The 113,657-nt window shown below is 66.8% G+C and carries 100 protein-coding genes, 1 tRNA gene and 1 pseudogene (2 of these 102 cut by a window edge); 47 read left to right on the top strand and 55 right to left on the bottom strand.

Going from position 1 to position 113,657, the window contains the following annotated elements:
* On the bottom strand, positions 1–349 hold the 5' portion of the coding sequence (locus C4N9_RS02925; protein WP_109531810.1) for a hypothetical protein. The gene continues 275 nt to the left of window position 1, outside the view; only the first 349 of its 624 coding nucleotides appear in the window; its start codon is at positions 347–349; its stop codon lies beyond the left edge, outside the window.
* A gap of 129 nt (positions 350–478) precedes the next feature.
* On the opposite strand from C4N9_RS02925, the gene C4N9_RS02930 reads away from it, so the two are divergent.
* Complete coding sequence (locus C4N9_RS02930; RefSeq protein WP_245902438.1) at positions 479–964, top strand: hypothetical protein; 486 nt, start codon at positions 479–481, stop codon at positions 962–964.
* Positions 965–985: 21 nt separating this feature from the next.
* Here C4N9_RS02930 and C4N9_RS02935 read toward each other — a convergent pair whose 3' ends face one another.
* Positions 986–2,434 carry a CBASS cGAMP-activated phospholipase gene (locus C4N9_RS02935; protein ID WP_483875171.1) on the bottom strand — a complete coding sequence of 483 codons (1,449 nt, stop codon included), beginning with the start codon at positions 2,432–2,434 and terminating at the stop codon, positions 986–988.
* Between C4N9_RS02935 and C4N9_RS02945 the strand changes: the two genes are divergently transcribed.
* Entirely contained in the window at positions 2,398–3,111 is a 714-nt protein-coding gene (locus tag C4N9_RS02945; RefSeq protein WP_425440791.1) for a hypothetical protein, read from the top strand. The genes C4N9_RS02935 and C4N9_RS02945 overlap by 37 nt on opposite strands.
* Before the next feature lie 204 nt (positions 3,112–3,315).
* On the opposite strand, the gene C4N9_RS22065 is transcribed toward C4N9_RS02945, so the two are convergent.
* A complete protein-coding gene (locus C4N9_RS22065; protein ID WP_210403967.1) occupies positions 3,316–3,855 on the bottom strand; it encodes a hypothetical protein in 540 nt (179 codons plus the stop codon).
* Positions 3,856–3,902: 47 nt separating this feature from the next.
* On the bottom strand, positions 3,903–4,781 hold the full coding sequence (locus C4N9_RS22070; RefSeq protein WP_210403968.1) for a hypothetical protein: 879 nt from the start codon (positions 4,779–4,781) through the stop codon (positions 3,903–3,905).
* A gap of 480 nt (positions 4,782–5,261) precedes the next feature.
* Between C4N9_RS22070 and C4N9_RS21780 the strand changes: the two genes are divergently transcribed.
* From C4N9_RS21780 to C4N9_RS02970, 5 genes and pseudogenes are all read left to right on the top strand, one after another.
* Positions 5,262–5,435, top strand: coding sequence for a hypothetical protein (locus C4N9_RS21780; protein WP_210403983.1), 174 nt, complete (start codon positions 5,262–5,264; stop codon positions 5,433–5,435).
* A 127-nt stretch (positions 5,436–5,562) separates the two neighbouring features.
* Positions 5,563–6,108 carry a hypothetical protein gene (locus tag C4N9_RS02955; RefSeq protein ID WP_425440792.1) on the top strand — a complete coding sequence of 182 codons (546 nt, stop codon included), beginning with the start codon at positions 5,563–5,565 and terminating at the stop codon, positions 6,106–6,108.
* Positions 6,108–7,154: a DUF7146 domain-containing protein gene (locus tag C4N9_RS02960; protein WP_109531813.1), complete on the top strand. Its 1,047-nt coding sequence runs from the start codon at positions 6,108–6,110 to the stop codon at positions 7,152–7,154. Before C4N9_RS02955 ends, C4N9_RS02960 begins: the two co-directional genes overlap by 1 nt.
* Before the next feature lie 305 nt (positions 7,155–7,459).
* A pseudogene (locus C4N9_RS02965) lies at positions 7,460–7,888 on the top strand (hypothetical protein); the annotation flags it as partial.
* 229 nt (positions 7,889–8,117) lie between these two features.
* Positions 8,118–9,299, top strand: coding sequence for an MFS transporter (locus C4N9_RS02970; protein WP_210403969.1), 1,182 nt, complete (start codon positions 8,118–8,120; stop codon positions 9,297–9,299).
* Between the two features lie 147 nt (positions 9,300–9,446).
* Here C4N9_RS02970 and C4N9_RS02975 read toward each other — a convergent pair whose 3' ends face one another.
* From C4N9_RS02975 to C4N9_RS02990, 4 genes are all read right to left on the bottom strand, one after another.
* Positions 9,447–10,310, bottom strand: coding sequence for an Arm DNA-binding domain-containing protein (locus C4N9_RS02975; RefSeq protein ID WP_245902439.1), 864 nt, complete (start codon positions 10,308–10,310; stop codon positions 9,447–9,449).
* A gap of 429 nt (positions 10,311–10,739) precedes the next feature.
* Positions 10,740–11,393, bottom strand: coding sequence for a 2-hydroxychromene-2-carboxylate isomerase (locus tag C4N9_RS02980; protein ID WP_109531814.1), 654 nt, complete (start codon positions 11,391–11,393; stop codon positions 10,740–10,742).
* Positions 11,390–12,994 carry a class I adenylate-forming enzyme family protein gene (locus C4N9_RS02985; RefSeq protein WP_109531815.1) on the bottom strand — a complete coding sequence of 535 codons (1,605 nt, stop codon included), beginning with the start codon at positions 12,992–12,994 and terminating at the stop codon, positions 11,390–11,392. Before C4N9_RS02985 ends, C4N9_RS02980 begins: the two co-directional genes overlap by 4 nt.
* A gap of 3 nt (positions 12,995–12,997) precedes the next feature.
* Positions 12,998–13,978 carry a Bug family tripartite tricarboxylate transporter substrate binding protein gene (locus tag C4N9_RS02990; RefSeq protein WP_109531816.1) on the bottom strand — a complete coding sequence of 327 codons (981 nt, stop codon included), beginning with the start codon at positions 13,976–13,978 and terminating at the stop codon, positions 12,998–13,000.
* A gap of 299 nt (positions 13,979–14,277) precedes the next feature.
* Here C4N9_RS02990 and C4N9_RS02995 point away from each other — a divergent pair, with 299 nt between their 5' ends.
* The 3 genes from C4N9_RS02995 to C4N9_RS03005 all read left to right on the top strand — a co-directional run bounded on the left by C4N9_RS02995 (position 14,278) and on the right by C4N9_RS03005 (position 16,869).
* Positions 14,278–14,817, top strand: coding sequence for a MarR family winged helix-turn-helix transcriptional regulator (locus C4N9_RS02995; protein ID WP_245902440.1), 540 nt, complete (start codon positions 14,278–14,280; stop codon positions 14,815–14,817).
* Positions 14,814–16,244: a sulfatase family protein gene (locus C4N9_RS03000; RefSeq protein WP_109531818.1), complete on the top strand. Its 1,431-nt coding sequence runs from the start codon at positions 14,814–14,816 to the stop codon at positions 16,242–16,244. The genes C4N9_RS02995 and C4N9_RS03000 overlap by 4 nt, the downstream gene beginning before the upstream one ends.
* Positions 16,245–16,338: 94 nt before the next feature.
* Positions 16,339–16,869 (top strand): HutD/Ves family protein, encoded by a 531-nt coding sequence (locus C4N9_RS03005; RefSeq protein WP_168192103.1) that lies wholly within the window; start codon positions 16,339–16,341, stop codon positions 16,867–16,869.
* A gap of 52 nt (positions 16,870–16,921) precedes the next feature.
* Here the strand turns inward: C4N9_RS03005 and hisC are convergent, their stop codons facing one another.
* Genes hisC through C4N9_RS03020 form a run of 3 tightly spaced genes read right to left on the bottom strand, consistent with a single transcriptional unit; the run spans position 16,922 to position 21,046 of the window.
* Positions 16,922–18,031: a histidinol-phosphate transaminase gene (gene hisC, locus C4N9_RS03010; protein ID WP_109531820.1), complete on the bottom strand. Its 1,110-nt coding sequence runs from the start codon at positions 18,029–18,031 to the stop codon at positions 16,922–16,924.
* A 14-nt stretch (positions 18,032–18,045) separates the two neighbouring features.
* Positions 18,046–19,431, bottom strand: a complete 1,386-nt coding sequence (locus C4N9_RS03015) for an FAD-binding oxidoreductase (protein WP_109531821.1) — start codon at positions 19,429–19,431, stop codon at positions 18,046–18,048.
* A gap of 55 nt (positions 19,432–19,486) precedes the next feature.
* Positions 19,487–21,046, bottom strand: coding sequence for an ABC transporter substrate-binding protein (locus C4N9_RS03020; RefSeq protein WP_109531822.1), 1,560 nt, complete (start codon positions 21,044–21,046; stop codon positions 19,487–19,489).
* A gap of 171 nt (positions 21,047–21,217) precedes the next feature.
* Between C4N9_RS03020 and C4N9_RS03025 the strand changes: the two genes are divergently transcribed.
* The 3 genes from C4N9_RS03025 (at position 21,218) to C4N9_RS03035 (ending at position 24,454) form a co-directional block, all read left to right on the top strand.
* Positions 21,218–22,144: a LysR substrate-binding domain-containing protein gene (locus C4N9_RS03025; RefSeq protein ID WP_146195109.1), complete on the top strand. Its 927-nt coding sequence runs from the start codon at positions 21,218–21,220 to the stop codon at positions 22,142–22,144.
* A gap of 83 nt (positions 22,145–22,227) precedes the next feature.
* Positions 22,228–23,268, top strand: coding sequence for an aromatic ring-hydroxylating dioxygenase subunit alpha (locus C4N9_RS03030; RefSeq protein WP_109531824.1), 1,041 nt, complete (start codon positions 22,228–22,230; stop codon positions 23,266–23,268).
* 1 nt (position 23,269) lies between these two features.
* Positions 23,270–24,454 (top strand): 2Fe-2S iron-sulfur cluster-binding protein, encoded by a 1,185-nt coding sequence (locus C4N9_RS03035; protein WP_109531825.1) that lies wholly within the window; start codon positions 23,270–23,272, stop codon positions 24,452–24,454.
* A gap of 36 nt (positions 24,455–24,490) precedes the next feature.
* Here the strand turns inward: C4N9_RS03035 and C4N9_RS03040 are convergent, their stop codons facing one another.
* The 3 genes from C4N9_RS03040 to C4N9_RS03050 are packed head-to-tail and all read right to left on the bottom strand — an operon-like array spanning position 24,491 to position 27,940.
* A complete protein-coding gene (locus C4N9_RS03040) occupies positions 24,491–26,116 on the bottom strand; it encodes an ABC transporter ATP-binding protein (RefSeq protein WP_109531826.1) in 1,626 nt (541 codons plus the stop codon).
* A gap of 3 nt (positions 26,117–26,119) precedes the next feature.
* A complete protein-coding gene (locus C4N9_RS03045; protein ID WP_109531827.1) occupies positions 26,120–26,977 on the bottom strand; it encodes an ABC transporter permease in 858 nt (285 codons plus the stop codon).
* 6 nt (positions 26,978–26,983) lie between these two features.
* A complete protein-coding gene (locus C4N9_RS03050) occupies positions 26,984–27,940 on the bottom strand; it encodes an ABC transporter permease (protein WP_109531828.1) in 957 nt (318 codons plus the stop codon).
* 137 nt (positions 27,941–28,077) lie between these two features.
* On the opposite strand from C4N9_RS03050, the gene C4N9_RS03055 reads away from it, so the two are divergent.
* Positions 28,078–28,767 carry a histidine utilization transcriptional repressor HutC gene (locus C4N9_RS03055; RefSeq protein WP_109531829.1) on the top strand — a complete coding sequence of 230 codons (690 nt, stop codon included), beginning with the start codon at positions 28,078–28,080 and terminating at the stop codon, positions 28,765–28,767.
* Between the two features lie 38 nt (positions 28,768–28,805).
* Here the strand turns inward: C4N9_RS03055 and hutU are convergent, their stop codons facing one another.
* The 4 genes from hutU to hutI are packed head-to-tail and all read right to left on the bottom strand — an operon-like array spanning position 28,806 to position 34,007.
* Entirely contained in the window at positions 28,806–30,470 is a 1,665-nt protein-coding gene (gene hutU / locus C4N9_RS03060; RefSeq protein ID WP_109531830.1) for a urocanate hydratase, read from the bottom strand.
* Complete coding sequence (gene hutG, locus C4N9_RS03065; protein WP_109531831.1) at positions 30,467–31,267, bottom strand: N-formylglutamate deformylase; 801 nt, start codon at positions 31,265–31,267, stop codon at positions 30,467–30,469. Before hutG ends, hutU begins: the two co-directional genes overlap by 4 nt.
* Positions 31,264–32,802 carry a histidine ammonia-lyase gene (hutH, locus tag C4N9_RS03070; protein WP_109531832.1) on the bottom strand — a complete coding sequence of 513 codons (1,539 nt, stop codon included), beginning with the start codon at positions 32,800–32,802 and terminating at the stop codon, positions 31,264–31,266. The genes hutG and hutH overlap by 4 nt, the downstream gene beginning before the upstream one ends.
* Positions 32,799–34,007 (bottom strand): imidazolonepropionase, encoded by a 1,209-nt coding sequence (hutI, locus tag C4N9_RS03075; RefSeq protein WP_109531833.1) that lies wholly within the window; start codon positions 34,005–34,007, stop codon positions 32,799–32,801. Before hutI ends, hutH begins: the two co-directional genes overlap by 4 nt.
* A gap of 87 nt (positions 34,008–34,094) precedes the next feature.
* On the opposite strand from hutI, the gene C4N9_RS03080 reads away from it, so the two are divergent.
* Positions 34,095–35,450 (top strand): formimidoylglutamate deiminase, encoded by a 1,356-nt coding sequence (locus tag C4N9_RS03080; RefSeq protein ID WP_281260106.1) that lies wholly within the window; start codon positions 34,095–34,097, stop codon positions 35,448–35,450.
* A gap of 194 nt (positions 35,451–35,644) precedes the next feature.
* Entirely contained in the window at positions 35,645–36,190 is a 546-nt protein-coding gene (locus tag C4N9_RS03085; protein WP_109531835.1) for an AAA family ATPase, read from the top strand.
* Here C4N9_RS03085 and C4N9_RS03090 read toward each other — a convergent pair.
* Positions 36,178–37,443, bottom strand: coding sequence for a histidine kinase dimerization/phospho-acceptor domain-containing protein (locus C4N9_RS03090; protein ID WP_109531836.1), 1,266 nt, complete (start codon positions 37,441–37,443; stop codon positions 36,178–36,180). The genes C4N9_RS03085 and C4N9_RS03090 overlap by 13 nt on opposite strands.
* On the bottom strand, positions 37,440–38,093 hold the full coding sequence (locus tag C4N9_RS03095; protein WP_109531837.1) for a response regulator: 654 nt from the start codon (positions 38,091–38,093) through the stop codon (positions 37,440–37,442). The genes C4N9_RS03090 and C4N9_RS03095 overlap by 4 nt, the downstream gene beginning before the upstream one ends.
* A gap of 119 nt (positions 38,094–38,212) precedes the next feature.
* Between C4N9_RS03095 and C4N9_RS03100 the strand changes: the two genes are divergently transcribed.
* Together C4N9_RS03100 and C4N9_RS03105 are read left to right on the top strand one after the other, a co-directional pair.
* Positions 38,213–39,853 carry a phosphoethanolamine transferase gene (locus C4N9_RS03100; protein WP_109531838.1) on the top strand — a complete coding sequence of 547 codons (1,641 nt, stop codon included), beginning with the start codon at positions 38,213–38,215 and terminating at the stop codon, positions 39,851–39,853.
* On the top strand, positions 39,850–40,248 hold the full coding sequence (locus tag C4N9_RS03105; RefSeq protein ID WP_109531839.1) for a diacylglycerol kinase: 399 nt from the start codon (positions 39,850–39,852) through the stop codon (positions 40,246–40,248). Before C4N9_RS03100 ends, C4N9_RS03105 begins: the two co-directional genes overlap by 4 nt.
* Positions 40,249–40,250: 2 nt before the next feature.
* Here C4N9_RS03105 and C4N9_RS03110 read toward each other — a convergent pair whose 3' ends face one another.
* On the bottom strand, positions 40,251–41,408 hold the full coding sequence (locus C4N9_RS03110; RefSeq protein ID WP_109531840.1) for a DUF418 domain-containing protein: 1,158 nt from the start codon (positions 41,406–41,408) through the stop codon (positions 40,251–40,253).
* Positions 41,409–41,478: 70 nt separating this feature from the next.
* Between C4N9_RS03110 and C4N9_RS03115 the strand changes: the two genes are divergently transcribed.
* On the top strand, positions 41,479–42,066 hold the full coding sequence (locus C4N9_RS03115; RefSeq protein WP_109531841.1) for a TetR/AcrR family transcriptional regulator: 588 nt from the start codon (positions 41,479–41,481) through the stop codon (positions 42,064–42,066).
* 221 nt (positions 42,067–42,287) lie between these two features.
* Complete coding sequence (locus tag C4N9_RS03120) at positions 42,288–43,454, top strand: nucleotide sugar dehydrogenase (RefSeq protein ID WP_109531842.1); 1,167 nt, start codon at positions 42,288–42,290, stop codon at positions 43,452–43,454.
* Between the two features lie 17 nt (positions 43,455–43,471).
* Here the strand turns inward: C4N9_RS03120 and C4N9_RS03125 are convergent, their stop codons facing one another.
* The 8 genes from C4N9_RS03125 to C4N9_RS03160 all read right to left on the bottom strand — a co-directional run bounded on the left by C4N9_RS03125 (position 43,472) and on the right by C4N9_RS03160 (position 50,894).
* A complete protein-coding gene (locus C4N9_RS03125; RefSeq protein WP_109531843.1) occupies positions 43,472–44,755 on the bottom strand; it encodes a TRAP transporter large permease in 1,284 nt (427 codons plus the stop codon).
* Complete coding sequence (locus C4N9_RS03130; protein WP_109531844.1) at positions 44,752–45,294, bottom strand: TRAP transporter small permease; 543 nt, start codon at positions 45,292–45,294, stop codon at positions 44,752–44,754. Before C4N9_RS03130 ends, C4N9_RS03125 begins: the two co-directional genes overlap by 4 nt.
* A 69-nt stretch (positions 45,295–45,363) precedes the next feature.
* A complete protein-coding gene (locus C4N9_RS03135) occupies positions 45,364–46,344 on the bottom strand; it encodes a TRAP transporter substrate-binding protein (RefSeq protein ID WP_210403970.1) in 981 nt (326 codons plus the stop codon).
* 25 nt (positions 46,345–46,369) lie between these two features.
* Positions 46,370–46,996, bottom strand: coding sequence for a flavin reductase family protein (locus tag C4N9_RS03140; RefSeq protein ID WP_109531845.1), 627 nt, complete (start codon positions 46,994–46,996; stop codon positions 46,370–46,372).
* Positions 46,986–47,954: a carbon-nitrogen hydrolase family protein gene (locus C4N9_RS03145; protein WP_109531846.1), complete on the bottom strand. Its 969-nt coding sequence runs from the start codon at positions 47,952–47,954 to the stop codon at positions 46,986–46,988. The genes C4N9_RS03140 and C4N9_RS03145 overlap by 11 nt, the downstream gene beginning before the upstream one ends.
* Positions 47,951–48,820, bottom strand: a complete 870-nt coding sequence (locus C4N9_RS03150; protein WP_109531847.1) for an alpha/beta hydrolase — start codon at positions 48,818–48,820, stop codon at positions 47,951–47,953. Before C4N9_RS03150 ends, C4N9_RS03145 begins: the two co-directional genes overlap by 4 nt.
* 1 nt (position 48,821) lies before the next feature.
* Positions 48,822–49,748 carry a fumarylacetoacetate hydrolase family protein gene (locus tag C4N9_RS03155; protein ID WP_109531848.1) on the bottom strand — a complete coding sequence of 309 codons (927 nt, stop codon included), beginning with the start codon at positions 49,746–49,748 and terminating at the stop codon, positions 48,822–48,824.
* Positions 49,749–49,772: 24 nt separating this feature from the next.
* Positions 49,773–50,894 carry a cupin domain-containing protein gene (locus C4N9_RS03160; RefSeq protein WP_109532187.1) on the bottom strand — a complete coding sequence of 374 codons (1,122 nt, stop codon included), beginning with the start codon at positions 50,892–50,894 and terminating at the stop codon, positions 49,773–49,775.
* A gap of 176 nt (positions 50,895–51,070) precedes the next feature.
* Between C4N9_RS03160 and C4N9_RS03165 the strand changes: the two genes are divergently transcribed.
* From C4N9_RS03165 to C4N9_RS03210, 10 genes are all read left to right on the top strand, one after another.
* Entirely contained in the window at positions 51,071–51,778 is a 708-nt protein-coding gene (locus C4N9_RS03165) for a GntR family transcriptional regulator (protein ID WP_210403971.1), read from the top strand.
* 725 nt (positions 51,779–52,503) lie between these two features.
* Positions 52,504–52,917: a Rieske (2Fe-2S) protein gene (locus tag C4N9_RS03170; RefSeq protein WP_109531850.1), complete on the top strand. Its 414-nt coding sequence runs from the start codon at positions 52,504–52,506 to the stop codon at positions 52,915–52,917.
* A 26-nt stretch (positions 52,918–52,943) separates the two neighbouring features.
* Positions 52,944–54,017, top strand: a complete 1,074-nt coding sequence (locus C4N9_RS03175; RefSeq protein ID WP_109531851.1) for an amidohydrolase family protein — start codon at positions 52,944–52,946, stop codon at positions 54,015–54,017.
* 1 nt (position 54,018) lies between these two features.
* The gene (locus C4N9_RS03180; protein ID WP_109531852.1) at positions 54,019–55,125 is read left to right on the top strand and encodes an amidohydrolase family protein; all 1,107 of its coding nucleotides are present in this window, start codon (positions 54,019–54,021) and stop codon (positions 55,123–55,125) included.
* A gap of 397 nt (positions 55,126–55,522) precedes the next feature.
* On the top strand, positions 55,523–56,557 hold the full coding sequence (locus C4N9_RS03185; RefSeq protein ID WP_109531853.1) for an ABC transporter ATP-binding protein: 1,035 nt from the start codon (positions 55,523–55,525) through the stop codon (positions 56,555–56,557).
* On the top strand, positions 56,554–57,612 hold the full coding sequence (locus tag C4N9_RS03190) for an ABC transporter ATP-binding protein (RefSeq protein ID WP_109531854.1): 1,059 nt from the start codon (positions 56,554–56,556) through the stop codon (positions 57,610–57,612). Before C4N9_RS03185 ends, C4N9_RS03190 begins: the two co-directional genes overlap by 4 nt.
* Before the next feature lie 47 nt (positions 57,613–57,659).
* Positions 57,660–59,237 (top strand): ABC transporter substrate-binding protein, encoded by a 1,578-nt coding sequence (locus C4N9_RS03195; protein ID WP_109531855.1) that lies wholly within the window; start codon positions 57,660–57,662, stop codon positions 59,235–59,237.
* Positions 59,238–59,261: 24 nt separating this feature from the next.
* Positions 59,262–60,218 carry an ABC transporter permease gene (locus C4N9_RS03200; protein ID WP_109531856.1) on the top strand — a complete coding sequence of 319 codons (957 nt, stop codon included), beginning with the start codon at positions 59,262–59,264 and terminating at the stop codon, positions 60,216–60,218.
* Positions 60,215–61,126, top strand: coding sequence for an ABC transporter permease (locus tag C4N9_RS03205; RefSeq protein WP_210403972.1), 912 nt, complete (start codon positions 60,215–60,217; stop codon positions 61,124–61,126). The genes C4N9_RS03200 and C4N9_RS03205 overlap by 4 nt, the downstream gene beginning before the upstream one ends.
* 130 nt (positions 61,127–61,256) lie before the next feature.
* Positions 61,257–62,183 carry an MYG1 family protein gene (locus C4N9_RS03210; protein ID WP_109531857.1) on the top strand — a complete coding sequence of 309 codons (927 nt, stop codon included), beginning with the start codon at positions 61,257–61,259 and terminating at the stop codon, positions 62,181–62,183.
* A gap of 30 nt (positions 62,184–62,213) precedes the next feature.
* Here C4N9_RS03210 and C4N9_RS03215 read toward each other — a convergent pair whose 3' ends face one another.
* Entirely contained in the window at positions 62,214–63,098 is an 885-nt protein-coding gene (locus C4N9_RS03215) for a LysR substrate-binding domain-containing protein (protein WP_109531858.1), read from the bottom strand.
* Between the two features lie 126 nt (positions 63,099–63,224).
* On the opposite strand from C4N9_RS03215, the gene C4N9_RS03220 reads away from it, so the two are divergent.
* Complete coding sequence (locus C4N9_RS03220) at positions 63,225–64,277, top strand: NAD(P)H-dependent flavin oxidoreductase (RefSeq protein ID WP_109531859.1); 1,053 nt, start codon at positions 63,225–63,227, stop codon at positions 64,275–64,277.
* A gap of 15 nt (positions 64,278–64,292) precedes the next feature.
* On the opposite strand, the gene C4N9_RS03225 is transcribed toward C4N9_RS03220, so the two are convergent.
* Genes C4N9_RS03225 through C4N9_RS03235 form a run of 3 tightly spaced genes read right to left on the bottom strand, consistent with a single transcriptional unit; the run spans position 64,293 to position 67,322 of the window.
* Positions 64,293–65,318: an ABC transporter substrate-binding protein gene (locus tag C4N9_RS03225; protein WP_109531860.1), complete on the bottom strand. Its 1,026-nt coding sequence runs from the start codon at positions 65,316–65,318 to the stop codon at positions 64,293–64,295.
* Positions 65,288–66,661: a sensor histidine kinase gene (locus tag C4N9_RS03230; RefSeq protein ID WP_109531861.1), complete on the bottom strand. Its 1,374-nt coding sequence runs from the start codon at positions 66,659–66,661 to the stop codon at positions 65,288–65,290. Before C4N9_RS03230 ends, C4N9_RS03225 begins: the two co-directional genes overlap by 31 nt.
* A gap of 1 nt (position 66,662) precedes the next feature.
* Positions 66,663–67,322, bottom strand: coding sequence for a response regulator transcription factor (locus C4N9_RS03235; RefSeq protein WP_109531862.1), 660 nt, complete (start codon positions 67,320–67,322; stop codon positions 66,663–66,665).
* 110 nt (positions 67,323–67,432) lie between these two features.
* Here C4N9_RS03235 and C4N9_RS03240 point away from each other — a divergent pair, with 110 nt between their 5' ends.
* From C4N9_RS03240 to C4N9_RS03260, 5 genes are all read left to right on the top strand, one after another.
* On the top strand, positions 67,433–68,416 hold the full coding sequence (locus tag C4N9_RS03240; protein ID WP_109531863.1) for a tripartite tricarboxylate transporter substrate binding protein: 984 nt from the start codon (positions 67,433–67,435) through the stop codon (positions 68,414–68,416).
* A 76-nt stretch (positions 68,417–68,492) separates the two neighbouring features.
* On the top strand, positions 68,493–68,987 hold the full coding sequence (locus C4N9_RS03245) for a tripartite tricarboxylate transporter TctB family protein (protein ID WP_109531864.1): 495 nt from the start codon (positions 68,493–68,495) through the stop codon (positions 68,985–68,987).
* A 3-nt stretch (positions 68,988–68,990) separates the two neighbouring features.
* Positions 68,991–70,511, top strand: a complete 1,521-nt coding sequence (locus tag C4N9_RS03250; RefSeq protein WP_109531865.1) for a tripartite tricarboxylate transporter permease — start codon at positions 68,991–68,993, stop codon at positions 70,509–70,511.
* Positions 70,501–71,712 (top strand): CaiB/BaiF CoA transferase family protein, encoded by a 1,212-nt coding sequence (locus C4N9_RS03255; protein WP_109531866.1) that lies wholly within the window; start codon positions 70,501–70,503, stop codon positions 71,710–71,712. The genes C4N9_RS03250 and C4N9_RS03255 overlap by 11 nt, the downstream gene beginning before the upstream one ends.
* Positions 71,709–72,479, top strand: a complete 771-nt coding sequence (locus tag C4N9_RS03260) for a citryl-CoA lyase (RefSeq protein ID WP_109531867.1) — start codon at positions 71,709–71,711, stop codon at positions 72,477–72,479. Before C4N9_RS03255 ends, C4N9_RS03260 begins: the two co-directional genes overlap by 4 nt.
* A gap of 2,187 nt (positions 72,480–74,666) precedes the next feature.
* Here the strand turns inward: C4N9_RS03260 and C4N9_RS21785 are convergent.
* The 16 genes from C4N9_RS21785 to C4N9_RS21635 all read right to left on the bottom strand — a co-directional run bounded on the left by C4N9_RS21785 (position 74,667) and on the right by C4N9_RS21635 (position 89,690).
* Positions 74,667–75,230 (bottom strand): tetratricopeptide repeat protein, encoded by a 564-nt coding sequence (locus C4N9_RS21785; RefSeq protein WP_109531869.1) that lies wholly within the window; start codon positions 75,228–75,230, stop codon positions 74,667–74,669.
* 59 nt (positions 75,231–75,289) lie between these two features.
* Positions 75,290–76,981 (bottom strand): carbamoyltransferase family protein, encoded by a 1,692-nt coding sequence (locus C4N9_RS03275; protein WP_109531870.1) that lies wholly within the window; start codon positions 76,979–76,981, stop codon positions 75,290–75,292.
* Complete coding sequence (locus C4N9_RS03280; protein WP_109531871.1) at positions 76,981–77,232, bottom strand: acyl carrier protein; 252 nt, start codon at positions 77,230–77,232, stop codon at positions 76,981–76,983. Before C4N9_RS03280 ends, C4N9_RS03275 begins: the two co-directional genes overlap by 1 nt.
* Positions 77,233–77,245: 13 nt before the next feature.
* Entirely contained in the window at positions 77,246–79,411 is a 2,166-nt protein-coding gene (locus C4N9_RS03285) for a cytochrome P450 (protein WP_109531872.1), read from the bottom strand.
* On the bottom strand, positions 79,408–81,057 hold the full coding sequence (locus tag C4N9_RS03290; protein ID WP_109531873.1) for an AMP-binding protein: 1,650 nt from the start codon (positions 81,055–81,057) through the stop codon (positions 79,408–79,410). Before C4N9_RS03290 ends, C4N9_RS03285 begins: the two co-directional genes overlap by 4 nt.
* A 41-nt stretch (positions 81,058–81,098) precedes the next feature.
* Positions 81,099–82,646: a B12-binding domain-containing radical SAM protein gene (locus C4N9_RS03295; protein ID WP_109531874.1), complete on the bottom strand. Its 1,548-nt coding sequence runs from the start codon at positions 82,644–82,646 to the stop codon at positions 81,099–81,101.
* Between the two features lie 263 nt (positions 82,647–82,909).
* Positions 82,910–82,999 (bottom strand) — tRNA-Ser (locus C4N9_RS03300).
* A gap of 130 nt (positions 83,000–83,129) precedes the next feature.
* Positions 83,130–83,564 carry a cupin domain-containing protein gene (locus C4N9_RS03305; protein ID WP_109531875.1) on the bottom strand — a complete coding sequence of 145 codons (435 nt, stop codon included), beginning with the start codon at positions 83,562–83,564 and terminating at the stop codon, positions 83,130–83,132.
* Between the two features lie 41 nt (positions 83,565–83,605).
* Positions 83,606–84,397 (bottom strand): ATP-binding cassette domain-containing protein, encoded by a 792-nt coding sequence (locus C4N9_RS03310; RefSeq protein WP_109531876.1) that lies wholly within the window; start codon positions 84,395–84,397, stop codon positions 83,606–83,608.
* On the bottom strand, positions 84,394–85,338 hold the full coding sequence (locus tag C4N9_RS03315) for an iron chelate uptake ABC transporter family permease subunit (protein ID WP_109531877.1): 945 nt from the start codon (positions 85,336–85,338) through the stop codon (positions 84,394–84,396). Before C4N9_RS03315 ends, C4N9_RS03310 begins: the two co-directional genes overlap by 4 nt.
* Entirely contained in the window at positions 85,331–86,275 is a 945-nt protein-coding gene (locus tag C4N9_RS03320) for an iron chelate uptake ABC transporter family permease subunit (RefSeq protein ID WP_109531878.1), read from the bottom strand. Before C4N9_RS03320 ends, C4N9_RS03315 begins: the two co-directional genes overlap by 8 nt.
* A gap of 4 nt (positions 86,276–86,279) precedes the next feature.
* A complete protein-coding gene (locus C4N9_RS03325) occupies positions 86,280–87,191 on the bottom strand; it encodes a siderophore ABC transporter substrate-binding protein (protein ID WP_109531879.1) in 912 nt (303 codons plus the stop codon).
* Between the two features lie 128 nt (positions 87,192–87,319).
* On the bottom strand, positions 87,320–87,661 hold the full coding sequence (locus C4N9_RS03330; protein ID WP_146195111.1) for a DUF4440 domain-containing protein: 342 nt from the start codon (positions 87,659–87,661) through the stop codon (positions 87,320–87,322).
* Positions 87,662–88,121: 460 nt separating this feature from the next.
* A complete protein-coding gene (locus C4N9_RS03335; protein ID WP_109531881.1) occupies positions 88,122–88,754 on the bottom strand; it encodes a glutathione S-transferase family protein in 633 nt (210 codons plus the stop codon).
* Entirely contained in the window at positions 88,751–89,410 is a 660-nt protein-coding gene (locus C4N9_RS03340; RefSeq protein WP_109531882.1) for a Rieske (2Fe-2S) protein, read from the bottom strand. The genes C4N9_RS03335 and C4N9_RS03340 overlap by 4 nt, the downstream gene beginning before the upstream one ends.
* A gap of 4 nt (positions 89,411–89,414) precedes the next feature.
* Entirely contained in the window at positions 89,415–89,690 is a 276-nt protein-coding gene (locus tag C4N9_RS21635) for a hypothetical protein (RefSeq protein ID WP_146195112.1), read from the bottom strand.
* 305 nt (positions 89,691–89,995) lie between these two features.
* On the opposite strand from C4N9_RS21635, the gene C4N9_RS03350 reads away from it, so the two are divergent.
* Complete coding sequence (locus C4N9_RS03350) at positions 89,996–90,850, top strand: aromatic ring-hydroxylating oxygenase subunit alpha (protein WP_109531884.1); 855 nt, start codon at positions 89,996–89,998, stop codon at positions 90,848–90,850.
* Positions 90,847–92,190, top strand: a complete 1,344-nt coding sequence (locus tag C4N9_RS03355) for an amidohydrolase family protein (protein WP_109531885.1) — start codon at positions 90,847–90,849, stop codon at positions 92,188–92,190. The genes C4N9_RS03350 and C4N9_RS03355 overlap by 4 nt, the downstream gene beginning before the upstream one ends.
* A gap of 81 nt (positions 92,191–92,271) precedes the next feature.
* On the opposite strand, the gene C4N9_RS03360 is transcribed toward C4N9_RS03355, so the two are convergent.
* The 3 genes from C4N9_RS03360 to C4N9_RS03370 form a co-directional block, all read right to left on the bottom strand.
* A complete protein-coding gene (locus C4N9_RS03360) occupies positions 92,272–93,150 on the bottom strand; it encodes an N-acetylmuramic acid 6-phosphate etherase (protein ID WP_109531886.1) in 879 nt (292 codons plus the stop codon).
* Complete coding sequence (locus tag C4N9_RS03365) at positions 93,147–94,022, bottom strand: N-acetylglucosamine kinase (protein WP_109531887.1); 876 nt, start codon at positions 94,020–94,022, stop codon at positions 93,147–93,149. Before C4N9_RS03365 ends, C4N9_RS03360 begins: the two co-directional genes overlap by 4 nt.
* 81 nt (positions 94,023–94,103) lie before the next feature.
* Entirely contained in the window at positions 94,104–95,117 is a 1,014-nt protein-coding gene (locus C4N9_RS03370) for a helix-turn-helix transcriptional regulator (RefSeq protein WP_109531888.1), read from the bottom strand.
* Between the two features lie 91 nt (positions 95,118–95,208).
* On the opposite strand from C4N9_RS03370, the gene cysD reads away from it, so the two are divergent.
* The 5 genes from cysD (at position 95,209) to C4N9_RS03395 (ending at position 105,142) form a co-directional block, all read left to right on the top strand.
* Positions 95,209–96,138, top strand: a complete 930-nt coding sequence (gene cysD / locus C4N9_RS03375) for a sulfate adenylyltransferase subunit CysD (RefSeq protein WP_109531889.1) — start codon at positions 95,209–95,211, stop codon at positions 96,136–96,138.
* A 49-nt stretch (positions 96,139–96,187) separates the two neighbouring features.
* Positions 96,188–98,089 (top strand): sulfate adenylyltransferase subunit CysN, encoded by a 1,902-nt coding sequence (gene cysN, locus C4N9_RS03380; RefSeq protein ID WP_109531890.1) that lies wholly within the window; start codon positions 96,188–96,190, stop codon positions 98,087–98,089.
* A 268-nt stretch (positions 98,090–98,357) separates the two neighbouring features.
* Positions 98,358–101,804, top strand: a complete 3,447-nt coding sequence (locus C4N9_RS03385; protein ID WP_109531891.1) for a transglutaminase family protein — start codon at positions 98,358–98,360, stop codon at positions 101,802–101,804.
* A gap of 14 nt (positions 101,805–101,818) precedes the next feature.
* Positions 101,819–104,245, top strand: coding sequence for a circularly permuted type 2 ATP-grasp protein (locus tag C4N9_RS03390; protein WP_109531892.1), 2,427 nt, complete (start codon positions 101,819–101,821; stop codon positions 104,243–104,245).
* A gap of 9 nt (positions 104,246–104,254) precedes the next feature.
* Positions 104,255–105,142, top strand: coding sequence for a transglutaminase family protein (locus C4N9_RS03395; RefSeq protein WP_109531893.1), 888 nt, complete (start codon positions 104,255–104,257; stop codon positions 105,140–105,142).
* Between the two features lie 38 nt (positions 105,143–105,180).
* Here the strand turns inward: C4N9_RS03395 and C4N9_RS03400 are convergent, their stop codons facing one another.
* From C4N9_RS03400 to C4N9_RS03410, 3 genes are all read right to left on the bottom strand, one after another.
* A complete protein-coding gene (locus tag C4N9_RS03400; RefSeq protein WP_109531894.1) occupies positions 105,181–105,735 on the bottom strand; it encodes a hypothetical protein in 555 nt (184 codons plus the stop codon).
* Between the two features lie 944 nt (positions 105,736–106,679).
* Positions 106,680–107,717 (bottom strand): nickel/cobalt transporter, encoded by a 1,038-nt coding sequence (locus C4N9_RS03405; RefSeq protein ID WP_168192105.1) that lies wholly within the window; start codon positions 107,715–107,717, stop codon positions 106,680–106,682.
* Between the two features lie 1,203 nt (positions 107,718–108,920).
* Positions 108,921–109,619: a DUF1007 family protein gene (locus tag C4N9_RS03410; protein ID WP_168192106.1), complete on the bottom strand. Its 699-nt coding sequence runs from the start codon at positions 109,617–109,619 to the stop codon at positions 108,921–108,923.
* 205 nt (positions 109,620–109,824) lie between these two features.
* On the opposite strand from C4N9_RS03410, the gene C4N9_RS03415 reads away from it, so the two are divergent.
* The 4 genes from C4N9_RS03415 to C4N9_RS03430 all read left to right on the top strand — a co-directional run.
* Positions 109,825–110,565: a hypothetical protein gene (locus tag C4N9_RS03415; protein WP_146195113.1), complete on the top strand. Its 741-nt coding sequence runs from the start codon at positions 109,825–109,827 to the stop codon at positions 110,563–110,565.
* Between the two features lie 10 nt (positions 110,566–110,575).
* On the top strand, positions 110,576–111,838 hold the full coding sequence (locus C4N9_RS03420; RefSeq protein WP_109531898.1) for a GSCFA domain-containing protein: 1,263 nt from the start codon (positions 110,576–110,578) through the stop codon (positions 111,836–111,838).
* An 81-nt stretch (positions 111,839–111,919) separates the two neighbouring features.
* Entirely contained in the window at positions 111,920–113,017 is a 1,098-nt protein-coding gene (locus tag C4N9_RS03425) for a GSCFA domain-containing protein (protein WP_109531899.1), read from the top strand.
* Positions 113,014–113,657 carry the 5' portion of a hypothetical protein gene (locus C4N9_RS03430; protein WP_109531900.1) on the top strand. The gene runs 91 nt beyond the window's last position, so only the first 644 of its 735 coding nucleotides appear in the window; its start codon is at positions 113,014–113,016; the stop codon falls past the right edge of the window. Before C4N9_RS03425 ends, C4N9_RS03430 begins: the two co-directional genes overlap by 4 nt.

Here is a 113,657-nt window from a genome sequence, read left to right on the forward strand (position 1 = left end):
CGAAAGTTTCCTCGACCGCATGCCGCGAGAATGGGCTGCCGGCCCCTGTCCTCTTGCCGGAGACTGGATCATAGGAGGTTCCGGCGTCATCCGGGCTGATGGATCCGATTGAGGTTGTCGAACGCGGGCACAGGATAATACCGATAGCGCCGAACGTGTTGGTATGAGCGGGCCAGATGAGCGAGCAACTGAGCTCCTTGCCCTGGTTGGCGCAGATCTCGATGGCGTTCTTCAGATCATCGGGAAAAAACAGGCCTCCTGCACCTTCGTCAGCTTTACCAGGCCGGGAGCAATGAACAATGAGCGCTTTGCGCGCCTGCAACAAATCAAGCAGTTCTTCTTTCGTCATAGAGCCACCGTCGTTCGGCTTCGGTCTGGTCCGTTAGTTGAAACCGTGGTGTGGTAGCCCTCCATTGTCGACATGAAAATCGGGAATATGGACACCGCTCATCGGCGAAGGTCGAACTAGGACGAAATCTTGGCCGAGCCTGACGCGGCGGTCGGTGATCTGAAGAAGGCATCCATGGATCGGCTCACCCTCAATTACGTCTGGAAGCAGAAATCAACGCCGGTCGTGCTGCGCCGGACCGGGCGTGGCGAGAAGCTTCGGGTGCGACTGCCATTTGCCGACGACAACCGGCAATGGCTGCGGAACGGCCGGCGAACGGCACCGGAGTGGATCGGTGGAAATCAAGCCTATTGGGAGCTGCCGAAATCCTGGTTCAACGACTTCGTCGATCGGGCGTTGCGGCGCTACGGCAAGGTCTACATTATCCAACCCTTTCGCGAGCAGGAGATCTGCGCGCGGGCCTGCCAGGAAGCTCGGGGGCACGAATGCCAGTGCTCCTGCATGGGCGCCAATCATGGCATGGGCAACGACGGTTCCTGGTTCGAGGTCTCCGACACCTTCTCGACCCGCTGGGGCGAGCGCGAGCTCGCCTGTCGTTTGCTCACAGCCCGGTAGGGATGTGTGCCCGATAGACATCTACGTCATCGGGCAACGGATGAACTGCTCGACCGCGCCGTCGAGAAACACCCGCTCGATATGATGCCCGGCGCTTTCGACGAGACTGCGTGCCATAAGCGGCAGCTCCCGGACCGAGCGCTGCACGTCATCCATCGCTATCGGTGCGTCGCTTTCCGGTACATCGATCCGCGTGACATTGTTCTTACCCACGAGCAGATAGGCTTGGCCGAGTGCATTTCGGGACTGTGCGCGGGCGGCTGCATTGAAAGAGCGCAGGAACGCCCAATCCTTGATACCGCCGTTGCGCGCCCGCTCATCCACTGTGAAAGTGGACTCACCCGTTCCCAGGCTCAGGATACGCACGTCCTCGCGCGCAATGTCGTAACAGGCAAGGGCATCGACCAGGGCGTTAATGACCGGATTGTTGGCCCAGATGCCGCCATCGATCATGATGTAGCCGTCGTCCTCGACGCCGGGGTAATAGGACGGGGCCGCAGTTGTGTGGAGCGCGACATGCGCGAACTTCTTGTGGCGGTCCTTCTGGTAGTCCGGGTGGTGCGGGGTCTTGTAAAGGAACGGCTCGCCGTGACGCCCTTCGAAGCTGGGGATTACTAGGCGTGTGGCGGCATCGTCGAGCACCTTGTCACCAAAGATCCGCAGCAATTCCTCCTTGAGAGCGGCCTGGTCGTGCTTCGGTTTGAACGTCCAGCGCAGCACCCTCGACACCTTGCCGAGCCCAGCCGCCGGCGGAAAGATGCGCTCGCCGCGCTCAAGATAGATGTTCAACGCCTGTCGGGCAGTCATTCCGTGAGCAAGGGCGAGCGCGATGATACCGCCGGTTGAGGTGCCGGCGATCATGTCGAAGTGATTGGTGATGGAAGCGCCGCCCAGGAAGCGGCTTTCGATTTCGGCCAGCACCGCTGCGGGGAAGACGCCGCGAATGCCTCCACCGTCGATGGAGAGAATCCGGAACGGGCGGCCCTGGGGCCACGGCTGCTTCAGACGGGCGTGCTGAATGGTGCCGTCCGATCGTCGCGGCGGAACATGGTTCATCCTTCTGTCTCCCTTGCCTCGCCGAGGTCCTGTCCGGCGTGGCGTCCGCCCGCCAGTCCAACGCCCGGTCATCAACCAAAGTTCGTAGCAAGCGAGCCAGTCGAGCGCCCAAGGGACGGTCGTGCTCGCGATTGTCATCGCCGCTGTCCATTCCCTTTCGCGGGGGTCGAACAGGCAAATGGTGGGATCCTCCGCCGGCGGATAGACGTGGGGCAGTTGCCCCTCGGAATTGCCGGGCAACCGGACCAGTTCGGGTGAGAGCACCCGCACCTCTGGGAACGAGCCGACCTCATAGCGGATCTCCAGCGAGTAGCTCGCATATTGCGGCCGCACGCTCCCCACCCAGTGCGCGGACTGCGCACGGCGGTCGATCCGCCGTGCTGCGAACCGCGGCCACGGATTGCTTCCTGCCACAGTCCACCAAGGGCTGTCTTGAAGCCCATGTCCGGGAGGTTCACTTCCCGGCGCAGGCGGAGGATCTGGGCGAGAGCGCCTCGGCCCGGTCCATCACCGAGCGGCACGAACGCTGGGGCGATCACATCCCGGCCGATGACGGGGCGCTCTGGGACTGGCTGGAGGGTCACGACGACGAGACCCGCATGGAACTGCTCGCCCATTGCGTGAGCTTCGGTGTCAATGCGCTTTACGAGAAGCCCAACCCCTATAGCGGCATGGGTGTCAGCCAGCACGGGCTGGATGTGCGTCTGTCCCAGGCCGACCGGCTGGCGCGGGCGACCGGCCTCGACATGGTGGCCGTTGGCTGGCGGCCGACCGTCGGCAACTATCTTGGCCGCGTGACCAAGCCGCGCATCATCGAGGCGGTGCGCGAGGGTGCGGGCGAACGGGCGACCCAGCTCATCGACCACCTGAAGAAGGGCGACATGGCGAAGGAGGCCGAACGCCTGCTGGCCGAGACCGGCTGGTTGCCCGAACCGCTGCGCATGGACGATCCCGGTCCCGAAGCTGACACCGCCGCAAGTGTCGAAACGGAGACGGACGATCTGCCGGACTTCCTGACCGCGGATGGTGAGAAAGAGGAAGATCCGACCGAAGACGAGGACGAGGCGCGGCACATGGTCGCCGCGGAATGACATTCGCGCGGGGCGGCCCCGGCCGCCCCGTCGTTTCTGCTCGGCCAGCGCCATCACCTTGCCAACCAATCGATGCGTTTCCGCAACTCGCCCGGTCTTCGTGACCGGGCTTCTTTCTTTGGTAGGATAGCGGGACAACGCGGACCTTGCCCGACCACGCCCACGATCCGCTTTCGCAGGCATTCGCGAGGACCGGCTGCGGCGCTAGCCCTGGTTCGCCTCGTCGGCACCAATCTTCATGATAAGCGTCTGCGAACTCAGGACGGGCTCCCCGGAAGAATAGGACACATGCTGGCCATCCTCGAAGAAATGTTGGGTGATGCCGGTGAAGACGTCCTTCCGCAATGGATGCTTGGCCTTTGGGTTGTGGAATAGCTGCAACTCATCTGCCCAACCCTCAGAATAGCCGTCTGCCGCAATCTCTTCAGAAAAGGGGCGCCCATGAGCAGCATTGGGGTCGGGGTCCACACGTTGGCCCACCCGGAAGTAGCGGTAACCCGGGGCATCAAAACCAGCAGCAACACCCATCCGGTCGAACTTCGCGAGTGTCCCTGCGTTTGAAAAGAGGACCGCCGAGACGTTCTCGGCGCCGGGCAAATCGAAGAAACCAGCAGGCACAACCTTGCCGTTGTAGGTGAAGCTCTCCACCGGCACAGCACGGATGACAAGCGTGCCGTCCAGCACCTCCCAGTCGACACGACTGCCGTAGAGGTACGGCCAGATCGCCGACTGCGTGTACGTCATCGATCCACCTTCGCGGTCGCCGACGCCGCCCGACTTGTGGAAGTCAGCTATGGCGATAACGAATGGCTTCCCGGCGGTCGCGCCACGCTCCCAGTAGCTTTCGCCGGCTGCGTTCTTTTTGTTGAGCTTGTTTTTAGGCTCGAACCGAACTTCATTGGCATGTAGTCGGCAAGAAAAGCGCGCATCTCTACTGGGGTCTTTGGATCCGGGTGGTTCACCAGGGCGCCGGATGTGGACGCCGTGACCGTGGTCGCCTCGACCGTGAACTCAACCCTGGGAGCGCGACAGAGGAAATCAGGCGCCTCGGGCTGGGTGATGTCGAAGCCCATCTCGCGCAGCGCCGACCACAGGTAGACTTCCCAGAGACGTTGGTCGAACTGCTTGAACTGGAACTCGCTGACGAAATGTGGGTCGCTCGGCGTCAGCCAAGGGCCGATCTCCCTGAAAACAGCACGGGCAGGCGCACGACTGGGTTCATCAAGGAGTACCCGGAAGTGCGGGTGGAGCCTCTCGGGATCCGTGCCTGGCGGCACGTCGAGCAGGTTCGTCGCGTAATTGGTCTCGTCGTCCTGATGGCCGAGGGCGGCAAAGTCGCCATCCTCGACGGCTTTTGCGATGCGCTGTCTGAGTCCAACTGTGGCGTACTCGGGAGAACGCAGGCTGACGGCGAGGTCGACGCTTCGAAAACGCCCGAGGCGATCGCGAGCGAGAAGGATCCAGCCGTAGTCGTCATCCGTGGTGTCGCGAAAGACCAAGCCGAGGACACGCTCCTCCTGGTCGCTCCAGAAGGAAATCTCCTCGGACATGTACCGCGTTGGCGACATTCGCGTGCCGATAGCGAAAACGTTGAAGCGCGCCCGCGACATCGGACGGCTGAGCTTCTGGCGCTCTTCACGGATTCGGTTCTTTTGCTTCGCTTGGCCCATGATGAACTCAGAGTCGTAGGTCACTAGAATAGGCGCAGGATGGAAACGTCTTCCCGCGCCCCTCGGCGATGGAAGGCCTGCTCCTGGCAGCGCAAGCGCCACACGTCACTTTGATAAGCCGAAATGTCGAGAAGTGATACAGACACTCGTTGCGTTAGCGGCATCGGTTAAAGTGGGCTCTCAACGCCGTGAATAGCTCCATTTCCAGCCTCACCATGGCGCCTTCCAATGGCACCGCGCGGCATTGGATGCGGTCATCGGCCTGAAGGAACGCTTCCCGACATCACCGCGGCTGCAAGGCAAGCGCGGCGAGGCACCTGCGACGGGTAGCCGACTCCTGCCAGATGCAGAGCACCACCCCCGCTTCCATTCGCGAACCTTGGTCTGATCCGCCTCTTTGCATTCAACCCCAAAGGGTCGGCTTGACGCTATGCGTGCCGCCCTCGCGGATTCGGGGCAGGCCCGAACGCACGAGGGTGATTGCAGACCGAAGCCAGCCGGTTGCGCGGCATGGCTTTCTCGGCCTCAGGTGATGGCGATCACGCGTCCGCCCGCGACCTGCGCCTCCGTGCCAGCCTGCTGGAGGCGCTGCTGGTCGATCCCTTCTGGCGCGAAACCGCGGCTGATCTGCTTAGCCTGCCACGAGCCGCCTGAGCGCGCCCCGGTTCAACAATCCGGCCCGGTCTCGCACCGGGTTTTTCACGTTTCAGGAGCCTGACATGGCCGACTATTTCACACACTTTTCCTGCTTGTTCGCTGTGGGCACATCCCCGTGCGCATGATGGGTGAGACCCGTTGGCAAGAGGCCGAACGTGCAGACTTCGCGTCGGCCTGGACTGCCGAACTGGCGGAAGTCCCGGAGTTCACCGACAGCACACTGCATATGGTGACGGGGCTCTTGCTGCCGATCTGGAAGTGCCTGCCGCAGGAGTCTTCCCGCGTCTATCGCTTTCAGACCGACGAGGGTGAGCGGATCATCGGTCGCCGCTTCTCGCCGGCATGGGCGGCGAATGCTTTGGCGAGCGGTGTTTCCGCCGGTCTGACCCCCGATGCGGCCTATGCCGCATTGATGGAGGGCCGGACGATTCTCGATCTGGCCGAAGGTCTGCAGCTGCGCCGCACCCGCGTCATGGGCGCGAACCGCATCGAGCTTTCGGGTTTCACCGACGCGATGCGGGAGCGCCTGCGCGCCTATGGCCTCTTCAGCGAGATCATCTCGTGGCGGCTGCGCTTCTTCGTGCCGGTCGATGCTTCCGGACCGGAGATTATCGGCAAGCTCCTCGACCGTTACCCGGTCGAGCGCATCTCTGAGCGGGAGGCCGCGTAATGGCGCGTCTCAATGCCACCGAACTGGCGCAACGTCTCGGCCGACAGGCCGAGGCGGTGTGCCGCTATTATCTCTCGAACGGGCGCAAGCAGGGCAATTACTGGCAAGTCGGAGACGTGCGCAATACGCCCGGCCGCTCCCTGTTCGTCCGCCTCACCGGGTCCGCCTCGGGCAAGGGCGCTGTCGGAAAATGGACGGATGCCGCAAGCTCTGAACATGGCGACCTGCTTGACGTCATCCGCGAAACCCTCGGCCTGGTCGATTTTGCCGATGTTGCCGAAGAAGCCCGGCGTTTCCTCAGTCTGCCGCGTCCAGAGCCCGAACCACCGACGCGCCGATCCCGAACGCCTCCGGCGCCATCCGGTTCATCGGAGGCGGCGCGAAGGCTCTGGCGCATGACTGAACCATTGACCGGCAGCGTCGCAGAAACGTATTTGCGCGGGCGCGGCATTACGGATTTACGTGGAACCGGAAACCTGCGCTTTCATCCGAACTGCTACTGGCGGCCCAAGGATGATGGCCCGACGGAAACCTGGCGCGCGCTGATTGCCGCTGTCACCGACCTCGACGGCAAGATTACCGGCGCGCATCGCACCTGGCTCATGTGCGACGGCTCCGGCAAGGCGCCCCTCGATCCGCCGAGAAAGGCGATGGGCGACCTGCTCGGCAACGCCGTCCGGTTCGGATTGGCTGAGGATGTCGTGGCAGCGGGGGAAGGCATCGAGACCATCCTGTCGCTGCGGCAGGCAGTGCCGATGGTGCCGATGCTGTCCGCGCTCTCGGCCGGGCATCTCGCTGCTGTCCTTTTCCCGCCGCATCTGCGCAGGCTCTATATCGTCCGCGACAACGATCCGGCAGGCGACGCCGCACGGGACAGCCTGGTGGACCGGGCCATCGAGGCCGGGATCGAGGCCATCACGCTCTCGCCAATGCTGGGAGATTTCAACGACGACCTCGTCAGCTTCGGCCTGGAGGCGCTTCGGGCGCAGATCCGGGTGCAGATTGCCCCTGAGGACGTCAGCCGTTTCATGTCACGCGCGCAATAGCCAGAGAGGGCCGTGATCTGGGACAAACGATCCCGCCATGGGCAAAGGATTGCAGCACCTCGGCAAGAGGAACGCGCCTTGGCCTTCTGAGAGGGCGAGCGGCCCACAAGCGCTCCGGCCCGGCAATGGCGGCGCCCGACTGATTTCCGTCGGCGGCGGAGGCTCCTTTACAGCGCGAAACAAATCAGCCGGGCTTTGCCATCAAGGCCCTCGCAAAGAGCTCGGGCTGTCAGACCGGAGCGCCCGTGGGCTTGTCGTCGCCATGAAGGCCGCGACGGTCGCGGTCCAGCCGAAGGACACATCCCATGTATGCCCATGACGAATTCGAACCCGATCACAGCACATCTCCCACTGGCCATGTCATTGAAGCGCTCGAACTCTATGGCTACCGTCCAGCCGAGGGCGAGGCCGATCCACGGATCACGCCCGAGGACACCGCCATCCAGGGCGCGGTTGCCGACATCTTCGATGCTCTGATTTCCACCATGGCCGACACCAGCCTCGATTTCGACCTCGACGAGATAATGTGGTCCACCGTCAACACCTTCCACCGCGCCGTGGAACGGATCGAGATCAAACTTGATGACAATGAGCAGGCCCAGAAGCGCCTTCAGCGCGAACAGGACGGCAGCGAAGTCAAATCCGTCCAGCTGGAGACCCTGATCGGCATCGGCCAGAACCTGATCGAGCGTCGCGACAGCATGGAGACTTTCCGCGACGCTGCCGCCGACCTCTAGGGCATCAATCGTGGGGGGCATACCGCCGATTTGCATCCATCGCGCGGCTCTTCGAAATGGAAGCGCACCGCGCCTGGCGCCAAGCTCAGCCCTCTGCAGAAAGCTTGATGTTTCCGTCCCTACCGACCTCAGCAAAGGTGCGTTGCGTCCCGCAGGAAGCGGGCAAGATTAGAAAATCTCATTCTCTCGGCAAGAGACGTCAGTTGTGCGAACAAGGCCGTAGTGCATGTCTGATGCTATGCAAACAGGCCGTGTCCGTTCCGAACATCTATCCGCCGCTCTGATCCGCCTTCTGGCAGTTGGTGCCGGCGCGGCCGTCGCCAACAGCTATTATAATCAGGCTTTCCTCGGCCATCTGACAGCCGATTTCGGGCTGACGGCTGGCACCGCCGCCATCGTGCTCGTGCTGACGCAAGCGGGCAACGCGCTTGGGGTGCTCTTCCTCGCACCACTCGGGGACCGCCTCGAGCGTAAGTCGCTTATCCTCGTGACCATCGCCGCCCTCGTGGCGGCGCTGATCGGTGCGGCTGCCTCACCCGGCTTCGTGTGGCTCGCTGTTGCTAGTTTCGCGGTCGGCCTGTTCGCCACGGTCGCCCAGCAGATCGTGCCGCTCGCCGTGCATCTGGCTCCGCCCGACAAGCAAGGTCGTGCACTCGGCACGGTAACAGGTGGCATCCTGATCGGTATTCTGCTTGCCCGCACGGTCAGCGGCATAGTCTCGGACCTTTGGGGATGGCCTTACGTCTTCTGGCTGGCCGCGGTGGTGATGAGCATTGTCGGCGCGGCGCTGGCGCGTTGGCTTCCGCGTGCGATGCCGACGACCAACTTGGGTTATCTGCGCCTGCTTGGCTCTATTTGGACGTTGGTACGCAAGCATAGCGTTCTCCGGCGCGTGGTCTCGGTGCAATTCCTGATCTTTGCGGCTTTCATCAGTTTTTGGTCGAACCTCGCGCTTCTGATGGCTGAGCCCCAGTATGAACTCGGAGGAACAGCTGTAGGTCTTCTGGCGCTTGTCGGTGTCGTCGGTGCACTTGCCGCGCCTATCGCAGGCGGTTTCTCAGACAGGCGTGGGCCCGCCATGGTTGCGTCGATGGGCGCGGGGCTCGTGATACTGGCCTTCCTCATTTTCGGGCTCTGGCAAGATTCTATTATTGGGTTGGTCGCCGGCATCGTGATCATGGATCTCGCTGTGCAATCCTCCCAGGTTGCCAACCAGTCGCGCGTCTATGCACTCGATCCGAACGCGCGCAGCCGGCTTAACACCATATTCATGGCAACCATGCTCGCTGGTGGCGCGGTCGGAGCCGGCATTGGTGGTGCTGCCTATGCAGCATGGGGCTGGAGTGGCACATGCGCTTTAGGCGCCATCTCGGCTGCCTTGGCGCTGCTGTTGTCGTGGAAGCCCTAATTCGAGGCGTTGCAAAAAATGCCCGCCTCGATCAACCTGGCGGCCGGGCGTTTACCCAGACGGCCCAAGCGTCATGTACCCAACTCGTCGCGCGCCATTGCCACCCCGTCGAGGAACTGGTCCAGGGAACGCTTTCTGGCAGACCGATCAAAAGCGTAAGCTGGTTGTTTGAATTGGTTGCCAGTCAGAAGTCCTGAGATGTAGCCCGCGACGGTATCGGCGGCCATGACGAGGCTGCTGTCGAGGGTATGCACATACTTGCTCGTTACAGATCCCTTCGAGTGCCCGAGGAGGGCCGCAATGGTGATTTCGCTGAAGCCGAGTTCGTGCGCTATGCTCGCGAACGCGATCTTTGGGCTTCCTAATGCCATGCGCGACGTTCGTATCGACGATGCCCGCCTCCGAAGCATAGGTGAGGATACCGCCCAGCAAGCCGACCGCCCGGGTTGCTGTCCCCTGACCACCCCGCAAGATCGTCTTGCCCCTTAGCTTTTTGGTCTTTCGCGTAGCGCGGGTTTTGCCGAGGATAATGTCATTCATCATCTTCGTAACATCCACTTTGGTCAGATCACGCACCCTCTTCTTGCCGATCAGTGGGATGATATGCCCATTGATCCGCCCGATATCGGTGGAGACCGTTGATGGTCTCTTGGGCTGCCCACGTTTCCCGAGGATGAGGCCGGCGTGCAGGTCTTCGACGTAGCGCTCACAGAGCTGTTGCACGGTCATGGCCTGTCGGTCTTCGTGGCGCTCTTCGGCGGGATCATCGCCCTGAGCGACGCGCCCTAGCTGGACCTTGGCCTCTCGTCTGGCTGTTTCGGCAGTCCAGATACCGTGGAGGCCAATCGTATAGCGGCGCGACCGTCCGTCACGGCGATACTGGATCACGTAGCTGCGCTTCCCAGAAGCGAAAACACGCAACCCGAAGCCAGGCAGGTCGCTGTCCCAGACAACGTAGTCCTTCTTCTGGCTCTTGACGCTTTCAACCAGCCGTTTTGTGATCTTTGGCATCATCAACCTCGTCATCAGAGCAACTGAGCCGCGTAAGCACCACGTAAGCAGTCGGGCGAAAGCTACGGAGTAGTTGCGGCTACTGGTTTCGACGACGAGCGAACTTAAACACAAGCGATTTTAAGATGTTAGCGTGCCGTGGCGTGCTGCGTCGCGCATTTCGGATAGGCCACGATTAATTGCTCCGAAGGCAGAGGTCAGAGGTTCGAATCCTCTTGGGTGCGCCATTCTCCTTGATGGTCCGAGATCACGACGTAGCGGTCGTAATGGTCCTGCGCTGATCGGTTTCGCGCGGTATGGTCAGGTGGGTGTTTGCGTTCCGCGTCTGGACTCTGTCCCGCGACGCAGCCGCTCGCGGCGCCTGTCGTTGCACCCTGAAGTACACCGGGGCGCAGTTGCTTCGTGGCGGGGATGCGCAACGCGGACGTCTCAGGCAGGGTCGGACGGGGCGTTCCAGGGCAGCGTGTCGGGCTTTGGCCAGTGGCCATGCGCCAGCCGGTAATCCAGCATCCACATCCGGTCACAACCCCAGAGCGGCTGGCCGTCGACGAAGAAGAAGGGCACCCCGAAAACCCCGCGCGCAATGGCGCTGTCGACCGCCAGATCGAGGCGCTGCTTGACCCCCGGATCCTGCAGCGCGGCCTGCAAGGCCTCGCCGTCCGCGCCGAGCGCCCGCGCCTCGGCCACCACCGTTTCGGGGGCGCTGGGATCGACGCCTTCTACCCAGAGCCGCGCGGAAAGCCGGGTGATCAGGGCCTTCGCCATCGGCGCATCGCGGTCGTTCAGCCACAGGAAGGCCCGGCAGGCGGCCACCGAGCTTACGCCTTTGAGGCCGTGGCGGTTCAGGGGCACGCCGAAGATCTCGGCCTGCCGCGCAAGATCGAGACGCGAATAGTCGGATTTCAGCGGCGTCAGCGGCACCGGCTTCAGCCCCATCACCTTGATCACCGTCACGCCCACCAGCACCGGATGCCAGTTCACGCGGCGTCCGTGGCGGGTGACGAGTGTTTCGATCTGCGTCGTGGCAAGATAGGAATAGGGCGAGACGGGATCGAAATAGAAGTCGACCGGATCGCCGCTCATGGCTGCGCCTCGGCCGCCATCGCGCGCAGCTTGCCCTTGGCGATCTTGCCGAAGCCGACGCGGGGCAGGGCGTCGAGAAACCGGATCTCGCGCGGCACCTTGAAGCGGGCCATTTCGGCGCTGCAATGGGCCAGGATGGCGTCGCGCAGCGCGTCACCGGCGGCGGCTCCGTCGAGATCGGCCACCACGAAGGCCACGGGAACCTCGCCGCGCAGCGCGTCGGCGCGGGGGACGACGGCCACGTCCTGCACCCCGGCGGCGCGGCGGATCACGGCTTCGATCTCGGCCGACGAAACACCTTCGCCACCGACTTTCAGCACATCCTTGATCCGGTCCACGAAAAGCAGCGCGCCGCCCTCCATCTGGCGCACGCGGTCGCCGGTGCGGAAAAAGCCGTCCGGGGTGAAGGCCTCGGCATTGGCGGCGGGGTTCGCGTCGTATTCCAGAAAGATCGACCGCCCCCGCACGCCGCCCACCAGCAGCTCACCGATCTCGCCCGGCGCAACGGGCGTGCCGTCTTCGGCGACGACGCGGATCGTGTAGGCGGCCGAGGGCCGGCCCATCGCCTGCGCGGGCAGGTCCCCGTCGCCCTGAACGCCGACGATCGGCTGCGAGACCATCTCGGTCATGCCCCAGGCCGACACGATGCCCGGCACCCGGAACCGCGCCTGTTCGTCGGGGATCTGGCGGTTGACGATCCAGAAGCGGAAATCGTGCCGCTCGGGCACCGGATGTGCGGCCAGCGCGCCCAGCGTGAAGGGCACTTGCGGGCTGATCGTCGCGCGGTGGCGTTGCGCCGCGCTCCAGAACCGCGAGGCGGAAAAGCGGGGCTGCAACAGTGCCGCGCCCCCGACCCACAGAAGCGGCAGGAAGGTCCATGAGAAGCCGACGACGTGGAACAGCGGCAGAAAGACCTGCGCCACATCACCGTCGCGGAACCCCTGTTGCCGCGCGCCCAGGCTCGACGCCCAGAGCAGGTTCTCATGGGTCCAGACCACCGCCTTCGCCCGTGCGGTCGTGCCGGTGGTGAACAGGATCAGCGCCAGTTGCGCGGTATCGGGCGCGCGTTGCGGCGCCGGGGCGCCCATCAGCGCGTCGAACAGATCGCCGGGTTCGGGCAGGGTTTCGGCGCCGGCGGACTCGCCCGCATCGGTCGAAGTGACGGCGATCCAATCCAGCAGGCCCGAACCGGCGCTGTGCACAGTTGAGGAAAGCCGGGGCTGGGTAATCGCCGCCCGCGCCCCGGTCTGTTCGATCATGCCGCGCAGTTCGGCGGCCGAGGCCATGGCGTTGCTGACCACCGCCACCGCGCCCAGCCAGAGGCAGGCAAAGCGTGCGAGCAGGGTCTCGGGACAATTTTCCAGATGGATCAGCAGCCTGTCGCCGGGGCCGATGCCCCGCGCGCTGAGCCCGCCGGCCAGTTCCTGTACATCGTTCAGAAAGGCCGCATAGGTCCAGACGCGCTCGGGCCCGTCGAAGGGCGCCCACAGGATCAGCGGCCGGTCGTCAAATTGGCGCGCGCGGTGCGCAAGCACCGAGGCGGCATCCATGCCCGCGAAGGGCGACAGGCCGTTCGCGGGCATCGTGTCGTGCAGGCTCATGCGTCAGATCGGTTCGATATTGGCGATGGCGACGTAACGCTCCCAATCCTCGATCTGCTGAAGCAGCAGCGCCTGACCTTCCTCGGGCGTCGAGATGAACGGATCGCCGCCATTCGAGTTCAGGAATTCAGCGGTTTCCTCGCGGGCCAGGATCTCGTTGAAATAGCCGTTGATCGTGTTGACCACGTCGTCGGGCGTGGCCGAGGGCACCATCACCGCGAACCAGCTCAGCATCACCAGCTCGGGCATGCCCGCTTCCGCGAAGGTGGGGTAATCGGGCGCCGCCTGCAGACGTTCGGGCGTGCTGACCGCCAGGATCCGTGCGCGCCCTTCGGCCACCTGGGCCAGCGAGAAGACCGGGTTCATCATCGCGAAATCCAGCACACCGGCGGCCAGATCGGGAATGATGTCGGTATCGGTGCGATAGGGAACCTCGACCGTTTCCAGACCGGCGGCATCGGTAAAGATGCGGCCCATCACGCGGCCCGTCGTGTTCGACGTGGCATAAGAGCCTTCGGCCCCTTCGGCGCGCAGCCCTTCGATCAGGTCCGCGATGGTTTCATAGGGGCTCGATGCTGGGACGATCAGCATGAAGGCCTGCTGGTTGAGCGTCGCGGCGATGCGGATGTCCTCGGCCACGTTGATCGGCGGATCGCGGAACAGATGCATGTTGCCGGCGATCGAACTCGCGGCATGGATATACATCGTGTAGCCGTCCGGGTCCGAGCGCGCGACGAATTCGGCGCCGATATTGCCCGCCGCGCCCGCGCGGTTGACGACCACGACGGTTTCGCCCGTCAGTTCGGCCAGTTCATTCCCGAAATAGCGGACCAGAACATCGGCGCCCGATCCGGCGGGAAATCCGGTGATCAGGTTGATGGTCTGACTGGGATAGCTGTCCTGCGCCATGACGGCGGGCACGCTGCCCCCCAGCATCGCGATTCCCATGACGAGTCCGGACAGAATACCTTTTACTGATTTCATGGCGCCCTCCCAAGCGTCTGTCGTCGCTTTTCGTATCAGGAAGCCTGTTATAAGTCAACAAATACACTTTGATGATACTGAAAGCCAGGGGGCGTCGGGGACTTGTTGACGAACGACCAAACTTAGCCGCGCTGTCCTGCCACAGGCGGCTGGATTTCAGGAGCGATACCCAGGATCAGGGCTTTGAATAGCCGCCAGGCACGCGGCCGGAAGAGCATGTGCAGGAGCGGCATCCGTCACAAGGTGCGCTTCGGCCTGCATAGGCCCGGTGGTTGCCGAGAGGCACGAATAAGGTTGACTTGTCCACCAAATCGGCCGATGACATGGGGAACAAAGGGTCGGGGATGCCGCAAAACAGGATCACAGACGACGGGCAATCGGACAGGCCCCGCCGGGAACTGCCGCTGAGCCTTGTCATCCATCAGCTGTCGCTGAAGATCGACGCGCAGGGGCGTGCCCTTGTCGCCCGTCACAGCGACCTGACGTTGCCGCAATGGCGGGTCATCCGGGTGATCGGCCTTGAGGCGCCCGACGGATCGACCGCCCTGCGCAAGCTCATGGGGTTCGACAAGAGCCAGTTCTCCAAGACGGTCAACCAGTTGCGCGCGCGCGGATTGCTGACGGTGTCCGCCCATCCCGAGGATGGTCGCCAGTTGCAATTGTCGCTGACCGAGGCCGGGCGCGCGGTGCTGGACCGGCTGGGGCCGGTTCTCGACGCGCGCAACGATCTGTTCCTGCAGGCGCTTGCGCCCGAGGAACTCAAGGTCATCCGCTCCGCGCTTTCCAAACTTGGCCGCGCCGCCGAGATCACCGATTTCTCAAAGGGAGATGACGAATGACCCGTCCGGGGAACCTGCTCGTTATCCTGTCCGACGAACACCAGTCGCGGGCGCTGTCCTGCGCCGGTCATCCGCTGGTGAAGACCCCCAATCTGGACAAGCTGGCGGCGCGGGGGATCCGCTTTACCGATGCCTATACGCCCTGTCCGATCTGCGTGCCTGCCCGGGCGGCCTTTGCTAGCGGGCGCTATGTGCATGACATCCGGCTATGGGACAACGCGATGCCCTATTGCGGCACGCCGCGCGGCTGGGGTCACGCGCTTCAGGACAAGGGGATCCGCGTCGAATCCATCGGCAAGCTGCATTACCGCAGCAACGAGGATCCGGCCGGTTTTGATGTCGAACATATCCCGATGCAGGTGGCCGACGGGGTCGGCATGGTCTGGGGGTCCCTGCGCCGCGAGGAAGAGCGGGTGCGCACGGATACGCGGATGCTGGGCAGCTATATCGGTCCGGGCGACAGCGCCTATACCCGCTATGACAGGGCCGTGGTCAGCCGGACGGAGGACTGGCTGAAGGATGCCGCCCGGCGGCCCGACCCGTGGTGTCTGTACGTAGGCCTTGTCGCGCCGCATTTCCCGTTGATCGTGCCGCAGGAATATCTGGACCTGTATCCGCTGGACGACCTGCCGCCGTTCAAGCTGCACCCGATGGACGGATTCGAGAACCATCCATGGCTGCAGAAACAGGCCGCCGCGATGATCGCCGACAACGGGTTCAAGCACCATGACGAGCGCAAGCTGGCCGCGGCGTGCTATTTCGCGCTCTGCACGTTTCTGGACGACAATATCGGGCGGCTGATGGAGGCGCTCGAGGCCAGCGGGCAGCTTGAGAACACGACGGTGATCTACAGCTCGGACCACGGCGACAATGTCGGGGCGCGTGGCCTTTGGGGCAAGGGCAACATGTACGAGGAATCGGTGGCCGTCCCGCTGATCGTCGCGGGCCCCGGCATCGCGCCCGGCACCTGCGCCACGCCCGTCAGCCTGCTGGACGTGTCGCAGACCATCATCGACCATTTCGGCGCGACGCTGGAGGGCGACCGTCCCGGCGAGAGCCTGCTCGATATCGCCGCGCGCGGGACGGATCCAGATCGCGTGGTGTTTTCGGAATATCACGCGGTGGGCGCGGTTTCGGGCGCGTTCATGTTGCGCAAGGGGCGCTGGAAGCTGATCCATTACCACGGGTTCCAGCCGGAGCTCTTCGACCTTCATGCCGATCCCGAGGAAACCACCAACCGCGCCGCCGATCCGGCCTGCGCGGCGGTGCTGGCCGCGCTTTATGCGGATCTCGGCGCAATCTGTGATCCGGCGGCGACGAATGATCTCGCCTTCGCCGATCAGGACGCGATGATCGCGGGCTATGGCGGACCCGAGGCCGCGGCCGCCATGGGGGCGCCCTCGGCAACGCCGCCGCCCGAGACCTGAGCGCCAAGCCGAGCCGAACGCGTCAGCATCAGGCATATCCCGATTTCCGCCCGGACCCGAGGGCGGAGCCAGCCCAGACAGAGAGCGAAAGACCATGTTCCGTATCGTCACGCCCGAAGATTTCACGACGACCCCCTGGAAAAACGGGGGCGGCGTCACGCACGAGGTTCTGCGCGACGACGGGGCCGAGCCCTGGCGGTGGCGGATCAGCATCGCCGAAGTGTCGACGGACGGCCCGTTCTCGGTCTTCGAGGGGCTCGCGCGGATTCTGACCGTGATCGACGGAGACGGGCTTGACCTGCACACGCCCGACGGCGTTCTGGCGGCGCGGCCCTTCCAGCCGCTCGCCTTCTCGGGCGAGACGCCGGTGGACAGCCGCATGGTCAACGGGCCGGTGCGGGATCTGAACCTGATCTACGACCCCAGCGCACTCTCGCCTTCGGTCGAGGTGATCGAAGGCCCCGCGCAGGTCGATGCCGGCCCGGGGCTGACCGGCATCCTGTGCCATATGGGGCAGGCCGTGGTGGGGGAGACATCGCTGCCGGAGGGCGCTTTCGCGCTGGGGCAGGGGGCGACGATCACGCTCGGGCCCGAGGCGCTTTGCGTGATCGTGCGGCTGGGTTGAAGAACGGCCCACAAAATGGAGCGGCCCGCCGGATCGGGCGGGCCGGGACGGGTCACGCCGGGCAGCGGATGGCTTCGACAGCCTCCAGGAAATGCCGGTTCTCTTCTTCCGTGCCGATCGTCACGCGGGCCCAGCGTGTATAGGGCTCTTCCAGCCAGGGCTTGATGAGCACGCCCTTGTGGCGAAGCGCCTCGGCAAAGTCGGTGGCGGTCCGGCCGGTGTCGAAGAAGACGAAATTGGTCTGGCTCGGCGCGCAGGCGAAGCCGGCGTCGGACAGTTTGCGGGCCAGCTGGACCCGCCCGTCAGCCGCCAGTTTCACCGAATGCGCCAGATAATCGGTATCACGCAGCGCGGCGCGGGCGGCGGCCACTGCCAGCGAATTGACGCCGAACGGGTTGCGCGCCTTCATCATCTGCGCGGCCAGTTCGGGATCGCAGGCGATGCCATAACCGACACGGATCCCGGCCAGGCCATACGCCTTCGAGAAGGTGCGCAGGATCAGCCACGGATTGGGACCGGCTTCCAGCCGCGCCATCGCGTCGAACCGGGCGGCGGGATCGAGATATTCGAGATAGGCTTCGTCGAACACGACCAGCGTGTCGCGCCGCGTGGCCGTCAGCAGCGCGTCGAACTCTTCCGCCGAGATCGCTGGACCCGCGGGATTGCTGGGCGACGAGAACATCAGCACGCGCGGCGCCTCGCTCGCCATGGCCGCGATCATGCCCTCGACCGGAAAGCTCCAGTCGGCGTTGAACGGCACCTTGGTGACATGCGCGCCCGAGGCCAGCGCGCCGAATTCGTGCAGCCCGAAGCTGGGGCAGATGGTGACGACATGATCGCCGGGGCGCAGAACCGTGCGGAAAACGGCGCCGATCAGGTCTTCGGACCCGTTGCCGATAATCAGGCGGTCCGCGGTCGAGCCGGTCGCGGCGGCAAGGTCTTCGCGCAGCGCACCGTTGCCGGCATCCGGATAGCGCGCGATGCCGGCGGCCTCGTCACGGATCGCCGCCACGACACCGGGGCAGGGGCCTGCGGGATTCTCGTTGCTGTCGAGCTTGGCCAGACAGTCGATGCCGTAGCGCGCGCGGAACCGGTCCAGCGCAAGCCCGGCATTATAGGTTGGCAGCGCCGCGATTTCGGGACGGATCAGGTCGGATTTCATCGGGGGTCCTTTGGTCAAAGATCGAAGATCTTGCCGGGGTTCATGATATTCGCAGGGTCGATGCAGCGCTTGAGCTGGCGCATCAGGTCCAGCGCCGTGCCGTGTTCGGCCTCCATATAGGCCTTCTTGCCCAGCCCGACGCCGTGTTCGCCCGTCGAGGTTCCGCCCAGTGACAGCGCCAGCTCGATCAGGGCCGCGTTGACGCGGCGCCCTTCGGCGGTTTCCTCGGGATTTTCGGGATCGAACAGCAGGACCATGTGGAAATTGCCGTCTCCCACATGCCCGATCAGCGGCGCCTTGAGCGACGTGGTCTCCACGACCTTGCCGATCCCCTCGATACAGGCGGGCAGGGCCGAGACCGGGACGCAGACATCGGTCGACAGCCCCTTGATGCCGGGCCGCAGGGCGCGCGAGGCATAAAGGGCGGAGTGGCGGATCCGCCAGAGCGCGGATGCCGCCTCGGGATCGCTGGCATGTTCCATCCCTGTCGCGCCCGCGTCCCGGATCAGGTCCCGCAGAACCTCGGAATCATGGGCCACGGTCGACCCGGACCCGGCCAGTTCGATCCAGAGCGTCGGCGCTTCGGGCAGGTCGGACTTGCCATAGGCATTGATCGCGGCCATCTGCACCGCGTCCGCCAGTTCGATCCGGTTCAGGCACAGGCCGAATTGCAGCGCAGTGACCACGGCAGCGGTGGCCGCGCCGATATCGTCGAAGCTGCACATGAGGGTGCTGCTGGCCTCGGGGATGCCCGCCAGCCGCAGGGTGAGTTCGGTGATGACGCCAAGCGTGCCCTCGGCGCCGACGAAGAGATGCGTCAGGTCGTAACCGGCCGAGGATTTGCGCGCGCGTCCCCCGGTCTTGATGACGCGGCCATCCGGCAGCACCACGGTCAGCCCCAGCACGAGTTCGCGCATCGAGCCGTACCGCACCGTCGTCGTGCCCGAGGCGCGGGTCGCGGCCATGCCGCCCAGCGTGGCATGCGCGCCCAGATCCACCGGGAAGAACAGGCCCGAGGCGCGCAGATCCTCGTTCAGGCGTTGCCGGATGACACCGCATTGCACCGTGCAATCCATGTCCTCGGCATTGACGGACAGAACCTTGTCCATGGGCGAAAGATCAAGGCAGATCCCGCCGTGGGGTGCGTTGACCTGGCCTTCCATGGACGATCCGGCGCCGAACGGCACGACGGGAACGCCATGCGCATGGCAAAGCTTCAGGACCGCGGCCACCTCGTCGGTGCTACGGGCCATGACGACGGCGTCCGGTGCGGCCGGCGTCAGCCAGCTTTCCACCGCCGTGTGCTGATCGCGGATCGCCCGCTCTGTCGACAGGCGGTCGCCGAAGATCGGCGACAGGGCAGAGAGAACCGTGTCGAGCGGGCTGGTATGCTGTGTCATGGGGCCTCGTCGGAATGGGGTGGCGGGCCGGGGAGCGACGGCCCGCCAATCGGGATCAGGCGGCGAACCACCAACGCTCGGACGCGCGGTTGCCGTCCATATCCCAATCGCTGGCGATCTCTTCGCCCGTGGCGATATTGCTCGACTTCGCGTCCAGGATGTCGGCCCAGATCGGGGCGATCATGCCGCCATCCTCGTAGATCAGACGCTGGCATTCCCAGTACAGCTCGCGCCGGCGCTCTTCGTCCTGCTCGCCGCGCGCGGCGATCAGCGCGGTGTTGAAGGCGTCGTTATCCCAGTGGGTCGCGTTCCAGCTACCGAGGCTCTCGCGCGAATAGGCCTGGGTCAGCATCAGGTCCTCGTTCGCCCGGCCCGACCAGCGCGAGGCGAAGAACGGCGTCTTGCCCCAGATATTCGACCAGTAGCCATCCTCGGGTTCGCGCGCGACCTCGATGTTGATCCCCGCCGCCGCAGCGTGCTGGCTGAACAGCTGGGCCGCGTCCACCGCCCCGGCAAAGGGCGTCTCCGACACGTGCAGGACGTGCCGATGATCTGCGAAGCCGGCCCTCTGCATCAGGGCGCGGGCCTGTTCGGGATCGTAGCTGTGCTGCGGCAGGTTCGGGTTGTGATAGGGATAGGCGCTTGAAATCGGCTGGTCATTGGCGACCGAACCGAAGCCGCCGAGGATCTTGCTGACCATGTCCTCGCGGTCGATCGCAAGCTTCATCGCAAGGCGCACATCCGGGTCCTGATAGGGGGTCTCGGCGGTGTTCATGCTGAAGCAATAATGCATCTTGCCCTGCACCTGGATCAGGTCGATCCCGGGCATCGCCTGGATCAGCTGCGCGGTGGTCGCGTCGACGGCGTTCATCGCGTCCACCTCGCCGGTGCGCAGCGCCGTGGTGCGGGCGTTCACGTCGCGGATCGCCAGCGTTTCGACCGCGTCGAAATGCGCGCGGCCCTCTTTCCAGTAATTCGGGTTCTTCACCACACGCGCCCGCACACCGGGTTCGTAGCTTTCAAGGATATACCCGCCGGTGCCGATGCCTTCGTCGAAATTCGTCGTATTGGCCGGAACGATCACCGTCGCGGCCATGGTCAGAACGGCGGGGAAGCCGCTGTTCGGGCCCGACAGGGTGATGGTCATTTCGTGCGGGCCGGTGGCCTGGATATCGGTCACGCCGGCCATCAGCGACTTGATCACCGAAATGCTCTGCTCGCCCCGATGCAGGTTCAGCGAGAACACGGCATCCTCGGCGGTGAAAGGCTGACCGTTCGAGAACTCGACCCCTTCGCGCAGCTTGAAGGTCCAGATTGTCGAATCGGCATTGCTGGACCATTCCGTCGCCAGTTCGGGCACCATCACGCCGCCCGGGCCGACCTCGATCAGCGCATTGCGGATCTGGTATTGCAGGTTCTGCATGAATTTGCTTTCGTTGACCTGCGGATCCAGCGTTTCGCCGCTGTCGAAGTCATTGATCGCAAGGCGGAACGTGCCCCCCTGTTGAGGGGTGGTTTGCGCCTTCAAGGGCTGCCCGCGTAGACCGAGAACGCCAAGCGTGCCAAAGGCCGCCGCGCTCTGAAGCAATGTACGCCGATTGGTGGATAAGGTCATGGGTCTCTCCCTGCAGAGATGGTTTGGGGTCTTGGTTTATTAATATGTCTATTCATAATATCGTAAGTGGTGACATAAGGCCGGGACAACTCAATATTCCTGCTATACTGTGTAGCGCAGCTAAACCGGCCTCCGGACGATTCGGGGACCAGCCAACCGGGGAAGGTGACCGTGAAATCCTACTTGCCCCCCTTGCGCGCCCTGCAGGCTTTCGAAGCCTTCGGGCGTCTGGGCTCTGTCACCGGCGCCGCCCAGGAACTGGGCGTGACCTCGGGTGCGATCAGTCAGCAGCTCAAGGTGCTGGAAGAGCACCTGTCGATGAAGCTGATCAACAAGGACGGGCGACGGGCCGCGCTGTCGAATGAAGCGCTGGCCTATCACAAGCTGATTGCCGAAGGGTTCGACCGCCTGCGCATGGCCCATACGCTGGTGCAGCGCACGAAGATGGGCGCGGATCTGAAGGTCTCGGGGCTGCCGACGCTTCTTCTGAAATGGCTGAATCCGCTGTTGCACGACATTCAGGCCCATCTGGACGATGTGCCCCTGCGGCTTGAGGCGACGCATCTGGAACCCGACCCGGACCTGACGAACGACATGTTCCGCCTGACCTATGGCAGCATCGCGCAGCGCTTTCCCCATGCCCGGGTCCTGTTCACCGATCACAGCTTCCCGGCCTGCTCGCCCGCCTTTCTCAAACAACACCCCGAGGCGCGCACCGCCGAGGGCCTGCTGCGGCTGCCGCTGATCGAAATCGACTGGGGTCCGGCCTATAGCTCGGTGCCGCGCTGGGCCGACTGGTTCGCGGCAAACGGCGTGCGCGGCGCGTCGTTCAAGCCGGTGGCGGTGCATTCCCTGTCCAGCAGCGCGCTCGAAGCCGCGGCGGGCGGGCAGGGCGTCGTGCTGGCGCAGCGCTCGTTCTCGCGTTTCGATCTTGAACTGGGCCGTCTGGTGCGGCTGTCACAGGACAGCCTGTCGATGCCGGAACCCTATTTCGTCTGCTGGGGCGATACGACGCTGAACCAGCCGAAAGCCCGAGAATTTCTGAACTGGCTTATGGCCACCAGCCGGAAATACACGACCGATGAACAGGATATCTAAAGTATCGTCGGCCATTTCTGCCTGTTAACGGCGTCATGATCAGACATATTGCGAATAACACCACGCTACTCACGAGGTCGCCAATGTTCTTACGCAATGCCTGGTATGTCGCTGCCTGGAGTTCCGAAGTCACCCGGGACTTGAAGCAGATCAAGGTTCTGAACGAGAAGATCTGTGTCTTCCGTACCGAAGAGGACGAGGTCATCGCGCTTGAGGATGCCTGCCCGCACCGCAAGTTGCCATTGTCCAAGGGCCGGATCAAGGGCAACACGGTCGAATGCGGCTATCATGGGCTGACCTTCGACTGCGCCGGCCAATGCGTCTGGGCGCCCGGTGGCGGGCGGATCCCCTCGGCGGCCAAGGTGCGTCCCTATCCGGTGCACGAGAAATACGGTCTCGTCTGGATCTGGATGGGGAATGCCGCCATGGCCGACCCCGAGGAAATCATCGACATCCCGAATTTCGACAGCCCCGAGTGGGGGATCAATTCGGGCGATGCCATGGAATTGCAGTGCAATTACCTGCTGATGTGCGACAACCTGCTGGACCCCAGCCACGTCGCCTGGGTGCATGAAAGCTCGTTCGCCGCGCCCGCGACCAAGGACACGCCGCTGCGTGTGACCAAGACCGAAACCGGTATCATCGTGCACCGCTGGATGATGGATCACGAACCGGCGCCCTTCTACAAGAAGGTGGTCGAGTTCGAGGGCAATTGCGACCGGCTTCAGCATTACGAGGTGCGCTATCCCTCGCACGCGCTGATCCGCGCGGTCTTTACCCCGGCGGGGACCGGCGGGCCGGATGGCCCGCTGCACGAAAAGACCTTCGTGATGGACAGCTACAATTTCATGACGCCGGTCACCGAAACCGAGACGCGCTATTACTGGTTCCAGCTGCGCAATGTGCGGCCCGACGATGAAAAGCTGTCCAGGATGATGGCCGAAGACGTGCGCCACGCCTTCGAGGAAGACCGCGCCGTCCTGCACGAGGTCCAGATCGGCATGACCAACAAGCAATCGCCGCATATCGACCTGAGCATCGACGCGGGCCAGCTTCGGTTCCGCCGCCAGCTCGAGGCGATGATCGCCGAAGAGCAGATGGTCGACGCCAAGATGGACGCGTGACATGGCCGATGCGTTCCGCCGGTTTCGCGTCGCCGCGAAGGTGCGCGAAAGCGATGTCGTCACCTCTTTCCACCTGACGCCGGTCGATGGCGGGCCGCTCTGGCAGGCCCTGCCGGGGCAATACCTGACCCTTCGGGTCCCGAACGGCGATGGGTCGGTCCTGAAGACCTATTCGCTGTCCGGCGACGTGCAGCTGGACTCGTTTCACCGGATCTCGGTGAAACGCGAATGCGCGCCGGATGGCAGCGAAGTTCCCGACGGGGTCGGTTCGTGCTGGCTGCACGACCATGTGGGCGAAGGGGACACGCTCGACATCGCGCCGCCGCGCGGCGGCTTCGTGCTGGATCAGGACAGCACGCGTCCCGTCCTCCTTCTGGCCGGCGGGATCGGGATCACGCCGCTGCTGGCGATGGCCAAGGTCCTTTCGCGCGCAAAGCGCCGTGTCCGGATCTTCCATGCCTGCGAGAACGGCGACGTTCAGGCGCTGGGGCCCGAGCTGAAGGCACTGGCCGATGCGTCCGAGGGCCGGATCACGCTGCATGTCACGCACCGCGCCCCGACCGGACGGGACCGCGCGGAGGCCCGTTTCGACAGCGAAGGGGTGATCGACAAGGCGCTGTTGCAGGCGCATCTGCCGCTCGACGATTACGAGGTCTATCTGTGCGGGCCGACCGGCTTCATGGTGGCCCTGTATCGGACCCTGACCGCGCTGGGCATCGACCGGAGCCGGATCGCTTACGAATTCTTCGGCACGGCCAGTTCGCTTGAGACCCTGGCAGCCAAACCCGTATCCGGGACCCGGGCCGCGTCGCAGGCGCCGAAAGCGATTGCCGCGCTGGTGAACCTGACCGACCCCGAAGCCTGGGCCGTTCCCGAAACCCTTGTCCCCATGGCAAGCGACCGGAACCGCGAGGCGCCCGATGGGGCCGCCGGGGATACGGTTCACTTCTCAAGATCGGGCGTGACGGCCACCATGGGCGGCGATGTGCGCACGATCCTGGAACTGGCCGAGGGTGCGGGGCTGGAGCCGGATTTCTCGTGCCGGTCGGGCATCTGCAACACCTGCCGCTGCACGCTGGTCGAGGGCACGGTCTCGTATGTCGAAGAGCCGCTCGAGACCCCGCCCACAGGGCAGGTTCTGATCTGCTGCGCGCGGCCCGAAGGCCGCGTCGTGCTCGAACTCTGAAGATCCGGTCTTCCGGAGGGCGCAGACGCGCGGTCGTTATCCGGCCGCGCGTCTGTCGTTCAGCACCCCGTCCAGCCAGTCCGGGTCCATCTCGGGGACGGAGGACAGCAACAGTTCGGTATAGGGATGGTGGGGCGGCTGGAAAACCTGGTCCTTGGCGCCCTGTTCAACGATCTGCCCCTTCTGCATCACCACCACCCAATCCGCGATCGACCGCACCGTCGCCAGATCGTGGGTGATGAAGAGATAGGTCAGCCCCATCTCGCGCTGCAGCCGGTCCAGAAGCCGCAGGATGCCCTCGGCAACGATCTGGTCCAGCGCGGACGTCACCTCGTCGCAGATGACGAAATCCGGTTCGGCCGCAAGCGCCCGGGCAATGCACACCCGCTGTTTCTGACCGCCCGACAATTCCGACGGCAGCCGGTCGATGAACGTATCGGGGTCGAGTTCGATCATCGTCAGAAGCTCGCGGATGCGCGCTTCCTTGGCGGCGCCCTTCATCCCGAGGAAGAATTCGAGAGGCCGGCCCAGGACCTCGCGGATGCGGTGCTTGGGGTTGAGCGCGGTATCGGCCATCTGGTGGATCATCTGGACCCGGCGCTGCACGCCCTTGTCGCGATGGCGGTTGAGCGGTGACAGCGTCTTTCCGTCCAGGCTAACGCTGCCCTTGTCAGGCGGCAAGAGCCCCATGATCACCCGCGCCAGCGTCGACTTTCCCGATCCGCTTTCGCCGACAACGGCCATGGTCTGGCCCCGGTCGACGCTCAGGTTGATCCCGTCGAGCACCTGAAGCGTGCCATACGAGGCGTCGACATCCTGAAGGGTCAGGATCGGCTTGCCGGTGTCGTCGGGTGTCCGTGGCGCGCGGCGGAATTCGCGCACCGCCCACAGAGACTTGGTGTAATCCTCGCGCGGATGGGCCAGCATCTGCCGCGTCTCCGCCTCTTCGATCTCGTCGCCCTTGAGCAGGACCTTGATCCGGTCGGCCATCTGCGCCACCACGGCCAGATCGTGCGTGATGTAAATCGCCGCCGTGTGATGCTCGCGCACGACCTTGCGGATCGCGGCCAGCACCTCGATCTGGGTGGTCACATCCAGCGCGGTGGTGGGTTCGTCGAAGATGATCAGGTCGGGACGGCAGGCCATGGCCATTGCCGTCATCGCCCGCTGCAGCTGCCCGCCCGAGACCTGGTGCGGATAGCGGAAGCCGATCTCTTCGGGATTGGGCAGCTGCATCTCGCGGTAAAGCTGCACGGCGTCGCGCTCGGCCTCTTGCCGCGACATGACGCCATGCCTGACCGGGGCCTCGCTGTATTGCCGGATCAGCCGATAGGCGGGATTGAAGGCCGCCGCCGCCGATTGCGCCACATAGGCCACGCGCTTGCCGCGCAGATGGCGCAGGGTCTCGGCCGGGGCTCCGACAAGCTCCTCGCCGGCGAGCTTGATCGAGCCCCCGGCGATGCGGCAGCCCGACTTGGTGTAGCCCATGGCGGCAAGGCCCAGGGTTGATTTCCCCGCGCCGCTTTCCCCGATGAGGCCCAGGATCTCGCCGCGTTTCAGCGACAGGTCGATCCCCTTGACGATGGGTTGCCAGGTGCCGCCTGACCGGCCCTCGATGACGAGATCGCGGATATCCAGCAAAAGGTCGGACGTGTCAGTCATGCGTTATTCCTCCAGGCCGCTGGCCAGGTGCAGCACCCAGTCGACGATCAGGTTTACGGACACCGTCAGCAGGGCGATGGCGCCCGCGGGCAAGAGCGGGGCGAGCCCGAACGTGGCGGTCTGCCAGGTCGAGAAATCGGCAAACGAGATCAGCCGGGCGCTTTCACGGACCATCGCGCCCCAATCCGCGATCGGCGGTTGCAGCCCAAGCCCGAGAAACGACAGCGCCGAGATGAACAGGAAGACGAAGCAGAAGCGCAGCCCGAACTCGGCGATCAGCGGAGCGGCGGAATTCGGCAAGACCTCGCGCCGGATGATCCAGAACAGGCCCTCGCCGCGCATCCGGGCGACCTCGACGTAATCCATCGTCAGGATGCCCTGCGCGACGGCGCGGGACAGCCGGTAGACCCGGGTGCTGTCCAGGACGGCGATGACAAGGATCAGCGACAGGACCGAGGTGCCGGTGATCGTCAGGATCAGAAGGGCGAAGATCAGCGACGGAATGGCCATCAGCACGTCGACCGCCCGGCTGGCGATCATGTCGAACCAGCCGCCCAGCGTCGCGGCCAGAAGCCCGAAACTCGCACCCAGGAGGAAGGCGAGAGCGGTCGTCAACAGGGCGATCCCCACGGTATTGCGCGCGCCGTAGATCAGGCGCGACAGCACGTCCCGGCCCAGCGCATCCGTCCCCAGGTAATAGGGCGCGGCCCAGGGGCTGTATTGCGGGCCCACGACCTCGAATTCGGGGAAGGGGGCAAGAAGCGGCGCGAAAATGGCGGTCAGGGCGATCAGCGTCACGATGACGATGCCGAACCAGGCCGAGACCGGCGCCGCGCCGAGTTTTCTGAGAAAGGGCGTCATCGGCGATTACCTCGGATGCAGCAGGCGGGGATTGGCGATGATCGACAGGATGTCCGCAGCCATGTTCAGAAGAATGTAGGTCGCGGCGAAGATCAGGCAGGCGGCTTGCACGATCGGCACGTCCCGGTTGGATACCGCGTCCACCAGAAGCTGGCCCAGCCCCGGATAGACGAAGACCACCTCGACCAGCACGACCCCCACGACCAGATAGGCAAGGTTCAGCGCCACCACGTTGATGATCGGCGCAATGGCATTCGGCAGCGCATGAATGGCGATGACCCGCCAGCGCTTCATCCCCTTGAGATGCGCCATCTCGACATAGGGCAGGGCCAGAAGGTTGATGATCGCCGCACGGGTCATCCGCATCATGTGCGCGACCACGATCAGCGTCAGCGTCAGCGCTGGCAGGAAGGTGCGATAGAGCCGCTCGACAAACCCGGTGCCGGCATCGACGCTGGCAAGGCTGGGGAACCAGCCGAAGGTGACCGAGAACAGCAGCACGAGAATGTAGGCGACGAAGAATTCGGGGAAGGAAATCGCAGCAAGCGTGGCGCCCGAGATCGTCTTGTCGAACACCGAATTGCGATAGAGCGCGGCCAGCATCCCCAGGACGATGGCGATCGGCACCGCGATCAGCGCGGCATAGGCGGCCAGAAAGAAGGTGTTGCCTGCGCGTTGCGCGATCAGTTCCGAGATCGGCCGCTGGTTGGACAGCGAGACACCGAAATCTCCCTGAACCGCGTTTACCAGCCACTCGATATAGCGCATGTGAACCGGGCCGTTCAGGTTGAAACGCTCCCGGAATGCGGCGATGGTTTCCTCGGTCGCGGACTGGCCGAGTGTTTCCGTCGCGATGTCCCCGGGCAAGAGCTCGATGGCCGAGAAAATCAGCACGCTCACGATCAGAAGCGTGACGATTCCCATGGCAAGCCGGGACAGGGTGATCTTGAGAATGGGCGACAAGGGTTCGGTCCTATTGTCTAATGTTATTTCATTATGTATATCATTATCGAGGTCTACACGCGACTGTATACCCGAAGTTCGGATAGCTGGGTTGGTCTATTGGTTAGATTGGCTGAAGTGACAAAGGGGCGATGCCAATGACCGTGACCTTCAAGGATGTCAAAGCGGATCTTCTGGACCAGATTGCGCGCGGTGTCATGGCGCCCGGCACCCTGATGCCGAACGAAATGGACCTTGCCGAAAAATACGGCTGCGCGCGCGCGACGGTCAATCGGGCGATGCGCGAACTGGCAGACGAAGGCATCGTCGAGCGCAAGCGCAAGGCCGGGACGCGGGTGCGCAAGGCGCCGATCCGTCAGGCGCGGTTCTCGATCCCCATCGTGCGCGAAGAGATCGAGGCGCAGCGCGCGGAGTACCGCTATGCGCTGATCGACCGGTCGGTGATGGATGTTCCCGACTGGTTGCTCGGACGGCTTGCGCTGGAGCCGGGCCAGCAGGTCGTTCGCGTGGTCTGCATGCATTGGGCCGATGGAATCCCGTATCAACACGAAGAGCGCTGGATCAATCCCGAGGTGGTCCCCTCTGTCCTGAAGGCGGATTTCGCCAAGAGCGGGCCGAACGAATGGCTGCTGGCAGAGGTGCCGTTCTCGAATGCCGAGATCAGCTTCTCGGCGGTGGAGGCGACACAGGATATTGCCGATCACATGGGATGCTTCGCCGGGAATGCCCTGTTTCGCACCGAGCGCACGACATGGCTCAGGGAAACGGCAGTGACGCTGGTGCGGCTGACCTATCGTCGGGGCCACAGGATGACGACGAAATACTGACGTGCCGCGGCAGGGCGCCGCGGCACGTCACCGCACATTCAGAGAATACCCGGCAGGTTCAGCCCGTGTTCGCGGGCGCAATCCTTCGCGATGTCGTAGCCGGCATCGGCATGGCGCATGACGCCGGTGGCCGGATCGTTCCACAGAACATTGGCCAGCCGCCGGTCGGCATCCTCGGATCCGTCGCAGCAGATCACCATCCCGGAATGCTGCGAAAAGCCCATCCCGACGCCGCCGCCATGGTGCAGCGACACCCAGGTCGCGCCCGACGCGGTGTTGAGCAGCGCGTTCAGGAGCGGCCAGTCGGACACGGCGTCCGAGCCGTCCATCATCGCCTCGGTCTCGCGGTTGGGCGAGGCGACCGAGCCGCTGTCGAGATGATCGCGGCCGATCACCACCGGCGCCTTCAGCTCGCCGTTGCGCACCATCTCGTTGAACGCCAGGCCCAGCTTGTGGCGCACGCCAAGACCGACCCAGCAGATCCGCGCGGGAAGCCCCTGGAAACTGATCCGCTCGCGCGCCATGTCGAGCCAGTTGTGCAGATGGGGATCGTCCACCAGCTCTTTCACCTTGGCGTCGGTCTTGTAGATGTCCTCGGGGTCGCCCGACAGCGCCGCCCAGCGGAACGGACCGATCCCCTTGCAGAAGAGCGGGCGGATATAGGCGGGGACGAAACCGGGGAAGGCAAAGGCGTTCTCAAGCCCCTCTTCCAGCGCGACCTGGCGGATATTGTTGCCGTAATCCAGCGTCGGCACCCCGGCGTTCCAGAAATCCACCATCGCGGCGACATGCACCTTCATCGACGCGCGCGCGGCCTTTTCCACCGCATCCGGATCGCTTTCCTGCTTCTCGCGCCACTCGGCGACGGTCCAGCCCTGTGGCAGGTAGCCGTGGATCGGATCGTGGGCCGAGGTCTGATCGGTGACGATATCGGGACGCACACCGCGCCTGACCAGTTCGGGGAACACGTCGGCCGCGTTGCCGATCAGCGCCACGGATTTCGCCTCGCCCGCCTTGGTCCAGCGGTCGATCATTTCCAGCGCCTCGTCGATCGAATGGGTCTTTTCATCGACATACCGGGTGCGCAGGCGGAAATCGGCGCGGGTCTCGTCGCATTCGACGGCAAGGCAGCAGGCCCCGGCCATCACTGCGGCCAGAGGCTGGGCGCCGCCCATGCCGCCAAGCCCGCCGGTGAGGATCCAGCGCCCGGTGAGAGAGCCGTCATAATGCTGGCGCCCGGCCTCGACGAAGGTTTCATAGGTGCCCTGAACGATGCCCTGGCTGCCGATATAGATCCACGAGCCGGCGGTCATCTGGCCGTACATGGCCAGACCTTTCTTGTCCAACTCGTTGAAATGCTTCCAGTTCGCCCAGTTCGGCACAAGGTTGGAATTGGCGATCAGCACGCGCGGCGCGTCCTTGTGGGTGCGGAAAACGCCCACGGGCTTGCCGGACTGGACCAGCAGCGTCTGATCGTCTTCCAGCTCTTTCAGGCTGGCGACGATGGTGTCGAAATCCTGCCAGGTGCGGGCGGCGCGACCGATGCCGCCATAGACGACCAGCTCGTGCGGGTTCTCGGCCACGTCGGGATGCAGGTTGTTCATCAGCATCCGCATCGGCGCCTCGGTCAGCCAGCTTTTCGCGGTGATCTCGGTCCCGGTATCGGGATAGACGTCGCGGATGTTGTGACGGGGATTGGTCATCGTTTGCCTCCAAGGGTCGGGGCCAGATCGGCCAGTGTTTTCAGGATCTCGGCGAGGGGGGCGCGCAGCGCTTCAGCCTTGGCGGCGTCAAGCGTCCAGGGCGCGGCCTCGGCCGTCAGGTGGGTGGATTGGGCCAGTTCCATCTGGATGGCGTGATAGCCTTGGTGGGGACGGCCATAATGCCGCGTGGTCCAGCCGCCCTTGAAACGCCCGTTGAGCACTGAGCTATAGCCATCGGCGCGCGCGCAGATGTCCCGGACCGCCGCCTCGATGGCCGGATCGCAGGTCTCGCCGCCATTGGTGCCGATGTTGAAATCCGGCAGGATACCGTCGAACAGGAAGGGAATGCGGCTGCGGATCGAATGGCAATCGTAGAGGATCGCGACGCCATGCTCGGCGCGGACCCTCTCCATCTCGGCCTTCAGGGCGGCATGATAGGCGGCGTGATAGGCGACGCGCCGGGCCTCGATCTCGTCGGGCGTGGGCTCGATGTCCCAGATCGGATGCCCGTCGAAATCGGTCAGCGACACGAGGCCCGTGGTGTTCTGCCCGGGATAAAGGCTTTGCCCTGACGGGTCGCGATTGGCGTCGATCACGTAGCGATGGAAGGTCGCGCGCACCGTCGTGGCCCCCGGCAGCAACCCCTCATAGAGCGTATGGATGTGCCAGTCGGTATCGTCGAGCCCGCGCCCGCATTCATTCAGACGGGCGCGGACATCGTCCGGCAGCCAGGTTCCGGTATGCGGCAATCCCAGCACGACCGGGCCGTTGCCGCGGGTGATCTCGACAGGGTTCATGCGCTCAGCTCCGGCATTTTCAGCCCCGTGGCTGCGATCAGGGCACCGCTGCGGACCAGCGTTGCGGCGCGCTCCAGGTCGGGGGCCATGTAGCGATCCTCGACCACCGAGGGGACGGAGTCGCGCAGATGGGCCAGCGCCGATGCCAGCGGCGCACTGGTCCTGAGCGGCGCGCGGAACTCGATCCCCTGGCCGGCGCAGAGCAGCTCCACCCCGAGGATGCGTTCGAGATTGGCCACCATGCGCCCCAGCCGGACCGCCCCATGGGCGGCCATGCTGACATGGTCTTCCTGATTGGCGGAGGTCGGCGTCGAATCCGTCACGCAGGGATTGGCCAGGTGCTTGTTCTCGCTCATCAGCGCGGCGGTGGTCACTTCGGCGATCATCAGGCCCGAATTCAGCCCGGGATTCGGTGTCAGGAACGGGGGCAGGTCGAAGCTCAGCGTCGGGTCGACGATCAGCGCGACGCGACGCTGGGCGATGGCGCCGATCTCGGCCACGGCAAGGGCGATCATGTCGGCGGCAAAGCCCACGGGTTCGGCATGGAAATTCCCGCCCGAGACGATCAGCCCCGCCTCGCTCAGCACCAGCGGGTTGTCGGTCGCGGCATTCGCCTCGATCTGCAGCGTGCGGCCGGCCATGCGCAGCATGTCCATCGCGGCGCCGGTCACCTGCGGCTGGCAGCGGATGCAATAGGGGTCCTGCACGCGGGTGTCGCCGTCGCGGTGGCTCTCGCGGATCTCGCTGGCGTCCAGCAGTGCACGCAGGGTCGCCGCCGCCTCGATCTGGCCGGCATGGCCGCGCAGGGCGTGGATTTCCGGCTGCAAGGGCGCGGTCGAGCCCATGATCGCATCCGTGGACAGGGCCGAGGTGACAAGCGCCGCCTGCATCGCTTGCCAGGCATCGAACAAGCCGGCCAGCGCGAAGGCGGTCGAGAACTGCGTGCCGTTGATCAGCGCGAGCCCCTCCTTGGCGCCCAGCTCGACCGGCTGCAACCCGGCGCGGGCAAGGGCCTCGGCGCCCGGCAGCGTCTCGCCCTCGTATTCCGCTTCGGCATGGCCCATCATCACGGCGGCCATATGCGCCAGCGGGGCCAGATCGCCCGAGGCGCCGACAGACCCCTGAACCGGGATCACCGGGGTCACGCCGCGCGCCAGCATCGCTTCGATCAGCGTGACCAGCTCCAGCCTGACGCCCGAGGCGCCGCGCCCCAGAGACAGCAGCTTGAGCGCCATCATCAGCCGGGCATGGCGGCGCGGGATCGGATCGCCGACGCCGCAGCAATGGGACAGGATGAGATTGCGCTGCAGGGTCGCGGTGTCTTCCGCCGCGATCTTGACCGAGGCGAGTTTGCCAAAGCCCGTATTGACCCCGTAGACGGCGGTCTCTCCCTTTGCGGCGGCGTCGATCCGCGCCGCCGCCTGCGCGATATCCGCGTGGCAGGCCGGATCCAGCGTGACGGCTGCCTCTTCGCGATAGATGCGCGCAAGGTCGGCCAGGGTGGCGGCGCCGGGGGTCAGGGTCAGGGACGTCATGCGATTTCTCCGAAAATACGCGAATGCAGCGGGTTGAAGCCGATGCGGTAGGACAGCTCCGCCGGGTGCTCGATATCCCACACGGCCAGTTCGGCGCGCTGGGCCTGCGCGATGGTGCCCACATCGGACAGGCCGAGCGCGCGGGCAGCGTTGGCCGTCACCCCGCGCAAAGCCTCTTCGGGTGTCAGGCGGAACAGGGTGCAGCCCATGTTCATGGTCAGCAGCAGCGAGGTCAGCGGCGACGAGCCCGGATTGGCATCGGTGGCCAGCGCGATCGGCACCTGCCTGTCGCGCAGGGCCTGCACCGGCGGCATCCGGGTTTCATGCAGCGTGTAGAAGGCGCCGGGCAGCAGCACGGCCACCGTTCCGGCCTTGGCCATCGCCGCCACGCCCGCTTCGTCCAGGTATTCGATGTGATCTGCGGACAGCGCGCCGTAACCCGCCGCCATCGCGGCGCCGCCGAGGTTCGACAGCTGTTCGGCATGCAGCTTGACGGGCAGTCCCAGTTCCTGCGCCATATCGAAGACACGCGCGATCTGCGCGGGCGAAAAGGCGATGCCCTCGCAGAACCCGTCGACCGCATCGACCAGTCCCTCGGCATGGGCGGCGCGCAGGGCGGGGATGCAGACCTCGTCGATATAGGCGTCGTCGCGGCCCTTGTACTCGGCCGGTACGGCATGGGCGCCCAGGAATGACGTTTTCACCCGCACCGGCCGGTTCGCCATGACCGCGCGCGCAACGCGAAGCATCCGCAGCTCGGTTTCGAGGTCCAGCCCGTAGCCCGACTTGATTTCAAGCGTGGTGACGCCTTCGGCGATCAGCGCATCGGCGCGGCGCAGGGCCTCGCGCAGCAGCGTATCCTCGCTGGCTTCCCGCGTCGCGCGGACGGTCGAGACGATGCCACCGCCCGCGCGCGCGATCTCTTCGTAGCTGGCGCCGTTCAGCCGCATCTCGAACTCGACCGCGCGGTTGCCGCCATGGACAAGGTGCGTGTGGCAATCGATCAGCCCCGGCGTGACCAGTCGCCCGCCCATGTCGACGGCGTCGCGTGCCGACAGATCCTGCGGCAGATCGGAGCGCTTGCCGACCCAGGCGATCCTGCGGTCCGCGACGGCGATGGCCGCATCCTCGATCAGGCCATAGGGGGCGTCGCCGATCAGCGTGGCGGCGGTCAGATTGGTCATCAGCTGAATCGCGTCAGGCATCCGGGTTCCCTCCATATTCTGCTTTTCTCCTAGCGCTGCGCTGATTATATGTCTATACATAAAATGTATAAGCGTGGAGATAAGGCCGTGATTCATGCAAAACAGGCCCTTCTGGCCGATGGCTGGGCCGTCAATGTCCGCCTGATGGTCGGGGACGGCACCATTTCAAGCCTGCGGACGGATGTCGGGCCGCAGGCCGGCGACACTTGCGTCGACACCCTGCTGCCGTCGCTGGGCAACCTGCACAGCCATGCCTTTCAGCGCGCCATGGCGGGGATGACCGAGTTCCGGCAACAGGGGCGGGACAGTTTCTGGACCTGGCGCGAACTCATGTACCGGTTCATGGACCGCATGAGCCCCGACCAGGTCGAAGCCATCGCCGCGCAGGTCTATGTCGAGATGCTGGAGGCGGGCTTTGCCAGCGTGGGCGAGTTCCACTACGTCCACCACCAGCCCGGCGGGGCGCCCTATGACAATATCGCCGAGCTATCCGAACGGATCTTTGCCGCCTCCGCGCAGACGGGAATCGGTCTCACCCATTTGCCCGTGCTTTATACCTATGGCGGGGCAGGGCAGGCGGCGCTGAGCGCCGGGCAGCAGCGTTTCGGCAACGATGTCGACCGTTTCGCGCGCCTGACGGAGCGCGCGGCAGCGGCCCTGCGCGACCTGCCGGCGGATACCCGCCTGGGCATCGCGCCCCATTCCCTACGCGCCACCTGTCCCGACGATCTGGCCCGGGTCGTTGCGGCGCACGGGCAGGGGCCCATCCACATTCACATCGCCGAACAGCCGCAGGAAGTGCGCGACATCAAGGCGTGGCTGGGGGCCAGACCGGTTGAATGGCTTCTGGATCACCAGCCCGTCGATGAACGCTGGTGCCTGATCCATGCCACGCACATGACGCAGGCGGAAACCGGCGCCATGGCCCGGACCGGCGCGGTGGCGGGTCTGTGCCCGATCACCGAGGCCAATCTGGGTGACGGGCCGTTCAACGGCCCCGACTATGCAGCGGCAGGGGGGCGGTTCGGGATCGGATCGGATTCGAACGTCAACATCTCGCTCACGGAAGAGCTGCGCACGCTGGAATATTCGCAGCGCCTGCGCGACACGAGCCGCAACGTGATGATCGCGGGCGCGGGCTCGGTCGGCGCGTTCCTCTATACCGCCGCCGCGCGCGGCGGGGCGCAGGCGCTGGCCCGCGATGCTGGGGTTATCGAGACGGGCAGGCTGGCCGATCTGGTGGCGATCGACAGCCAGAGCCCGGCGCTTTGTGCCCTGCCGGCGGACAAGATCCTCGATGGTCTGGCCTTCGCGGCCAAGGACAACGTGATAACCGATGTCTGGTCGGCCGGGCGGCACCGGGTGAGCGAGGGCCGGCATGTCGACCGGGACGCCGTTTTCTCGCGGTACCGGTCGGCGGTGCGTCAATTGACGGATCACTGAGCGCCGGAACGGTCAGGGCCGGTCGGGAAACCGGGCACCCGACGGCGCAGCGTCCTGTTGCGCGCGGCCTGTCGCTCGCCACTCGGTTGACACCTGACCCGTTTCCGACAGACGCTCCGGCCACCTGCCGAGGGGCGGTTCGGGGCGAACCCTGTCTGCGGCGGGGCTACAGCGTTCCTTTCGGCAGGATCACGATGAACGACCGACTATTCGTCCTTACCGGCGGCCCGGGATCGGGCAAGACAACGCTTTTGTCCGCGCTGGCGCAGCGGGGTCTGGCCACGATGCCCGAAGCCGGACGCGCGATCATTCAGGATCAGACCCGGATCGGCGGGACCGGGTGGCACGGTCAGGACCGGCGGCTCTTCGCCGAGCTCATGCTCGGCTGGGAAATGCGCTCGTGGCATGAAGCCCAGGGGATCCGCGGCCCGGTGGTCTTCGATCGCGGCATTCCCGATGTGATCGGTTATCTGCAGCTCTACGAGGGCGAGGCGCCCCCTCATGTCCACGCCGCGGCCGAGATCTACCGGTATCGCCCGACGGTGTTTCTGGCGCCGCCCTGGCCCGAGATCTTCGGTCAGGATGCGCAGCGCGGGCAGGATTTCGACGAGGCGGTCGCGACGGCAGAGGCCATGGCGCAGGCCTATGCCATGGCGGGCTATGACCTGCTGCCGCTGCCCCTGGACACGGTCGAGGCGCGGGTCGACTTCGTTCTGGAGGTTCTGGATCAGGTCGCGTGATCGGACCGGACGGCCAGTCCCGCAAAATCGAGCGTGACGGTCACGAAGCCCTCTGCGCTTTCAAAGTCCAGCCCGATCCCCATCGCGCGCGACATGGCCTGAACGATGGACAGGCCGAGCCCTTGCCCGTTCGATCCTGCCCCCGCCGAAAAGCGCGAGAACGCCAGCGGCGCGGGGCCTGCGACGGGGTTGCCGATGCTCAGCTTTCCCCGGGGTGTGAGACGGAGCGTCATCGTGCCATCGCCATGTTCGCGCGCGTTTTCCATCAGGTTGCGCAGAAGGATCGCCAGGGCGTCAGGGTCGACGGCAACCGTGAAGGTTTCCAGATCGCCGTCATCGAACAGGATCGACGCGGTGTCACGGGGGGCCATCTCGTCGCGAAGAAGACGAAGAAGGCGCACAAGGTCGGCCGGGCCTTTCCCGATGCCCACCCCGGCCTCCAGCCGCGACAGCTGCAGCAGCCGCTCGACCCGGCGTGTCAGCGCGTCGATCCCCGTGATGGCGGCTTTCGCGTCGGAATCCCCGGACAGGTCCAGCCGCGCGCGGATCGCGGCCAGCGGCGTGCGCAATTCATGCGCGGCATTGGCGATGAAATCCCGCTCTGAGCGGCGCAGGGTGTCGATGCGCGCCAGATAGGCCGAAACAGAGACGGCGAGCGGTCGCAATTCGTCCGGCAAACCGTCGGGGTCGACGGGCGACAGATCGTCGGGACGGCGTGCCGCGACCGACTGGGCAAGCCGCGAAACCGGCGCGGTCGCCCGCGCGGTCAGGCGGCGCAATCCCCAGAGCAGCAGCAGGCCAAGGGGCACGATCAGCACCAGAAGCGCCGAGGCCGCCTCGATCATCTCTTCGTGCCGCCAGGCCTTGCTGTGGGCGATCTCGATCACCGCCTCGTCGGTTTCGCGGCGCAAGATGCGCCATCCCTGGCTGTCGAAGAATCCGTTCCCGGAAAGCGCCGGCCAGGGCGCGAGCGGAGCAGGACCCGCGGCCGGGAAAACCCGCAGCAGCCGCTCGCCATCCGCCGTGCCCACGCCCCAGCTTCGCGGGATCGGCGCTTCGCTGGTGGCGTCGAGCGACAGGATCGTGGTCTCGACCAGCGCCTGCAACTCTTCGTCGAACATCTCCTCAAGTTCGTGGTTCAGCGCAATGAGCGACAGGGCGACCGTGGCCAGCCAGCCGAAAGCCGCCAGAACCAGAGCGCGCCGCGTCAGGCGCCGCGCCAGCGACCAGCGGCGGGCAGGGCGCGACGTCATGGCAGAACGTATCCCAGCCCGCGCCGCGTCTCGATCACGCCCGCCCCCAGTTTCTGGCGCAGGCGCGAGACATAGACTTCGACCGCGTTGCCTTCGATTGCGGCGTCGAAAGCATAGAGCGCCTCTTCAAGCGCGGGTTTTCCCAGCACCCGGCCGCGCGCCCCCAGAAGGGCATCGAACAGCGCCCATTCCCGGGCGGTAAGGCGGATTTCCTCGCCGTCGCGCCAGACCTTGGCGGCGCTTCGGTCGATGTCGAGCGCGCCCAGATGCAGGCGGGTCGCGGGCGCGTTCTGCCCGCGCCGGGCCTGCGCGCGGACCCGGGCCAGCAACTCGCCCAAGTCGAAGGGCTTCACCACATAATCGTCGGCCCCGGCATCGAGACCGGCAATGCGGTCGGTGATCTGGTCGCGCGCCGTGGCGATGATCACCGGCGTGCGGTCGCCCGCGCGGCGCCGCGCCTTCAGCACCTCCAGTCCCGACCGGTCCGGCAGGCCCAGATCCAGCACGACGCAGGCGTAATCCGCCACGGCCATCGCCGCTTCGGCGGTGGCGGCGTCGGGCGCGTGATCGACCGCGTGGCCATCGGCCCGCAGCGCGCGCAGCACGCTTTCGGCGAGATCGGCGGTATCTTCCACGAGCAGGAGGCGCATGGTCGGTCCTTACCGCCGCGCCTGCCCATGCGCGAGAAAAAATTGCACACCCGTCGCGTTCGTAAGTCAGGCGCAAGGTTCGGGCCCGAAAACGCGGGCAATTCACCGGAGCCGAGCCCATGACCGACCAACCCGAACCCCGCCGCCGCCTTCCACGCCCCAGGCTGGGCCATCTTGCCCTCAACCTGCTGGTGACGGCCTATATCATGGGCGTCCTCAATACCGGGGTCTGGACCCGCCTGTTCAGCCAGTTCCCCGACCGGCCTGTGAACGTGGCGCTGTTTGTCCTGGCATTCTCGGCCCTGACCTTGCTGACGCTGGAGCTTCTGGGCCCCTGGCGGTTGCAGAAGCCGGTCGCGGCGTTGCTGATCCTGCTGGCGGCTTCGGCGGCCTATTTCGAGCGGACCTACGGCGTTCTCGTGGACCGCGAGCTTGTCCGCAGCGTGTTCGAGACCACGCCGACCGAAGCCCAGCACCTTGTCACGCCGGGGGCGGTGCTCTGGATTTTCCTGACGGGCGTTCTTCCCGCCGGGCTGGTCTTCTGGCCGCGCGTGTCGCGCGTGGGAGTCTGGCACCAGCTCTGGCGCTGGCCGGTTGCAGTGGCGGCGTCGCTGCTCGTCATGCTGTCGGCGCTGTTCATGGATTACGCCGCTGCCTCGTCGACCCTGCGTGCGCACCGTGAAATCGCCGGGTCCTATCAGCCGGGCGCAACGCTTGCCGCGCTCGTGCGGTACGGCAAGGAGCAATTCGACAGCGGCGAGCGGACCGTGCTGCCGGTCGGGACGGATGCCGTGCCCGGTCCGCAGCTCGAAGCCGCGCCCGCGCCCGTGCTGCTGGTCCTCTTCGTCGGAGAGACGCTGCGGGCCACGAATTTCGGGCTCGACGGCTACGACCGGGACACGACGCCGGGTCTGGCCGCCCGCGAGGTCATCAACCTGCCCGAGGTGCAATCCTGCGGCACCGCGACCGCGGTGTCGCTGCCCTGCATGTTCTCGCCGCTGACGCAGGCCGAGTACAGCCGCGACGGCTTCTTGGGGCGCGAGAACCTGCTGGATGTCGTGGCGCGCGCCGGTTTCGACGTGCGCTGGGTCGACAACAACACGGGCGACCAGCACATCGCCGCGCGTTTCGGCTGGGCGCGGGTCGACGAAACGCTGGACCCCGCCGCCTGCGAGACCGAATGCACCGATGAGGTCTTCTTGCCGCTGATCGAGCAGACCGCCGCGACCATCACGCGCAATACCGTTCTGGTCCTGCACATGATCGGCAATCACGGTCCGGCCTATTCCCTGCGCTACCCCCGCGCGCGGGCTCGGTTCACGCCCGATTGCCAGACCTCGCAATTCGCCGATTGCAGCCGCGAGGAAATCGTCAACGCCTATGACAACGCGGTGCTGGAAACCGATTACGTCCTGTCGCGCGCCATCGACATCCTGCAGGCGTCCGACCGGGTGACGCCCGCGTTGTTCTTCGTGTCCGATCACGGGGAGTCGCTGGGCGAAGGCGGGCTTTACCTTCACGCGGCCCCGATGTTCATGGCCCCCGAGGAACAGACCCATGTCCCGATGCTGTTGTGGCTCGATCCCCGCTACAGCGCGGCCATGATCCTTGACGATGCCTGCCTGCGCGAGCAGGCGCAGGCCCCGACAAGCCATGACATGGTGTTTTCCAGCATCCTGGGCCTTCTCGACATCCGGACCGAGGTGCGCGATCCCGCTCTGGATCTTGCCGCCACCTGCCGCCGCGAGGACCATGCATGACGATCCATGCCGGAGAGCCCCGCAACCCGACCATCGAGCCGCCGCGCGGGGGCGTGCTGCATGTGGTCGATGCCGCCCGTTACTCGGCCGCGGGCTCTCGCCGCCTGTTCAGGGAAACCGCCGCGCGGCTTGAACTGGCGGCCGGGATCGGGATCGCGCTTGCCTATCTGTGGACCGGCGCCGCGCTCTGGCACTGGGTCGTCAGCGCGTTCCTGCTGGCGCTTGTTCTGGCGGCCGAGGCGCTGAACACGGCGATCGAGGTGCTGTGCGACCGGGTTTCCCCGGAATGGTCGCAAGCGGCGAAGGACGCAAAGGACCTGGGATCGCTGGCCGTGGCGCTACTGCTGATGGCCACGGGCGGCTTCGTGCTTCTGGTGCTCTTCGGCCTGATCTGACCTCAGAGCGCATCTCCGGGATGGGCGGCTTGGGGGCGCGGCCTTGTCTTGCCGGCATACGTCACGCGGCGCAGGACGATCTCCAGGGGGCCGCGCCCTGACCGGCGGGCGATCAGGCCGACGGCAAGGATGGCAAGCGCCGCGACCAGCAGGCTGACCGGCACCAGCCCCGCCCATCCGATCCGGTCGAACAGGCCCAGCCCGTAGGCGCCGAAGACGAAACCCGCGACGATGCCCTGCAGAACGTAGACCGAAAGCGAGTTCCGGCCGGCCGCTTGCAAGATCCCCGGCAGCCGCAGCCGGTCGGCCAGGCCCAGCATCAGGTGCAGATAGACCGCCGACAGCATCGGACCGCCCAGCGCGATACCGACGAAACCGGCAAGCGACAGCAACTCCTGCTCGGGCGGGATCAGGCCACCCATGGAGGCCGCGTAGAGCGCATTGATCGGAATCCCCGCCACAGCCAGCCCGGGCACCGCCCGGCGCAACGCCCGCCGACCGGGACTGTCGGGGGAAAAGAAATCCGACTTGCCCGCGGCAAGACCCAGAGCGAAGGCGCCGAAGGCCAGGGGTCCCTGAAACAGCAGCAGGAAACCCAGCGTTTCAGGCCAGTCGTGAAGCCGCGCCCGCGTCGCCTCGATGAAGCCGCCACCCAAACCGGCGCCCTCGACCGGCAGGGTGACCTCCGTCAGCATCACCGACAGGCCCAGCAGGCTTATCGCCGCAAGCGGGATCATCGCCCCGGCCAGCCGCACGAGCGCCCGGGGGCCAAGCCCGAGAAACGGCCAGATCAGAAGCCCGAGCAGCGCGTAGATCAGCAGGATGTCGCCGGTAAAGACCAACACCGCGTGCAGGCAGCCCATCAGCGCCAATGCCCCGAGACGCCGCCCATAGCGGCCCCCGAACGAGGCCCCGCTCCGCCGCGCCGAAGCCTCTTGCACATGAAGGCCCCAGCCGAAAAGGAACGAGAACAACAGGAAGAATTTCGACTGGAACAACGCCTCGACGGCAAAGACGGCCAGGCGGTCGGGCAGGGTCTCGGGCGCCGCCAGGGTCGTCTCGACAGGCAGGGCCAGAAACGGCACATTCACGACGCAGATGCCGACCAGCGCCAGCAGCCGAATCAAATCCACGGCGGTGTTGCGTTCCGGTCCGAGCATCGTTTTTCCCCGATTGAGCACTTGCTCAACGGTTATTGAGCAAGTGCTCAATCGTGTCAAGAGAGGCCCGATGCCCGATCCCGTTCCGCCCGCCACCGACCGACAGAGCCGACTTGTCGAGGCGACGATCGAGCTTTTGCTAGAAGGCGGGTTGCGCGCGGTCACGACACGCGCCGTGACCCAGCGTGCGGGCGTCGGAACGGGGCTGCTGAACCATTACTTCCGCTGGCCCGAATTGCGGGCGCTGGCCTGGGCGCAGATCTTCGAGGCCGTGGCCAGGGACCAGTTCGCGCAGGCGGACGACCCCGAGGCCGCCCTGGAACGGTATTTCGCCACCGCCTTCACGCCCGATGCCCGCCGGTTCTGGCATCTGTGGCTCGAAGCGACGGAGCTTGCCGCCTCGGACGACTTCATGCAGGCGGCCTTCCGCAAGGCCAGCGCGCAGGCGCGGACCGGGCTGGCCGACCTTTTGGCCGCCGGGGCCGCGCAGGGGGTCTGGCGTCTGGCCGACCCGCAGGCCACGGCGCTCAGGCTGGGGGCGCTTTACGACGGGCTGGCCGGGCTGTTGCTGTCGCCCGCGCAGATCCTGGATGCGGATCAGGCCGAAGCGCATCTGCGCAAGGCCTTCGCGCTGGAATGCGAGGCCCCGACTGGTTGAGCTGTCTGGTTGAGCCACGCGCCGGGACAGCCGCTGTCCGAAGCGCCGCGCAGGGCAGGGGACAGCCCAAGGCCCGGGAAAAGACCCGTGCCCATTTTCGCCTTTCGCTGCCATGCGCAGCCGGTACTATGCGACCGGTATCGTCTGGCGCCCGGATTTGCCAAAGGCCCGGCTCTCAGGCGCCGTTCCGGGGCAACCCGTCTGCATGTAAGGTCGCGTGAATGAGAATTTCGGTTGTGGGTCTGGGATATGTGGGATTGGCCAACGCCATCATGCTGGCGCAGAACCACGCGGTGCAGGCGCTCGACATCTCGGCCGAGCGTGTGGCGCAGGTCAATGCGCGCCGCTCGCCCATTCGCGACGACCTGTGCACCGCTTATCTGGAAACCCGACCGCTGAGCCTTGCGGCAACGACCGACCCCGCCACCGCGCTTTCGGGTGCCGAGATCGTCTTCATCGCGACACCCACCAATTTCGACGACGAGACCAAGGTCTTCGACACGTCGAGCGTCGAGGCGGTGATCGCGCTGTGCCGAAAGCATGCGCCCGACGCGCAGATCGTCATCAAGTCGACCGTGCCCGTCGGTTTCACCGAAGAGGCGCGGCGCGAAAGCGGTCATGAGGCGATCCTGTTCTCGCCCGAATTCCTGCGTGAAGGGCAGGCGCTGCACGACACGCTGCATCCCACGCGGATCGTCGTGGGCGGCACCGATGCCCGGGCGCACCAGGTGGCGGACCTGCTCAAAGAAGGCGCGGTCGAGCCCGATTGCCCGATCCTGTTCACCGGCTCGACCGAGGCCGAGGCGATCAAGCTTTTCGCCAATACCTATCTTGCGCTGCGGGTGGCCTATTTCAACGAACTCGACAGCTACGCGATGTCGCGCGGGCTCGATACGCGGCAGATCATCGACGGCGTGGGGCTCGATCCGCGGATCGGCAACCACTACAACAACCCGTCCTTCGGTTATGGCGGCTATTGCCTCCCCAAGGATACCAAGCAGTTGCTGGCCAATTACCACAATGTGCCGCAGAACCTGATCGCGGCGGTGGTCGATGCCAACCGCACGCGCAAGGAATTCGTGGCCGATCAGGTGGCGGCGCGCGATCCTAAGACGGTGGGGATCTATCGGCTGGTGATGAAGAACGGCAGCGACAATTTCCGCGAAAGCTCGGTCCTGTCGATCATGGCGCGGCTGCGCGCGCGCGGGATCGAGATCATCATCTACGAGCCCGCGCTGACGGAGAGCGAATTCTCGGGTGCGCGGGTGATCGCGGATTTCGCGGCCTTCAGCGACGAGGCCGATGTCATCATCGCCAACCGCCGCACGCCGGATCTGAAGGGACTGGGCGACAAGGTTTTCAGCCGCGACCTGTTCGGCGTGGATTGAGCGGGCGCGCCGGCGCCTCAGATCCAGAACAACGCCAGCGTCAGCGCCGGGAACGCGGCGATGAGCGCGACCACGACGATGGTCAGCGCGACGAAGGGCGTGATGTCGCGCACGATCTGCATCATCGGCAGGCCCGAAATCGCCGCCGAGATATACAGGCCCAGCCCGACGGGCGGGGTCAGCAGCCCGATGGCGAAGGTCATGCAGACGACAACACCGAAATGCACCGGGTTCACGCCATAGATGCCGGTCGCCACCGGCAGCAGGATTGGCACCAGGATGATCATCGCCGCGATCCCGTCGAGGAAAGCGCCCACCACCAGACAGAAAGCAAAGACCAGCAGCATGAACAGCGTGGGATCGGTGGTCATCATCTGCAGCGCCCCGGCGATGGCCTGCGGGACGTGGTAATAGGTCAGCACCCAGCCGAAGACCTTGGCCGCCGCGATCAGGATCAGCACCAGCGCCGAGCCCTGCGCGGTGCGGCTCAGCATCTGCGGAAAGTCGCGCCATGACAGGTCGCGAAAGATCAGCCCGCCCACAACCAGCGCGATCGCCACCGCCAGAACGGCGGATTCGGTGGGCGTCACGATGCCGAAGGTGATGCCGATCACGATCACCGCCGGGATGCTCAGCGCCGCCAGCGCTTCGAGAAGAACGCGCATCGCGGGCACAGCGGGATCGCGCGCGGCCGCCTGCAAGGCCTTCAGATCCGCGTCGCGCCGGGGGCGGCGCAGGGTAATCAGCAGCGCCAGCCCGGCGAACAGCAGGATGCCGGGCAGGATGCCCGCAAGGAACATGTCCGCCACCGAGACCTGCGCGATCACGCCGTACAGGATGAACGGCATCGAGGGCGGGATGATCGGCCCCAGAATCCCCGCCGCTGCCGTCAGCGCCACCGAGAAGCCCTTGGGATAGCCGTCGCGCTCCATCTCGCCGACCATGGTCTTGGTCATGATCGCGATCTGCGCGGTGGCCGAGCCGACGATCGAGGCCAGCATCAGGTTCGCGGTCAGGCAGACATAGGCCAGCGCGTTGGGGATGCGGCCCAAGGCGAGGCGCGCGGCGTCGATCAGTTTCCGGGTGATGCTGCCCGCGTTCATGATCTCGCCCAGCAGGATGAAGAGCGGGATCGCCAGCAGGTCGAACACCTCGAGCCCCGAGAACATGACGCCCGGCAGCACCGCCAGAACGCGGAAATTGCTTTCGAACAGCATGAAGGCGAAGGTCGCACCGATCAGGACGAAGGCGACGGGCATCGCCATGGCGATCAGGATCGCGAAACTCAGGCCGGTTTTCATGACGAGGCTCCCAGATCGGGCGAGGCGGGTTCCGGCTGGCCGTTCAGGAACCGAAGGCCGCCCAGAAAGACATGCGCCAGCGCGTGCAGGCAGACGAGCGCGAAGAAGATCGCCATGATCGCGTAGAAGGGCCGCTTGGGCAGACCCAGCGTCAGGGCAAGATCAAAGGCCGTGCCGGGCGCGTTCAGCCAGGTGATCGTCGCGTCGAGCAGGACCGCGCACATGGCGGCGATCAGCAGGTTCACGACGACCTTCAGCCCCTGTTGCAGGCGAAGCGGCAGCTTGTCGGTCAGGATCGTCAGCGCGACCATGTCACCGCGCGCGATGGCCGCGGCAGCCGCCAGATAGGTCATCCAGATCAGCATGTAGATCGCGGTTTCTTCGGCATAATAGAGCGGCGCCGAGAAGACGTAGCGCAAGGTGACATTCACCAGGAGCAGCAGCGCGAAACCGGCGACCAGAAACTGGCATACCAGCAGCTCGATCCAGGCCAGCGCGCGGTTCACGCGCTCGACCTGCCGTCCCGTTCGCTCCAACATCGCCAAGGCTCGTCTCCATCCGCAAGGCAGGGGAGGGACGGCGCGGGCGGCGCCGTCCCGTCAGGTTCGTCAGCGTCCGGTCTGCGCGCGCAGCGCCTGCAGCAGCGGAAGCTCGCCGAATTCGGCCTCGTAGGCCTCGTTCGCCTGCGCGAAGATCTCGCGCGCATTATCCAGCCGGGTGATGGCGATCTGGTCTTCAAGCGCGGCGAGGTTCGCGGCCTCGGCCTCGACCTGCAAGGCGTTGCCCCACTCGAAGCTCTCTTCGGAAACGCTGGTGATTGCCTCTTGCTGCTCGGGCGTCAGGCCGTTCCACGCGCTGTCCGACATGACCACCACGCCCGGAAAGGCGATGTGGTTGGTCAGGATCAGATGCTCGGCCGCCTGCTGCATCGAGAAGCCGACCAGCGCGTCGAGATCGATATCGACCCCGTCCAGAAGCCCCGAGCTGAGCGCCTGGTACACGTCACCCAAAGCAACGGGTGTCGGCACTGCCCCCGCCGCGCGCCACCATGTCAGGGCCGCCGGGAAGGGCAGGATGCGGATCTTCTGGCTGGCGAGATCTTCAAGCGAGGTAACGTCCCGGTCGGCCATCAGGATGTGGCGCATCCCGGCAAAGATGTAACCCATGCCACGCATCCCCTGCGGCGCGAGAGCGTCGAGCATCTGTTGCGCGGCCTCGGTATCGGCGGCGGCGATCGCCTCGGACACATCGGCAAAGGCAAAGGGATCCTGCCAGGCCGCGAAATCGGGCGCGCGCAGGCTCATCGTGCCGGCGGTCATGATGCCCATTTCCAGCACGCCGGCGGCGATCTGCTGCAGCATCTCGGCCTCGTTGCCCAGCTGCCCGGCGGGGAAGACCGACACGGTGATCTCGCCCCCGGTCGCCTCGGCCACGCCTTCGGCGAAATGGTTGGCGAACTGCGTCCAGACATGCGAGGGCGGCGTCACCATCGCGAAACGCATTTCCTGCGACTGGGCCATGACGGGCGCCGCGCCCAGAGCCAGCAGTCCGGCCGCCGTTACGGCCTTCAGATGCCTCGAAATCATCATGTCGTTCTTCCTTCTCTGTTGGATGTCAGTCTTGCCGGTCGGCGTAGACCGGGCGTTCCAGTTCGAACATCTGCGGCGCATGGGCGTACCAGCCCGCCCCGTGCATCCGGGCGATCAGCCCGAGCGCGGGCGTATCGACATGGCCCCGTTCGGGATTGAGCAGGCAGGCATCGGCGATATGGATCGCCTTCACCTCGCCGATGATCAGATGCTGCGCGGGGCCGGTATCGACGACCTGCTGCAACACGCATTCGATGGACACAGGCGCCGGCGCGATGCGCGGGGCCGCGACATGCACGCCGGGCAGGGTTTCCAGCCCGGCCAGTTCCACCTCGCTCACCTCTGCGGGCGCGTCGATGCAGGTCAGGTTCATCGCCTCGGCCAGATCGCGGCTGACAAGGTTGACCACGAAATCCCGGGTTTCCCGGATATTGCGCGCGGTGTCCTTGGGCGCGCCGTCGGGCTTGCCCATGATCCCCAGCGCCACGACCGGCGGGGCATCCCCCATCACGTTGAAGAAACTGTAGGGCGCGGCGTTGACGATGCCGCCGGACGACACGCTGGTTACCCAGGCGATGGGCCGGGGCGTCACCGTCGCGGTCAGCAGCTTGTATCCCAAGGCGCGGGTATCGGGCGTCAGGTCATAGCGCATCGTCGCGCTCCCCCCAGGACGTCGCCGTCACGGCCTTCTGCGCGGCGGTATTGACCCGCAGGGCGAAGACATCGGGGCGGGCGTAATGGCCCGTGACGTCGAAATCGAACTTCCCGCGCGCCACCTCGGCGGGGTTCACCTGCGCGTACAGCACCGTCTCGCCGTCGAAATCCGGCCCTGCCAGAACCTCGCCCAGGGGCGAGACGATGGCCGATCCGCCGCGCATCATCACCGTCTCGGGCGCGTCGCCGAGGGCGCTTTCATGCGCCTCGGCATAGGCGGCGCGGGTGATGTGCTGGCAGGCGGTCAGCACGTAGCAGCGGCCTTCAAGCGCGATGTGGCGCATCGAGGGAAGCCATGTGTCGCGGTCATCGGCGGTCGGCGCGCAATAGAGCGTGACGCCCTGATCGAACATGTGCATCCGAAGCGCGGGCATATAGTTTTCCCAGCAGATCACCGCGCCCACGACGCCCAGATCGGTCGTCACGGCCTGAAGCGTTGCGCCGTCGCCAAAGCCCCAGATCAGCCGCTCGCCCGCCGTCGGCATCAGCTTGCGATGCTTGCCGACGATCCCCTTGGCGCCGTCGAGATAGAGGGCCGTGCAATACAGCGTCGCGCCGCCGCGTTCGATGATCCCCACCACCGCGACCATCCCGGTTTCCGCGCAGGCGTCGATCAGCGGATCCAGCGCATCGCCCGCCAGATCCACCGAAGCCGCGTAATATTGCGCGAAGGCGTCGCGGCCCTCGGGTTTGCGAACACCGATCGGTGCGCCGAAGCTGGCGCCCTTGGGATAGCCGCCGATCACCGCCTCGGGAAAGACGATGAGCCGCGCGCCTTTGGTGGCCGCTTCGCGCACCGTGTCCGCAACCTTGCGGATGCTCGCCCCGGTATCCGTGGGGACCGAGGCGATCTGCGCCACCGCCACCGTGAAGGGGGCCGTTTCTGTCGCGCTCATGGTTTGATCTCCCTGATCGCTGCGACCATCGCCCGCGTCAGCGCCCCGTCGGGGTCGGCGAGCGTGCCGGTGATGTCGAAATGGTTGTGCCCGGGCATGGCGACTGGCCGCACATCATGCCCCGCCGCGGCGAGCGCGGCTTCGAACCGCGCGGTCTGATCGCGGAAGGCACCGGTCTCCTGCCCGCCGACCGAAAGCACGATCGGGGCCCCCGACGCGGCGGGCAGATGATGGATCGGCGACAGTTCCCGTGCGTCTTCGGCTGTCAGGCCGAGCCATCCGTTCACCTTGGTACGCAAGAGCGGCTCAAGGTCATAAAGCCCGCTCAGGGCCAGTACCGCCCCCAGCCGCCCGGCCTCGAGACCGGCCTCGGTCTGCCAGCCCGTGGGCAGCGTCATCGCCGCCAGATGCCCGCCCGCCGACGAGCCGCCGACATGGATGCGCCGGGTGTCGAGCCCCTGCGCCGCGCCGTTCTGCGCAAGCCAGATTACGGCCTGCCGGACTTGCCGCACGATTTCAGCGAGGGGGGCGTCGGGCGACAGGGAATAATCCATCACCGCCACCGCGACCCCATGCGCCGCCAGCCCCGGTGCGGCAAAGCCGTTATCGGCCTTGTTCCCCGCCCGCCAGTACCCGCCATGGATCCACAGCATGACCGGCCGTCCCGGCGCCGCGCCATAAAGGTCCAGCGCCATCCCCGAGGCCGGATCGAACACCAGATCGCGCAGCACCGGGATATCGCGGCGCGCGGCCTCGCTCAACGCGACGAGCGCGGCGTATTCGTCCTCGAACGAGGCCACCGATCCGCGCGCGTCGTAGTCGCGGTCAAGCTGCGGATCGAGTTCGGGGGCGGGCGGTGGGTTCATCTCAGGACCCCGACGGGGTGCTGTCGACGACGGGATGGCGCAGCGTACCCACGCCTTCGACGCAAGCCACGATCACGTCGCCCGGCCACATCCATTCCTGCGGATCGCGGCCCGCGCCGACGCCCTCGGGCGTGCCGGTGGCGATGATGTCACCGGGTTCGAGCGTGATGCCCCGGCTGATATCGGCGATCAGCTCATCGACCTTGAACAGCATCTTCGCGGTGTTCGACCGCTGCTTTTCGACGCCGTTCACCGTCAGCCACAGATCCAGCGCATGCGGATCGGGAATTTCGTCGGCGGTGACGATGCACGGCCCGAAGGGCGCATAGCTGTCCATGCCCTTGGAGAAGATCCACTGCCCGGCGCGACGGTTGTCACGCGCCGAAACGTCGATCATCACCGAATAGCCGAAGACATGCTGCAGCGCCTCGGCCCGGCTGACGCGCTTGGCACGGGTGCCGATGATCGCGGCCAGCTCGACCTCCCAGTCCAGCTGCTTGGTCATGCTGCTGTCGTGCAGGATCGGCTCGCCCGGGCCGATCACGCTGGTCGGAGGCTTGGAAAACACCACCGGTTCGCGCGGCAGGTCGGGATTGGTGTCGAGCGTCTTGGCGCTTTCCGCGACATGCTCGGTATAGTTCAGGCCGATGCCGAACACGTTCTTGCGCGGGCGCGGGATCGGCGCCAGCAGGGTGACATTGGCCAGCGCGGTGGCCGTGCCGGCGGGCAGGGCGTCGCCCACGCGGTCCATCAGCCTGCGCAGCGCGTTCAGCCCTGCCTGCCCGGCATCGATCAGCCCCAGCATCGTGTCGGGCAGGCTTTCCCCCTGCGAGGCTGCCAGCGCCGCCACGTCGACAACCTGATCCCCATGGCACAGACCCAACCGTGCCGCGGCTTCGACGCCGCTGCGATACGTTACCAGTTTCATTGTGTTTTCCTTGAAGTAAGCGCGTCAGAGGACGGGCTGATGGCCGTCATTCTCGCCGAAAGCCTGTTCGCGATAGAGGCCCATGGCCCGCATGACCGGCAGGTCGCTCAGGCAGAACAGCACCGCATCGTCGCGGTCCGAGGCATTGGCATGTTCGTGCCAGGCCCAAGACGGGACGCAGAAGATGTCGTGCTCGTTCCAGTCGAACCGCTTGCCGTTGATGATCGAATGCCCGCTGCCCTTGGCGACGTGGTACAGATAGCTGCCGGTGTGGCGGTGGGCCTTGGTCCGCTCGCCTGGACGCAGCATCTGCATGCTGGCACCCAGCGTCTTCATCACCGGCCCGTTGGTGACCGGGTTGACGTAATCCATCAGGATCCCGTCGAAGGGCGATCCGTCCGAGCAGCCGGCGAGCTTCGACAAGGCCTCGTAGGTCGGCGCCCATTCATATTTGAACATCGGGCTGTAGCCCTTGGTCCAGTCGCCGCCGCGCGGTGTCAGGCCCGGATTGCCCCAGGTCTTCGTCATGTCGTCGACCGGATAGGCGACGGCCTGCGTCAGATCGGGGTGAACTTCGTAGAAATTCGCCTCCATCGCGTTGACGAAGGGGATATCCAGCCCGTCCTGCCAGATGCAGGGCGAGCCGTCCGCCGACACTGCATGCTCGTGCCAGGTGCCGTTCGGCGTCAGCACGAAATCGTTGTGGCCCAACGTCATCTTGTGACCATCGACCACGGTATAGGCGCCCGTGCCCTCCATGATGAAGCGGATCGCGCTGGCGGAATGACGGTGCGCGCTGGCCTGCTCGCCGGGATGCATCACCTGCAGGCCCGCATAGATCCAGCCCACCGCCGCCGCGACATCGGTGCGGCCCGGGTTGTTCAGATAGATCACCCGCCGCCCGGCCTTTTCCGGCGTGACCAGATCGACCGACCGCAGCACGTGATCGCGCAGATCCTTGTAGCGCCACAGGACCGGCTGCGAGCTGCTTTGCGGCTCCCACGGTTCGATCTTGTTGGCCACGGTCCAGAGCGCGCCCGCATCAAAGCTTTCAAGCTCGTCGTAATAGGCCAGCAGCTCGGGCGTGTCCTCGACATTGGCGCGTCCCGCCACGTCCTCGCGGTAGCTGTCTCTGGGCTTGCTCATCGCATCCTCCATTCGCGTCTTGAAGCGACCATACGGGCGTCTTTGTAGAAAATCAAAAGATTTTCGAAAATATGTGTTTCTTGCTATTTCTTGTCGGAAAGGCGAAAATATGGGCGTGTTTTCAGGAAGAACGTGACTTCGCGGGCATCGCGCAGCAGCGGGAACGAGGGCGGCAATTGGCCAGAACGACAAGCAATCCGTCGAAATCGCTGGGCGAACAGGCCTATGCGCGAATCCGCCACGAGATCATCAGCGGCGTTTTCGCGCCCGATCAGCCGCTGCGGCTGGCGCAGCTGCAAGAACGGTGCGGCGCCGGATTCTCGCCCCTGCGCGAGGCGCTGACGCGGCTTGCGGCCGAGGGGCTCGTGGTGTCCGAATCGATGCGCGGCTTCCGGGTGGCGCCGCTGTCGCTGGACGATCTGCGCGACACGATGGAGACGCGGATCTTCGTCGAGGCCGAGGCGCTGTGGCGCTCGATCGAGCGGGGCGGCGACGAATGGGAAATGCGCATCGTCTCGAGCCTGCACGCGCTGGGGCGTCAGAACGAGCGCACGCAACCGGACGATCCCGACAGCCTCGCCGCGCTGGAAGAGCGTCACCGCGACTTTCACGTCGCGCTCGTTTCGGCCAGCGGCTCGCGGCGTCTGGAGCAGATCATCGACAATCTCTACCTGGGATCCGTCCGCTACCGGATGCCGAGCCTGAGCAACATGCCGTCGAACCCGTCGCGCGACCTGATGGCCGAGCATGGCGCCATCTCGGAAGCCGCGCTGGCCCGTGACGCGGCGCGCGCGGTCGGGTTGCTGACCGCGCATTACCGGCTCACCGCGGATGTGCTGAGCCTTGCCCATTCCGAACGGATGGCGCGGACCGCCGGGCGCTAGGACAGGGGCCGCGCGCCACTTTCCCTGTCGACAAATTCATCAAACGCTCAATCCTGCGGCGGATTGCCTGGCTCAAGGGCGTTCGGCTGACGGACTTGTGTGTTCCGGGCGCGTTTCGGGCTACACCAATCCCCCCGCTTCGTGTATACAAGGAGAGAGTCGGCACGCCATGCCGGCTCGAGGGAGGAGACATGGCGGCAAGACGGGAAGGGCGGGTCGCCCTGACTGGATCGAAGACGGGTGCCCCGTGCCATGCGGTCGGGGAGTTCCGGTCTGTGAGCGGTTCGGTCCTTGGCGTGCGCGCGGGGCAAGCCTCGCGGATCATGCAGTTTTCTGCTCGGGGCGAGGGGCTCGCCCACGACGTGCCCTGCGCTCGGAAGGTCGCAGCTTTTCACGGCGAGAGTGCGCGGCAACGTATTGGAGCAGTGCTTTCGGCACAGCCTGACGAGGCGCGGCGTCGCGTTCTGACTGTCCGTCTGTATACAAGTGAGGCTTTCACGCGGTACAGCGACCTTCGTTTGCACCATTGCCCGGCAACCGCGCGCCCACATGCCGGATCCGATAGAACAGGAAACCCCAGGCTGGTTCCCGGCCATGCGGTTGATTTTGCAACTCGAAATCGGATCACCCCTGTCGCCGGACCCGTCGGTCGGTCCTTCCTCCCCTCGCCGGGCGCTGCGATCGCGGCCTGTCCCGATGATCGCTGAATCTTTGAGGAACCGAGAATGCCAGAATACGTCGTCTGCAAGCTGACCGACATTCCCGCCGGCGAGTCGCGCAGATTCTCCGCCGGGAAGCGCGATATCGCGATCTTCAACGTGCAGGGAAATCTGCACGCCATCGCCGACCGCTGCCCGCATGAAGGCGCGAGCCTGTGCAAGGGCGTCATCACGTCGCTCGTCTCGGGCGACCAGCCGGGCGAATACCGGCTGGAGCGGCGGGGCGAGATGGTGCGCTGCCCGTGGCACGGCTGGGAATTCGATATCCTGACCGGCAAATCCTATTGCGACCCCGCGCGCATGAAGGTGCGCAGCTATGACGTCAAGATCGCCCCCGGCGAGACCTTGGCCGAGGGGCCGTACCAGATCGAAATCTACGACGTGTCGGTCCAGGACGATTACGTCATCGTGACGCTCTGAGCGGCCACATCACAGGAGAAGCACGAATGAGCGAGACACTCGACAGGCCGCGCGCGATCACCACGGCCGGCGCCATCGACACCGATGTCCACCCGCCGCTGCCGCGTCAGGCCGACCTTCTGCCCTATGTCGACGATTACTGGCGCGAGACGTTCCAGTCGCGCGATATCGACGTGCTGGAACTGATGAGCGCGCCCGAACGAACCAAGCCCTATCGCCGCCCCGACTGGGTGGGCGAGGGCGACGCGCTGGAAGCGATGCAGAAGAACCTGCTGGACCCGCTGGAGCTGGGCCACGCGATCCTCAATGTCGTGTCGGGCGCGCATGCGCTGTTCGATCCGTATCTGGCGCTTGCCGTGTGCCGGGCCACCAACGACTGGCTGGCCGAGACGTGGCTCGCGCGCGACGACCGGCTGCGCGGTTCGATGATCGTGCCGTTCTCGAACGTGGCGGGCGCCGTGGCCGAGATCGAACGTCTCGCCGCCGACAAGCGCTTCGTGCAGATCCTGACGCTGGCGGCGGGCGAGTTGCCGCTGGGCCGTCAGGTCTATTGGCCGATCTTCGAGGCCGCCGAAAAGCATGGCCTGCCCATCGGCATCCATGCGGGCAGCATGTTGCGCCACGCGCCCAGCCATAGCGGCTATCACTCGTTCCTGATCGAGGATCACATCGCGATGACGCATGGCTTTGCCACGCAGATCGCCAGCCTGATCGCCGAAGGGGTGTTCGCCAAGTATCCGGCGCTGAAGGTCGTGGCCATCGAATCGGGCGTGTCCTGGGTGCCGCCGCTGATGTGGCGGATGTCGAAGGACTGGCGCGGCACGCGGGTCGAGGTGCCCTGGGTCAAGGACAGCCCCGCCGCTCTGATCCGCAAGCATGTGCGCCTGACATCGCAGCCATTTGATGCGCCCGAGGACCCCGCCGAGGTCGAAAAGATGTTGTCGCATCTTCTGTCCGACGACATGCTTCTGTTCTCGAGCGACTATCCCCACTGGCATTACGAGGGGCTCGACGTGCTGCCGCATGGCGTCCCCGAGGCGATGCTGCACAAGGCGATGCGCGCCAACGCGCTGGCCACCTATCCCCGTCTTGGAGGCTGATATGGAAGCGACCGAACTCGACCGCGAGAAGACCGCGCCGAAACGTCTGGGTGTGGTGGATTGCGACATTCACCCGTCTTTCGAGAACCCGCAGGAACTGGGCAAGTACCTGCCGCAGCGCTGGCGCGATCACCTGCGCGACTTCGCGCTGCGTACGCCCAGCCCGTTCCTGGGCGCGATGATCTATCCGCGCATGACGCCCGGCAACGGGATGCGCCGCGACAGCTGGCCGCCAAACGGCAAACCGCCGGCTTCGGACCTGCCCTTCCTGCGCGAACAGCTTCTCGACCAGTGCAATATCGACCACGGGGTCCTGCAGCCGCTTGCCGCCGGGGCCGTGACGAACAACCAGGATCTGGGTGCCGCGCTTTGCGTGGGCATCAACGACTGGCAGATCGACAAGTTCGCCGGGCCCGAACCGCGTCTGCGCGCGTCCATCTGCGTGGCGCAGGAAGACGCGACCGAGGCCGTGGCCGAGATCGACCGCCGCGCGCATGATCGCCGATTCGTGCAGATCTCGATCCCGCCGCGCACGATCGAGCCGATCGGTCGCCGCCGCTATTGGCCGATCTTCGAGGCGGCCGAGCATTACGGCCTGCCCATCGGCCTGCATACCGGCGCGTTCGGGCAGCGGCCCAACACGCCCTCGGGCTGGTCGTCCTTCTATCTGGAAGAGCACTACGCCGCGTCGAACAGCCTGCAGACGGTGATCGTGTCGATGATCATGGAGGGCGTGTTCGAGCGCTTCCCCAGGCTGAAGATCGTCGTGGTCGAAGGCGGGTTTTCCTGGGTGCCGTCGCTGGCGTGGCGGATGGACCGGGAATGGAAGCGGATGGGATCCGAAGTGCCGCAGGTCAAGCGCAAGCCCAGCGAGTATCTGCGCGACCATTTCTGGTTCACCACGCAGCCGATCGAAGAGCCGGAAGAGAATCGCCATCTGGACGATCTGCTTCGCTGGATCGGCGCCGACCGGCTGATGTTCTCGACCGATTATCCGCATTGGGATTTCGACGATCCGCGCTTTGCGTTCCGCACGCCGCTGGACCCGGCCGACCGCGCGAAGATCTTCCGCGAGAACGCGATGGCGCTGTTCCGGCTGGATCAGTGACGTCGGGCGCCGGAAGCCTCCGGCGCCGAGGTTTGTATACACTACCGGCTGGGCGCAACTCAGGGATGTTTTGCGGCTCGGGCCGGGTGACTTGGGCTGCGCCATGTAGTGGCCCGCGTCATATCGTCGGTCTGGCGGGTGAACCTTTTTTACTGTATTGTAAAAAAAGGAAATTCATCTGTCCAGGCCGCTGCTGCCCGAGGCCGTGCCAAGGGGTTGCCGATACCGGCGAAAACATCTGACCGAAAGATGCATTTTGGATGTTGCTAAGTAAACTTCGCTGTGTTTGCATACATTGAGGAGAGGCAACTCCATCGTCAGACCCGGATCCTGATCTGTCCGTCCGGGATTGCCGAGAGTTGGAAAGGCGGGCTCATGCCCGCAGGGGAGGAAGCGCATGTCTGTCACCGAGGCCGTGCGGTCCGATGCTGACACGACCGCCGCGACGGCGCCGCTGCTCAGCGTCGAGGATCTGAAACTCGACCTGCGTGACGAATCCGGCTGGGTTCGTGTTCTTGACGGCGTGTCCTTCGACATCAAGCCGCGCGAGACGCTGGGCGTGGTGGGCGAAAGCGGCTGCGGCAAATCCATGACCGCGCTGTCGGTGATGCAGCTTCAGGCACCACGGTATTCCCGGCTGGATGGCAAGATCAATTTCCAGGGCCGCGACCTGCTGAAGCTGTCGCGCCGGCAGATGAGCCGGGTCCGGGGCCGCAACATCTCGATGATCTTCCAGGAGCCGATGAGCGCGCTGGACCCGGTCTTTACCGTCGGTGCGCAGATCCGCGAGACGGTGCAGTGCCATTTCGACGTCTCGAAGCGCGAAGCCGACGAGCGTGCGATCGAGGCGCTGGACAGCGTGGGTATCGCCGCGCCCCGCCAGATCGCCCAGCTTTACCCGATGAGCCTGTCGGGAGGGATGCGCCAGCGGGTGATGATCGCCATGGCGCTGGTCTGCGAGCCCGATCTGCTGATCGCCGACGAGCCGACCACCGCGCTCGACGTGACGATCCAGTCGCAGATCATGGATCTGCTTCTCAACCTGTCGCAAAAGCGCGGCACGGCGATCATGTTCATCACCCATAACCTGGCGCTGGTCTCGCAGAATTGCGACCGGATGATCACCATGTATGGCGGCCAGATCATCGAGGGAGGGCCGGTGGACGATGTCCTGTCCAAGCCGCTGCATCCCTATACCAAGGGCCTTGTCCATTCGATTCCCGATGCGCACCGCGCGCGCGGCACGCTCAATGCCATTCCCGGGCGAGTGCCGTCCCTGCGCGCCATGCCGCCGGGCTGCCGTTTCGAGCCGCGCTGCACCCATGCGAAGGCCCTGTGCCAGCAGGATGTGGCGATCGAGGATATCGGCAACCGGCAGATCCGCTGTCACCGCTGGCAAGAGCTGACCTCCACGACCGAAGGATCGCCATGACCTCGTCCCAACAGACCGCAACCCAGGCCCCAGAAACCGGCACGGCCCAGGTCCCTGCAGTCAGCGTCCGGGACATGACCGTCTCGTTCGGCCGCAGCCGGACGCTGGTGCGGGCGGTTGACGGGGTGTCCTTTACCGTCGCCCCGGGCGAGATCTTCGGCATTATCGGCGAATCCGGATCGGGCAAGTCGACGCTTGGCCGCGCCGCGGTCGGCATGGTCACGCCCTCGGGGGGCGAGGTCCGTCACGGCGAGGTCGACCCTTTCGCGCTGACGCGCAAGCAGCTCAACGCCCATCGGCGCAAGTACCAGATCATCGCACAGGACCCGAACGCGGCCTTCAACCCGCGGATGACGATCCTCGAAAGCGTGATGGAGCCGATGTATATCGCCGGGATCGGCAACCGCGCCGAGCGGCGCGAGCGGGCGCTGGCGATGCTCGACACCGTCGCGCTGTCGCCCGAGATGAGCGAGCGCTATCCGCATGACCTGTCGGGCGGGCAGAAACAGCGCGCCAACATCGCCCGCGCGCTGGTGCTCGACCCCGAGGTGCTGGTCTGCGATGAGGTGGTCGCGGCGCTCGACGTGTCGATCCAGGCGGACATGCTGAACCTGTTCTGGCGGCTGAAGCGGGACTTCAACCTGACCTACCTGTTCATCAGCCACGATCTGAACGTGGTCAGCCACATCTCGGACCGCGTGGCGGTGATGTATTTCGGCAAGATCATGGAAATCGGCCCGGCGGACGAGGTGATGAACCGCCCGCTGCATCCCTATTCCGAGGCGCTGCGCTCGGCCGAGCCGGAAATCGCCGCCTATCAGCAGCGGTCGCGCGAACGCATCATCCTGCAGGGCGAGATTCCCAGCGCGCTGAACCCGCCCTCGGGCTGCCGGTTTCATACCCGTTGTCCGCGTGCGGTCGAGATGTGCGCCAGCACCGAACCTGAACAGCGCGAATTGGCCCCCGGCCGCTTCGTCGCCTGCCATTTCGCCGAAGAGATGCTGGCCCGCTTTGCGCCCGACGGAGGCGGGCAGAAGCATCAAAAGGTCGGCTGAACCGAAGACGTCGCGGCAACGCATGCCGCAAACAGGGAGAGAGAAAAATGCATAGAGTGCTTTACGACAACACCCTTCGTCCCAGCCGCCGCTCGGTGCTGATGGGCGCCGCGGCGGTGGGCGCGGGCATGATGATGCCGGGCGGCGCCCGGGCGCAGGACGCCACGCCGCAGCGCGGCGGCACGCTGCGCGTGTCGATGCCCTATAACCCGGCCTCGCTGGACCCGATCACGGGGCGTAACCTGCCGGATTTCAACTCGCTTTACGCGCTTTACGACGCGCTGATCGGGTTCGACGACGAAACGCTGGAATTGCAGCCGATGCTGGCGAAAAGCTGGGAATGGTCGGATCCCAGCACGCTGGTGCTGGAACTGCAGGAAGGTGTCCGATTCCATGACGACACGCCCTTCGATGCCGAAGCGGTGGTGTTCAACCTGCGCCGCGGTCTGGATTACGAGCGCTCGAACGTGAAATCCGACCTCAACGGCGTCGAGGAGGTCGAGGCGACCGGCCCGATGCAGGTCACGCTGCGGCTGGCCGCGCCCAATGCCGCGCTGCCCGCGATCCTGTCGAACCGCGCGGGCTGCATGGTGTCGCCCACGGCCGTTCAGGCGGCGGAAGGCGGCAATATCGACCGCGCGCCGGTCGGCACCGGTCCGTTCCGTTTCGTCGAATGGCGCGACAACGACCTGATCCGGGTCGAGCGTTTCGACGGCTACTGGCAGGGCCCCGAGCTGCCGTATCTGGACGGGATCGAGTACCGGATCATCAACGAGCTCAACACCGCCGCGCGCACGGTCACCTCGGGGCAGGCCGATCTGGCGCTGCAACTGGCCGCGCAACAGATCATGGTGGCGCGCCGCACCGACAACATCATCGCCACGGCGACGACGTCGATGACCTATTACACCGCCTTCTTCAACTATGCCCGCGGTCCGCTCGAGGATGTGCGCGTGCGGCAGGCGATGAACTACGCGCTCAACCGCGCCGATCTGCAGCAGGTGCTGATGATGGGTCTGGGCGAGGCGACCTGCTCGATCTTCCCCAGCGAGTTCTGGGCCTCGGGTCCCGAGGCGAAGGACTACTACCCCTACGATCCCGACCGCGCGCGCGAATTGCTGGCCGAGGCGGGCTATCCCGACGGGGTCGAGATCGCCACGCTGTCCTGGCCCGACCAGGCCGCGATGCAGCGCACCGAGATCATCGGCAACCAGCTTGCCCAGGTGGGCATCCGGCTGAACGTGACGCCGGTCCAGCCCGCGCAGGCGATCCAGGTCTTCATGATCGAGCAACAGGGCGACATGCTGATCTCGCCCACCGGTGGCAACCCCGATCCGTCGCTGGCCTTCGACCGCCAGTTCTCGGCCACGGCGTTGCGCAATGCGGGCAAGGTCGAACTGCCGGGCTACCGCGAGCTGCTCGACGCGACGATGACCACCTACGATTTCGACGAGCGTCAGCAGAAGCTCTTCGAGCTGGAACTGTTCGTCGCCGAAAACGCGCTGCACCTGCCGCAATACATGTCGGCGGGGATGGCGATCCAGACAGGCAAGGTCAAGGATTTCACCTTCGGAATCCTTGCCGCGCCGCGGTTCCATACCGTCTGGCTCGACGAGAACGCCTGAGGCAGGCGAAAGGGGAGGGACGCCATGCATGGCGTAGGCAGAATGGTGACGCGGCGCGCGGCGCAGCTTGTCCCGGTGATGATCATCGCCACCTTCGTGGTGTTCGCGCTGGTCTTTCTGATGCCGGGCGATCCGGCGGTGACGCTGGCAGGCGACTTCGCGACCGAAGAGCGCATCATGGAGATCCGGGCGCTCTACGGGTTCGATCAGCCGTTCATCGTGCAATATGGCCGGTGGCTGTGGAACGCGCTGCAGTTCGATCTGGGCCATTCGCTGTTCTCGAACGAAGAGGTCAGCACGCTGATCCTCATGCGCCTTCCCCATACCCTGCTTCTGGTGTTCTACGCGCTGATCCTCGGGGCGGTCACCGGGATTCCCCTGGGGATCCTGGCGGCCACCCGGCAGGGCACACGGCTGGACAAGGCGATCACCAGCCTGGCCTCGCTGGGGGTCGCGGTGCCGAATTTCTGGCTCGGCATCATCCTTGTGTCGGCTTTCGCGCTGGATTGGCGGCTGTTCCCGGCCACCGGCGCGGTGTCGGTCTTCGAAGACCCGCTGCAGGCGATCTATTATGCAACGCTTCCCGCGGTGGCGCTGTCCACCAATGTCACCGCGGTGCTGACCCGGCAGGTCCGCTCGGCGCTGCTCGAGGTGCTCAGCGCCCAGTATATCCGCACGCTCCGCGCCAAGGGCCTGCGCCCGCAGGCGGTTCTGTGGCGCCACGGTCTGCGCAACATCGCCGCAACGATCCTCACCGTGGCGGGGCTGCAATTCAACCTGCTGTTCTCGTCCGCCGTGATCGTCGAGTCGGTCTATGCGGTGCCGGGCGTCGGGTCGCTCATCAGCTATTCCGCGCTGAACAAGGACTTCCCCGTCGTGCAGGGCGTGGCCCTTGTGCTGGTGGTGCTGGTGATCTGCGTCAACCTTTTGGTGGATGTCTTCAACTCGATCCTTGACCCGAGGGTGGCGGCTTCGACATGACCGATCTCAACGCGAACCCGAAAACCATGACGGGCAGCGCCGGCGCGGCGACGCCCGCCGCAAGCAGGCCGCAGGGCTTCTCGTTCTGGCGCTGGATGCGCAGCGATACCCGCGCGGCTCTGGCGCTCACCTATCTGGCGGTGCTGGTGCTGGCAGCGATCCTTGCCCCCTTCATCGCGCCCTATTCGCCGACCGAGCAGAACGTGATGAACATGCTCGCCGAGCCCACGGCCGAGCATTGGCTGGGCACCGACGATCTGGGCCGCGACACGCTCACCCGGCTGATGTACGGCGCGGGCAACGCGCTTTACGCCGCCGGTTTGGCGGTCGGGGTGGCGGTGCTGATCGGCGTGCCGGTCGGCGTGTTCATCGGTTTCGTCGGCGGCTGGATCGACGAGGTCGTCAGCCGGGTCATCGACGCCGTTCTGGCCTTCCCGCCGATCGTGCTGGCCGTGGCCATCACCGGGGCGCTGGGGATCGGCCTGACCAACGCGATGCTGGCGGTGGGTTTCGCCTTCGCGCCTTATCTTGCCCGGACCATGCGCGCGCAGACGCTGGTGGTGAAGGGCGCGCTTTATGTGGATGCGGCGGTGGGCTTCGGTGCCTCGCGCTTTCACCTGATCCGCAAGCATATCCTGCCCAACGCGATCCAGCCGGTGATCGTCGAGGTGACGCTGCTTCTCGCCGTGGCGCTGCTGGCCGAGGCGGGGCTGAGCTTCCTGTCGCTGGGCGTGCAGGCGCCCGAGGCCAGCTGGGGCGGGATGCTGGCGCGGGCCTATTCCTATATCGAGATCGCCCCCGCGCAGATGTACGCGCCGGGCTTCGCGATCCTCTTCACCGCCTTGGCGTTCAACGCGCTGGGGGAATCGATCCGCGTGCTTCTGGACCCCACGGTCAAGAAGATCTGAGACCGCGCGACGGCACGGACGGGGCGAAACCGCCCCGTCTTTGGCTTGACACCCGGCCACCATCCACGGCAAGCCCTGCGCCATTCCCCCCGGTCCCCCCGGACCGGCCTTATTCCTTGCGCGGGCCCGCATGACCATTACCCATCTCGTCACCCATTCCGGCGGCTTTCACGCCGATGAACTGCTTTCGACCGTGATCCTGATGCGGCTTTTTCCGCAGGCCGAGATCGTCCGCTCGCGCGCGCCCGAATGGATCGCCCCGGCCGAGGGCCGTATCGTCTATGACGTGGGCCGCGCCTATGACCCCGCGGCCGGGATCTTCGATCACCACCAGCGCCCCGGGCCGCTGCGCCAAGACGGACAGCCCTACAGCTCGTTCGGGCTGATCTGGGCCCGTTTCGGCCACGATTACCTGCGCGCCGCCGGTATCCCCGAGGGCCATATCGACGCGCTGCACCAAAGCTTCGATCAGGGATTCGTGCTGCCCGTCGACCTGATGGATAACGGCGCGATGGAGCCTTCGGTCGCGGGGCCCCTTGCCGGGCTGACGCTGCCGGTGCTGCTGGAATCGCTCAAACCCGCCTTCGATGACCGCAGCCCCGAAGCCGATGACCGCGCGTTTCTCGACGCGCTGCCGGTCGCGCGCGCCTTTGTCGAATCGGCCATCCGCGCGCGTGCGGCCAAGCTGCGGGCCGAGGCTCTGGTGATGAGTGCCATCGACGAGGCCGGCACGTCGGCCATCCTGGAACTGCCGATGGGGATGCCGTTCCGCTCGGCGGTCGAAAAGGCGGGGGCGGATCACCTGTTGTTCGTCGTTCACCCGCGCGACGACGACTGGGCGCTGACGACGATCCGCAAGGGCAGCGACACGTTCGAAAGCCGCGCCGATCTGCCCGCAGGCTGGGCCGGGCTTGCCGATGCCGCGCTGGAAGCGGCCAGCGGCGTCAACGGCGCGAAATTCTGCCATTCCGCCCGGTTCATCGCCGTGGCGCAGACGCGGGCGGCGATCCTGCGCATGGCGGAACTGGCCGTCGCCGAGGCCCGCAAGGACGCCTGAACCGGGGCGAACCCTGACTGGTCTTGCCGGTCAGGGTTGGTCCGCCGTGAAATCCGCCCCTTCGAGAAGCCGTTCCCGGAAGGCGCTGAACGCGGCCGTGTCGAAACCGCGCCGGTTTATCAGGCAGGTATCGACGGACATCAGCGGCCTCGTGCGCAAAGCCGCCCGATCGGGCATGAGCGCCACCACGCTTTCCGGCATCACGCTGAGGCACGCGCCTGCCGCCGTGCAGGCGAACATCGCGTGGTACGAGGGCACTTCGTGCACCCGGACGGGCGGGCCGCCTTCCGTCGCCAGCCAATCTTCGGCCAGCGCCCGGTAGGTGCAGCCGGGGGCGAAAGCCGCAAGCGTTCGCGGGCGCAGCAGGGCAGGGTCCCGCATGTCGGGGTGATCGGGCGGCAACATCAGGAGAAGCGTCTCGCGGTAGATCGGTATCGCCTCCAGATCCCCGGCTTCGCTGGGGTCGTCGCCCGGCGCGAAGGCCACCAGAGCCGCGTCGATCCTGCCCGCCGTCACGGCGTCGATCAACGGCCTGCTGGGACCCGATGTCAGGTCCAGCGTCACGTCCGGCCAGTCGCGGGCGAACCGCGCAAGCGGCGCGCCGAGGCGGCTGGCCAGCGTGCTCTCCATCGACCCGATCCGAAGCGTGCCGCGCGGCGTGGCGGGATCGAGACGCTGGCGGGCCTCGTCCTCAAGCGCGAGGATCCGCTCGGCATATTCCAGAAACAGGCGCCCTTTGTCGGACAGCGACAACCGATTGCGATGCCGGTGAAACAGCGCCGTGCCCAGCTCGGTCTCCAGCTGCTGGATGCGCGTCGTGACATTCGACGGCGCGCGCCCCAGAAGCGCCGCCGCGCGGGTGACGCTTTGCTCGCGCGCGACGGCACGAAAGACGGACAGGGTGGCAAGATCCATGGGGTTTCCAGAGCGGACGAACAGGTCGAAAGCCTTGCGCTATATCTTCTCATTTCTATAATGAGTGTCAAATATGATTTCGATTATAAGAATGAACTCCCTGCCTGATCCCCGAAAGGACGCCTCATGTTCGACAGTCTCGGCCTCTCTCTCCCGATCTTTCAGGCGCCAATGGCGGGTGTCTCAACCCCGGCGCTGGCCGCTGCCGTGTCGAATGCAGGCGGACTCGGGGCGATCGGGATTGGTGCCAGCGATGTCGCCACCGCCGCGCGGATGATCGCCGAGACCCGCGACGCGACGGACCGGCCCTTTCACGTCAACGTCTTCACGCACCGGACCCCGCAGCCCGACCCGGCCGTCGAAAGCGCGTGGATCGAGGCGATGCGCCCGCTTTTCGCCGCTTTCGGGGCCGAGCCTCCGGCGAGGCTGCGAACGATCTATCGCAGTTTCAACGACAACCCCGACATGTTGGCCATGCTCCTGGATGCCCGCCCGGCGGTGGTCAGTTTCCATTTCGGTCTGCCCGCGCCCGACGCTCTCGCGGCCCTGCGCAAGGCCGGGATCCTGCTTCTGGCGACGGCCACCAATCTCGAAGAGGCGCGGCGCATCCGCGATGCGGGGCTTGACGGGATCATCGCGCAGGGGATCGAGTCAGGCGGCCATCGCGGCGTTTTCGATTGCAACGCGCCCGACCCGCAGTTGAGCACCCTGGCGCTGACGCGGCTGCTGGTTGCGCGGCAGGACCTGCCGGTGATCGCCGCCGGGGGGATCATGGACGGGGCCGGGATTGCCGCGGCGCTGAGTTTGGGCGCGGTGGCGGCGCAACTGGGCACGGCTTTCATCGACTGCCCGGAATCGAGCGCCGAGCCTGCGCACCGGCAGGCGCTGCACGGCGCGGGGGCGTATCGCACGACGCTGACGGCGGCGATTTCAGGCCGGCCCGCCCGGGCGCTGGAGAACCGTTTCACGCAGGAAGCGTCCGGGATGCTGGCGGGCACACCGCCCGCCTATCCGATCGCCTATGACGCCGGGAAGGCGCTGCATGCGGCCGCCAAGGCGCGGGGCGAGACCGGCTTCGGCGCGTATTGGGCGGGGCAGGGGGCGCCGCTGGCCCGGTCGATGCCCGCGGGAGAGCTTGTCGCCGTGCTGGCGCGCGAGTTGCGCGCGGCGATGGCGTAGCAGCGTCTCCGCCGCTCACTGCTGGACGATTGCGTCCATCCATTCGCTCAGGAAAGCCTGACGGTTCAGCGGGTCCAGGTAGACCATCAGCGACGGGCCCAGGCGGATCGGTCCGAACACGGTGCCCGCATCCCCGGACCCGTCGCCCACCGGGGGCAGCGGCCAGGGTCCCGGCGTGTCGCGCAGGCCGATATCCAGCAGCAGGTCCAGAAACCAGCCGGCGGCCTCGGGCTCGGAGGCGTTGTGCGCGATGAAGGCCGTGCGCAGGATGACGTTCGAGAAGTCGCTCATCCGCAGGATCTGCAGCCGTCCGCCCGACCCGCCCGCCAGCCGGTCCGCCGCGTAGCTGCCCAAGACGTTATAGGCCAGTGCCAGACGCCCCGAATCCACATCGTCGATCATCGCGTTCGAGCAGCAGTAAAGCCGGGGATCCAGCCGCCCCATCACCTCGGACAGGCGCCAATAGGCATCGGTGGCGCGCGCTTCCTGCGTGGCAAACAGGTAGCCCAGCCCGCTTTCGCGCACGTCATAGGTACCGACGGCGCCCAGGAAACGCTCGGGATTGTCGCGCAGGATCGCCGTCAGCTCCTGCCGGGTCGACGGGATGGCCAGCCCCGCGAAACGCTCGGTCGAGATCACCACCACAGCGGGTTCGGTGGTGAAGGCGAAGATCTGGTCGCGCCAGCGCGCCCAGACCGGCAGGGCCTCGGCATGCTCGGATTGGTGGCTGCGCGCGTAGCCGTCATTGACCAGCTGGAACTGCAGATCCATCGCCGAGGAAATCACCAGGTCGAACGCCGCCTCTTCGCGGATCGCGCGATGCAAATCCGAGGACGAGGCGACCGAGTAATCCAGCGTGATTTGCGGATAGCGGCGGTGGAAGGCGTCGAGATAGGGCGCGAAGACCTCGAGATCGGCGGTGGAGACGATGCGCAGCACGCGCGGCCCGGTGCCGTCGATCCGGGCGTGATCTTCCAGTTCGAACGCCGCCGCGACCCCGGCCCACAGGCTCAGGACAACGGCAAGACAAGCGATACGCATGCACCCCTCCCATCAGGCCCGGCGCCCAGTTCCAGCCGCCCGCCATGCGCGACCAGAACGTCGCGCGCAATCGTCAGCCCCAGCCCCGAGCCGACGATACCCTCGGCATTGGCGCCCCGGCGGAAGCGCTCGGTCAGATCGCCGTCGGCGCCGTCGCCCAGGCCGGGGCCTTCATCGGTGACGCTGATCCGCGCGGTGCCGGTTTCGCGGCGGATAGCGAGCGTGACACAGGTATCTTCGGGTGAGTACTTGATGGCGTTGTCGAGCACGTTGCGCAGGGCATTGTCCAGCAGCACGGCATCCCCCGTCACCTCGGCGGGCATCGTGTCGAGCCTGAGCGCGATGTCGCGCAACGCGGCGGTGGGCGACAGCGCGGCGGTGGTGCGGGCGGCCAGATCGGCCAGGTCGATCCGGCTGCGGGCCAGATCGTCGGCGCGGTAGGCGACGGTGGCGTGGTCAAGCAGCTGCCCGGCCGAGCGCGAGCTTTCATCGACCGCGCGGATCATCCGGCGCAGGCGCTGCTTGGTGTCGTCATCCTCGACCGAGCGCAAGGCGACCTCGGCCTGCGCGCGCACCGTGGCCAGCGGCGTGCGCACGCGGTGCGCGGCTTCCGCGATGAAATCCTCGGAGCGGCGGATCGACGACCCCAGCCGCTCCATCAACCGGTTGAGCGAGGTCATCAGCGGTGCCAGCTCGGCGGGCGCCTTGCGGCGCAGCGGGCGCAGGTCGGAGGGGCCGCGCCGGGCGACGGCGGCGGCGATCTCGTTGAGCGGGCGCAGCGAGGCGCGCGCGGCAAAGGCGGACAGGCCCACCGCCACCACGAAGAACGCCACCGACAACATCGCCGCCGTGCGCGACAGCGCGCTGGCGATGGCCGACACGCCCGCCCGGGTCTGGGCCACGGTGACGGTGACGGCGACCGGCGCGCTGCCCGCAAGGATCTGTCGCGTGATGCTGGCCATGCGCACGGCCTCGCCGCGATAATCGGCGGTCTCGAAGCCCACGCGGCCCGTGCCGCTGGCGGGCGGGCGCGGCGCGGGCAGGTCCGCATAGCCGGTGAGCAGCCTGTCCTCGGCGGTGACGCGGTAAAACACCCGATCCTCGCTGATCGCTCCCAGCATCGAAAAGGCGGCATAGGGCAGTTCCAGCCGGACCTCGCCCTGCTCGCTGCGCAGCGTCTCGGCGATGATCGTGGCCGAGGCGGCCAGCACGTTGTCCTGTGTGCGTTCGGCCGCCTCGCGCGCAAGCGCGCTCACCATGCTCCACGACAGCAGCGACAGCAGCGCCGCGACACCGGCCAGCAGCAGCGTCAGCCGCTGCCAGATCGAAGCCGTGCGCATCATCTCAGGTTTCCATCCGGTAGCCCAGCCCGCGCACCGTCTCGATCCGCACGCCCATGCCGTCGATGCGGCGGCGCAGGCGCCCGACATAGACCTCGATCGCGTTCTCGGTCACATCGGCGTCGAAGGAAAACAGCCGGTCCATGAGCTGGCCCTTGGACAGGATCTGCCCGGTATGGCGGGCGAAGATCTCCAGAAGCCGGATCTCGCGGTTGCGCAGCTCGACGCTGATATCGCCATGGCGCAGCGTTCCGGCCATCGGGTCGAACACGGCCTCGCCCAGCGTGATTTCGTTGCGCGCCGATCCGCCCCGGCGGCGCAGGACGGCGCGGCAGCGGGCTTCGAGTTCCTCGAAATCGAAGGGCTTGGTGATGTAGTCGTCCGCTCCCTGATCCAGCGCGCCCACCCGGTCTGACACCTGACTGCGCGCGGTCAGCATGATGACCGGGGTTTCGATCCGCGCGCGGCTGCGGGCCAGGAAATCGCGCCCGTCGCCATCGGGCAGCATCACGTCGAGCAGGATCAGGTCGTAGCCCGTCGCGGCGAGCCAGTCCTCGGCCTCGGCCAGGGTCGCGGCATGATCGACCGCGTGCCCGTCAAGGCACAACCTGTTCACCACGGCCTCGGCCAGTTCGCGATTGTCCTCGACCAGAAGATAGCGCACCCGACCTCCCTTGCGGACTAGGGCGCCGGTGTCAGGCCCGTGTCAGCTTCATGTGCTTTCTGTCTGACCATGGGCGGCGAGGAGCGGCCTGTCAAACGGGAGGATTCCAGATGAACAAGGACATGACCCGCCGGGTCGTGATGGCCGCGGCTGCGGCGACGCTGGCCATGACCGGCATGGCGCGGGCCGACAATCACCAGATTCTCGACAGCCTGCATTTCGTCGTTCCCGGCGGCGCCGGCGGCGGCTGGGACGGGACCGCGCGCGGCACCGGCGAGGCGCTGACCGAATCCGGGCTGGTCGGCTCGGCCAGCTACGAGAACATGTCGGGCGGCGGCGGCGGTGTGGCGATCGCCTACATGATCGAGAATGCCGAAAGCCTCGACTACACGCTGATGGTCAATTCGACGCCGATCATCATCCGGTCGCTGACCGGGGTCTTCCCGCAAAGCTTCCGCGACCTGACGCTGGTGGCGGGCACGATCGGCGATTACGCGGCCATCGTCGTGCCGGCGGATTCGCCCATTCAGGACATGGCGGGCCTTTTGGCCGAGTATCACGAACAGGGCGAGGATTTCGCCATTGGCGGCGGCTCGGTGCCGGGCGGCATGGATCACCTCGTCGCGGCGATGGTGATGCAGGCGGCGGGCGAGGACCCGATCGCCGTCAATTACATCCCCTACGACGCGGGCGGCGAGGCGATGGCGGGTCTGCTGTCGGGCGAGATCGACGCGCTGTCGACCGGCTTTTCGGAAGCCATCGCGCTGGCCGAGCAGGACGAGGTCCGCATCCTGGGCGTGACCGCCGACGAGCGTGTCCCGGCCTATGACAGCGCGCCCACCTTCACCGAGCAGGGCATCGACACGACTTTCGTGAACTGGCGCGGGTTCTTCGCGGCGCCCGGAGCCTCGGAAGAGCGCGTCGCGCAATACGTCGCGGCCTTCGAGGCGATGTATGACACAGAGGCCTGGGAAGAGGTCCGCGCGCGCAACGGCTGGGTGAACATCTTCCACCCGGGCGACGATTTCAGCGCCTTTCTCGAAGCGCAGGAACAGGAAATCGGCGATCTGATGCGCACGCTGGGCTTCCTGTAACCGGCCCTCACACCTTTGGCGCGGGGGGCCCGTCTCGCCGCGCCGCATGACCCATTACCGGACAGGAGGGGCTGTCATGGCGCTGGATCGCTGGATCGCGCTTATCTTCGTTACATTCTGCTGCGCCTACGGGTATCTGGCCTTCTTCACGATGGACCAGCTTCTGCCGCCCTTCATGCAGCGCAATCCCGTCTGGCCCTCGACCTTTCCCAAGGTGCTGGCCGTGCTGGGCGCGCTGACCGGGCTGGTGGTGTTGCTGGGGCTGGAAAAACCCGAGGCGGGCAAGGGCCCGTCGGCCACCGATATCAACCTGGCGCGGCTGCACGAATACAAGATCGGCCAGGCGCTGCTGCTTCTGGGCCTGATGGTGCTTTATGCGCTGTCGCTGCGGGCTGCCGGTTTCCTGCTGGCCACCACCGTTTTCCTGGTCGCCGGCAGCGCCATCCTGGGCGAGCGCAAATGGCATGTCATGCTTCCCGTCGCGATGCTGGCGACAGGGTGCGTCTGGTACCTGGTCCAGCAGGTGCTGGGCATCTACCTGCGGCCGCTGCCGTATTTCATGGGGACCTGAACCATGCTTGAAGGCATCCTGATCGGCCTGTCGGCCGCGTTCTCGCTGCAAAATCTGCTGATGGTGGTCGCGGGCTGCCTGATCGGCACCTTCATCGGCATGTTACCGGGCCTTGGTCCGATGTCGATCATCGCCATCATGATCCCGGTCGCGATCTCGCTGGGGGATCCGGCGGCGGCGCTGATCCTGTTGGCGGGCGTCTATTACGGCGCGATCTTCGGCGGCTCGACTTCGTCCATTCTGCTGAACGCGCCGGGGGTCGCGGGCACCGTCGCCACCAGCTTCGACGGCTACCCGATGGCCCGGAAGGGTCAGGCGGGCAAGGCGCTGACCATCGCCGCCGTGGCCAGCTTCGCGGGCGGCACGATCGGCGCCGTGCTGCTGATGATCTTCGCCCCCGCGCTCAGCACCGTGGCTCTGCTGTTCCATTCGGCCGAGTACTTCGCGCTGATGGTGGTGGGGCTCAGCGCCATCGCCGCCTTCGCGGGCACCGGGCAGGTGGCCAAGGCGCTGATGATGACGATTCTGGGCCTGATCCTGGCCACCGTGGGCGAGGGCGCCCTGTTCAACATGCCGCGCTTCACGCTGGGGCTGATGGACCTGCAGTCGGGGATTTCGTTCATCACGCTCGCCATGGCGATGTTCGCCTTGCCCGAGGCGATGTTCCTCGTCCTCAACCCCCAGCGCGGCGCCAGCGCCGGGTCCGACAGCAACAAGATCACCAACCTGCGCTTCTCGCGCGAGGAAGGGCGCGCCATTGCCCCGGTGATCGCGCGGCAATCGGTGCAGGGCTTCTTCATCGGCGTGCTGCCGGGGGCGGGGGCGACCATCGCCTCGTTCCTGGGCTACGCGGTCGAGCGCAACATCGCCAAGGGCGAGGAACAGGCCGAGTTCGGTCATGGCTCGGTCAAGGGGCTGGCCGCGCCCGAAACCGCGAACAACGCGGCCTGCACCGGGTCCTTCGTGCCGCTTCTGACGCTGGGGATTCCCGGCTCGGGCACGACGGCGATCCTGCTGGGGGCGCTGATCGCCCTGAACGTGACGCCGGGGCCGCGTCTGATGACCGACACGCCCGAAATCTTCTGGGCCGTCATCATCTCGATGTTCATCGGCAATCTCGTGTTGCTGGTGCTCAACCTGCCACTGATCCCCTATATCGCCAAGATCCTGGCCATTCCGCGCAACTACCTGATCCCCTTCATTTTGTTCTTCACGCTGATGGGGGCATATATCGGCCAGAACAACGCGACCGAGCTGCTGATCCTTGTCGGGCTGGGGGTGATGGCGACGATCTTCCGCTTCGCCGATTATCCGCTGGCGCCGCTGCTGATCGGGTTCATCCTGGGCACGATGCTGGAAGACAATTTCGCCCGCTCGATGCAGCTTTACCGGGGGCTCGATTTCATCGTCGAACGGCCGATGACGCTGGGGCTACTGGTGCTGGCCGTTCTTCTGGTGCTGTTGCCCAGCTACCGGGCCCGTCGCGCGCGCAAACGCGCCCAAGGGGTCGCCGATGGCGATTGAAACACGCGCATCCGCGCCCCTGTCGGGGGTGCGGGTGCTGGACCTGACGAATGTGCTGGCCGGGCCCTTTGCCTGCCACCAGCTCACCCATATGGGCGCCGAGGTGATCAAGGTCGAAGCCGTCGGACGCGGCGATCTGGCGCGCAATCTGGGCGCCGATCCGGACTTGTCGGCGCGCGGGATGGGGATCAGTTTCCTGGCCCAGAACGCGGGCAAGCGATCCCTCACGCTGAACCTGAAGGATCCGCGCGGCAAGGAGGCGCTCTTGCGCCTGGTCGCGTGCGCCGATGTGCTGGTCGAGAATTTCCGCCCCGGCGTGATGACCCGGCTGGGGCTGGGATACGAGACGCTGAAGGTGCAAAATCCCCGCCTGATCTATTGCGCGATCTCGGGCTACGGGCAGGACGGGCCATGGGCCGGGCGCCCGGCCTATGACCAGATCGTGCAGGGCGCCTCGGGTGTCATGGCGGTCACGGGCGACGCGGACAGCGCGCCGATGCGCGTGGGCTACCCGCTGGCCGACACGGTGGGCGGGCTGACCGCCGCGATGGCGATCTGCGCGGCGCTCAACGCCCCGGAACGCGGCAGCTTCATTGACGTGTCCATGCTCGAGGCGGTGCTGGCGACGATGGGCTGGGTCGTGTCGAACCACCTGATCGGCGGCGTCGATCCGCAGCCGCAGGGGAACGAGAACCCCACCTCGGCCCCCTCGGGCACGTTCCAATGCGCCGACGCGCCGATCAACATCGCCGCCAACAAGGACGAGCAATGGGTGCTGCTGGCGCGCCACCTGGGCCGCGACGATCTGATCGGGCACCCGGATTTCGCCACCCGCGAGAACCGCAAGGCCAACCGCTTTCGCCTGCGCGCCGAGCTGGAAACCGTACTGGCCACGCGGCCCGCGCGCGACTGGGCGCGCGAGCTCAACGCGCTTGGCGTGCCCGCCGGCGCGGTGCTGTCCGTGCCCGAGATCCTGGCGCATCCGCAGGTCGCCGGCCGTGACTTCCTTGCGCATTTCGCCGACGTGCCGGGGGTCGGGCGGCCCATCGACCTTGTGCGGATGGGGGCGATGTTCGACGGGCTCCGGCCCTCGGTCGAGGCGCCACCGCCCGCTCTGGGGCAAGACAGCGGCGCGATCCTGCGCGAGCTTGGCTATTCCGACGACGACATCGACACGCTTCGGCGCGAGGGGGTGACATGAGCGACGTTTCCGACTGGTGGCGCACGGCGATCATCGACATGGAGCCGGGGCGCATTTCCCTGCGGGGCCGTCCGGTGCAGGAGCTGATCGGCACTACCGGTTTCGCGCCGATGATCTGGCTGATGGTCACCGGCGACGAGATTTCCGGCCCCCGCGCCGACCTGTTCGAGGCAGCGCTGGTCGCGGCGGTGGATCATGGCCCGCAAGCACCGTCGATCGCCGCCGCCCGCATGGCCGCGACCTGCGGCGTCGGGCTGCAATCGGCGATGGCGACCGGGCTCAACATGCTGGGCGATGTTCACGGGGGCGCGGGCGAGCAGGCGGTCGAGCTTTATTCGGCGGTGGACGCGGCCGGGTTTGACAGGCTGGGTGAGACGCTCGATGCATGGCGCGCGGCGCAGGGACGCTACCTGCCGGGTTTCGGACACCGCTTTCACAAACCCGTCGATCCGCGCGCGCCGCGCCTTCTGGCACTGGTACGGGACGCAGCACGGCAGGGCGCCGTGTCGGGTCGTTTCGCGCAGATCGCCAGCGCGATCGAATCCCATCTGGCCGCCGAGAGGGGCAAACCCGTGCCGATGAATATCGACGGCGCGACGGCGGTGATCTATGCCGAACTGGGCTGCCCGGCGCCGCTGGCCCGCGGGTTCTTCGGGCTTTCGCGCTCGGTCGGGATCCTGGCGCATGCCTGGGAGCAACGCCAGCAGGGCGGTCGCAACAAGGGACCGACCCCTCCGGCCTATCGCTGGACCTATGACGGCACGTGACGCCTGAGCGGGGACAATCCGCGTGTTCCGTTTCGGCCCCGTCTTCCGCTCAGGGAAGCCGGGCGCCGCGCGCGGCAAGATAGCGGGTCAGTGGCCCGGTCAGGTTCTGGTTCCTCGGATCCGAGGTCAGGATCCCGGCCACCAGATCCAGATATTCCTGCGTCCAGCGCCCCAGCCATGCCGCCAGCGGCTCGTCCGGGGCGGGGTCGGACATCCGGCGGATATCGACGGTGATCCCGGTTTTCGAAAGGCGCTGCTGGATCCAGTAGACCGGGACCTTCATCCCGTGCGCAAGTTTCGGCACGGTGTCGACCAGGTGGCATTCCTGTCCGAACAGCGTGCCCGTCGCCGCCGATACATCCTGTGCATTCCAGCGCATCTCTGCCGGGAAATCCGGCGTCGACATCACGCTGTTGCCGGCGCGCAGCTCCTTGACGATGCGCGCCGCGGGCGTGCCCCGGACGGCCAGGATCGCGCGGAAACGCTGCTCCAGTTCGGGCTGACGCGGGCCGTCCTGCATCAGGTAGGTGAGATTGGGGAGATGCGGCGCCAGGGTGATGCTGCCCGGCGGGCTGGCATGGGTGCTGACCAGCAGACTGGGTTCGCGCCGTTCCAGCCGGTCGACAAGCGCGCGCAGCTCCGGCGTCTCACGCAGCGGCAGGCGGGCCTCGGGCAGGGCCGAGCGGGCGATCACGGTCCGGAACGCATGCGTCGCGCGCGTCGCATGGCGCATCCAGCTTCGCTGCAGATTGGCGGGCTTGCCCTGAAGTCGCCAGAGCGTCGCGGCCTCGGCCAGGAACAGGTCGGGGCCGGCGAGCAGGCTGGTTTCGGTATCCACCAGCGCCGCCGTCTCTTCGGAGGACAGCGGCTCCGGGACCGGATGGGACGGGTGCTCGGGCGGGCCGGCGGTATCGGTGCCGTTGAGCGTGTCGCTCAGCGCGCGCAGCCAGCGCGGCGCCTCGTCCGCCTCGCGCGCGCAGTCCCGCGCGACGACCGCGCGTAGAACCTCGGTCCGCCCGGTGAATTGCAGATGGTTGGCCAGCCGCAGGGTCAGCGCGATGTGGTTACGCATCAGCGCGTTGCACAGGAAATCCGCGCCGTCTTGCGGCTTGCCCTGCACGATATGCAGGGCAAGCCGCAATTCGATGATCGGGCCCATCGTCGGCCAGTGGCGCAGGATGCGGTCGCAATGTTCGGCCGCGCGCTCGATGGCGCCGGTTTCGGCCAGCGCGCGGGCCTGCATCGCCGCCAGCGTGAGATCGCGCGGAGCCCGGGCGCAGGCCGTGTCTGTCAGGGTCAGCACCGCCGGCCAGTCGCCCAGCCCGAAGGCGCGGTGAAGCCGCAACAGCGCGAGGGTCCTGTCGGGCAGCGCCGGGGCAAGCCCGGCGATCAGGCGGTCCAGCGCGGCCAGGATCTGCCGCGAACGCGATGTGCCGATCCCCCATTGCACCGCGGTCGAGACCATCCGCCGGACGACATTCAGGCTTCGCGTGGTATCCGTCGCGGCCTGTGCAAGCATCGCGCAACAGCCGTCGACATCGCCCTCAAGGCGCAGGATTTCGGACCGGGCAAGAAGACAGGCAGAGCTTTCGGCGACGCTGTCGGGCAGGGCGTCCGCAAAAGCCCGAGCCTCGTCGGGCCGGTGCAGACCGACCAGAAGACCCAACAGCTGTGGCGCCAGTTCGGGAAGCGGCCGTTTGCGATAGCGTGCGTCGAGCAGGCTGAACGCCGCACCCGGCCGTCCCTCGGCCTGCAGGATCTGCGCCGTGAGCCGGTCGCGATGAAGCGCCTGCTTCTCGGGCAGGGCGGAAAGTTGCGCGCGGGCCTCGTCAAAGCGACGCCACTCGACAAGCAGCCGGACGCGCAATTCCGCATCGGGCACGGGCAGGGTGTCCAGCGCTTCCTCCGCCGCGACCAGATCGCCCAGCGCGATCAGCGCCAGGATGCGGTCCCGGGCGAAGCGGGGGTCGTCGGGCCAAAGGCGCAGGGCCCGTTCGGTCGCGTCAAGCACCGCGTCGGGGTCGAGCGCGGCGCGCGCCTGCGCCTGCGCCTGCACCAGAACGTCGCGCTCGTCGGGGAAGGCTTCGGCCAGGTCCGCCACGACATCCGCCGCCTTGCGGATCTGCTGCGCTTCGAGCAGCGCGCGCGCCTGTTCAAGCCGCAGCCGTCGCTCGGTATCGGCATTCATCACCAGCCGGGGCCCCCCCAGCAGCGCGCCCTCGATCTCGAGCCGGGCCGCGTCGGGCTGGCCGGCCAGACGCAGCGCGCGGGCATGCCGCAAGAGCGCCTCGCCGTCGTCGGGAAGCCGTGCGCGCAGGTCACGGGCGGCCTCGATCGCGGCGGGAAAGTCCTGCGCGTGAAGATGGGTGTAGAGCCGCCCGAACAGGTCGGGTTCGCGCACAGGATCTCGTCGCTCAGGGCGAGACTGCGCGCGCAATCGCCCGCGAACCGCAGCGAGACCGACAATTCGTGCTTTGCCGACAGATCGTCGGGCCGCTCCTTTGCCAGCCGTTCAAGCTGCGCCACGCTGTCGTCGTGCTGTCCGAGCTGCCGCAGGATCATGCCACGGCGCAATTTCAGCTTGGGATCGCGGGGCATGATTGCCAGCGCCTCGTCCACGCAAGCCAGCGCCCCGGCGTAATCGCGGCGCGATTCCAGCGCCCCCAGCGTGGCGAAGACCGCGTCCCGCGACGGGGCCGCAGGGGGTGTCGTGCCGGGTTGTCGGGCGGGGATCGTGTCGTCGGTCATCATTCCGAGGCCTTCGTCTGCAGAGTGGCTCCGTGGCTCCGGGCCGGCCCGGGGGGGCAGGCTCATGTGGCTGAGGGGTTTTTCTCGATCAGGGTGTCTTCGATCAGCACGGCGTCGAGACCCGTGGTCATGAAGACCGCCAGCGCGTCCTCGACGGAATGCACGATCGGCTTGCCCATCACGTTGAAGCTGGTGTTCAGGATCACCGGAACGCCCGTATGCTCGCCGAAGCGGCGCACGAGCCGGTGCATCCACGGCATGTCCCCGGCGGTGACGCTTTGCAACCGCCCGGTGCCGTCCTCGTGCACCACGGCGGGGACTTCGGCGCAGCGCTCGGGCCGCCAGCGCAGGGTCAGAGACATGTAAGGCGCGGGTTGCGGCGCGTCGAACCAGTCGGGCAGGTCCTCGGCGCAGATCACCGGCGCGAAGGGGCGATAGGGTTCGCGGCCCTTCACCGCCGCGTTGATGCGGTCCTTCATCCCCGCCGGGCGCGGATCGGCGAGGATCGAGCGGTTGCCCAGCGCGCGCGGTCCGAATTCCGCCCGCCCGCGCATGACGCCGACGATCTTGCCCTCGGCCAGACAGGCGGCCAGGCGCCCGGCGCTGTCGTCACCCAGATCGGTCACGCGCGCGGTGCGACGGACCGCGTCCAGGAACCGGCCCCCCCGCCCATCGACCGGCGTCCCCAGATAGGGCGAGCCGTCGCCCAGCGGGACCCGCGTTGTGCCGGCGGTTTCCATGTAGCTCAGCAAGGCCGCACCGATGGCGTTGCCGTCATCCGCCGGCGCGGGCGGGACATGAAGCCGCTCGAACCCCGCGCGCCCGGCGATGGTGCCGTTATACGACGAATTGAGCGCGCAGCCCCCCGACAGGATCAGCGAATCCGCGCCATTCCCGGCGCAATCGGCAAGGATCCGGTCGACCAGCAGCGCATAGGCCGCCTGTCCGCTTGCCGCCAGGTCGGCGGCCTCCATGATCGGCGCCGAGGGCGCGCGTGCGGCCTTACGCAACCGCGCGGTCATTTTCGTGATCGTGGCATGGTCGGCCAGACGCAGGCGCCCGTTATCGACCTCGACCATCGCGGCAAGCGCATCGCGCAGATCGGGGCGCACGGTGCCGAAAGCGGCAAGCCCCATGACCTTCCATTCCTCGCCCAGGCGCCAGTCGAAGCCGCAAAGCTGCGTCAGCGCGCTGTAGAGCGCACCCAGGCTGCCCGGCCCCCACGACCGCCAGCGCCGTTTCAGGCTGCGTCCGCGCAGATCGAACAGCGAGACCGCGCCGACTTCGCCCTCGCCATCGATGACGAGACAGGCGGCATCCTCGACCGGGGCAAAGGCGCAGGCCGCGACCGCGTGGCACAGATGGTGGTCGAAATGGCGCCGCTCTGGCATCTCGGCCACCACGCCCAGCCGCATCAGCGAGGCCCCGGCCATCCGGTGCATGTCGGCCTGCAACTCGCGCACCCAGGTCACATCGGGCGCCTCGAGCAACTCGTCGGACAGCTGCACTGGCAGATCGGCCTTGGCCCGGCTCCAGCTCGTGGCGACGCGCAGCCGGTCGCCGGCGGGGTCGAAGCCCGCCACTTTCAGCGCGCTGGCGAGATGGTTGAAATGGTCGGGCACGATACCCCAGGCGCGCTTGTCCTGTACGAAACGCTCGGTCGCTTCGGCAAACAGGATCTCGCCGGTTTCGGAAACCAGCGCCAGCGCGGGGTCATGGCCCGATGTCGAAAGGCCCAGGTGAAACAGCGCCATCAGGCCGCCAGGCGCCCGAGCACCGATTGCGCGAAATCGCCGACGGTCTCGTGTTCGAAAATTTCGGACGGGTCGATCTCGACCTCGAAACGGTCCTCGATCTCGCCGCACAGAAGCACCGCGTCGATCGACTGCATGCCCAGATCCGACAGCTTGGCGTCGGGCGTCACGCGCTCGGCCGGGGCCCGGCTGCGTTGAACGACCTGCGCGCGCAGGAACTGGAACAGCTCGGTTTCAATAAGGGCGGTCATCGTCTGGGGTCCTTCAGGAGGTTAACGCGCAGGGCAGGGCACTCAGCGCCACGGTCTGCGACATCGGGTGATAGCGTTGGGCCTGTCCCACCGGGGCCAGTCCGGGGAAACGGGTGAACAGGGCGGGGATGGCTTTGCGGATGATCTCGCGCGAGAGGCGGGCGCCGACGCAGCGGTGCAACCCCTTCCCGAACGAGACATGGCCCGCCCCGGCCGGGCAGGCGCGGTTGAGCCCATGCACGACCAGCCGCGCGGTATCGCCTGCCTTCAGGTCGAGATCGCCAAGGCGCAGATCCGCGCGCACCTGCCGGTAGATGTATTTCGGACCGCTGCCGCGCGCGATCAGCGCTTCCAGATGGGCGTCCATCCAGGCCGGATCGCTTGCCTGCCGCCGCTCCTCGGCCGGTCGCGAGAGCAGCCACAGCGCGATATTGGCCAGCGTGTGCGACAGGTTGAAACTGGCGCCGTAAAGCACAAGCACCACGGCGCGCAGGTCGTCTGGCGTGAAACCCTCGGGCGGATCGGCCAGAAGAGAGGTGAGCAGCGGGCGTGGCCCGTCACCGGGGACGGGGTCGCGCATCAGGCTCAGCGCGTCGGCGAAACAGCCCTGAACGCGGGTGAGATCGCGCAGCGACAGCCACGGCTCCAGCACCTCCTGCAGGCCCGGTGCCAGGGCCTCGAACCGTTCGGGATCCTCGATGTGGATCCCCAGAACCGCCCTGACCGCCTCGGGCCGCAGCGGGTCCGAGAACCCGGTGACCAGATCGGGCTTTGCCGCCTGCGCCAGCGCGTCGAGGGCGCGCGCGATCGCGGCGTCGATCCGCGGCATCCAGCGTGCCAGCATCGCCGCGTCGAAATCCCGCGCAAGCGCGGCGCGCAGCGCGGTGTGGCGCGGGCCTTCCATGAAGAACATGGCATTGCGCGCGATCCGGATGGCGGTGCCGAAATCGCGGCCGCTCTTGTCAGCCAGAAGCGCGAGATGGCGTTCCATCGGCGGCGGCGCAAAGACCGCGTCGTCGCGCAGGATCCGCTTGGCCGAGGGCATGTCGCGGATGTCGCACAGCCGGGCCGAGCGGCGCTGCGAGACCTGCCTCGGCGTACAGGGCAGGGCGGTCGGCGCCTGCATCATCGGCGTCAGCACGAACCGGCAGCGTTCGGGCTCCAGCGTCAGGTCGGGGAAACGGCGGGCCAGGACGGGGATCGCGGTTTCGAAGACCTGCTCGCTCAGAAAGGCGCCGGGGCATTTGTGCGGGCCGCTGCCGAAGGTCATATGCGCCGCCGGATTGCCACTGCGCGCGCGCAGGCAGCTATTGGCGTCGACGATATCCACCACGGCGGTCTGACCGGCCGCATAGGGGCAGCCGCCGGCGGTGGCGGGTTCGCTCGCCACCCGCACCAGCGTGCGCGTCGACTGGTAGAGCCCCAGCAACCGCTGCGGCGCGGTCCCGGCCCAGCCGGGCGCGGCGGCGGCGGCCCAGTCCTCGGCCGGGCCGGTCAGCAGGCCGTGCAGCGCGAAGGACAGCGATTGCGTGGCCGAGTTCGATCCCGCCAGAATGCCCAGCACGAAATATTCGGGCTCAAGCCAGGCGGGCAGGTCGGCCTGCCGCATCCGCAGATAGGCCAGCAGGCTTTGCGGCCCTTCCTCGTTGCCGTCGGCGTCGCTGCCGGGCGGCGGGCAGGTCGGCAGAAGCTGGCGGACCGCGGAATCGAGCGCGCGCAGAGCGGGAACCGACAGATAGGGCTCTGTCAGGCGTTGCACGGTTTCGACGGCGTCGAAATGCGCAGCATCCTGCGGCAGGTCCAGCCCCAGGATCGCCGGCATGGTGCGCAGAAACAGCGGCGCGCTGAAATCGCGGACGAGGTCCGGCTTGGGGGCGGTCGCGAGCGTCTCCGCCGCCGCGTGGCTGGCCTGTTCCACCGCGTCGCGCCACGGCGCAAGCCCCGCGCGGCTGAAGAACGGCGCGATCACGCGGCGGGTCCTGAGATGGTCGTCGCCCGTCATCGCCACCAGCGTGTTGCGCGACAGCCGGTGCAGGGCGCTCAGGTCGAGCCCCGAGGCGCGCGCGACGGCCTCGTGATAGGTGTCGAGCCGGGGCAGGTCCAGCACGCGCAGCACCTCGGCCGCGCTTTGCGGATCGCGCACGAAACCGGCCGGATCGGACCAGACATGGCGGCTCATCGCTGCGGCTCCAGCGCGACGGAACGCGGCGCCGACAGGAAATCCTGCGCGACCTGACGGCGGCGGATCTTGCCGCTGCTGGTGCGCGCCAGCGTTCCGCGCGGCAGGATCCGGATCTCGGCCAGCGCAACCCCGCAATGCCCGAGGACGCTGGCGCGGATCTTCCGGGCCAGCGCGTCGGGATCAGCGGGGGCGGGCGCCCCGGCGCGGATCTCGATCAGCAGATGCGCGGTGCCGCTCGCGGATTGCGCGGCAGCAAACGCCGCGGCGCCCATGGGGTTCAGATCGGGATGCGCCTGCGCGGCGATCCATTCGATCTCGGCCGCGGCGATGTTGCGGCCGTTGACGATGACGATGTCCTTGATCCGCCCGGTGATGAACAGCCGGTCGTCGGCGACATATCCCAGATCCCCGGTGCGCAGCCAATGCCGGCCATCGCGATCCGCGGCAAAGGCGTCGGGATCGTCTTCGCCCAGATAGCCGTCGATGACCGAGGCGCCCGAAAGCCAGATCTCGCCCGTGATGCCCTCGGGCCGGGGCCGACCGCTGGCGGGATCGGCGATGCGCAGGCCCGCGCGGGTCGTGTCGCTCAGAAGACAGCCTTCGACCAGCGCCGCGCCGATGGCGGGGGCAGCGGCGCCCGGCGCTCCGGCTTCGCCCGCCGCGAAGAGCGTGCATTCCGCCATGCCGTAGCAGCCGAACACCGCCCCGGGCGCCAGTCCCTGCGGCGCAAAGCGCGCGCGGAACCGGTCCAGCAGCCCCGCCGGGATCGGTTCGGCGCCGCAAAAGGCGCGCTGCCAGCTGCTCAGATCGAGGCCCTGTGCCGCGTCCGGCTCGATCCGGTTGAGACATTCGAGAAAGGCGAACGAGGGCCCGCCGCTGATCGTGCCGCGCCACTCTGACACCGCCTCGAGCCACGAAAGCGGGCGACGGATCATGTCGAAGGGGCTCATCTGCACGGAATGCGAGCCCGAGAGAAGCGGGTACAGGATGCAGCCCATCAGCCCCATGTCGTGGTAATGCGGCAGCCAGTTCACCATGACCGTGTTGCGGTCCATGCCCCATAGTTGCTGGATCAGCGCGCAATTGGCGCGGATCTGGTCGGCGGTGACGGGAACCGCCTTGGGAAACCGCGTCGAGCCCGAAGTGTGCTGGATCACCGGAAAGGCGCTGACCGGGCGCGGGGGCCGTGACAGCGCGGCGGTATCGGGCTCGGGCGCGTCGAGTGCCAGGACCGGGCACGGCAGGGCGCCGTCGCCGTCGGACAGCTGCGCCACCACCGCATCCCGGTTGCGCGTCGTGCATAAGACCGCGCTGGCGCCACAGGTGCGGGCCATGCGCGCCAGCCGCGCGGGCGGGTCCCCGGCGCGGGGAGGGGCCACCGGCACCATCGTGCCGCCGCCCAGAAGCGTGGTCAGCAGGGCAATCAGGAAATCCTCGCCCGCCGGAAGGGCGGTCAGCACGATCTGCGGTCCGGGGCCAAGGCAGCGGTCCCACATCGCCTGCATCGCCTCTGACCGGACGCGCAGCTCGGCGCCCGTCAGGCTGACCGATTGCCCGCGCCGTCCCAGCACCGTGATCATCGGCGCGTCCCCGCGACCGGCGAGGGCATCGATCAGATCGGGACGCAGCGTCGTATCGTTCATCGTCTTCGGTTCCTCAGGCGGCGGTTCTTGCGGGGTCGGTATCAGGCAATGGCCGAGGCAAGCGCCGGCGGCGCGGCGCGTCCCGGCTGCCCCACGAATCCGGATTGCGTGCTGTAGGTGTTGAGATAGCCGGCGAGGATCGTGGACAGGTCGCGCGCGATTTCCGGGCGCTGGTGGGACAGGTCGTTGACGGCGTCGATCACCCGCCGCGCACCGGGATCGCGCGCGCTTTGGCGCAACAGCTTCAGCACGCCCGCAGCCCCCTTGCCGGGCGCCAGCGTTTCATGCGCGCGGACAAGATGATCGGGGGCGGGGCGCAGAAGCCGGGCCAGATGCTCGAAGCGCGCGATGGCGTTGTCGGGCGCATACAGCGCCTCGACCAGCCACCGGGCCCCGTCGGCCAGTTCTTCGCGGCTCATCTTCGCGGGCCGGAAATTGGTCAGAAGACCGCCGCCCGGGAAGACGCTGAGATCATCGTCGTAAAGCCGGCCCTCGGCCTGCATCTGCGCGTGAAGCGGCGTGCCGATCGGCGCCACCAGCACGGTGGGGCGCAGATTGACCACCGGCAGCGACATGCCGAAATCGAACTGACGCTCGAAACAGGTGGCATCGTCGCTGTCGAATCCCACCATCATGCCCAAGGTAACCACCAACCCGCCCGAGACGATGCGGCTGACGGTTTCCACCAGATCCTGACGCAGGTTCTGACGCTTCTGGGATTCCTTCAGCGCCTCTTCGCTGCTGGTCTCGATGCCGATGAAGACTTCGCGCAGCCCGGCCTGGCGGCACATCTCGATCAGATCGGCGTCGCGCGACAGGTCGATCGAGCATTGCGTGGCAAATTCGACCGGCGCGCGGCCCTCGCGGCCGTTCCACGCGGCCAGACCGTCCAGCATGGCGCGCGACTTGCGGCGGTTGACGGTGAAATTGTCGTCCGACAGATTGATCGAGCGATAGCCAAGGTCGTAAAGCTGCTGCGCTTCGGCCACGACCTTGTCCACGGGCTTGTGACGCTGGACCCGGCCCAGATACTGGATCACGTCGCAGAAATTGCATTCGAACGGGCAGCCGCGGCTGGTCTGGATGACGCCCGTCAGGGCCCGGTCGTTGCGATAGAGATCCCAGCGCGGCATCGGGGCCGCGGCCAGATCGGCCTGCCCGCAGCGATAGCGGGCCTTGAGCGTTCCTGCCTTCAGGTCGGCGCGGAACTGTTCGGCGACCGTCTCGAACTCGCCGATCACCAGGCAATCCGCCGCGTCGGCAAAGGTCTCGGGCGAAAGCGATACATGCGGCCCGCCGACGACGATGGTGCGGCCCATCTCCCGGAACCGGCGGGCAATGTCGAGACCGCGCGCGGCTTGCCCCACATTCATGCTGATCGCCACGACATCGCAATCGACGTCGAAATCGACCTCTTCGATCATCTCGTCGCACAGGCGCAGATCGACATCGTCGCCCAGAAGCGCGGCGACGGTGGTGATGCCGGCCGAGGCCATGAGCGCATAGGACTCGCCGATATTCAGCATCCGCGAGGACGCATTGGCGTTGTGGCCAAAGTCCGGAAGGGGGGCGATGAGGTAAAGTTTCATGCGGATCCGAGTATCGGCCACGACTCGCTAACGGAATGGAAACGGGGACCCAACCGACACGGCCGGGGAAGACCGGCGCGTGTCGCTACTCAGACGTGTGAAAACATGCCGCCATACACGCAGATCGGCGGCGGAAGTTCAAGTCACGACGCTCAGAAACTGATAAATATTTAAGGAGTTATCGAAACAGTACAGGAGTAACGACAAGGCGTGGACCAGCACGGAAACAACAGGCTATCCGGAAATCAGAACCCCAAAAAGGGTGGCGGAGAGACAGGGATTCGAACCCTGGGTGGGCTCTCACCCACAACGGTTTTCGAGACCGCCCCGTTCGACCGCTCCGGCACCTCTCCGCGCTTCGGTGGTCAACGTGGGGGCGATGTAGCGAATGCGGCGTGCGGGTGCAAGAGGGTTGGGCGCGAAAAATGTGCCCCGGTTCCGGGGCCGGCAAACCGGCGCTGTCCGTGTGCCGCCGCTCCGGGTTCAGCCCCCGCGCGGGATGTCGAACCCGGGCGGCGCCAGGGTGAATCCGCTGAACTCGAAGCCCGGCGAAACGGCGCAGGAGACGAGCGTGAATGCGCCCTCGCTGCGCGCCGATTGCCAATGATCGGCGGGCACGACCAGTTGCGGCGCCTGCCCGGCCTGAAGGTCCGCCCCCAGCAACCGCTCCGAGGCAGGGCCGGTCTCGTCCCGGCTGATCGACAGGCGCAGCGGTGCGCCCGAATGATAAAGCCAGATTTCGGTCGAATCGACGCGGTGCCAATGCGAAACCTCGCCGGCTTTCAGCAGGAACAGGATCATCGTGCCCGCCGGCCGTTCGCCTTGCGGCGCATCGGCCCGCCACGTCTCGCGGTAATGCCCGCCTTCGGGATGCGGCTGCAGGTCAAGGGCGGCGATCAGGGCATCGGCATCGGTCATGGCCGCAGCATGGCCCGGCCCACGGCGCCGCACAAGCCGTGTCAGGCGGGCAGGATGACCGACGTATCGCCGGCGCGCTCCAGCCGCAGCGGCGTGTCGTAGAGCTCGGACAGCAGATCGGCGGTGATGGTCGTGTCGCGCGGCCCGTGGCTGAGCACCCTGCCGTCCTTGAGACACACGAACCAGTCGGCATAGCGCCACGCGCTCTGCAGATCGTGCAGGACCAGCAGCACGCTGCGGGTTTCCTCGACGGTGGCGGGCTCGACGGGTCTCCGTCCGGGCGGGGGCGCAAGATCACGCAGCCGGTCCATGATGTCGCGGGTATATTTCGGGTCCAGCGCCGAAAGCGGCTCGTCCAGCAGCATCCAGGGCGTCGTCTGGGCATAGGCCATGGCGACAAAGGCGCGCTGTTTCTGACCGCCCGACAGCGTTTCGACATCGCGCGCGGCCATGGCGCCCAGGTCGAAGCGCTCGATCGCCTGCGCAACGATCGCGTGATCCTCGGGCCCCGGCCGGCCTCTGTGATGCGGCCACCGCCCGAAACCCACAAGATCGCGCACGCTGAGACGCGGCATCGCGCCGGGGCTCTGGGTCAGCAGCGCCAGAAGCCGGGCGCGGTCGCGCGCGGCGATACGGTGAATATCGCGGCCAAGAACGCGCACCTGACCGGACGCGGGCGTCAGCAATCCGGCCAGGCAATGCAGAAGCGTCGATTTTCCCGCCCCGTTGGGGCCGATGATCGCGGTGATGCCGCCGCGCGGGATCTGCAGGCTGATATCGTCCAGGATCGCGAGGCCGTCGCGCGTGAGGGTCAGGTGGTCGATCTCGATCATGGGGCGGGCCTTCTGAGGACGAGCGCAAGAAACAACAGCCCGCCCAGGAACTCGACCACCATGCCCAACGCCGATTGCAGCCCGAGAATGCGCTCGAACACGGTCTGCCCCAGAACGAGGATCGTCGCGCCGATCACGGCAGCGGCGGGGATCAGCAGGGCGTGGCGGCTGTCGGGCAGGGCCGCTCGGGCAAGGCTGGCGGCCAGGAGCCCCAGGAAGGTCACGGGCCCGACCAGCGCGGTGGACACCGCGACCAGTGCAGCGACGAGCCCCAGCCCGGTCAGAACCAGCCTGTCGTGATCGAGCCCCAGCGAGCGCGCTTTGGTCCGTCCCAATAGCGCCACGTCGAGGCGTGGCGAGAGGCGCCATGCCGCCAGCAGCGCCACGCTCAGCGCCAGCGCCGCGATGCCCAGGTGATCGCGCGGCACAGCATTGAAGCTGGCGATGCTGGCCTGTTGCAGGACGGCAAATTCCGACGGGTCGAGCAGTCGTTGCGCGAACCCGGCCAGCCCGCGCAACAGGACGCCCAGGATCACGCCGGTCAGAACCATGCGGATGATGTCATCGGCCCCTTTGCGGAAGACCAGCCCGAACAACGCCATCGCGGCGGCGATCAGGCAGCCGGCCTCGAGTGCAAAGCGCGGCATCGTGGGCAGGGCGGCGAAGCCCGCCGCGCCCAGCGACGCTAAGAGGGCCGTTTGCAGAAACACGAACAACGCGTCGAAGCCGACGATGCCGGGCGTAAGCAGGCGATTGGCGACAAGGGTCTGGAAAATCACCGTGGCCGCCCCGCTGGCCGCGCCGACCAGAACCAGGGCGGCCAGCGTTCCTGCCCTGAGCGACAGGATGAATCCCATGGGCGCGCGCAGGTTCCATAAAAGGAACAGGGCCACCGCCAGCCCCAGCCCGCCCGCCAGCCAGATCAACCGCCGCTCAGCCATGGGCGCGCGCCTTCCTATTGCCCAGAAGTCCCAGGAAGATCGCGGCACCGGCGATGGCGAAGATCGTCGCGGCGGGGATTTCATAGGGCCAGCGCACCAGCCGTCCGATCACGTCCGAGGCCAGCACGAAGCCGCCGCCCGCCACCGCGACCAGCCCCAGATTGTCGCGCAGATTGTCGCCCCGGAACCGGGAGACGATATTGGGTACGACCAGCCCGACGAAGGGCATCGACCCGACCGTCACCACGACGACCGCCACCGCCATGGCGACGATGGCAAGCCCCGCCAACACCGTCTGGCGGTAATTCAGGCCCAGCGACCGCGCCTGATCCTCGCCCAGGCCGAGGATCGTCAGCCGGTCGGCGAACAGCCACAGCAAGCCCGCCAGCGCGGCGATCAGCCACAACAGCTCGTATCGGCCCCGCAGCACGCCCGAGAAATCGCCGGTCTGCCAGATCCCCACGAATTGCACGAGATCGGTGGTCCACGCGATGAACAGAGCCGCCGCGCCCAGAATACCGCCATAGATCAAACCGACGATCGGCAAGAGCATCGGATCGTGGCGCGGCACGCGGGTGCTGAGGGCGAAGAAACCGGCCGTGCCCAGAAGGGCGGCCAGGGCGGCCACCGACATCTTCGTCAGGAGCGCCGCGCCGGGCGCGATCAGCGTCACGCCCAGAAGCCCGATCATCGCCGCTTCGGGCGTGCCGGTCAGGCCCGGCTCGACCAGCCGGTTGCGCATGGTCTGCTGGATCACCACGCCCGCCAGCGCCAGACCGGCGCCGGCGAGCAGCGCCGCCATCGTGCGCGGCAGGCGGCTGACCGCCAGCACCATCGAGCGGTCGAGCGGGCTGTCGAAAAGGTTGGTGGCGCCGGTCAGCAGGCTGGCCATGGCCAGAACGGCCAGCGCGATCAGGGCGGGGATCAGGCGGCGCATGGGATCAGTCTTGCGCGGCGGCGAAGGCCCCGGCGATCTGGTCCACGATGCGCGACATCGCCTGAAGGCCGCCCCCGGCAAGGTAGAGCGCGGCGCTGTCGAGATAGACGATCTGTCCGCGCTGCCCCGCCGTCGTGCCGCCCACCAGCGGGTTGTCCAGCGTCACTGCCGCTGCCTCGCCCTCTTGCCCGATGGCGGCGGCGCGGTCGATCACCAGAAGCCAGTCGGGATTCACCTCGGCGATATACTCGAACGAGACGGCTTCGCCGTGATTCTCGGCGGTGATCCCGGGCGCGGCTTCGGGCAGGTTCAGCGCGCCGTGCAGCCAGCCGAACCGGCTGTCGCCGCCATAGGCGGACACGGTGCCGCCATTCGTCAGCACGATCAGCGCATCGCCATGGCCGTCGACCATCTCGCGCGCCGTTGCAAGCCGGGCGTCGAACTCCGAAAGCAGGCTTTCCGCGCGCGCCTGCAGGCCGAAGATCTGTCCGTAGGCGCGCAGCCGCTCGCGGCTCTGGCCCATCACGTCGCCGCTGATCGTCATGTCGAGCGTGGGCGCAATGCGGCTCAGCGCCGGGACTTGCGGCTGCGAGCGCCCGCCCGCGACGATCAGGTCGGGCCCCAGCACGGCGAGGCTTTCGAAATCGGGTTCGAACAGCGTGCCCATGGTGGGAACGCCCGCGAAGGCTGGCGCCAGATAGGCGGGCGGGCGGATCGCCGGGACGCCGTCCAGCGCCACACCCAGCGCCTGCAGCGAATCGATGGCCGCAAGGTCGAACGCGACCACGCTTCGCGGCGCGAGCGGGGCGCGGGCCGGGCCGGCATAGGTGGGGATCGTGATCTCCTGGGCAAGGGCCGGAGACCAGGCAGCGACCGGCCACAGGGCCAGCGCCAGCAACGAGAGCAAGGATTTCATCGCGACATCCGTCTGGTGGTACGACCGGGCGCCTGGCTCTGTATTGCTGAGTGTTTCGGTCAGATTGCGGCCTGGGGTCTACCCGGCTTTGCCAGCCTGCGCAATCGGGGAAAGCGGGGAGGGCGCCCTCAACCCTGCGGGCATTGCTGATGGGCGACGAGCTTCCACGATCCCGCCTGCCGGGCATAGGTCGACGAGCAGAGCGCGACATAGGGGCGGTCCTTGCCGCGATGGCCGGTGGCGCGGTAGGCCAGCACCATCGTGTCGCCGACGCGGGTTTCCTTGCGGTCGTGGAACTCGACCTCGTCCCAGCGCGGGGCGTCCTTCAGGCTTTCGAGGATCGCCTCGCCCGACAGGATGCCGGTGGGCGGCGGGAACACCATCAGCGCCTCGCTGGCCATATTGGTCACGTAGCTTGTCGTCCCGTCCAGCCAGAAGCGCGTCTCCGCATCCCAGAACGATGGCGTCATGTCGGTCTCCAACCCGGTTAGCTCTGGGGGGCGCGCCACGGCGCGGCACGCTCAGGCCCCGAAAATCACCCCGCACACTGGCCCGGTCCCGGGGGAAGTCTCAAGCCCCCGGGGCCGGCCGCCGCCATGCCCGAAGGGATTGCGGGCGCGGCCGACGGGGCGATCCGGGCCGGAAAACGCAGTGCTGCTTGGCCCGAACGGCCCTGCGCGGATTGCCGCCGATACCGGTCGGATGACTCCCGGGTGCCAGATCCGGGCGCGGCCGGGGCACGAAATCCGGGGGTGGTCGCCCTGAGCCGGCGTCCTGCGTTGGCGGCGAAAGTGTTGCTGCGGCATCGTCGGGGGCGCCCGGCGGTGAGGGTGAGCGGGGGTTTCACACCCCCGCACCCCCGTGGAGTATTTGAGGCAAAGTGAAAGGGCGCGGGGGGGGGGAGTGGTCCGGGGAGGAGGCCTGCGAGCATTACCTTTCGTCCGGGATCCCGGGCATGGTCGAGAAACCCGGCGTCGCGCGGACCCGGCGCGCCCACAGCCGCAGCGCGGGGAAGGCGTCGTGGTCGAGGCCGAAATCGCGCGACAGCGCGAAGGGCGCGAACAGCATGAGATCGGCCAGCGTGACCTCGGGGCCGGCCACGAAGCCGAGCCCGTCGAAGCCTTGCAGCGTCAGGTGGTCGTCGAGCAGACGGAACGCGCGCTTGGCCCGGTCCTTGAGCGCCGCGAGGTCGCCGGGCGCGTCCAGCATCGCCGTCGCCCGCGCCTCCGCCGCGACCCCCATCTCGCGCGCGGCGAAAGTCATCCAGTCGAGCATCCGCGCGCCGGTGATCGCGTCTTGCGGCAGGAGCGGGTGATCGGGGCAGCGCGTTTCCGCGAGATGCAGGATGATCGCCAGCGGCTGCGTCAGGACCAGCGCATCCTCGACCAGCACCGGCAGACGGCCCTGAGGGCTGAGCGCCCGCATCTTGGGGCTCAGATGCTTGTGGCCCGGATAAAGGTCGACCTGGCGCAGGTCGAGCGCGATGCCCAGGCAGCCGGCGATCATCCGCACCGTGTAGCAGTCGATGTCGAGATCGTAATTGTAGAGAACCGCGCCGCTCATGCCGCGACCCCGGTGTCGGTTCCGCTTTCAACACTGTCGCGCAGGCGCGTTGCCGCCCGCGCGATCCCGGCGCGGGCTTCGGCGCCGGGATTCCCGGCGGCGGTGACATGCAGCGCGCATTGCGCCTCGCCGATTTCCTGCAGACCGATCCGCAGCGTGCCCCAGCGGGTGTCGAGCGTCACCACCGGTCCCCGGGCGGTCATGCCTCCGGCGTCGAAAGCCGAGGGCAGCGCCGCCAGCGCGGTATTGAGCGGCACATCGACATAAAGGCTGCGCACGCCGGTCGCCTCGGGCAGCACGGGCGCATCGCCCGGCGCGCCGAGGCCGGCCCAGATCATGCCCCCGGCCTCGGCCGCGCCATAGGTCTTCACGCAGATGCTTCGCGGCACGTCCAGATCGGGATGCGCGGGGATTTTCCGGCACTGGCCGTCCGGTCCGTATTGCCAGCCGTGGTAGAGGCAGGCGATGTGGTCGCCGCGCACGACACCGAAGCTCATCTTCATGCCGCGATGCGGGCAGCGGTCTTCCCAGGCATGCGCCTCGCCCGCCTGATCGCGCCAGACCACGATCTCGGTTCCCTTCACGATCGCGCCCGCCGGGATGCCGGGCGGAATCGACCCGGACAAGGCGAGCGGGAACCAGCCGTTGATGGTCATCCTGTCATCCTTCCTGGCTGCGCCGCGTCGTCGGGGGCAGGCCATCGTCATGGTGATGCCTGATCGCGCGGATCAGGCTGTCTGCGGGTCCAAGGCTGAGCGCCATCTCGAAGGCGGCGGTCAGCTCGGTCGGGCCGCTCACGGCGACCAGAAACCGGTCGGGCGCCGATTCGAGTATCTCCAGGCCCAGATCCAGCCGCTGCGCCCGGTGCCGGGCGAAGGCGTCCATGCTGGCCGGCGTGAGCGTGCCGGTGAATTCCAGAAGGACAGGTTCCGTCATGCGGACTCCGATGGCTTTGGGCCGGGCGGGTTTGCTGCAGTGCGGAAACAGTAAGCGGCGGGAAGCTCTGCCCGTCAAGAGTTGCGTTGGCCGCCGCGTTCGGCGTCGCGCCCCGGCGCCCCGCACGGTTGCGCGGCCGCCGGGACGATGGGCGATCCCTTCAAGGTTGATCAAATCGTCATCAAAAGCGTACAGCTTGTCGCCGACGGGGCCTGCGCGCGCATCGACATCGGCGCGGCGCTGGCCGAACATCGCGCGTCGGGGCGTCGGGACCGCGACGCAAAGCCCAAGGCAAGGGGATCGCCATGGCCGAGAAAGCCGCTCTGGATCAATGGTACTGCATCGAGAACCTCGCGGATGTGCCGCAGGGGGGAAGCGGGAACCGGTTGCTGGGCGTGGACCTGGCAATCGGGCGCGCGGGCAAGTTGATCTCGGTCTCGGCGCGGGGCCGGCAATTGCCGGTGCGCCAGCGCTACGGCTATCTGTGGACCTCGCTGGGCGAGCCCGCCGCGTCGGATCCGCCCGCGATTCCCGAAGCCGACGAATCCGACCGCCGCTACGTTCCCTGCGGCGCGTTCACGGTAAGGACCTCGGGTCTGCGGATCGTCGAGAATTTCCTGGATATGGCGCATTTTCCCTTCGTCCATACCGATATCCTGGGGTCCGAGCCGCATACCGAGGTCGCGCACTACGATTGCGAGATCCGCCGCGATGTCGACGAGGTCTGGGCCACCAACTGCACCTTCGTGCAGCCCAGGGCCGCCTTGTCGGCGGGTGGTGCGCTGAAGACCGATTACATGTACCGTATCGCCACGCCCTTCGTGACCGTGCTGTACAAGACCTGCCCGATGGCCACCGACCGTTGGGATGTCATCGGGTTGTTCGTTCAGCCGCTCGACCCCGATCGCTGTCGCGCGCATCCGGTGATGTTCCTGATCGACGATGCCGCGCGGCTTGCCGATCTGATCGGGTTTCAGCAGACGATCTTCCTGCAGGACCGCATCATTCTCGAGAACCAGCGGCCCGTCCTGTTGCCGCTTGAACCCCGGGCCGAGATCCCGACGCGCGCCGATGCGTCCTCGGTCGCCTATCGCCGCTGGCTGAAGGAAAAGGGTCTGACCTACGGGACGACGCTGGGCGAGGGTGCCAGCGCGGCATGAACCTGTCCGGACGGACCCTTGTCGCGCGCGGCTTTCATTGCCCGGACGGAACGCTCGACCCGTTTGCAGAACTCGCCATCGAGATCGGCGCGGATGGCGTGATCACGCGCGTGCGCCGGCCTGGCGCGGACGGCTACGCAGTGCCCGCCGATGCGGTCCGCCTGCCCGAAGGCACGCTCTTGCTGCCCGGCTTCGTCGATCTGCATATCCATGCGCCGCAATATCCGCAGCTGGGCACCGCGCTGGACGAGCCGCTGGAGGTCTGGCTGCAGCGCTACACCTTTCCGCTGGAAGCGCGTTATGCCGATCCGGCATTCGCCGAGCGGGTCTATGCGCGGCTGGTGCGCGACCTGCTGGCCTCGGGTACGACCACGGCGCTCTATTTCGGCACCGTCCATCTGCCCGCAACCCAGCGGCTGGCCGAGCTGTGTCTTGAGCTTGGCCAGCGCGCGCTGGTGGGCAAGGTGGCGATGGACCACCCTGAGACTTGCCCGGATTATTACCGCGATGCCAGCGCCGATGACGCCATCGAGGGCACCCGCGCGCTGATCGCGCATATCCGCGCGCTGCCCGGCAATGACGGGCGGGTCCAGCCGGTGGTCATGCCGCGTTTCATTCCCGCTTGCACGGATGAGGCGCTGGCAGGTTTGGGCGCGCTGGCTGCCGAGACGGGATGCCGGGTGCATACCCATGTCTCGGAAAGCGACTGGGAACACGGCCATGTGCTGGAACGCCATGCGATGAGCGATGCCGAGAGCCTCGCGCGCTTCGGCCTGATGACGCCGCATTCGGTCCTGGCGCATGGCAATTTCCTGTCGGACAGCGATTTCGCGCTGATGAAGCGGCACCGCGCGGGCGTGGCGCATTGTCCGCTGTCGAATGCCTATTTCGCGGGTTCGGTCTTTCCGCTGCGCAAGGCGCTGCGGTCGGGCGTGTCTGTGGGACTGGGCTCGGACATTTCGGGCGGGCCTGCGGGCACGATCTGGGAGACCGCCCGCATGGCCGTCACCGCCGCGCGGATGCTGGAGACGGGCGTCGACCCTGCGCTCGCGCCCGAAGCGCGCGGTGGCCGGCCCGGCGCGCGGATCGACGCGGTGACGGCCTTCCACCTAGCCACGCGGGGCGGGGCCCAAACTTTGGGCCTGCCGGTTGGCGCCTTCGTGCCGGGGATGGCGTTCGACGCGATGCTGATCGATCCGTCGGTCGAGGCGGGCACCCTGCGCGCTTTCGACGGCGAGACCGGCATACGGCTGCTTGAGCGGGTGCTCTACGGCACGTCGAAGCCCAATATCGCGCGGGTCTGGGTGCAGGGGGTGCAGGTCGCGGGGATGGCGAGATAGGCAGAACCGCTTGCCCGGCGCCTTCGGCTTGCTCCGGGCTAAGGCGCTGATCCTACGCTAGAAACTGGCGCCCCTCCGCGTTCAGCCCTTCAACGCCTTCCCAAGCAATCCGCCCGCCGCCTGCAGCCGCGCCTCGGCGGCCCCGGCATCCAGCCCCAGCGTCAGCATCACCACCGCGCGCTTGATCGTGCCGCCCTCGGCCAGCGCGGTTTCGGCCGCCCCAAGGTCCTCTCCTGTCAGATCGGCCACCATTGCCACCGCGCGGGCGCGCAGCTTGACGTTGGTGGGCCGCATCTCGACCATCCGGCCCCGGTGGACATAACCCAGCCGGATCATCACCCCGGTCGAGAGGCAGTTCAGCAGCACCTTCTGCGCCGTGCCCGCCTTCATCCGGGTCGATCCCGCGATGATCTCGGCGCCGGTTTCGGCCACCAGCGCGATCTCGGCGGCCCCGGCCAGGGCGGCCTCGGGCGCGTTCGTCACGGCGAGGGTCAGCGCACCACGCTGCCGCGCATGGGCAATGCCCGCCAGGACGAAGGGCGTGCGCCCCGAGGCCGCGACGCCGATCACCACATCCGCCGGCGTCAGTCCCAGCGCGTCCAGCGCGTCCGGCGCCTCGCTCTCGCTGTCCTCGGCGCCTTCGACGGCCTCCGTCACGGCCGTGGGACCGCCCGCCATCAGCGCCACCGCGCGCTCGGGCGGCCAGTCGAAGGTCGGGGGCAGTTCCGCCGCATCCAGCACCGCCAGCCGTCCCGAGGTGCCCGCGCCCAGATAGATCAGCCGCCCGCCTTGGCGAAGCCGCGCCGCGCAGGCGTCGATGGCTTTGGCAAGGGCAGGGCGCGCGGCCCCGGCCGCGGCCACGGCGGCCAGTTGCGTTTCCAGAAGCGCCGCCGCCAGATCGTCCGAGGGCCAGTCCTCGATCCCTGCGAAACGGGGGGCGGCCTGTTCGGTGCTGCTCATGCGAAAGCCTCCTGCGCCAGTCGCGCCGCCGTCAGCGCGGCGTCGGGTTGCGGATAACACAGCGTGATGCCGGGTGTCCCGGCTTCGAGCGCGGCGCGTATGTCGGGATGCAGCGACAACACGCCGCCGATCACCGCGACCGGCGCCGCCCCCGCCCGCGCGACCAGGATCCGCGCCAGCCGTGCCAGTTCCTCGCCCGCGCGCCGCATCAGTTCCAGGGCCAGCGGATCGCCCGCCATTGCGGCCTGGGCCACGGGCTGCGCCAGCCGCCCGATGGCGCCCCGATCCGCGCCATAGACCGCGCGGCGCGTGGCCTCCCAGTCGCTGCCGCCCATCGCTGCGGCAAGCGTGCGGGCCAGCGTTTCGGCGCCCTCGGGTTTGCCGGACTCGTCGATCCGCCGCCACAGCGCGTCCAGCGCCCTGAGCGCGATCCACGCGCCCGACCCGGCATCGTCGATCAGCGTTCCGCGCCCGCCGATCAGCAGCGTTTCGCCCTGCATCGTGAACCCGACCGAGCCGGTGCCCGAGGCGACCAGATGCCCGCCGCCCTTGGGCCAGCAGGCCCGCCACGCCAGAACCATGTCGTTGACGACGCGAATTTTTTCCTCAGGCAGACCCAGCGCGCGGGCGATCAGGCGGCGCAAGTCGGGATCGTCCGCAAAACCCGCGCCGGTGACGCCCAGATAGGCGCCGTCGACCGGCCCCTGCGCGCGGAGCGGCGCCAGCGCGGCGTGGAGCGCGGCGCGCCCGGCGGCATCGAAAGCCAGCCCGCTCGCGCCCGGTGTCTCGCCGCGCGAGACGACCTTGCCGCCCGTTTCGACCAGCGCCCACCGTGTGGCGGTTCCGCCCATATCCACCCCGAGCCAGCGCATCGTCGTCCCCGTTTGTTCGCCGCGACCCTAGCGGGCGCCGCCGGGGGGGTCAAAGGGGGACGCGCGGGATCCGCGCCGGGATCAGGGACCGGGGTCGAGCGCCGCGACCACGGCACCGTTCAGCACCGCGCGAACCAGATCGGGTTGCCCGCGGGTCCCGGTCTGCGCGAAGGTCTTCTTGGACGTGCTGCGCGCGGTCTCGATCGTCCAGCCCAGCCGTTCCGCCGCCTCGGCCAGCGAAAAGCCGTCGCAGATCAGCGCCGTCAGCCGCGCCTCGCTCCGGCTGAGGCCAAGGCCCCGCGCCAATGCGCCAGCGTCGCGCCCGGCGATCCCGGGCATCTGCCGCAGCACCGCACAAAGGCAGGGCTCCAGCCCCGGCGCGGGCACGGAAAGGCCCGGCAGGATCGCCATCCGGGTCGGCGGATGCTCGGCCAGCGTCACCCCATGCGGCCCCGCGTCACCCGCCGCCGCCCGCTCAAGGGCCCGGCGAAAGGCGCGGCCGGTGACCGGATTTCCCGCCTCAAGCCGCCCGCCCGGCGCCAGCCGCAGCGCACCGCTCCCGGCCAGCAGGGCGCGCGCGGTCTCGCTGGCCTCGACCACGCGCCCGGTCGTGTCGAGCCACAGCCATCCCGCGCCCAGCCGTCGCGCCAGCGCGTCGGCCTGTGCCTGCCGCGCGCGCGCGGTGCCGCTGTCGAGCCAGATCTCGATCGCCTGTTCCAGATAGGGCGCGATACGGCCCAGCAGGACGCTGTCCACCGCGCGGAAATCGGTGAAGGGATGCCACAGGCAGAGCCAGCCGCGAAGGCCGGGCTGCGGATCGACACGAATGACCCGCAGCATCCCCTCCTGCGCGTCGAATTCGTCCTGCGCATAGACCCGCGAATGCCGCAGTGTTTCCAGCCGGGCCTGCGCGGGCAGGGGGGCCGCGTCCCCAAGGCGGTGGACCACGCCGCGCGCCTCGATCCGCAGGGCCACGGCGCGCGCCCGCGTCATCCCGCCCAGAAGCGGCAGGCTTTGCGCCCAGTCGCCCCCCGCCGCGCGGGCATCGGCATAGAGGAACCGCAGGATTTCGACGTCATTCGCCTGTTGCAGCATCGGCGGATCCCGGCCATTTCGCAATGAGCCCCCCATATGGGGGGTGAAACCCGGCTTAGCGCTTGCTATCTGCCCCGGCAATGCAAAACACATGCGAACTGACAAGGAAGCGGGAATGTCCGTGAAAACCCTGACCCACCTGCAACGCCTGGAAGCCGAGAGCATCCACATCATGCGCGAGGTCGTCTCGGAAGCGCAGAAGCCGGTGATGCTGTATTCCGTCGGCAAGGACAGCGCGGTGATGCTGCATCTGGCCAAGAAGGCCTTCTATCCCTCGCCGCCGCCCTTCCCGCTGCTCCATGTCGATACGACCTGGAAATTCCAGGAGATGTACAAGCTGCGCGACAAGGCCGCCAAGGAAGCGGGCATGGAGCTGCTGGTCTACCAGAACCCCGAGGCGAAAGAGAAGGGGATCAACCCGTTCGACCACGGCTCGCTGCACACCGACATGTGGAAGACCGAGGGGCTGAAGCAGGCGCTCGACAAGTACGGCTTCGATGCGGCCTTCGGCGGCGCGCGCCGCGACGAGGAGAAATCGCGCGCGAAAGAGCGCGTGTTCTCGTTCCGCTCGGCCAATCACCGCTGGGATCCGAAGAACCAGCGCCCGGAACTCTGGCGGCTCTACAACGCGCGCAAGAACAAGGGCGAGTCGATGCGCGTCTTCCCGATCTCGAACTGGACCGAGCTGGATATCTGGCAATACATCCATCTCGAAGGGATCGAGATCGTGCCGCTCTATTTCAGCGCGCCGCGTCCGACCGTCACCCGCGACGGGCTTCTGCTGATGGTCGACGACCACCGCTTTCCGCTTAACCCGGGCGAAGAGCCGGTGATGCGCTCGGTGCGCTTCCGCACGCTGGGATGCTACCCGCTGACCGGCGCGGTCGAAAGCAACGCCACCACGCTGCCCGAGGTGATCCAGGAAATGCTGCTGACCACCACGTCCGAGCGTCAGGGCCGCGCCATCGACCACGATCAGGCCGCCTCGATGGAGAAGAAGAAGCAGGAAGGTTATTTCTGAGCCGCCGCCTTTTCGCCAAGACTTTCAACACCCTCTGAGGTGAACCGACATGACCGATCCGATTTACAAGACCGACGCGCTGATCGCGCAGGACATCGACGCCTATCTGGAAACCCATCAGCACAAGACCATGCTGCGCTTCATCACCTGCGGGTCGGTGGATGACGGCAAGTCGACGCTGATCGGCCGCCTGCTGTACGATTCGAAGATGATCTTCGAAGACCAGCTGGCGGCGCTGGAAGCGGATTCCAAACGCGTCGGCACGCAGGGGCAGGAGATCGACTTCGCGCTCCTGGTCGACGGCCTCGCCGCCGAGCGCGAGCAGGGCATCACCATCGACGTGGCCTACCGCTTCTTCGCCACCGAAAAGCGCAAGTTCATCGTCGCCGACACGCCGGGACACGAGCAATACACCCGCAACATGGTGACCGGCGCCTCGACCGCCGATCTGGCCGTGATCCTGATCGACGCGCGCAAGGGCGTGCTGACCCAGACCCGGCGCCACAGCTACCTGGTCAACCTGCTGGGCATCAAGAACATCGTGCTGGCGGTGAACAAGATGGACCTCGTGGGCTACGATCAGGCGGTCTTCGACGCGATCGTCGCCGATTACAGCGCCTTCGCCGCGTCTATCGGGATCGAAAGCTTCACGCCGATGCCGATCTCGGGCTTCAAGGGCGACAACATCACCGCGCCCAGCGAGAACACGCCGTGGTATACCGGCCCCTCGCTGCTGCCCTTCCTCGAAACGGTCGAACTCGACACCACGGCGGATCAGCGCAAGCCCTTCCGCATGCCGGTGCAATGGGTCAACCGCCCCAACCTGGACTTCCGCGGCTTCTCGGGCCTGATCGCCGACGGCGTCGTGCGTCCGGGCGACGAGGTGCGGGTGCTGCCATCGGGCAAGACCTCGACCGTGTCGCGCATCGTGGCGCTGGGCGGCGATCTGGAGGCGGGCGTGGCCGGGGAATCGGTGACGATCACGCTGGCCGACGAAATCGACTGCTCGCGCGGGCAGGTGATCGTCGCGGCGAAATCGCCGCTCGAAGTGTCGGACCAGTTCGAAGCCTCGGTCATCTGGATGGACGAGCACGAAATGGTGCCGGGCCGCGCCTACTGGATGAAGATCGGTGCACAGACCGTCTCGGCCTCGATCGGCGCGCCGAAATACGAGGTCAACGTCAACACCCAGGAGCACCTGGCAGCGAAGACGCTCGATCTCAATTCGATCGGCGTGGCGAATATCACCACCGACCGCGAGATCCCCTTCGCGCCCTATGCCGACAGCCGCGATCTGGGCGGGTTCATCCTGATCGACAAGATGACCAATGCCACCGTGGCGGCGGGCATCATCCACTTCTCGCTGCGCCGTGCCCAGAACATCCACTGGCAGGCGACCGACATCACGCGTGAACACCATGCCAGCATGAAGCACCAGAAGCCGGCGGTGGTCTGGCTGACCGGGCTTTCTGGATCGGGCAAGTCGACCATCGCCAACGCGCTCGAGAAAAAGCTGGCACGGATGAACCGGCATACCTTCCTGCTCGACGGCGACAATGTGCGTCACGGGCTGAACAAGGATCTGGGCTTCACCGAGGCCGACCGAGTCGAGAACGTGCGCCGGGTGGGCGAAGTGGCGAAGCTGATGACCGATGCGGGGCTGATCGTGGTCACCGCCTTCATCTCGCCCTTCCGTTCGGAACGCGACATGGTGCGCGGCATGATGCAGCCCGGCGAATTCGTCGAGGTCTTCGTCGACACGCCGCTCAGCGTGGCCGAGGAGCGCGATGTGAAAGGGCTCTACGCCAAGGCGCGTTCGGGGCAGCTGAAGAACTTCACGGGCATCGACAGCCCCTACGAGGCACCCGACAGCCCCGAGATCCGCATCGACACCACGTCGATGACGCCCGACGAGGCCGCCGACATCATCATCGCCCGCCTGATCCCCTGATCGGGCAGGCGAACCGTCCGGCGCGCATCTTTACGCCACAAATATCCTCGGGGGGTGAATTTGCCGCAGGCAAAGAGGGGGGCAGACAGCCCCCCTTTCTTCGTTTCCGGCCTTGCCCGGGCGGCGGGAACACGGCGCTGCTGCGGTTGCTGAACAGACGGGCAGGGCGGGCGGAAATCTTGGTTCTGCCGCGGAAATTCCGCATTCGCGCTGGCATGATGCGTCTCGCCCCCTATGGTGGGAGAGCACACAGCGACAAGGGCCCCGCATGGCAATCTACGCCTCGATCCATCACCTGACGCATTACAAATACGACCGCCCGGTGACGCTGGGTCCGCAGATCATCCGCCTGCGTCCTGCCCCGCATTCGCGCACGCGGGTGATCTCGCATTCGCTGAAGGTCAGCCCCGGCGGCCATTTCGTGAACCACCAGCAGGACCCATACGGCAACTGGCTGGCGCGGTTCGTGTTTCCCGAGCCGGTGCGCGAATTCAAGATCGAGGTCGACCTGACCGCCGACATGTCGGTCTACAACCCGTTCGATTTCTTCGTCGAAGAAAGCGCCGAGTACTGGCCCTTCGACTATCCCGCCGAGCTGCGCGAGGATCTGTCGATCTACCGCAGGCCCGATCCCGAAGGCCCGAAACTGGCGCAGCTGATCGGCGCGCTGGATTTCTCGCGCACGAGGACCATCGACCTTCTGGTCGCGCTCAATGCCCGCATCGCGCAGGAGGTGAATTACACCATCCGCATGGAGCCGGGCGTGCAGACGCCCGAAGAGACGCTGACCCTGCGTTCGGGCTCGTGCCGCGACAGCTCGTGGCTGCTGGTGCAGGTGCTGCGCCATCTGGGCTTCGCCGCGCGCTTCGTGTCGGGCTACCTGATCCAGCTGAAGCCCGACGTGAAATCGCTCGACGGCCCGTCGGGGACCGAGGTCGACTTCACCGATCTGCACGCCTGGGTCGAGGTGTTTCTGCCCGGCGCGGGCTGGATCAGGCTCGATCCGACGTCGGGTCTGCTGACCGGCGAAAGCCATATCCCGCTGGCGGCGACGCCCCATTATCAGAACGCGGCGCCGATCTCGGGCGGTTTTTCCTCGGATGGCGAGCCCGAGGTGGATTTCGCCTTCGACATGACGGTCAGGCGCGTGGCCGAGCATCCGCGCATCACCAAGCCGTTTTCGGATGAAAGCTGGGAGCGTCTCAGCGCGCTTGGCCAAGACGTCGACCGCCAGCTGCAGGAAGGCGACGTGCGGCTGACCATGGGCGGCGAGCCGACCTTCGTGTCCATCGACGATTTCGAAAGCGCCGAGTGGAACACCGCCGCCGTCGGGCCGCAAAAGCGCGGGCTGGCCGACGATCTGATCCGCCGTCTGCGCAACCGCTTCGCGCCGGGCGGTTTCCTGCATTACGGGCAGGGCAAGTGGTATCCCGGTGAAAGCCTGCCGCGCTGGACCTTCTCGCTGTATTGGCGCCGCGACGGGCAGCCGGTCTGGAAGAATCCCGACCTGATCGCGACCGAAACCCCCGAGGAGCCGGCGACGGCGGATGAAGCCGGTCGCTTTCTGGCGGCATTCGCGAAGAATCTGGGCCTGGACGAGGCTTTTGCGCAGCCCGCTTACGAGGATCCGGCCGAGTGGATCCTGAAGGAAGCGAACCTGCCGCCCAATGTCAGCCCCGAGAATTCCAAGCTGAAGAACCCCGAGGACCGCGCGCGCTATGCCCGTGTGTTCGACCGCGGTCTGACCGAGCCGTCGGGCTATGCCTTGCCGTTGCAGCGCTGGTGGCAATCGGCGGACAAGCCCGCGCGCTGGCGCTCCGAGCTGTGGAAGCCCCGACGCGGGCATATCTTCCTCATTCCCGGCGACAGCCCGGTGGGCTTTCGCCTGCCGCTGGGTTCGCTGCCCTATATCCCGCCCGCGCAGTACCCCTATTCCTATCCCGCCGATCCGACCGTACCCAAAGATGAATTGCCCGATTTCCACGACCGGCTGGACGCGCAGCGTGCGCAGGTCCGGGCCGAGGTCGACAGGACCGAGCGTGAGGATGCCGAACGCGGCGCGATGGTGCCGCCGACCACAGAGGGCCGCACGCAGCCCTCGCAGCCCGGCGCGACCGAGGCCGAGCGTCAGGACATGCGCCCGCAGGGGCCGATGGAAACCGTCGAGGGCGTCGATCCCGAATTCGGCGCGGTGCGCACCGCGCTGGCAATCGAGCCGCGCGACGGCAAGCTGTGCCTGTTCATGCCGCCCTGCGAGACGCTCGAGGATTATCTCGAACTGATCGCCAATGCCGAGATCACGGCGGCCGAGCTGGGCCTGCCCATCCATATCGAGGGCTATTCGCCCCCCACCGATCCGCGTCTCGACGTGATGCGCGTGGCGCCCGATCCCGGCGTGATCGAGGTGAACATTCACCCCGCCCATAGCTGGGAGGAATGCGTCGCCACGACCGAGGCGATCTATGACGAGGCCCGCGCCAGCCGTCTGGGCGCCGACAAGTTCATGATCGACGGGCGCCATACCGGCACCGGCGGCGGCAACCATGTCGTGGTGGGGGGCGCGACCACGCTCGACAGCCCCTTCCTGCGCCGCCCCGACCTGCTGAAATCGCTGATCCTGATCTGGCAGCGGCACCCGGCGCTCAGCTACCTGTTCTCGGGGCTGTTCATCGGCCCGACGTCTCAGGCCCCGCGCATCGACGAGGCCCGCCACGACACGCTCTACGAGCTGGAAATCGCGCTCAACCAGATCGGCGACCCGGTCAATGGCGGCAATCTGCCGCCCGCCTGGCTGGTGGACCGTCTCTTGCGCAACATGCTGACCGACGTGACCGGCAACACCCACCGGGCCGAGATCTGCATCGACAAGCTCTATTCCCCCGATGGCCCGACCGGGCGTCTGGGCCTGGTCGAGTTCCGGGGATTCGAGATGCCGCCCCATCCCCGCATGAGCCTTGCCCAGCAATTGCTGCTGCGCGCGATCATCGCGCGGTGCTGGAACGCGCCGGTCGTGGGGCGGCCCGTGCGCTGGGGCACGGTGCTGCATGACCGCTTCATGCTGCCGCATTTCCTGTGGGAGGATCTGCTCAGCCTGCTGGCCGATCTGCGCGAGCACGGCTTCGACATGGACCCCGTCTGGTTCGAGGCGCAATCCGAGTTCCGTTTCCCTTTTTGCGGCCAGATCGAGGCCGAGGGCGTGCATCTGGAAGTCCGGCAGGCGCTGGAGCCCTGGCATGTGCTGGGCGAGACCGGCGCGATCGGCGGCACGGTGCGCTATACCGACAGCTCGGTCGAGCGGTTGCAGGTCAAGCTGACGACGCTGCATCAGGACCGCTACCGGGTGATGTGCAACCAGCGTCCGGTGCCGATGGCGCGGACCTCGACCTCGGGCGTGGCGGTGGGCGGCGTGCGCTACAAGGCGTGGCAACCGCCCGAATCGCTGCATCCGGTCCTGCCGGTGAACACGCCGCTGGTCTTCGACGTCTACGATGACTGGACGGGCCGGGCGATCGCGGGTTGCACCTATCACGTCGCGCATCCCGGCGGGCGGAATTACGACACCTTCCCGGTCAACGCCTACGAGGCCGAGGCGCGGCGCCTTGCGCGGTTCGAAGCGCATGGCCACACGCCCGGAAGCTACCGTCCTGCGCCCGAACAGCCGCATCCGGAATTCCCGATGACGCTGGACCTGCGGCGCCCGGCGGGTTTGATGTGAGGGACTGACCCCTGATGCCTGCCGCGTCCTCGCCACGACGCCCGGATCTGTTCGCGGGCTACAACCGGCTTCCGGGGGTAGCCGACGAGCTTTTCGACGCTGGGGGACAGATGCGCCCCGTCTGGCGTCGTTTCGTTGACCGTTTCGCAAAGCTGAGTCCGACCGAGATCGCCACCCGGTTCGAGCGCGGCAACAATTACCTGCGCGATGCCGGGGTGTATTTCCGGCAATATTCCACCGAACCGGGGGCCGAAAGGGACTGGCCTCTGTCCCATATTCCCGTCATCCTGCATGACAGCGAATGGGACGAGATCTGCGCGGGTCTTGCCCAGCGCGCCGATCTTCTGGAACGGGTGGTGGCGGATCTGTATGGACCCGCCGAGCTGGTGCGCGACGGGCATCTGCCCGCGTCGCTGATCGCGCGCTCGCCGCAATGGCTCCGGCCGATAGTGGGGGTGACGCCCGCCGATGGCCATTACCTGCACCTGCTCGCCTTCGAGATCGGGCGCTCGCCCGATGGCTCGTGGCTGGTGCTGGGCGACCGGCTTGAAGCCCCCTCGGGCGCGGGTTTCGCGCTGGAAAACCGCATGGCCACGGGGCGTATCTTTCCCGAACGCTTCCCGCGCGCCTATATCCACCGGCTGGCCGGGTTCTTCCACGATTTCCGCGCGCAGATGGAGCGGCTCGCGCAGGCCGAGGGGCGGCCGGGCGGGCAATCCGCGATCCTGACGCCGGGGCCGTCCAACGACACCTATTACGAACATACCTATATTGCCCGCTATCTGGGGATGCTGCTGCTCGAAGGCGAGGATCTGCTGGTCGAGAACGGCGCGCTGAAAGTGCGCACCATCGAAGGGCCGCAACCCATCGGCGCGCTCTGGCGGCGGATCGACGCGGCCTTTGCCGACCCGCTCGAGCTGAATGCCGACAGCCGGATCGGCACGCCGGGTCTGCTGGAAGCGGTGCGGCAGGGCAATCTGTCCATGGTCAACGCGCTGGGGGCAGGGGTGCTGGAACTGCGCGCGATGATGGCCTTCCTGCCGCGCATCAGCGAAGTGCTGACGGGCAAGAAACTGGCCCTGCCGAATATTGCGACGTGGTGGTGCGGCGGCGAGACCGAGCGCGATTACGTGCTGTCAAAGGCCGAGAAGATGCTCATCGGCCCCGCCTTGACGCCTGCTTTGCCCTTCGACGTGACCGCGCGCACCGCGATGGGCGGGCGCTTTGCCGGCGGGGCCGAGGGCGACCTGCGCGACTGGATCGAGGCGAACGCCGCCGGTCTGGTCGGGCAGGAGGCCGTCGCGCTGTCGACCACCCCCGCCTGGGTCACCGAGCCGGGCCAGACGCTGGCCGAAGGCCGGATGGAGCCGCGCCCGATGACCATCCGCGTCTTCGCGACGCGCACCCCCGCCGGCTGGCGCTTCATGAAGGGCGGCTACGCGCGGATCGGCCATTCCGGCGATGCCACCGCGCTGGCGATGCAGAAGGGCGGGTCGGTCGCCGATGTCTGGATCGTCTCGGACCGGCAGGTGCCCAAATATACCATGGTGCCCGAAGGCAACGCGCCCTTCCGCCGCGCCACGCCCGGTGTCGTGCCCGCGCGCGCGGCCGACAACCTGTTCTGGCTGGGCCGCTATGTCGAGCGGACCGAGGATGCGATCCGCCTGATCCGCGCCTATCACCTGCGCCTTGCCACCACCGACAACCCTGCCGACCCGCTGCTGCGGCGCCTTCGCGCGTTCCTCGGCGGCTACGGGATCGACCTGGGCAAGCCCGTGCCCGATGCGCTGATCGAGCGGATCACCATGGCGCAGGCCTGCGCGGCCAAGGTGCGCGACCGGTTCTCGGTCGATGGCTGGGCGGCGCTGTCGGACCTGCACAAGACCGCCGCCCAAACCCTGCGCGATGTCGAGCCGGGCGACGACGCGGCCAAGGCCATGTTCGTGCTGGTGCGCAAGATCACCGGTTTTTCCGGTCTCGTGCAGGACAACATGTACCGCTTTCAGGGCTGGCGCTTCCTGTCGCTCGGGCGGGCGCTGGAACGGGCCGATGCGCTGACCGCCTTGCTGCACGGGCTCAGCGATGCCGACGCGCCCGATGGCGCGCTCGATCTCGCGGTCGAGGTGGCCGATTGCGTCATCACGCACCGCCGGCGCTATGCGGTGGAAACCTCGCGCGATACCGTCGTCGACCTGCTGGCGCTCGATGCCGACAACCCGCGCTCGATCCTGTTCCAGATACAGGCGATGCGCGAACAGGCGGCGGCCCTTCCGGGCGCGATGGAGCACGGACGTCTCGCCGCCCTGTCGCGCGCCATCGTCCCGATCGAGGCCTTTCTCAGCGTCGCCACGCCCGACCGCCTGACCCCGCGCGCGCTTTTGAAACTGCGCGGCGACCTGAGCCAGATCTCGAACCTCGTCACCTCTGCCTATCTGCGTTAGGACCCGGCTGTGCTGTACGATATCGGGCTGACCATCGAATACGACTACGCCGCCGCCTCGGACCGCTCGCGCACGCTCGTCCGGCTGCTGCCCGCCGATGCGCCGGGTGTGCAGCGCGTCCTGTCCCAGCGTCTCGACATCCGCCCGCGCCCGGATGAACGGCGCGAAGGACGCGACTTTTTCGGCAACCGCACGGTCATGGCGGTGTGGCACGGGCCGATCCCGTCGCTGCAGTTCCAGCTGGCCCTGCGGATGGAGCGCCTGGCGATTCCCGCCCGCGCCGACCTGTCCCCGACCCTGCGCGCGCTGCCGGCGGCGCTGGCCGCCGAAACCGGACTTGGCCCGTTATCGCCGCATCACTTCCGGGGCCCGTCGCCCCGTGTGCCCGATGTGCCGGAGATCGCCGGCTTCGCGCGTGGCCTCGTCACCGGGGACATGACCACGCAGGACGCGATCCGGACGCTGGGGCACGCGCTTCATGCCGAAATGCGCTTCGATTCCGCCGCGACCTCGGTCGAGACGGGGCCGGAACAGGCCTTCGCGCAGCGCTCGGGCGTCTGCCAGGACTTCGCGCATGTGATGATCGCGGGGCTGCGCGCGCTGGGCATCCCGGCGGGCTATGTGTCAGGCTTCCTGCGCACCACGCCGCCGCCCGGCCAGCCCCGGCTTGAAGGGGCGGATGCGATGCATGCCTGGGTCCGGTCCTGGGCCGGGCCGGGGATCGGCTGGGTCGAGTTCGACCCGACCAACGATCAGACGGCGGGGCAGGATTACGTGGCCATCGCCCAGGGGCGCGATTATCTCGACGTGGCCCCGGTGCGGGGCGCGCTGCGCAGCGCGGGCGGGCAGGACAGCCGCCACGCGGTCGACATGGTACCCTTGGGCGAAGACGCCTGAATGGCGGCGCGCGCTGCGGGGCGCGCCGCCGGGCGCGATCACGCGATGACGACCATCCGCAGGTCCTTCAGCGTCAGGCGGAAGCTTTCGGTGGGCAGCGGCACGACCAGCGTGTGAAAGCCTTCGGGGATCGCCAGCGGCGCGTCGTCCCGGACGCTGCAGGGCAGGATCTTGACCCCGTCATAGCCCATATCCGCTTCCCAGTCGAAAGCGGTATCGCGCCAGTCGGGCGTCGATTCCCAGCCCTCGGGTCCCTGCGTGCGGATGAAGGGGCGGATCGTTCCCAGCCCCTCGGCTTGCGCGTTGAGAATGGCAATCAGCGTGGCGCCCGGGGTGAAACTCGCCGTGCCCAGCTCGATGTTCAGCGACACCCATCCCGGTTCACCCGAGATCATCACGTTGAGGTCAAGCAGCGTACCCTCGCTCAGGATCCGGTGGCATTGCACCGCGCCCTGGCTGTCATCCCAGCTGAGATAGAGGTCGGGGACAAGTCTCTCGTTATTGGTCACGGAGAGCCGGGTGCCGGGCGCGTCAGCGACGGCCGCGCGCAATTGTTCGCACAGCACGGAGCTGTTCGTCTCGCAGATATGCAACGGAATTTCCTGTTATTTTAGTTCACTAGCCCGATAATGCCGAAACAGGTTGCGGGCGCAATCGTTTTTTGTGCATTTGTGTAACAAGGTTCGGCGCGGGTGGCCTGAGAGCGTCATGGCCTTCGGTCGCCGGTCAGGGTTCTCGGCTCTGCCGAGATGCTCGCGCAGGCTACAATCCTTGATCCGCCTGCGTCCCGGTGACCTTCGTGGCCCTTTGATCCTCGTGCCTCACGGTGATCCTGGTGCCTCACCATGATCCCCATGCCAGCGGTAATCCACGTATCCGCGGTGATCTTTATGCTTGCGGTGATCGTCGTGCCAGCGGCGCTTTCCGTGTCGGGACTGTTTCCTCGGCAGGGCAGGTGCCGCGCGGCCCGTGCCCATGCTTCCCGCCCTACGACGGCAAGACTACGGTTTCCCCGTCCGTTGCGTACAAGGCCGAACCGGCCTCGGAGCCAGGGTTTGGCAAACTCGCTCCGCCAATGCGCTCGCTCATGCGGTTCGCTCAGGGGGAAAGGCGGTTCGACCGTGCAGGAACCGGCTCCGTTCGCTGGTACGATCGCCGGAGCGGATGCCCGGTGCGATGGCGGAATCCGAGCGGCCTTTCGCCCCGTACGCCCGCCTTGCTCGGGCGACGGGTCAGAGCGCCTTGTCAGTGCGTCTTATCTGAGCGCCTTGTCCGAGTGCCTCATCAGTAGGTCATGTTGGACTGTTCGGTCCGAATGAGCGACAGATTGGGCAGGTTGAATGTCTTGTCCGACCGTCTTGTCTGATCTTCTTGTCCGACCGTTCCACTGAACGCCTCGTCACAAAGCCACCGTCCTGACGCACCGCCTGATCGATGCGACCGAACCTGCTTGCGTGAGCCGTTCGTAAGGCCGATCCCTTCACGCAGGCCCCACGAAGATCGCCATGCGGTGCCATCCTTTCGGTGCATCGCGCGTTTACAGCGCGAAACCGCTTGCAAGACCCACGATCAGCACGCCGCCCAGAAGATGCGCCAGCGCGCTGAGATAGGGCAGGGTGCGGTTGTCGCCGCCGGCCAGCGCCAGCGCGCGCGCCGCGACGCCGCCGGTCGTGACCAGCGCGTTGAAGGCGGCGGTGCCCAGTCCCATCGCCACGACCGAAACAGCGCCCGCGGCGAAGACGTCGAATCGCGCGGCGATCAGCAGGACGATCAGCGCCCCCGAGCAAGGCCGGATCGCGATCCCCGCGACCAGCGCCGCCGCGTCCCGCCATCCCGTCAGCGAGCGGATCTCGTCCAGGCTGGGACCATGGGCATGGCCGCAGCCTTCATGTCCATGGTGATCGTGTCCATGGTGATGATGTCCATGCTTATGGTCACCCTGCTCATCGTCTCCATGCTGATGATAAGCATGGACACTATTCGGTCCGCCCATCCCGGAGCCGCTCTCCGTGCCCCGGGCGTCGCGACGCGCGGATACGCGCAGGCGAAGCAGGCCGCGCAGGCCGCGCCAGGCCAGGACAAGACCGATCGCCACGATCGCCAGCGCACTGGCGCGCACCAGCCAGGTTTCAGTGATCTCGACAAGCGCCGCGCTGCTGGCGCGCAGCATAAGCGCCACGACCCCCACAAGCGCGATGGCGACGAAAGCCTGTGCCAGCCCTGCGGCCAGGCTCAGCGCCCAGAGGCGCCGCAGGGTCGCGCCGCTGGCCAGCGCCGCGCCGCCGAGCAGCACCTTGCCGTGACCGGGACCCGCTGCATGGGCGAACCCATAGGCGGCGGTCACCGCGCAAAGCGACCAGATCGCCTGCGGCTCGTTCCGCCGGACGGCCTGCAAGGCACGCGCCATCCCGTCCTGGAACTCACGCTGCGCCGTTGCGGCCCAGTCCAGGAACGCGCTCCAGGGCAGAAGGGCCCAGGCGGCGACACCGAGCAGAGCCGCGCAAGCCAGCCACAGAATCGAAGACCATAGCGCCCGGACGCCCGGATCTTCAGGCCCGGCCGCGGCGGGTGACACCGGATCGGGGACGGACAGCGACGGCGTCTGCGGGCGGACATCGTTGCGAGCGGGAAACGCCCGCTGGTCCCGCGCCTCCGGTCCATGAAGCGGCCCCGCGTCATCCCGGTGCCCTGCTTCCTGACGGTGCCCCGCGTCCTGCCAATTGTCCGCTTCCTGCGGGTGGCTCGTCTCCGATCGCGCCCCCGCATCGGACCGGGGCGCTGTGTCGTGCCGGTGATCCATCTCGCGTTGCTCCCTCGCCTCAGGCCGGTGCTACAGGTCGGGTCAATGGTGTGCGTCCTGCCGATAAGTCCTGCCGATGCGTCGTGCCGTAGCGCGGACCGGCCCCGCACCGATGGTCCGGAACGGACGGGTGTTGCGCCCATTGCTGGCGGTGTGTCGCTTGCCGCTCGGGCGCAAGGCCCCGCTTCTCGGCGTCGCGCGGGTTTTCTGTGTCTTGATCGTGCGCTGTGCGAAGAGGGTGCCCGGTCCCAAGCCGGTGAGTCGCTCTGGACCGGCGCCTCGCCGCTTGCCGTTGCTTTCCGTGCCATGGGCAGGCCGCGGTTTCAGGGCTCGCTACCCGCAGGTTGGACGGCGCCTCGCGACGCTCTGGCGCGCCCCGGGACACGCTATTGCGGCGCTCCGCCATGGAATGCGTGCCCTCTGCTGCCAGCGCGGACGGCCGCTGTTTCAGCCCGGGCCCCGCTTCGCGCGGCGTTCCAGCCGGCGGAGGCACTGCCCGGAATCGAAGGCGCTTCCCGGTTGCGCGATCAGGCGCGCACGGGATCTGAGCTTTGTTAAGGATATCCCCATCGCCGGGGCGTTTCGCCGCGGAAACCTGGACGGCTTCGGCCAGGGGCCTCGCCTCGGGCGAGTTCAGGGCTGCGAATCGGAGCCTGGTCACACGCCCATGCTCCTGCCTGCGCGCCCGCTTCGCGGCGGACCCGTCCCCGCCTTCATGCCCGGGCCCCGCCGCGTTCTGTGCCGCCCTTCCCGCATCGCCGCCGGTCGCCGAGCGCAACGCGTCAGGCGTCGCGGCAAAGCGCCGGGCGTGACCGGTGGGCAGGCAGGCCGCGCTTTGCTCCGGGTGGCGATCTGGCGACGAAGACGGGGTGCCGGGGCCTTTTGCGGCGCATGCACAAGCCTGCGCGCCGGGATCGCGCCCCGTTCCACCGGCGCCGGGCGCGGGAGCCCCCGGCGGAACAAGAACGCACCCCTGCGTCACCCCGATACCCCCGAACATTCCAGCGTCACGCGGTCCGCGAAAAGGCTGCCGACATTCTCGTCCTCGGGGATTTCTTCGCGCGACAGGGCGGCAAGGCGCGCGCGCAGGGCCTCGCTGGCCTCGTCGGGAGTGAAAGGCGTGATCCGGGACGCGCAGCCCGGGGGCAGGGCCGGGGCGTCCGTGCCCTCGACGATCGTGTAGGCGTAATAGAAGATCGGATCGAAAAGTCGCAGCACGATCCCGTCACCGTTCCTGTCACCGTCGTCCCCCGGAGGTACATTCACGGGCTCGGCCAGCGGCAGGGTGAAGCGCACGACGACCTGATCCTCGATCAGCATGGCCGAGCCGTCCTCGGGCTGGCCCATCGCGACCGGCGCGCCGTGAAGGGTCAGGTGGATATCGCCGTCATAGCCCGGCTCCCATTCCGTTTCCCCCGCGACGATGGCGGCGCGGTCCTCATCGTCGAGCGCGCCGTCGCCATCGCGGTCGAGATCGAGGATCTCGAACATGTAGAGACTTGTCAGAAGGTCATAGCGCCACTCGATCCGCAGGGCCTGCAGCGTTCCGCCCTCGACGACGAAGCCCGCGCGGGCATCGACGAAGACATGCGGATGAGCCTGCGCGAGCGACCCCCACAGGCACAGCGCGGCGGGCGCCAGACAGCGCAACGCGGAGAGGGGGGTGATACGGGGCATCCGGACTCCATCGGGTGGGCGCGACCATACTGCGGCGGGCGCCCGGACGACAAGCCGGGACACCCTTCCCCGGGGCGCGGCGCGCGGCCCGCCGCCCATGGCGCCCGGCTGCGGCCATCAATGACGCCCTTGTCGCCGCTATGGCCTTGCCTTGACCGGCCCCGATGCATGCGGGATAGTCGGCGCGCGGATGACGAGGGTTTTGATGCAAGTATTGATCGTGGGGGATTCCCATACCGGTGCCCTGAAGCGCGGCCATGACCTGATGGTGCAGGATGGCACCGCGCCCGACGGGATCACATGGCGGATCCAGCCGCTGGGCCCGGGCAAACGCATGAACACGCCGTTCTGGAAGAAGGCCGGCGACCACGCGGTGATCACCGATCCGCAATACGGCAAGATGATGCCCAAGCTGCCGCCCGACGACCCGCGCCCCGATGCGATCGGTCTGTCGATGCCGATGTGGAACGGACGCATCATGCGGATGATCCTGCAAAGCGGCTACGTGGTGCACGGGCTGCCGGGGCAGGGGCATGTCATGTCGCGCGCGTTGCTGCGCCACATGGTGCTGTCGGACATGAAGTACATCATGGCGCTGGGCGCGTATCTGGGCGAACTGGGCTATCCCGTCTTTGCCATCGAGCCGCCGACGCTGTTTCGCCACTGGAGCTATGTGCGGCCCTTCGGCGCCGAGACCTGCCTTGCGCTGCAGGCCGAGGTCCGCGCGATCCAGCGCGCCTGCGTCGACGAGGCGGGGATGCCGGTGATCGAGCTGCCCGAAGGCTGCATCCTCGAAGACGGCTTCATGGATCCGCAGCACCGGTCCGAGGACCCGACCGATACCCACCATGTCAACGCGGAATTCGGCGCGCTGATGCTCAAGCGCGCCGTGCCCTATCTGCGCCGGATCGCCACCGCGCCGGCCTCCCGCAACGCCGTCGGCTGAGGAACACCCGATGTCCCATCCCTATAACGACCAGCCCGACAGCGCCTTCTGGCGCCGCGCCATCGGCGACCGGATGCCGCACGAGATCGGCGACTGGTACACCAAGCGCTTCTCGCTCGACGGCAAACGCATCGCCACGGCGGGAAGCTGCTTTGCCCAGCATCTGGGGCGCCAGCTGCGCAATGCGGGGTTCGATTACGTCGATTGCGAATTGCCGCCCACCGGCCTGCCCGAAAGCGATTATCTCGACTGGGGCTACAAGATGTATTCGGCGCGCTACGGCAACGTCTACACTTCGCGCCAGCTCGTGCAGCTTCTGGACCGCGCCACCGGGATCTTCGACCCGGTCGAGGATTACTGGGAGCGCGATGGCGGCGTGGTCGACCCGTTCCGCCCGACGATCGAGCCCGAACCCTTCGGCTCGGTCGAGGAATTGCGCGCCCTGCGCGAGGATCATCTTGCGGCCACGGCCGAGGTCTTCCGCACCGCCGATGTGCTCGTCTTCACCATGGGCCTGACCGAGGCGTGGCTGTCGAAGAAGGACGGCGCCTGCTTCCCGCTCTGCCCCGGCACGGCGGGCGGCACCTATGATCCCGACCGTCACTTCCTGCAGAACCTCGGCTCGGCCGACGTCCGCGCGGATATGGAGGCCTTTCTGGCCAAGGTCAGACGCATCAATCCCCGGCTGGAAATCCTGCTGACCGTCTCGCCGGTGTCGATGATGGCCACGGCGACGCCACAGCAGGTCTCGGTCGCCACGGTCTATACCAAGTCGGTGTTGCGCGCCGTTGCGGGCGAGCTCTACGCGGCGCACGACCATATCGATTATTTCCCGTCCTATGACATGGTCGTCGGGCCCGCTGCGCGCGGCGCGTTCTTCAAGGAAGGGATGCGCGAGGTCGCGCCCGAGGGCGTGGCCTATGTGATGAGCCATTTCCTGTCCGAGCACCGCCCGCCCGGCGCGGGCGAGGCCCCGGCCGCTCCGGTCCGGCCGGAAGCCGCGCCCGACATCGCGCCCCGGATGGCACCGCGTCAGGCCCCGCACCAGCCTTCTGGGGGGGCCGACCGTCCGACGCCGGCACCAACGACGGCTCCGGCCGCGCCCCAAGGTCAGAAACCCGCCGCCCGGCCCGTGCCCTCCCGTCCCGCTCCCGCGCGCCCGGCTCCCGCGCGATCCGCGCCGGTCGATCTGTCGGGCATCGATCCCGACGAAGACGACATCAAGTGCGACGAGGAACTGCTCAACACCTTCGGCAAGCCGGGCAAGGGGTGACGAGGTCCAATTTTCGCGGTCGTCCTTGGCGCCGGTTCTCGAAGCCATGACCGCAACAGTGTTCAGTCGATTGGAAACTGCATGGAACACCCTTATCGCAGTCAGCCGGCAAAAGCCTTCTGGAAACGAACGGTTCCGGCCTATCACCCGCTCGAGGTTCCGGACTGGTACACGCGACGCTTTTCGATAGACGGCGCCCGGATTGCTACAGCGGGAAGCTGTTTTGCACAGCATATCGGTCGCAACCTACGCGAAAAAGGATTCGCATACTTGGACGCCGAGCCCGCTCCGGCCCAAGTGTCGCCTGCGCTTGCGTCGGAATACGGCTACGGAATGTACTCGGCTCGGTACGGCAACATCTATACCGCGCGACAATTGCTCCAGTTGCTCCAGCGTGCGAATGGGACGTTCAGACCGACCGAAGATTACTGGATCAAGGGCGATGGCGTAGTCGATCCATTTCGTCCCACGATCGAACCAGAACCCTTCGGTTCGGTCGAAGAATTAAGGGCTGTTCGAGCAGGCCATCTGGATTGTGTATCCGGACTGCTGCGCGACGCGGATGTCTTTGTTTTTACGCTCGGCTTAACCGAAGCGTGGCTTTCGAAAACCGACGGTGCCTGCTATCCGCTTTGCCCAGGCACGGTTGCGGGGGTCTTCGACGAGACGGTGCATGCCTTCCGCAACCTGGATTACACCGAAGTGCGTGCTGATATGGAAGCCTTCATCGCGGGCGTGCGTGACATCAATCCCAAGCTGCGCTTTCTGCTGACCGTGAGCCCGGTTCCACTGGCCGCGACAGCGACCGACACTCAGGTGGCCGTTGCCACAGCCTATTCCAAATCGGTTCTGCGAGCGGTGGCAGGCGATCTTGTGGCGGCGCATGAGTTCATCGATTATTTCCCGTCATTCGAAATCATTACCTCGCCTTTCATGCGTGGGTATTTCTTCCAGCCCGACGGCCGCGAAATCCTGCCTCGTGGGGTCGAACATGTCATGTCGGTCTTTTTCGAACAGCATCCGGTTCCTGGCGGCAAAGCATCGGTGGCGACAGGATCCGCTGCCAGCGATGCCGATCAGGCGTCTTTCGAGCGCGACATGACCGCCGACGAGGTACGGGAAAAAATCAAATGCGACGAAGAACTTCTGAGCGCCTTCGCCCCGGAGAGAAACGCATGAAGATCTTGGTGACGGGGGACTCGCATACCGGCGCATTGAACCTTGCCGTCAGGTCCATGAACGCTGGTGGCGAAATCCCGGACGGCATTTCCGTCAGCGTCCAGCCGGTAAGCGGAGGCGACAAGCTTCGCACAGAATTCTGGAGGGACGCGGGCGACCACGCCGAGATTACGGTGACGATGAAAAAGGACATCGGCGTCAAGCGCCTGCCGCCGGATCCAACCACGGACACGGTCGCATTCTGCATGCCGTTATGGCCGGCACGCGTGTTGCGTCCGCTGGTGGCTGGCAAGCATTCGGTCGCCGAAGACATCCCCGGACGGCACGCGATATCCCGCTCGATGTTTCGCCGCATGGTGCTCGACGATCAGCATCACGTGCTAAGGCTGGCAGAATTCTTGCGCGATAGCGGTGTGCAGGTCATCGCCGTTTCGGCGCCGGGGCTGTTTCGCGATCACTACACCCTGCGTCAGGACGAACCGACACGCGTTCTCACCATGTTTCAGGACTATCGTGCGATCATGCTCAAGGAACTTGAACGGCGGAAAGTGCCGGTCGTCAATATTCCGCCCGAGTGCCTTGATGACGAAGGGTTCATGCGGTCGGAATTCCGTCACGCTGACCCTAGGGACGAGCATCA

This window comes from Pararhodobacter marinus (assembly GCF_003122215.1).
Classification (GTDB): Bacteria; Pseudomonadota; Alphaproteobacteria; order Rhodobacterales; family Rhodobacteraceae; genus Pararhodobacter; species Pararhodobacter marinus.

Excerpts from the sequence above, each read along its gene's own strand:
- C4N9_RS22065 (WP_210403967.1), bottom strand. The coding sequence starts at position 3,855 with ATGACGTACACGCAGTCGGCGATCTGGCCGTACCTCTACGGCAGTCGT.
- C4N9_RS22070 (WP_210403968.1), bottom strand. The coding sequence starts at position 4,781 with ATGGGCCAAGCGAAGCAAAAGAACCGAATCCGTGAAGAGCGCCAGAAG.
- C4N9_RS02955 (WP_425440792.1), top strand. The coding sequence starts at position 5,563 with ATGGGTGAGACCCGTTGGCAAGAGGCCGAACGTGCAGACTTCGCGTCG.
- C4N9_RS02960 (WP_109531813.1), top strand. The coding sequence starts at position 6,108 with ATGGCGCGTCTCAATGCCACCGAACTGGCGCAACGTCTCGGCCGACAG.
- C4N9_RS02970 (WP_210403969.1), top strand. The coding sequence starts at position 8,118 with ATGTCTGATGCTATGCAAACAGGCCGTGTCCGTTCCGAACATCTATCC.
- C4N9_RS02975 (WP_245902439.1), bottom strand. The coding sequence starts at position 10,310 with ATGCCAAAGATCACAAAACGGCTGGTTGAAAGCGTCAAGAGCCAGAAG.
- C4N9_RS02980 (WP_109531814.1), bottom strand. The coding sequence starts at position 11,393 with ATGAGCGGCGATCCGGTCGACTTCTATTTCGATCCCGTCTCGCCCTAT.
- C4N9_RS02985 (WP_109531815.1), bottom strand. The coding sequence starts at position 12,994 with ATGAGCCTGCACGACACGATGCCCGCGAACGGCCTGTCGCCCTTCGCG.
- C4N9_RS02990 (WP_109531816.1), bottom strand. The coding sequence starts at position 13,978 with ATGAAATCAGTAAAAGGTATTCTGTCCGGACTCGTCATGGGAATCGCG.
- C4N9_RS03000 (WP_109531818.1), top strand. The coding sequence starts at position 14,814 with ATGACCCGTCCGGGGAACCTGCTCGTTATCCTGTCCGACGAACACCAG.
- C4N9_RS03005 (WP_168192103.1), top strand. The coding sequence starts at position 16,339 with ATGTTCCGTATCGTCACGCCCGAAGATTTCACGACGACCCCCTGGAAA.
- hisC (WP_109531820.1), bottom strand. The coding sequence starts at position 18,031 with ATGAAATCCGACCTGATCCGTCCCGAAATCGCGGCGCTGCCAACCTAT.
- C4N9_RS03015 (WP_109531821.1), bottom strand. The coding sequence starts at position 19,431 with ATGACACAGCATACCAGCCCGCTCGACACGGTTCTCTCTGCCCTGTCG.
- C4N9_RS03020 (WP_109531822.1), bottom strand. The coding sequence starts at position 21,046 with ATGACCTTATCCACCAATCGGCGTACATTGCTTCAGAGCGCGGCGGCC.
- C4N9_RS03030 (WP_109531824.1), top strand. The coding sequence starts at position 22,228 with ATGTTCTTACGCAATGCCTGGTATGTCGCTGCCTGGAGTTCCGAAGTC.
- C4N9_RS03035 (WP_109531825.1), top strand. The coding sequence starts at position 23,270 with ATGGCCGATGCGTTCCGCCGGTTTCGCGTCGCCGCGAAGGTGCGCGAA.
- C4N9_RS03040 (WP_109531826.1), bottom strand. The coding sequence starts at position 26,116 with ATGACTGACACGTCCGACCTTTTGCTGGATATCCGCGATCTCGTCATC.
- C4N9_RS03045 (WP_109531827.1), bottom strand. The coding sequence starts at position 26,977 with ATGACGCCCTTTCTCAGAAAACTCGGCGCGGCGCCGGTCTCGGCCTGG.
- C4N9_RS03055 (WP_109531829.1), top strand. The coding sequence starts at position 28,078 with ATGACCGTGACCTTCAAGGATGTCAAAGCGGATCTTCTGGACCAGATT.
- hutU (WP_109531830.1), bottom strand. The coding sequence starts at position 30,470 with ATGACCAATCCCCGTCACAACATCCGCGACGTCTATCCCGATACCGGG.
- hutG (WP_109531831.1), bottom strand. The coding sequence starts at position 31,267 with ATGAACCCTGTCGAGATCACCCGCGGCAACGGCCCGGTCGTGCTGGGA.
- hutH (WP_109531832.1), bottom strand. The coding sequence starts at position 32,802 with ATGACGTCCCTGACCCTGACCCCCGGCGCCGCCACCCTGGCCGACCTT.
- hutI (WP_109531833.1), bottom strand. The coding sequence starts at position 34,007 with ATGCCTGACGCGATTCAGCTGATGACCAATCTGACCGCCGCCACGCTG.
- C4N9_RS03085 (WP_109531835.1), top strand. The coding sequence starts at position 35,645 with ATGAACGACCGACTATTCGTCCTTACCGGCGGCCCGGGATCGGGCAAG.
- C4N9_RS03090 (WP_109531836.1), bottom strand. The coding sequence starts at position 37,443 with ATGACGTCGCGCCCTGCCCGCCGCTGGTCGCTGGCGCGGCGCCTGACG.
- C4N9_RS03095 (WP_109531837.1), bottom strand. The coding sequence starts at position 38,093 with ATGCGCCTCCTGCTCGTGGAAGATACCGCCGATCTCGCCGAAAGCGTG.
- C4N9_RS03100 (WP_109531838.1), top strand. The coding sequence starts at position 38,213 with ATGACCGACCAACCCGAACCCCGCCGCCGCCTTCCACGCCCCAGGCTG.
- C4N9_RS03105 (WP_109531839.1), top strand. The coding sequence starts at position 39,850 with ATGACGATCCATGCCGGAGAGCCCCGCAACCCGACCATCGAGCCGCCG.
- C4N9_RS03110 (WP_109531840.1), bottom strand. The coding sequence starts at position 41,408 with ATGCTCGGACCGGAACGCAACACCGCCGTGGATTTGATTCGGCTGCTG.
- C4N9_RS03115 (WP_109531841.1), top strand. The coding sequence starts at position 41,479 with ATGCCCGATCCCGTTCCGCCCGCCACCGACCGACAGAGCCGACTTGTC.
- C4N9_RS03120 (WP_109531842.1), top strand. The coding sequence starts at position 42,288 with ATGAGAATTTCGGTTGTGGGTCTGGGATATGTGGGATTGGCCAACGCC.
- C4N9_RS03125 (WP_109531843.1), bottom strand. The coding sequence starts at position 44,755 with ATGAAAACCGGCCTGAGTTTCGCGATCCTGATCGCCATGGCGATGCCC.
- C4N9_RS03130 (WP_109531844.1), bottom strand. The coding sequence starts at position 45,294 with ATGTTGGAGCGAACGGGACGGCAGGTCGAGCGCGTGAACCGCGCGCTG.
- C4N9_RS03135 (WP_210403970.1), bottom strand. The coding sequence starts at position 46,344 with ATGATGATTTCGAGGCATCTGAAGGCCGTAACGGCGGCCGGACTGCTG.
- C4N9_RS03140 (WP_109531845.1), bottom strand. The coding sequence starts at position 46,996 with ATGCGCTATGACCTGACGCCCGATACCCGCGCCTTGGGATACAAGCTG.
- C4N9_RS03145 (WP_109531846.1), bottom strand. The coding sequence starts at position 47,954 with ATGAGCGCGACAGAAACGGCCCCCTTCACGGTGGCGGTGGCGCAGATC.
- C4N9_RS03150 (WP_109531847.1), bottom strand. The coding sequence starts at position 48,820 with ATGAACCCACCGCCCGCCCCCGAACTCGATCCGCAGCTTGACCGCGAC.
- C4N9_RS03155 (WP_109531848.1), bottom strand. The coding sequence starts at position 49,748 with ATGAAACTGGTAACGTATCGCAGCGGCGTCGAAGCCGCGGCACGGTTG.
- C4N9_RS03160 (WP_109532187.1), bottom strand. The coding sequence starts at position 50,894 with ATGAGCAAGCCCAGAGACAGCTACCGCGAGGACGTGGCGGGACGCGCC.
- C4N9_RS03170 (WP_109531850.1), top strand. The coding sequence starts at position 52,504 with ATGCCAGAATACGTCGTCTGCAAGCTGACCGACATTCCCGCCGGCGAG.
- C4N9_RS03175 (WP_109531851.1), top strand. The coding sequence starts at position 52,944 with ATGAGCGAGACACTCGACAGGCCGCGCGCGATCACCACGGCCGGCGCC.
- C4N9_RS03180 (WP_109531852.1), top strand. The coding sequence starts at position 54,019 with ATGGAAGCGACCGAACTCGACCGCGAGAAGACCGCGCCGAAACGTCTG.
- C4N9_RS03185 (WP_109531853.1), top strand. The coding sequence starts at position 55,523 with ATGTCTGTCACCGAGGCCGTGCGGTCCGATGCTGACACGACCGCCGCG.
- C4N9_RS03190 (WP_109531854.1), top strand. The coding sequence starts at position 56,554 with ATGACCTCGTCCCAACAGACCGCAACCCAGGCCCCAGAAACCGGCACG.
- C4N9_RS03195 (WP_109531855.1), top strand. The coding sequence starts at position 57,660 with ATGCATAGAGTGCTTTACGACAACACCCTTCGTCCCAGCCGCCGCTCG.
- C4N9_RS03200 (WP_109531856.1), top strand. The coding sequence starts at position 59,262 with ATGCATGGCGTAGGCAGAATGGTGACGCGGCGCGCGGCGCAGCTTGTC.
- C4N9_RS03205 (WP_210403972.1), top strand. The coding sequence starts at position 60,215 with ATGACCGATCTCAACGCGAACCCGAAAACCATGACGGGCAGCGCCGGC.
- C4N9_RS03210 (WP_109531857.1), top strand. The coding sequence starts at position 61,257 with ATGACCATTACCCATCTCGTCACCCATTCCGGCGGCTTTCACGCCGAT.
- C4N9_RS03215 (WP_109531858.1), bottom strand. The coding sequence starts at position 63,098 with ATGGATCTTGCCACCCTGTCCGTCTTTCGTGCCGTCGCGCGCGAGCAA.
- C4N9_RS03220 (WP_109531859.1), top strand. The coding sequence starts at position 63,225 with ATGTTCGACAGTCTCGGCCTCTCTCTCCCGATCTTTCAGGCGCCAATG.
- C4N9_RS03225 (WP_109531860.1), bottom strand. The coding sequence starts at position 65,318 with ATGCGTATCGCTTGTCTTGCCGTTGTCCTGAGCCTGTGGGCCGGGGTC.
- C4N9_RS03230 (WP_109531861.1), bottom strand. The coding sequence starts at position 66,661 with ATGATGCGCACGGCTTCGATCTGGCAGCGGCTGACGCTGCTGCTGGCC.
- C4N9_RS03240 (WP_109531863.1), top strand. The coding sequence starts at position 67,433 with ATGAACAAGGACATGACCCGCCGGGTCGTGATGGCCGCGGCTGCGGCG.
- C4N9_RS03245 (WP_109531864.1), top strand. The coding sequence starts at position 68,493 with ATGGCGCTGGATCGCTGGATCGCGCTTATCTTCGTTACATTCTGCTGC.
- C4N9_RS03250 (WP_109531865.1), top strand. The coding sequence starts at position 68,991 with ATGCTTGAAGGCATCCTGATCGGCCTGTCGGCCGCGTTCTCGCTGCAA.
- C4N9_RS03255 (WP_109531866.1), top strand. The coding sequence starts at position 70,501 with ATGGCGATTGAAACACGCGCATCCGCGCCCCTGTCGGGGGTGCGGGTG.
- C4N9_RS03260 (WP_109531867.1), top strand. The coding sequence starts at position 71,709 with ATGAGCGACGTTTCCGACTGGTGGCGCACGGCGATCATCGACATGGAG.
- C4N9_RS21785 (WP_109531869.1), bottom strand. The coding sequence starts at position 75,230 with ATGATGACCGACGACACGATCCCCGCCCGACAACCCGGCACGACACCC.
- C4N9_RS03275 (WP_109531870.1), bottom strand. The coding sequence starts at position 76,981 with ATGGCGCTGTTTCACCTGGGCCTTTCGACATCGGGCCATGACCCCGCG.
- C4N9_RS03280 (WP_109531871.1), bottom strand. The coding sequence starts at position 77,232 with ATGACCGCCCTTATTGAAACCGAGCTGTTCCAGTTCCTGCGCGCGCAG.
- C4N9_RS03285 (WP_109531872.1), bottom strand. The coding sequence starts at position 79,411 with ATGAGCCGCCATGTCTGGTCCGATCCGGCCGGTTTCGTGCGCGATCCG.
- C4N9_RS03290 (WP_109531873.1), bottom strand. The coding sequence starts at position 81,057 with ATGAACGATACGACGCTGCGTCCCGATCTGATCGATGCCCTCGCCGGT.
- C4N9_RS03295 (WP_109531874.1), bottom strand. The coding sequence starts at position 82,646 with ATGAAACTTTACCTCATCGCCCCCCTTCCGGACTTTGGCCACAACGCC.
- C4N9_RS03305 (WP_109531875.1), bottom strand. The coding sequence starts at position 83,564 with ATGACCGATGCCGATGCCCTGATCGCCGCCCTTGACCTGCAGCCGCAT.
- C4N9_RS03310 (WP_109531876.1), bottom strand. The coding sequence starts at position 84,397 with ATGATCGAGATCGACCACCTGACCCTCACGCGCGACGGCCTCGCGATC.
- C4N9_RS03315 (WP_109531877.1), bottom strand. The coding sequence starts at position 85,338 with ATGGCTGAGCGGCGGTTGATCTGGCTGGCGGGCGGGCTGGGGCTGGCG.
- C4N9_RS03320 (WP_109531878.1), bottom strand. The coding sequence starts at position 86,275 with ATGCGCCGCCTGATCCCCGCCCTGATCGCGCTGGCCGTTCTGGCCATG.
- C4N9_RS03325 (WP_109531879.1), bottom strand. The coding sequence starts at position 87,191 with ATGAAATCCTTGCTCTCGTTGCTGGCGCTGGCCCTGTGGCCGGTCGCT.
- C4N9_RS03330 (WP_146195111.1), bottom strand. The coding sequence starts at position 87,661 with ATGACGCCATCGTTCTGGGATGCGGAGACGCGCTTCTGGCTGGACGGG.
- C4N9_RS03335 (WP_109531881.1), bottom strand. The coding sequence starts at position 88,754 with ATGAGCGGCGCGGTTCTCTACAATTACGATCTCGACATCGACTGCTAC.
- C4N9_RS03340 (WP_109531882.1), bottom strand. The coding sequence starts at position 89,410 with ATGACCATCAACGGCTGGTTCCCGCTCGCCTTGTCCGGGTCGATTCCG.
- C4N9_RS21635 (WP_146195112.1), bottom strand. The coding sequence starts at position 89,690 with ATGACGGAACCTGTCCTTCTGGAATTCACCGGCACGCTCACGCCGGCC.
- C4N9_RS03350 (WP_109531884.1), top strand. The coding sequence starts at position 89,996 with ATGGCCGAGAAAGCCGCTCTGGATCAATGGTACTGCATCGAGAACCTC.
- C4N9_RS03355 (WP_109531885.1), top strand. The coding sequence starts at position 90,847 with ATGAACCTGTCCGGACGGACCCTTGTCGCGCGCGGCTTTCATTGCCCG.
- C4N9_RS03360 (WP_109531886.1), bottom strand. The coding sequence starts at position 93,150 with ATGAGCAGCACCGAACAGGCCGCCCCCCGTTTCGCAGGGATCGAGGAC.
- C4N9_RS03365 (WP_109531887.1), bottom strand. The coding sequence starts at position 94,022 with ATGCGCTGGCTCGGGGTGGATATGGGCGGAACCGCCACACGGTGGGCG.
- C4N9_RS03370 (WP_109531888.1), bottom strand. The coding sequence starts at position 95,117 with ATGCTGCAACAGGCGAATGACGTCGAAATCCTGCGGTTCCTCTATGCC.
- cysD (WP_109531889.1), top strand. The coding sequence starts at position 95,209 with ATGCGAACTGACAAGGAAGCGGGAATGTCCGTGAAAACCCTGACCCAC.
- cysN (WP_109531890.1), top strand. The coding sequence starts at position 96,188 with ATGACCGATCCGATTTACAAGACCGACGCGCTGATCGCGCAGGACATC.
- C4N9_RS03385 (WP_109531891.1), top strand. The coding sequence starts at position 98,358 with ATGGCAATCTACGCCTCGATCCATCACCTGACGCATTACAAATACGAC.
- C4N9_RS03390 (WP_109531892.1), top strand. The coding sequence starts at position 101,819 with ATGCCTGCCGCGTCCTCGCCACGACGCCCGGATCTGTTCGCGGGCTAC.
- C4N9_RS03410 (WP_168192106.1), bottom strand. The coding sequence starts at position 109,619 with ATGCCCCGTATCACCCCCCTCTCCGCGTTGCGCTGTCTGGCGCCCGCC.
- C4N9_RS03415 (WP_146195113.1), top strand. The coding sequence starts at position 109,825 with ATGCAAGTATTGATCGTGGGGGATTCCCATACCGGTGCCCTGAAGCGC.
- C4N9_RS03420 (WP_109531898.1), top strand. The coding sequence starts at position 110,576 with ATGTCCCATCCCTATAACGACCAGCCCGACAGCGCCTTCTGGCGCCGC.
- C4N9_RS03425 (WP_109531899.1), top strand. The coding sequence starts at position 111,920 with ATGGAACACCCTTATCGCAGTCAGCCGGCAAAAGCCTTCTGGAAACGA.